This is a genomic window from Bacillus carboniphilus, from assembly GCF_020524035.2.
Lineage (GTDB): Bacteria > Bacillota > Bacilli > Bacillales > JAIVKR01 > Bacillus_CC.
Genome location: NZ_CP129013.1, coordinates 1,557,125 through 1,672,467 on the forward strand (window position 1 = coordinate 1,557,125; position 115,343 = coordinate 1,672,467).

Here is a 115,343-nt window from a genome sequence, read left to right on the forward strand (position 1 = left end):
GGAAAGAGCATCTCCATTAATTACATCAATTCGATCAGACAACCCATTTTGCTTAATCGTTGAAACAGCTTTTTCAAAACGATCTTGATCCCTTTCAATTGTCGTTATTTTGACATCGTTAAAGGCCATAGCCATACGCATAGAGGAATAACCAATTGCCGTTCCAATCTCAAGTATTTTTTTTGGTTTGTATAATTGTAAAAGCAATAATAAAACCTCTATCGAGACTTTATCCATAATAGGAACATGGTGTTGTTTAGCATAGTACTGTAGTTGTTCAATACTTTGAGGTAAGTTTTTCATTAATGATTCAATATATTGATAAGCAGTTCTATCCTGCACGTTCTTTTTCCGCCCTTTATAAAAAAGTTATCACATTTTTCATACTTATAAGTGACTTGAACTATAATTAATAGCCAAATCACACATCGATATATTTTACCACAATAGAAAAAGGAATGCGAATAAAAATCGCAATAAGAAAAGCGAAAACAACCGTTTAGCGACGAAGGGAAAAAATGAACGTCAACTAAGTTCAGCCACGACGCGAGAGGTAACGTTTACGCTAGAACATCGTTTGTGTCTCAGTTGCTGGACGATGGAGCTAAACAACGATGAAAGCACCTTTTTATCAAAGACGAAGTTTATATATACTTAGGATTAAAAAAAGCTGAAGAAAAATATAACATCCTCAGCTTCTGCACATTATCTATCCATATGCTCATTAATAGCTTCTTTATGATCTTCAAAATTAGTTGTAAAGATAACATCCCCTTCACTTGTAGCCAAGAAGAACAAGTAATCGGTTTCCTCTGGTTCAAGCACTGCTTCCATACTTGACTCTCCAGCATTGGCAATAGGTCCCGGTGGTAACCCATTAATTACATACGTATTATAAGGGTCTTGGACTTCCAAGTCCTCATACAACACTCGATCTTTATGCTCTCCAAGTGAATATAAAACCGTAGGATCTGTCTCCAACCTCATCCCTTCTTCTAAACGATTATAGAAAACACTGGCAATTTTTTTGCGATCTGTTTCTTTAGTCGCTTCTTCCTCTACTAAAGATGCAAAAGTTAACAGCCAATGAACAGATTTGTCCTGTTCAATCAATTGCTCTTCATACTTACTGACTACTTTATTGGTTTGAGCAATCATTTTTTCTACGATCGACTCTAATGAAGGATCCTCTTCATAAAAATAATAAGTTGATGGATATAAATATCCTTCAAGAGAATACTTTACATCCTCCATTAAAACTTCATTTGTAATAACTTTCGGATAAAGATTCATCATTTTTTGAACAAATTCATCATCAGTTAAGGTTTGTTCTATTTCTTTGGTAGAGAACGATGTAGCCTTGGCAATAATCTCAATGATTTCTTTTATTTGTTTTCCTTCAGGTATCGTCATAGTGAACACAGGATCTTGAATCACTTTTCCTGTTTTTAAACTAGCGATAATATCATCTATTTCCATGGATTTGTTTAGTTGGTACGTCCCTGCTTGAAATCCTGATTCACTTTTAAACTTCACGTAAATTTTAAACACTCGATCATCTTTGATAATTTCGTTTTTCTCTAAAATAGATGCAATGGTCGAAAGATTTGATCCGATAGGAATTTCTACCTTTATTTTTTCCTCATTATTTGAATCTACAGGTTGTAAGGCAGATTTAACATATAAGTAACCTCCACCTAATATGACCGAAAATAAAAGTAATCCGACAACGAATATAGTAAAGACGATCCTTCTTACAATTTTCGCCTCTTTATGTTTCACAAGTTTTTGTTTTAGTATTAATTCTTTTTTTTCGTTCTTTTTTGACATAAAGTAATTGGCCCTCCTCTCATTCCACCTATTATACTACATTTTTTTATCTCCTTCGCCAAGATTTTTAGTAAAGAGTACATAGGTCGTTAAAACAAAAAAATCCCTCACATCAAAGTCGATGTAAGGGAGCGGAGAAAATCTTTTTAATTATCCTCTTCTTCTTCTAAAAATGTATTTAATACTTCTTCAATCATATCCCATTCTTCATCTGATTCTACCGGCTGTAATTCACCAGCTTCATTATTTTCATTAGGAACAAAGCTTGAAGCGTGGATCTCAATCTCATCTTCTTCGTCTTGATCTGCACCGACAGGATAGTATAATACATATGATTTATTATATGTATCATTTTCAAAGGTAAACAATACTTCACAAAGTTGTTCGTTTCCGTCTTCATCAATAATCGTTATTTGTTTTTCACCATGTTCCATTGTCATATTACTCCTTTTTCTCTCATTCATTGTGAGAAGTGATTTCATTAAGATTGGCTATCCCAAGTAAGATTGTAAAATAACTGTTGCAGCCATTTTATCAATCACCTTTTTCCTTTTTTTTACGACTGACATCAGCTGAAATGAGAAGTCTTTCAGCTGCTTGAGAAGAAAGACGTTCATCCCATAAGACAACAGGCAAGGAAAATGCTTTTTCTAGAACGTTCACAAAATATTGGCTCGCTTCTCCTCTAGGACCAATTGTACCATTCATATTCTTCGGAAAACCAACTACAATTTTTTTAACTTCATATTCATCAATCAAGTCTTTTAAACGACCAAGTTGGTAATCCTCCGTCTCTTCCACAATTTTAATTGTTTCTATCCCTTGGGCTGTCCACCCAAAGGAGTCACTGATGGCTACTCCTAAGGTTTTTGAGCCTAAATCTAATCCCATAATTCGCATGCTAGTCCTCTTTATGATTATTTAAGTATGATTTAACAAGGTCTTCAATAATTTCATCCCGCTCTAATTTTCTTATTAAATTTCGGGCATCCCGATGACGAGGAATATAAGCTGGGTCTCCTGATAAAAGATAACCAACAATTTGATTAATTGGATTATATCCCTTTTCTTGCAATGCATCGTACACTGTAAACAAAACTTCATTTACATCGGTTTTCACTATTTCCTCTGAAATATTAAACTTCATCGTACGGTCAAATGAGCTCAATGATCACACCTCTTCCTTAGTGATAATAAGAAGGCATTCAGAAATTGTCCTCCTCTGAACACTTACTAGAGGTTGTTCAAAAAGTCTAATACCAACAAAGCGGCCTGACTTTTTGAACTAGCACGATAAAAATCATCAATAACCCCTCAATAACTCCATTTTACACTATAATATCTTAATTATAAAACGGATTTTGTCCATTCTTGCACATAATCTAGTGCTTCTTTTAATTTTTCAGGGTTTTTACCTCCTGCTTGAGCCATATCTGGTCGGCCACCACCGCCACCACCACAACGACTCGCTACTTCTTTAATTAATTTTCCTGCATGAAATCCCTTCGTTACCAAGTCTTTTGTAACTCCTGCGGCTAAATTCACTTTTCCATCTACTGGTGCCCCTAGTATGACAATAGCAGACCCTAAAGTTTGTTTCAAATCATCGACCATACCTCGTAACTGGTTCATATCTTTAACATCTACTTGAGTAGCCAAGACTTTTATTCCATCGATCTCTTTTACTTGATCCTTTAATGAGGATGCTTCTAAGTTGCTTAATTTTGTTGAAAGAGAGTCAACTTGCCTTTGCAAATGCTTATTTTCTTCCATAAGGGTATCAATTCTATTTGAAACTTCTTTTGGGTTTGTTTTCAATTTAACTGCAAGATCTTTTATTGTTGCTAATTGCTCATTTAAATATTGATAAGCTGCTTTACCGGTGACTGCTTCGATCCTTCTTGTTCCTGCTCCAATGCCTGACTCTGATACGATTTTAAATAAACCGATAGACGCCGTGTTTTTCACATGGCATCCTCCACAAACTCAATACTGTACTCTCCTATTTGTACTACGCGAACAACATCTCCATATTTTTCACCAAATAGAGCCATTGCCCCCATCGCTTTTGCTTCATCTATTGGTTTATTTTCAATTTTAACCGAAAGGCTGTTCCAAATAAGCTCATTTACTTTTTGTTCAATTAATTCTAGTTCTTCTTCTTTAACTTGTCCAAAATGGGTAAAGTCGAAACGTAAACGATCTCCCATCACTAATGAACCTGCTTGATTAACATGATCACCTAACACATCTTTCAACGATTGATGGAGCAAGTGTGTAGCCGTATGATTCTTCACAACACCATTTCTAACCTTATCATTCACTTGTAATTCAACAAGATCACCTTTGTTTAATGATCCAGACTCGATATATACATTATGAAGGTTTTGACCTTTTGGTGCCTTTTGTACATCAATCACTTCTGCTTTCACTTTTGAATGAGTTATTGTCCCTTTGTCAGCAATTTGTCCTCCACTTTCTGCATAAAAAGGAGTTTCTGAAAAGATCAGTTGACCTTCTTTTCCTTGCTCTATATGATCAACTAAATGTCCATCACTAATGATCGCCACAACCCTAGACTGATGTGTTAGTTTTTTATACCCCACAAAAGTACTTTCAACGTCTAAGTCTGCTAATATCCCACTTTGAACTTGCATTGATTCAACTTCTTGACGAGCAGAACGTGCTCTTTCTCTTTGAAGCTCCATTTCTAATTGGAACCCTTTATGGTCAATGCTCATCCCTTCTTCTTCTGCATATTCTTCAGTCAACTCTACAGGGAACCCATATGTGTCATATAAGCGGAACACATCCTTACCTAGAATGACCGTTGATTTTTGTTGTTTTTGTCTTACAATGATTTCAGATAAAATACTTAACCCTTCATGTAAAGTTTCATGAAAACGCTCTTCTTCATTTTTAATTACTTTTTGTATGAATTCTACCTTCTCTTGAACCTCTGGATAGAAATCAGACATAACCTCTGCCACAACAGGAACGAGTTCAAACATAAAAGGTTTTTGGATTTGGATTGATTTCGCATAACGAACAGCTCTTCGTAATAGCCTTCTTAAAACATATCCTCTTCCATCATTTGATGGGAGTGCACCATCAGAAATAGCAAACGCTACCGTTCTTATATGATCAGCTATCACTTTAAACGAAATATCTAATAAATCTTTTTCACCATATTTTACTCCACTTAATTGTTCTGTTACTTTAATAATTGGAATGAAAAGATCTGTATCATAATTCGTCTTACCATTTTGAATAATACTAACCATTCTCTCGAATCCCATACCGGTATCAATGTTTTTCTTTGGAAGAGGAGTATAGGTATGATCAGGGTTATGATTGAATTCAGAGAAAACTAAATTCCATATCTCTAAGTAACGATCATTTTCTCCCCCTGGATATAATTCAGGATCGTTAAGATCATTTCCAAACTCTTCTCCACGATCGTAGAAAATTTCTGTGTTTGGACCACTTGGACCTTCTCCTATATCCCAAAAATTCCCTTCCAATCGGATGATTCGCTCACTTGGAAGTCCAATATCTCTCCATAATAAGAATGCTTCTTCATCTTCAGGATGAATCGTAACAGATAGTTTACTTGGATCAAATCCAATCCATTTTTCGCTCGTTAGAAATTCCCAAGCCCACTGAATAGCTTCTTTCTTAAAATAGTCCCCAATTGAAAAATTACCTAGCATTTCAAAAAATGTATGATGTCTTGCTGTCTTCCCTACATTTTCAATGTCGTTTGTTCTGATCGATTTTTGAGCATTCACAATTCTAGGATTATCAGGGATCACTCTTCCATCAAAATATTTCTTTAAAGTTGCCACGCCACTATTTATCCATAAAAGAGTAGGGTCTTCATTCGGAACAAGAGAGGCGCTGGGCTCAACTGAATGCCCCTTTTCTTTAAAATAGTCTAAGTACATTTGTCTAACTTGAGCTGACGTTAATGATTTCATAATAACCTCCTAATGTATTTTAATAATGTAGCCTATCCATATAGGCATAGAAAACCTTTTAAAAAAATTTTAAAGTGTGTGTTCAAAAAGTAGGGAGAAAAGGGCCGAGAAGAACAAGGCGACTACTTAAAGGAACGCAGGCTAAGTTCAGTCACGTCCTGTGACAACGCCTGCGCTAGCCCGTCCTTGGGCATCGGAGCACCACAGTGTACGTCAAGGAAGGATCACGAGCTAAATACGTGTCCCCATCCTAGGGACAACGCTCGTGCTAGCCAATCCTGGCGTCGGAGCTTGGAATAGCGAGACAACAAAGTTATTCGACAGCAATTTTTCATGACTTTTTGAACAACCTCTTAAACATAAAAAAACCCCGACCACCGTGTAAATGAATAACACTTACACAGGGACGAGAGCTTCGCGGTACCACCCTGTTTATAGCTAAGATTAGCTATCAACTTAATATTGCCTTAACGCGACAAAACGGTAGGGTTTTACCTACACTCATGATTAGCGTTCAACTGCTCTTCACTTGGAATCTTTTTCAGCCTAGAAAATTCCTCTCTTTAAAGGGACTTCAGTCTACTCGTATCACTCTATGTTTTTTCCTATCGGTTTATTATCTATGTGAATTATAGTCAAGGGATCATAAAATGTCAATGATCCTGTTTTAATTTTAAGGTATGAATGATGACGACCCTTAATACAGCAACAGCAGGGACAGCAACAATTAAACCAATGATCCCTGCTAACTCCCCACCTGCAATCAAAGCAAAAATAATGACAACTGGATGAATATGTAAGCTTTTCCCTACAATTAAAGGTCCTAAAATATTTCCTTCAATAAATTGTAAAGCGATGATGATAACCACAACTACAAAGACTTTTTCCATAGAGATGGTTGCTGCAATAATAATAGCAGGAACCGCACCAAAAACAGGACCAAAATAAGGGATTATGTTCGTTATCCCAATAATGAGTCCTAAAAGTAAAGAATAAGGAATTCTAAATAACATCAAAGAAATGATTGATAATGAACCTATAATCAAACACACAAGTAATTGTCCTCTAATATACGCACCCAATGATTCATCGATATAGTATAAAAACTGCTTTCCTTCTTTTCTCCATTTAGGAGGCGTTATATACCAGGTAGCTTTTTTCATTTTATCAATATCTTTTAACATATAGAAAACTAAAAATGGAACAATAGCGATTAGGATTAAATGATTGGCAATTTCACGATAATTCAATAGGAGTTTTTCCACGGTGTTCCCTAACCATTCTTCACTCTTTTTCAAATGAATAACCACTCGCTCATAAACATCACCAGGTAATTTAGACGTTTGATCATATAATTCATCTAGCATTTGTTGATAGGCTTTCGTAATAGCAGGTATGTTTTCCGAAAACTCTTTTATTTGCTTCATCATGATAGGGTAGCCTTTAAAAACTAAAAAACCGATTCCTCCAAAGAACAAACTGTAAATTAATAAAATTGAAACGACTCTTGGAAAACCAGTCGATTTTAACTTTTCAACAATAGGGTGTAATAAATATGTGATGAATAGCGAAATAATCAAAGGAGTTATAATTGCTCTAACTATAATTACTACCGGTCCCCATAAAAAATATAATTGAGAAAGCATATAACCTATAATTAGTATTAGCAGTACTATGATTAGCTTAAATAATATTTGGACATACTTATTCTCCATACAGAGACCCCCTCTATATGGAATAGTTTCTGGAAAATGTTAGATTCTATTCAGGAATTAAGAAAAGCGCAAGCGACCGTTTAAGGTCTTTTCGGATAAAACAAAAAAAAGACTCTGGAAAAAGCCAGAGCCCTTATTATTCACATGCTGATTGTGCGATCTTCGTCAGAAAAAAGATCATCTAAAGAACTAAGAGAACCATCCTCTTCGACCTGATGAGTAGAAATTTTATCATCTATTACGGACAATTCAATAAAACAGTCCCAACAGTAATATTGATTTACACCAATTTTCCCTATTTCTTTGCTTTTACAATTTGGGCACCGAAACATGGAACATACACCTCATTTGTCAAGATCATGAAAAACAATGGTATCTTCACCAATTGATAACCTTTCAAACGGAAGCCTTTTCTTCCCATCGGTAAAATCAGCAAATAACCCATTTGTTACTTCGTATGCTAAAATAGTGCCCAAATCTTGACTAACATATACATCGTCTACCAAACCTAGTTCATTCCCATTGGAAGATACGATAGGCCTGTGATGTATCGGATGATGCCCATGAAAAAAAAACTCTTGGGAAAAAGGATGTGAATAGTCTTCAATAAGCATAATCCCATGTTCACCTACAGAATGAACAAACGATAACGGAACAACCCGTTTCCTTTCAAAAAACCCTTTTTTGTCAATTAACAATCCGTATAAGGTTCCATCTTTATTAAGAGCAAGATCAGAAACATGTCCAATTAATTTCCCAGTCACTAAAACATAAGCAGCAAGTCCTATATAGCTTGAAAATGTTCGCAAAGAAAGTCCCCACCTTCCCGAACATTTTTATTATCCCTTCAAAATAACATGACATACTTAGTGTTTTTTACTATACTCATTATCCCAATTCATCCATAAAATCAAACGGGCTAATATTCTCCATCCCTACACTCGCATCTTCAACATTGAAAGGTAATTCCTTTTGCAATTGCATTAACTCTATAGACATAGGGGCTTTTTCAATATCGAGAAGCCTATCCACTAAAGAGGTTTGACGAATATCTTCAGAGCCATTTTGAATCCCTCTTTTAAAAACCTCCAGTTCTCCACACATGATCAAATATTTTTTGCTACGAGTAATGGCAGTATATATTAAGTTTCGTTTAAGCATACGATAATAACTTCTTAAAACAGGGAGTATTACAACTGGAAATTCACTACCTTGAGCTTTATGTATAGAACAGCAATAAGCATGAGTAAACTGTTGAAAATCTTTTCTTGTATAGGTTACTTCTATCCCATCAAATGAAATAACGATCAGATCTTCTTTTTCCGTGTTTTCCTTTGAGTAGAAAATTGAAACAATAAACCCCATATCTCCATTAAATACATTACTTTCTGGTTGATTAACAAGTTGAAGTACTTTATCCCCTACTCTATAGACAACTTCTCCAAATGAAAGCTCCCTTTTTTGATTAGAAGGAGGATTTAACATCTCCTGAAGCATAAGGTTTAATTGATTTATCCCTACAGGACCTTTATACATAGGCGCTAACACTTGGATATCTTTCTTTGAAAGTCCCTTATGAATAGCATTTTTGACCACTTTATGAACAACTTCTTTCATTTGATCTGCACCACACTCTATAAATGATCGATCTGAAGTAGGATGTAATACATCTTCTGGTAAATTACCTTGATTGATCTTATGTGCTAACTCAATGATCGTTGAGCCTTCTGCTTGTCTGTAAATATCTGTTAATTTGACCGTTTCCATTATATTAGAACGGATTAAATCTTTTAGAACTTGCCCTGGTCCAACAGAAGGAAGTTGATCCTCATCCCCCACTAAGACAACTTGAATATGATCTGGAAGAGCTTTGAATAGTTGATTCGCTAAAAAAATATCAACCATTGACATTTCATCAATAATTAATAGCTTTCCTTGGATCGGATTATCTTCATTATGTTGAAAACCATCCACTCCATTCCATCCTAAAAGACGGTGAATGGTAACAGCTGCAATGTTTGTTGCTTCTGCCATTCTCTTTGCTGCTCTTCCTGTTGGAGCAGCTAACAAAATAGGAAATGGTTCATTTTTTTTCTTATAATCTTTATCATCTAATGAACACCCATGAAGTTCACTGTATAACTCAACAATCCCTTTTATCACCGTCGTTTTTCCTGTACCTGGCCCTCCAGTCAAAATAGTGATAGGTGATTGTAACGCTCGCTGAATTCCGTCTTTCTGAAGGGGAGCATATTCCACGTTCAAACGTTCTTCGAGGTTACCAAGTGCCATTAAAAATTCAGATTCAGGGAATAAATCTTTATATTCTGTTTGTTTCATTAATCGTTTAATTTCCCGGGAAAGACCTTTTTCTGAGAAATATAAGGAGGGAAGGTACACCCTTTGATCATCTTTCATTATTTTCTTTTGCTCTTCAAGAAGACTCAATTGATTATGTATTTCATTGATAGAAATATTACTATTATGATTTAGCAGTTGTCTTGCTTTTTCTCCTAATTGATCGATCTGTAAAAAGGCGTGGCCTTCTTGCGAAGTTTCTTGTTCAAGGATGAAGAGAATTCCAGCATTTATTCTGTCGGGATGATTGCCAGACAAACCAAAATATTGACCTATTTCATCTGCTCTAGCAAAACCAATTCCTTTAATATCATCAACTAAACGATACGGATTTGTTTGTATAATTTCAATCGCTTCATCTCGATACTTTTGGTAAATTTTAGTTGATAACTGAGGTCCAAAACCAAACTCATTGAGATGAATCATCATCTGCTCAATTCCTTGGTGTTCCTTCAGACTTTCCACTAAGTCTATTCTTTTTTGTTTGGACAACTTCTTTATTTTTCCCAATACTGATGGATCTTGTAAAATGAGTGAAATAGCTTGATTTCCCAATTCATCCACTATAGATTCAGCTGTCTTAGGACCAATCCCTTTAAATAAATCACTTGAAAGATAACGGATAATACCACTCTTCGTCTGTGGCTGTTGCTTTTGAAATCGATTAGCTTGAAACTGATTACCGAATTTAGGGTGTTTTATAAAGGAGCCATGAAAGGTATACACATCATCTTCATGTAGCACAGGGAAATAGCCAGTTACTGTTATGATATCTTCATCTAACGTTTGATCCGATTCTTCAACAAATATTTTTAACACTGAGTATAAATTATCCTGATTTCTGAAGATTATCGACTTAACTTCCCCGGTTAAAAATGATTCTTGATTATAATTCTCCTCTTTCATGGTCCTTCCTCCTTACTACCTTCTTTATTTATTCTCCATTAAAGACAACGCATGTAAAGCAAGTTGGTGATCACTTTGAGCTTCGATAGCCCTAGTAAACATTTCTTTTGCTTGGGATATTTTATTTTTATATACATACGTAACACCTAAATTGTATAGGGCATCTGCATGTGATGAGTTATCTTCAACCACTCTTTCAAATTGGTCCTTTGCTTCATCCAATAACTGTTGTGAAGCTAAACACATTCCATATTGAAAGCGTGCTTCAATGTCCGATTCATTTAGCTCTACAGCACGTTGCATAAACGGTAGAGCCAACTTAGGTTGTTCCAAAGATAAAAGCGTCAATCCTTGCATATAATAAACATCACTAGAGACTAACCCTTGATCAATTGCTTTCTGATAATGAAGTTGTGCCTCTTGATAATTTTCTAATTCATAATAAACATTTGCTGCACCGTAATAGGCAGTAGCAACTGTTTCATCTAATTCGAGAGCACGGTTAAAAAATTTTAAAGCTCTTTTATGATCTTTTAAGCCTGCAAGTAAGTTACCAAAATTAACATATAAAATAGGATCTTGAGGGTCTTCCTCAATAGCTTCTTGAAAAAGCTTTGCTGCCTCTTCAGCCTTACCTTCTTGCATAGCTTCTATAGCTAGTTGATTTTTTGATTTCACAATAAACACCTCTTGTATCACGTTAGTACTTATAGAGGTTTTTTATAAAACTCTATAAGTACCATATTTTTTTTCTCATTTTTAAAAACCTCATCAATCGTACCTCCACCAAGACAATATTGACCATCATAGAAGACAACAGCTTGTCCAGGTGTTATGGAACGGATTGGTTCTTCAAAAATTACTTCAGCCGTATTTTCGTCAACAATATGAACACGGACGTTATGATCTGACTGACGATAGCGAAATTTAGCTGTACATACTAATTCCTCAGTTGGTTTTTGAGAAGAAACCCAGTTAATATTGACAGCTGTAATGGAATCAGAATAAAGCAAATCATTGTCAGAGCCTTGACCAACATAAAGAATGTTCTTTTCTAAGTCCTTCCCAACGACAAACCAAGGGTCACCACTACCACCAATCCCTAGACCATGTCTCTGACCGATCGTATAATACATTAATCCATCATGATGTCCTTTTACTTCACCTTCTAATGTTTGCATGACACCAGGTTGAGCAGGTAAGTATTGACTCAGAAATTCTTTGAAATTTCTTTCACCAATAAAACAAATACCTGTACTATCTTTTTTTGTCGCTGTTGCTAAATTGTGTTCTTCTGCAATTTTCCGTACATCTTTTTTATTAAGATTTCCTATTGGAAACATAACTTTTGATAGTTGTTTTTGAGATAGTTGATTGAGAAAGTAAGTTTGATCCTTATTTTCATCTTTTCCTCGAATGAGACGCGCTTCTCCATTTTCATGAGAGACTTGAGCATAGTGACCTGTAGCTAAATAATCAGCTCCTAATGTCATTGCATGATCTAAAAACGCCTTGAATTTTATTTCTTTATTGCACATGACATCGGGATTTGGCGTTCGTCCACCTTTATATTCCTCTAGGAAGTAGGTGAATACTTTATCCCAATATTGTTTTTCAAAGTTCACCGCGTAATAGGGGATTCCTATTTGATTACATACTTTTATTACATCATTATAATCTTCCGTAGCTGTACAAACACCATTCTCGTCTGTATCATCCCAATTTTTCATGAAAATACCGATAACATCGTAACCTTGTTGTTTAAGTAATAAGGCTGCAACTGATGAATCCACACCACCAGACATCCCTACTACAACTCTTATATTTTGATTATCGTTCACCATATGGTTTCATCTCCATTTATACTTATATACCTTTCGATTTTTTCATTCTCTCAATAATGTTAACCACTTCTTTACCCGCTCTTTCTATTTGTTCCTGCGTGTTTCCAAGACCGAAGCTAAATCGAATGGATGAGCTAATACGACCCGAGCGATTTCCATACATTGCAACTAACACATGGGAAGGGTCAACAGAACCTGCGGTACAAGCAGAACCACTTGAAACTGCTATTCCCATTAAATCTAAATTAACGAGCATCGACTCTACATTCATTCCCGTAAATGAAATGTTAACGATGTGATCCAGGCTTTCTTCTGGATGACCATTTACTTCAAAGTCAATACATGATTTTTCAAAAATAGATAGTAACGTTTCTTTAAATTGTTTGTATTGAGTTTGCTTTTCAACTCGATTTAATTGAGAAATTTGAATCGCTTTTGAAAAGCCAATGATTGCAGGGAGATTCTCTGTTCCTGCTCTTCTTTTCGTTTCTTGTTCGCCACCGTGTAATAAAGAATATAACCTAATGCCTTTTTTAGCAAATAAAAAGCCTACCCCTTTAGGCCCATTCACTTTATGGCTAGATGTAGATAATAAATCGATCCCTATCTTATGAACATCCATTTTTTCTATTCCAAATGCTTGTACAGCATCCGTATGAAAAAAAGCTTGATGGCTAGATAGTATTTTTCCGATTTCTGGAATAGGTTGAAGAGTTCCAACTTCATTATTACCATACATAATTGAAACAAGTATTGTTTTTTCTGTTAAGGCTTTCTCTAAAGTTTCTATTGATATTTGACCCTTTTCATCTATAGGTAAATAAGTTACTTCAAACCCCTCTTTTTCAAGGTTTTGACACGTCCGTAGAACAGCGTGATGTTCTGCTTGGGTAGTAATAATATGATTTCCTCTTTTTTTATAGGCCATTGCCACACCAAGAATCGCTAAGTTATCAGCTTCTGTTCCTCCACTTGTGAAGATTATTTCACTGGGATTTGCATGAATTGAATGAGCTGCAATTTCCCTCGCTTCGTCTAAAGCTTTTCTAGCATCGCGTCCAAAAGAATGTATACTGGATGGATTTCCAAACATATCATTCATAAAGGGGATCATGTAATCAACAACTTGGGGATTTACAGGTGAAGTAGCGGCATGATCTAAATATATTTTATCCATTTTTTAAACCTACCTTATTCTAAATATAGAACATATACCCATCTTGTTCTTCTTCATCAGAAAAGTTAGCTAAGTCCTCCAACGTAGTACTATCTAATACTTCTTTCACTGCATCTCTAATTTTCATCCACAATTGCTTTTTTACAGGCTCTTCATTTTCAATTCCTTCTACTGGGCTAATGGGACCTTCTAAAACACGAATAATATCTCCTGCCGTAATTTTATTTGGTTCATTCGCCAAAACATATCCACCATAGGCACCTCGAACACTATTGACCAAGCCCGCATTCCGTAATGGAGCAATCAATTGTTCTAAATAATGCTCAGACAATTGGTGAGTATGAGCAATCTTTTTTAAAGATTTGGGCCCATCTCCATATCCTTTTGCGAGTTCGATCATAATGGTTAATCCGTATCTTCCTTTTGTCGATATTTTCATCTAGCTTTCCCCTCTCCCAACTCTCAAACATTTATCTTGTCTATCCTTTGTGTCAACTACTTTTAAAATCTTTTGCTATTATAGCATACATTCATTCTAACCTTGTAAACCTATGATAAAATTGCTTTTCAGCTTAAAATATCAAGTAAATTGAAGTATTTCCTATTAAATGTTCAATTATTTTCTTTATTTTTATATCTTTTATAAATCTTCGCTTCTGTTCCAGAATCTTGAGGATGGTAAAATCGGGTCTTATCACTTTCTTCGAAGTAATTTAGTTGAACATCGGGATAATCAATAGGGTTTTTATATCGATTACTACCTTGTTTAATTGAATCTGGTACTTCTTGAATAGGATGTTCTTTAACATAGTTCATGGCTTGTCCAATGGCTTTATATACAGAATTAGATTTAGGACTTTCACAAATGTAAACAACAGCTTGCGCTAAAGGTAGCATTCCCTCATGGTCTCCAATAAAATGAACAGCCTCCTTCGCATTAATCGCCATCGTAAGAGCATGGGGATTAGCCATACCAACATCTTCTACTGAATGCACAACAATTCTTCTAGCAATATACATAGGGTCTATGCCTGCATAAAGCATTCTCGATAACCAATACAGCGCAGCATCTGTATTGCTTCCCCGCATCGATTTAATAAAAGCCGACATTAAATTATATTGGTCATTTGTACTTACTGTATTGATTCGGTTTTCGTACACCTCTTGAATCATTAGCATGGTGATTGTCGTTTCATGCTCAATAGAATGATAAACATTTTCTAATGCTCCAAGTGCTGCTCTAACATCCCCGTCACTTATGTCAATTAAATAGTTTAATGCGTCATCATTCATATTAACAGATGAACCAAGTCCGCGAACTGGATTATGTAATGCTTCTAAGATGACTTCTGTCATTTGTTGTTTCGTTAATCTCTTAAATGTATAAACTCTACACCTTGATAATAAAGGTCCGATTATTTCATGCATTACGCTCTCTGTCGTAGCACCTATTAAAGTAATGGTTCCATCCTCCACTGCTGGTAATAAAGTCATTTGCACGTTCGATTTCATTGCATGTATTTCATCTAAAAAAACAATTGTTTTCTTCCCATACATTTTGGAGGCATCGTGCGCCTTTGAAATAACGTCTCTTAGTTCCTTAATTGATAAAGAAACAGAATTGAGCTTTACAAAATAGGCTTCTGTCATTTGACTTATAATATGGGCTAGACTTGTTTTTCCTGAAGAGGGAGGTCCATGTAAAATCATTGAATGAACTTGGTCTTGTTCAATTAATTTTCTAAGTATTTTCCCCTTTCCCTAATAAATGATCCTGTCCGTAAAACTCTTCTAATGAAGTAGGTCTCATTTTATCAGCAAGAGGTTGATTTGAATTATTTTGTATGTAAAACAAATCCATTTTAAGCCTCCCTTAATCTGAAAAAAACACATTATAAAATGTGTTTTAAAATAGTTTGTTCTAATTATACCATCTATTTGTTTGCTTGATTGGTTCCGATTCCTTCTACCAACTCATTAATAACATGCCCCGCCATAATTAACCCTGAAACCGAAGGTACATAAGCATTAGATGAAGGAGGTAATTGTGCCTTTCGAATAGGAGCTTCTTCATTTCCTACATATTTTACGACCTCAGCCTTTTGCTTAATAGGCGTTTCATCAGAAAAGACAACTTTTATCCCTTTTCTAATTCCTTCCTTCCGTAATTTTGTTCGAATGACTTTGGCGATTGGATCGGTATGCGTCTTAGATATATCAGTAATTTTAAAACGAGTAGGATCTTTTTTATTAGCTGCTCCCATACTAGATATAATTGGTATATCTCGTTTTAAACATTCTTTCATTAAATGAATTTTATACATAATTGTATCAGAAGCATCAATAATATATGTAGGTTGATAACTAAAGAACGTTTCATATGTTTCGTCTGTATAAAACATTTTTAAAGAAATGACTTCGCAGTTTGGGTTTATGTCTGCAATTCGTTCTTTCATTAAGTCAGTTTTCGGTTTTCCTACTGTGGAAAGCAAAGCATGGATTTGACGATTTACATTCGTTATATCAACGTTATCCTTATCAACTAAAATCAGCTTACCTACACCTGACCGTGCTAGCGCTTCTGCGGCAAAAGAACCGACTCCACCTATTCCAAGCACCGCTACTGTACTATTTTTTAATTGTTCTAATCCTTGTTTTCCTATGGCTAATTCATTTCTAGAAAATTGATGCAACAAAAAGATCACTCCAATATTTTTTCGTTCTCACTATATCTCGAATAGTATGTCCTATTTGTTTGAAGGCATAAAAAAATAGGACCCCAATCGTGCCGTCGCCTTTCCCTTAGTTTTGAGCCCCGCCTCCGCAGGTGGGTGCCCTGTTTTAAATGTTGTAAGTCCTCGAGCTGAATCGGAGGCATTTACTTCATTTAAAAACGTAAGCTCCCTTACTCATAAATGTTAGGTCAAAACTAGGTGAACAACGTACACATCAGGAATCCTATCTGATTTCTGATTCTAGGTTATCACAATCAGTCCCCGTTTTCAAGTCACCTTAACATACATTATTATCCATAATTATTCTGAAGTAAGTTTAATGTGAAGTTCTTTTAACTGTTCATCTGAGACGCCATCAGGAGCTTCCGTTAATAAACAACTCGCACTTGCTGTTTTAGGAAAAGCAATGGTATCACGTAAATTCGTACGATTTGACAACAGCATAACTAAACGGTCCAACCCTAATGCAATTCCTCCATGTGGGGGTGTTCCATACTCAAAAGCTTCCAACAAAAATCCAAATTGGTCATATGCTTCTTCTTTTGTAAAGCCTAATACTTCAAACATCATTTCTTGAATGTCTTTTTTATAAATTCTTAATGAACCTCCACCTAGCTCGAAACCATTGAGTACTAAGTCATAAGCAGATGCTCTCATCTTCTCAGGGTTCGATTCAAATAAATTCAGGTCTTCTTCATTAGGCATTGTAAATGGGTGATGTGCTGCATAATATCGCCCTTCTTCTTCATCTAACTCTAAAAGTGGCCAGTCAACGATCCACAAGAAGTTAAATTTAGATTGGTCAATCAATCCATTATCTTTTGCCATCTTTAATCTTAGAGCTCCTAGCGCATCCGCAACAACTTTATTGCGATCGGCAACAAATAATAAAAGGTCACCTACTTCAGCTTGAAGTTTGGATCCTAATTTTTCTTGGTACTCAGAATTGAAAAATTTGGCTATTGGACCTTTTAGTTCTTCTTCCTCTTTCTTCAACCAAGCAAGCCCTTTTGCCCCATATGGTTTTACAAACTCTGTTAAATTATCTAAATCCTTTCTAGAATATTTACTAGCTTCCCCTTTTACATTAATTGCCTTCACACTTCCACCGTTAGTAATCGCTTGAGTAAAGACTTTAAATCCAGAGTCTTTAACCTCTTCATTTAAATCAATAAGCTCCATTTCAAATCTTGTATCTGGTTTATCTGAACCATAGCGACTCATCGCTTCATCGTAAGTCATTCTCGGCAGCGGTAACGGTAACTCCATGCCTTTCGTGTCTTTCATAAGGTTAGCCATCATTTTTTCCATTAAGGAAAGGATTTGTTCTTGATTCATAAATGACATCTCAATATCAATTTGCGTGAACTCCGGTTGACGATCCGCTCTTAAATCTTCATCTCGAAAACAACGAGCGATTTGATAATAACGATCAAAGCCTCCTACCATTAACAGCTGTTTAAAAAGCTGAGGAGATTGTGGAAGAGCGTAAAACTCTCCCTCATGTACTCTCGAAGGGACTAAATAATCACGTGCCCCCTCAGGTGTGCTTTTTGTCAAAATAGGGGTTTCTATATCCATAAAATTATGATTATCTAAGAAACGACGAATCGATTTGGTGATATTATGTCTCATTTTTAACGTTTCAAAAGATGATTGATTTCTTAAATCTAAATATCTGTATTTTAAACGAACATCTTCAGAGACATCTGATTTTTGGTCATTTACTACAAAAGGAGGTGTTTTTGACTCATTAAGTATTTGTACCTTTGATGCTTTGACTTCTATTTTTCCTGTTGTTAAATTTGGGTTAATAGTTCCTTCTTCCCTAGGAATAACCTCACCAATAATTTCTAAAACAAATTCAGTCCGAATAGATTCTGCAACGGATAAGGCTTCCTCTGAATGTTCAGGATTAAACACGACTTGAACCAATCCAGAACGATCCCTTAAATCAATGAAGATCAATCCACCTAAATCTCTTCTTTTTTGAACCCAACCTTTTAAAACAACTTGCTTGCCAATAAATTTTTCTGTTACTTCTCCACAATAATGTGTACGTTCAGTCATTATTTCTCCCCCTTTTTCTTCAAGTATTCGATAAGCTTATCAATTTCTATTTTCTCTTGATTTCCATCAGTAAGATCTTTCACATTAATTGAATTTCCAGATAGTTCATCATCACCTAATATGGCAACAAACTTTGCATTTAATCGATCAGCAACTTTAAATTGAGCTTTCAGTTTTTTATTTTGGTAATCCATTTCTGCCTTAAGACCTGCTTTTCTTAAACGTTCGAGTAAAGCAACCGAGTATTCGTTTGCCTTTTCACCTAAAGTTACTAAATAGCAATCAATTCCTTCGTCAATAGGTAAAGAAATATTAAGCTCATCTATGGCTAATAGTAATCGTTCAATACTAAGCGCAAAACCGATACCGGGAGCTTCTGGTCCACCAATCGATTGCACAAGACCACTGTACCTTCCCCCGCCAGCTAAGGTTGTGATTGCACCAAACTTATCTGAATCCATCATAATTTCAAAAGCGGTATGATGATAGTAATCCAGCCCCCTAACAAGATTAGGGTCAACTTCATAATTTATTCCTAAATTTTGCAAATAGTTTAACACATGATCAAAATAGGCTTTACTTTCTTCATTCAAATAGTCTAATATGGCTGGAGCTGTTCCCATTAATTCATGCCCGCGATCCTTTTTACAATCCAAAATTCTTAATGGATTTTGTTTTAATCTTGATTGACAATCAGAACAAAACTCTCCAATTCGAGGTTCAAAGTGGCCAACCAATGCATCTCGGTGCTGCTTCCTGCTTTCATCATCTCCTAAACTGTTGATGACTAATTTGAGATTTTTTAAACCTACTGATTCATATACATTCATGGCTAGTGAAATGACTTCTGCATCTATTGCAGGGTTTTTCGTTCCAATTGCTTCAATTCCAAACTGCCAAAATTGTCTGTACCGTCCTGACTGAGGTCTTTCATATCGAAACATGGGTCCTATATAAAATAGTTTCGTGAGACTGTTTGCACTCGCATACATTTTGTTTTCAACATAGGATCTAACAACAGAAGCCGTACCTTCAGGTCTAAGTGTTATACTGCGCCCCTTGCGATCTTGAAACGTATACATTTCCTTCTGAACAATATCGGTTGAGTCACCCACGCCTCTTTGAAAAAGCTCTGTATGCTCAAAAATCGGTGTTCTAATTTCCTTATATTGATATCTTTCACAAATGTTCTGCATCACTTTTTCAATATACTGCCATCGTTCTACTTGACCTGGTAGTATATCTTGCGTTCCTCGTGGGATATTGTAAGGCATTGTCATCTCTCCTATTTTCATTAAGTAGCTTAACTTTTGAATCAATACAAAAAACCCCCATCCCTACATTTATCTATGTAGGGACGACGAGAGTTTTGCCCGTGGTGCCACCCTAATTAAAGTCAAAAGACTTTCACTTAAACAGTAACGTTTGTTTACACGTTCTTATTTACTAAAGTTCAATTCTTTTTCAATAAGAAACCTTAGGAGTGTCATTCGTTAAGTTGACATGGAGAAATGCTTCCAGCCTGTGACATTTCTTCTCTATCCAATCAGAATCTTAACTACTTTTCTCCCTCATTGGTGATATGTATTGTTGTTTTTTGTTTCTATAATCATACGTACTACCTTCATATATGTCAAGATCGTTTTATTTTTTTTTGAAGGTTTTTTACATCTCGTAAGCTTAAACCAAATTCTGAAGCGATTTCATAAGTTGTAGCTTGGGATTCTAGTACGATAAAATCATGAAAGTTAACCCCAAATACATCTTTTTTCTCATATGTTTGAGACGATTTTTCGTTCGACCTCACGAGCCCTTTTACCTCCTTGATTAACATTCACGAATATTATTTAACATTAACTGAAAATGAAAAAAATATACTCAGATGTAGTTCAAAAAAAGGATAAGAAAAACCAGGTGTGATTAAAAATCACACCTGGTCCTTTTTGGTGCTCAGAATATCCTCAATCCTGTATTCCTTCCCATGAATACCTTTATAGTATTCAGGATACATGTCTTCTCCACATTTTTCACAGGAGAACATAGGGGGGACGGCTGGATCACCTCCATCCATTAAATCAAAATCTCTTACCACTTGTTGTGGAATCTCTTCTTTTTCATGACACACTAAACAAACAAAGTTGATGCTCTGTTTTGATTGGGCCATTTTTTTTTTTTTTTTTCTTGCCTTTTTTCGGTGTTTCGATACTGGTGAAATGATGAATCACCCTTTCTAAATAGGCTCTTGTCGTGGTACACAAGGCCACCTTGATTTCTAGTCTACCATTTTCAAGACAGACTTCTCCCTTGTATTCATAGTAACACTGGCATTTTTCACAAATAAGAGGGTCTCTCTTACCACTTGATACGATTCGTTCCCTCCATGTCTGACGGCGCATTGTTTTCTTTGCTTTCACTATCCAGCGTTTCGCTTTCTGTTGCCATTGACATAAGACTTTTTACTCAAGCCCTTGCATCTCCTTGAATACATCCCATAATGACGAATCGTCTTAAACTGTTCATCTGGGATATGACGAATAAGCCTAGAGATAAATTCCTCTACACTGATCGTTTCTCTCTTTTCTTTTCCGTCTGTCTTATCATGATACGTAAAGGTTACCTTTTGTCCGTCATATGCCTCGATCCGATTCAGTCCTATCGCAGGTCGACGAATATAACGGCCAATATAGCGAAGTTGTTCTTTTACATTCCCTTCCTGTTTTGGCGCATGCACATAGAAGCCCTTCCCATTATTGTGAAACGCCTGTTGTAATCGAGGTTGTATTCTCTTCTTTTCTTTTTCTGACACACCTCTGCGTATGAACTTTAACACCACGGTCTGCCACTGCTTTCTTAACATTTCAAATGGCAGATAATCGTACTGTTTCCATTCCCCTTTTTCGTAAGACCTCCCATCGTCACTAGCATATGTACATGGGGATTGAAATTCACTCTGGATCCGAAAGTATGTAAGCCTGATATGATTCCAGGGGTCACTTTCGCTTTCTTTTTGAAAAATCCATGATTAATCGCGCCTCGTCCATCAAATCTTTTAACAGATGGCGATGAAGCAAAAACACATCACGCAGTCCTTCATCAATTGTAAAGATGACATGACGATGATTCACCTGTAAGACCTCTTCTGTTAGTAGTCGACTCCATTCTTCGCTTTCTCCTACTGAACAAGTGGTACAAAATCGACCCTTACAACGATACGGAACCTTCCTGACATCATGGCAACCTTCACAAACAAATAGCTTAAATCCATTTTTGGGATTCCCACACCCTCTGAATTTCTCTATTTCCTTTCTTACTATTGGACGGATTTTAGCTCCATGTTTCTTTTGAAAGTGATCCCAATGGTTATGTTTATCAAAGAAAATTTGTTTTAATATATTATTCTCCATGACATCAAAATACCACAGTTTCTAAGACTGTGGTAGACCCGAAATTATATACTTTCTTATCTTTTAAGAAAAGCGCAAGCGCCCGTCTAGCGACGCAGGTGCTTATAGACCCCCGCATGAGATAAAGGAAACACGAATAGCCGCAGGCTTCGATGTTGACTTATCGTAGAGAGGAGGGCGAAGCATCACCAGTCGCTGGGCGCTGGAGCTAGACAAAAATAAAAGCACCATCCAAATAAGGACCTATTTATATACTTTCTTACTCTATAAAAAAGAAGGACATGATCTGCCCTTCTCATGAGATCGTATAGCGACTATTTACTTTCTAAAATTAACGTGACAGGTCCATCATTTGTAAATGAAACATCCATCATTTCCCCGAAAGAGCCTGTTTCCACGGTAAGATTATTGTTTCTCAACAACTCATTAAATCGATCAAATATCTGTAGAGCATGCTCACCCTTTGCAGCTCCCATGAAATTAGGTCTTCTTCCTTTCGAACAATCGCCATATAGGGTAAATTGTGAAACAGATAGTATTTCACCTTTTATGTCTAGCAATGAGCGATTCATCTTTCCTGTTTCATCAGGAAAAATTCGTAAATGAACAATTTTATTAGCTAAGTATTCGGCTTCTTTTTCAGTATCATCATGCGTAATACCTACTAAAAGTAAAATCCCTGATGAAATCTCTCCGACAACTTGATCGTTTACAGTTACTTTCGCCTCTTTTGCCCTTTGTAAGATTACTTTCACAAGAACAAATCCTTTCTTAATTCATGATTCTTCGGACGGCATAGACATCTTGAATCTGTTTTACCTTCTCAACCACTTTATGAAGGTGACTAATATTTTGAATGGAAATTGTCATATTTATAGTGGCAACTTTATTTCGATCTGATCGACCTGAAACGGAAGAAATATTCGTCTTTGATTCGTTGACTACATGTAATATTTCATTTAAAAGCCCGCGACGATCATAACCAAGAACTTCGATTTCAACATTGTATTCTTTTTTAGAATTCGTCTGGTTTTCCCATTCTACTTCAATTAACCGTTCCTTTGCTTCATCTGTATGCACGTTGGGACAATCTTCCCTATGCACGGAAACACCTCGTCCTTTCGTTATAAAGCCAACAATATGATCCCCCCGGAACTGGGTTACAACATTTTGACAAACGGATCAATAAATTATCTATCCCTTTTACTTTGACACCTGCATCACGTTTTTTATTTATCGTTGGTGTATTAATTTCAGAGACCATTACTTCTAAATGCTTCTCTTCTAAATCACGTTGTTTTCTCAACTTTTCTGTTAACCGATTCGCAACTTGAATAGCTGTGATACCGTTATATCCAACAGCAGCATACATATCTTCTTCGTTCGAAAAATTAAATTTCTCTGCGACGCGGTTAATGTTTTCAGACGTTAAAATTTCTTTCAAATCAAAGTCAAGAGCTTTTATTTCTCGCTCGATCATTTCTTTTCCTTTTTCGATATTCTCTTCTTTTCTTTGTTTCTTAAAAAAACTGTTTAATTTTATTTTTAGCTTGAGATGTTTGCGAAAGCTTTAACCAATCTTGGCTCGGTCCATATGAATGTTTCGAAGTAAGGATTTCAATGATATCACCAGTTTTAAACTTATAGTCTAACGGAACCATTTTTCCATTTACTTTTGCTCCAATGGTTTTATTTCCAATTTCAGAATGTATTCGATAGGCAAAATCAATCGGGACGGATCCTGCAGGAAGTTCAATAACATCGCCTTTAGGTGTAAACACAAAGACCATATCCGAAAAAAAGGTCAATCTTTAAAGATTCCATAAACTCTTCCGCATTCGTTGACTCATTTTGAAACTCTAAAATTTCTCTAAACCAAGTTAATTTTTTTTCGAAGGTTGATTTTTCGTTAACATCTTGTCCTTCTTTGTACGCCCAGTGAGCAGCAACCCCATACTCAGCTATACTATGCATTTCTTCTGTTCGAATCTGAACTTCCAAAGGGTCTCCTTTTGGGCCAATGACTGTGGTATGCAATGACTGGTACATATTCGGTTTTGGCATAGCAATGTAGTCTTTAAATCTACCTGGCATCGGTTTCCAGCAAGTGTGAATAATCCCTAAAACTGCATAACAGTCTTTAATACTGTTCACAATGACACGAACGGCTAGTAAATCGTAAATCTCACTAAACTGCTTTTTCTGATGAACCATTTTTTTGTAAATGCTATAAATATGCTTAGGTCGACCTGATACCTCAGCCTTAATCTTTAAGTCATCAATACGGTTTCTCACTTCGTTAATAACTTCTTCAACATACTCTTCTCTTTCTGCCCGTTTCTTTTTCATTAAATTAACGATTCGATAGTATTGTTGAGGATTTAAGTAACGTAAGGATGTATCTTCAAGTTCCCATTTAACTTTTGATATCCCTAATCGATGAGCTAAAGGAGCAAATATTTCGAGTGTTTCATTCGCAATTCGTCTCTGTTTTTCTTGAGGTAAATGTTTTAAAGTTCTCATATTATGAAGACGATCGGCTAACTTTATTAAGATCACACGAATATCTTGCGCCATAGCAACAAACATTTTGCGATGGTTTTCGGCTTGCTGTTCCTCATGAGATTTATATTTAATTTTCCCTAACTTTGTTACGCCATCTACCAACATGGCGACTTCTTCATTAAAAACTTCTGTTAAATCCTCAATAGTTGTATCCGTATCTTCAACCACATCATGTAAAAATCCACCTGCAATAGTCGATGGGTCCATTTCTAAATCCACTAAAATTCCCGCAACTTGAATAGGGTGCACAATATAAGGTTCTCCAGATTTACGATACTGGTGCTTATGTGCTTCTTTAGCGAATTCGTATGCTTTTTTCACAAAATCTATATGGGTATCTGAGAGGTATTTTTCAGCTTTTTCAATTACCTGCTCAGCGGTTAACACTTGTTCATTCGCCATCATATCACCTTTTAATATTGAAACTTATTGTTTTTATTATCAGAAAAAAACAACCCTCTGTAAAGAGCATTTAAAAGAAAAGCGCAAGCACACGTTTAGCGACGCAGGTGCAAAGGTACGTCAACTAAGTACACAGTCACCTCCTGTGACAACGCCTGCGCTAGAACGTCCTGTGGGCAACGTTGATGCTAGCACTTCCTGTGCGTCGAAAGTGCTACCCGTCGCTATGCGCTGGAGCTAGACAAAGAAAAACAAAAGCTCCCAAATAAACGTATTTATCACTTACAAAAAAAGCACTCTATAGAGTGCTTTTTGTTCGACTATATTAATATTTCATTAAAGTAAGTATATCATATCCGTCAAGCTTACTTCGACCTTCAAGGTATGATAACTCAATTAAGAAGGCAATTCCTGCTACAACGCCACCTAATTCTTCTACTAGCTTAATTGTTGCTTCTATTGTTCCACCCGTTGCTAATAAATCATCCGTAATAAGGACTCGCTGACCAGGTTTAATCGCATCCTTATGAATCGTAAGAGAATCTTTTCCATATTCCAAACCATAATCAACCTGTACGGTTTCACGAGGAAGTTTTCCAGGTTTTCTTACAGGGGCAAACCCTACTTCTAATGAATAAGCGACCGGACAACCGATAATGAATCCTCTTGCTTCGGGTCCAACGACTATATCTATTTTTTTATCTTGGGCATACTTTACAATTTGATCGGTTGCATATTTGTAAGCTTCACCGTTATCCATCAAAGTTGTAATATCTTTAAATTTAATCCCTTCTTTAGGGAAATCAGGAACAATTGTCACAAATTTCTTTAAGTCCATCTTATGTCCTCCTCATGTCAATACCACACTGGAACTTTGTTGAAAGTGTTGATCCAAACATTTTCTTAACTCATCCTTTGAAGAATATAGCATTAACTGTTCCATTTCAATTTGGGCTTGTTTTAGTGAAAACGTACTAGATTCATGAAGATCTCTTTTTTGTATGTTCTCATTTAATAAAATAACACCATTCTCTATTGTAACAAATCCTAAGTCAAAAAACACCTGCGACATAAATCTGATCGTATCTTTCGTCCATCCTTTATATTTCGCCAGTTCGACTCCATGTTTTTGCATATCAAACCGTCCTCTTTTTTTCAAGAAGGCGAAATACCACTTGAAATGCTCTCTTTTTGGTATAGTCGAAAAAAAATGTTCCGATTTTTGTTTAAAAATTGTATAAACTCGATCAGGTATTCCAAAAATAGGTAATTTATCAAGTTGATCTTTATGTTGTGGCATATCTAGTAAGACAACATATTTATTTGAAAATGCACCTTGAGGTAAATCGTCAATAAGATTAATTTTCTCTTTAATAAAATCAAATTCAGGGAGCTTTTTAGTTTCTATGTCAAATGCCAAATATATAGTATTTTGTTGGCTTAGTAGCTCCTGGCTCACTTGCTTAGATCCTCTAAGATCAAATAGTTGCCATTCGTCAACCTTCAAATCACGGAGCATAACTTGAGGTTTTCGGTTATTATTCCATTCATTAATTGATAGTTCACCAACGAAATAGGCTTTCGTATTTAAAGAGAGTTCGTCAGCTATTCCTCCAAACCCAAAACCGATCACGTCGATCGATTGTTCTTCCTCTTGTATAACGAGCTTTAAATGTGAGGAGTCACTTCCAACTTTTTTAAAAAAAGAAATTTTAGTGTCCTCTATTAAAAATAGTGGCTTCCCATTTCCAACACCAAAAGGAGCGAGTTGCTCAATTTCCTCAATCAATTCAATCGTAATATCCTTTAGCGTGCAAACTTGATCAATTTTTAAAACTGGAGTTAATTGTTCAGCAGACAATTGTTCTTCTCCTAATTGATTAATCTGTAAGCGAAATTCCTTCAAATTGTTACTAGATAAAGTCATTCCCCCTGCCATGGGATGTCCACCAAAGTTCGTCAATAGTTCTTTACATTGAAAGAGATTTTGATAAATATCAAATCCTTCTATACTTCTAGCAGAGCCTTTTGCTATGTTTGAAGACGAATCGATACTTAATACAATCGTTGGGCGATAAAACTTCTCTACAAGTTGGGAAGCAACAATTCCAACAACACCAGGATTCCATCCTTCCTTTGCCACGACAATAACAGAAGGAATCTCGTGATAAAGCTCTTCTACTTGTTGAGCCGCTTCCCCCGTTATTTGACTAACAATCTTCTTGCGGTCATTATTAAACTTATCAATTTCCTCAGCAAGAGCTTCTGCCCCTTGTACATCATCAGACAATAATAATTCAACTGCTGCATCAGCATCTGTGAGTCGACCGACTGCATTCAGTCTAGGGCCAATAGAAAAACCTATAGACTCTTCATTAATAGTAAGTGGATCAACAGAAGCTGTTTTCATCAACGCTTTAAGTCCTATGTTTTTCGTTCTTTTTAATTGATCAATTCCTTGTCTTACAATTATTCTATTTTCTCCGTGCAATGGGACTAAATCCGCAACAGTTCCTACTGCTACTAAATCTAACAATTGTGTTGGAGCATAGCCTAAAAGAGCATGGGCAACCTTAAAAGCAACCCCAACACCCGCTAATTCCTCAAAGGGATAGGAAGAACCTTCAATTTTCGGATGAATAATAACAAATGCGTCAGGAAGGACTGGTCCAGGTTCATGGTGGTCCGTAATAATGACATCCACACCTAACTGATTGACAAATTCTACTTCGTCTGTTCCACTAATTCCATTGTCAACTGTAATAATTAAACCGTACCCTTGATTTGCAATAAATTGAAACGCATCTTTATTGGGACCGTACCCTTCAGAAAAACGATTCGGTATATAAAAATCAGCTTTTGCACCTAGTTCACGTAGGGCGGATAATAAAACTGTTGTACTAGTGACACCATCTGCATCATAATCCCCATAAACCATAATAGATTGATTAAGTTCAATCGCATCATTAATCCTTGCAACAAGTTTATCCATACCGTTAAAAAGAAAGGGATCGTGAAAACTTGTACTTTCTGTGTTTAAAAAACTTTCCGCTTGTTCAACAGATTCCACGCCTCTTTTTACTAACATTGATGAGACTATCGGATTAATAGAAAGCTGTTTTGATAACCGTTCAACCACTTGTTCATTATTATTTTTTTCTACAATCCACCGTTTACTCGGTTTAAGCATTCTTTCACCTCTTAACTCCCTCATTATACATACAAGTTATGATCTTTTTCAATTTCTCAATCCATTTGATTAATCATGGCAACTATCTTCACTTATTTCAAAGTAGAAAGTCATTCATATTGACTAACATAAATATCATTTTGACGAATAAGGTAGTATCAATGAATTATATTTTGGCATGAATAAACCTAAAGGGGAACGGTACATATGACAATTAAACTGTCCATATTAATTCCTTCTATCTCTGATCATTTGACCGAACTTGATCATTTAATAAAAAAGTTACAAAAACAGACAGCGAATCAACCTGTTGAAATATTAGCATTCATTGACAATAAGAAACGAACAACTGATTCGAAAAGAGATAGTCTTAAAGAAGAGGCAAAAGGAGATTTTATTATTTTTATAGAGGATCATACCGAAATATCTTCTAACTATGTAGATGAACTTCTTAGTACCCTTGAAAAAAACTCCACTAATGACTTTGTAAATAAAGGAATTATAAAAAAGTAGTTTCTAACTCGCGACAGAACAGTTAACATGAATCATCCTTATAATTGGTAGAAAGGAGAAGTGATTGTGTGCCCATAAGCCTTTCCATTTTAATCCCTTCTATCCCTGAACGAATGACACACCTTGCTCGAACAGTATGCGAACTAGAAAGGCAAGCAAAAAACAAACCAGTTGAAATTCTCGTCCTCTTAGATAACAAAAAACGAACAACTGGTTCGAAAAGAAGTTCACTCATTCAGCAAGCCCAGGGGGAATTTATATCCTTCGTTGATGATGATGATCGGATAGCCACTGATTATGTTGATGAATTACTCCATGTAATAAATAAAAATCCACAAGCAGATTGTATAAATTTTTTAGTAGAGGTAGATATTGCAGGATTAAGTAGAAAAAAAACGAAATATCATTCTTCTTTAACTTATTCTGAAGATGAAAATTTTTATTACAGAAAACCTAATCATATCATGTGCTACGCAAGAAGAATCGCTAGTCAATATAAGTTCCCAGATACTAGCTATGGAGAGGATGACCGTTGGGCTCATCAAGTATGTCATTTAATTAGATCCGAAGAAGTAATAGACAAAGTCCTTTACTATTATGATTATAAGTTGAAAAGGCCAAATAATAACCCTGTCCTACGAAATTGGGAAAATCACATGATGGTAAACAGCTTAAAGCCTGACCTTAAAAGGTAACACTTTCTTCTGCTACCTTTCATATTATGTTTCAAAATAGGTTCATCCCATTTTTATTAAGGAGTTTATCACATCATGCAAAATAAAAAACCTCTGATCTCCATCATTATTTTGACTCATAACGGACTAGAATTGACAAAACGATGCATTTCAAGCATTTTACAACATACGAAAGAGAATTACGAATTTGTTTTTATAGATAACCATTCTCAAGATGAAACTGTCGAGTTTCTTCAAACAATCCCGAATAAAAAATTGATGGTAAATAAAGAAAACATGGGGTTTGCCCAAGGGTGTAATGATGGATTTACAATCGCAGAAGGAGATTATTTTGTCTTAATAAATAATGACACCATCGTTACAAAGAATTGGCTTTCAAACCTTATTTGGTGGCTAGAGAAAGATGGAGAGATTGGCATCGTTGGACCGAGATCTAATTTTGTTATGCCAAAACAAATGATACACAATATTACTTATAAAACCCTTGATGATCTAAATAATTTTGCAGAAGAAAGAGAAAGGATTTACTTTAGACAAGGGTTTCAAGTAGATGTTTTAAGTGGTCTGTGCATGGCGTTTAGAAGAGAGCTGATAGAGCAAATTGGCGGATTTGATCACCGTTATTTTCCTGGATATTACGAAGATAACGACTTCTCGATTAGAACTCAAATATATGGAAAGAAATTATGGGTTACAAATGATGTTTTTATTCATCATTATGGAGGGGAGTAGCTTCAAGGACAATATGAAAAAGCAGCATGAAGTATTCTACAATAGTCAAAAAGTATTTTTTGACCGTTGGGGAAAAGATGCTGTACACAATATTGCTGCCGTTTTAGAAAGGGAAAAGCCCTTCGATCGCAAAAGACATTTTATCCCTATTAAATAAAGAGCTGAGTATTCTCAGCTCTTTATCTGTATTGTTCAAATTTCTTCATTTACGGGTTCTTTTTTAGGTTTAGCAAGCCATTTTGCTTTCCATATTAACCATAACTGACACGCAATAAAGATGGAAGAGTAAGTACCTGCGATTAACCCAATTAATAAGGCGATAGAAAAGTTCAAGATGGTCGAGCTTCCTAAAATTAACAATGCGACTACAGCTATTAAAACTGTAATTACTGTGTTAATGGAGCGAGTTAACGTCTGTTGCAAGCTTCGATTCACTATATAAGCTAAATCATCAAACGTTTTAATTTTCTTCTTACGCTTATAATTTTCTTTTACGCGATCAAAGGTCACAATCGTATCGTTAATAGAGTAACCGATGATCGTTAATACCGCTGCAATAAAGGTGATATCCACCTCAAGTCTTGTGATACTGAAGAAAGCAATGATAAAGAACGCATCATGCAGTAAAGCTACGATTGCTGCTAAAGCCATATACCATTCAAAACGAATGGACACATAAATGACGATTCCTACGGATGCAATAGCGACAGCAATCATGGCATTTCTAGCGAGTTCTTTTCCAACAGTAGGTGAAACCGTACTTACGTTTGGTTCCGTTCCAAAGTCTGCTTTCAACTCTTCCTTTACATTACTAATTTCATCCTTATCTAAAACGCCTAAAAGGCGGGCAACCCCAATATCATTCTCTGTTCCTGATATCACAACTTCTTTTGCTTCTAAATCAAGTTTAGCTAAAGACTCTTCTACTTCTTCAGCAGTGATGCTTCCATCTTCAGCTAAGACTTCAATTCTCGTACCAGAAGAAAAGTCAATTCCTAAGTTGAGCTGGAAGATTAATAAAATAATGAATCCAACTGCGACCATCATAGAAGAGAAATAGAAAAACTTTTTCCGCTGTTTCACAAAATCTAAACCATCATAAATGGTTGGGATTTCAGTATCTTCATTTGTATCACGAATATCCATAATATCTTTTTCTTTTAAACCAAACCAAGTTTTTCGTTTATCCAGAAAACGACTGTTTACAAATAAACTCAGTAAGATTCGACTTAAGAATACAGCTGTAACAAAGCTGACGAGAATACTAACAATCAACATTGTGGCAAACCCTTTAACAGAGCTTGTACCAAAGATAAACAAGACCGTAGCAGCTAGTAAAGTGGTAATGTTCGCATCTAAAATTGTGGCAAGAGAACGACGATTACCTGATTTAAACGCTGATTTGACCGATTTCCCAAGTTTTAATTCTTCTTTCATTCGCTCAAACGTAATAATATTAGCATCAACTGCCATCCCCACTCCAAGTATAAGAGCAGCAATTCCTGGCAATGTTAACACACCGTTCATCCAATCAAACACAACTAAAATTAAGTAAATATATGTTGATAACGTAATGACTGAAATAAATCCAGGTAAGCGATAGAAAATAGCCATAAACAGAAAGATAATGGCAATTCCAACAATTCCAGCTAACACCGTTTTATCCATCGCTTGCTCACCGAATTTTGCCCCTACAGAAGTCGAATATGTCTCAATCAATTCAACTGGGAGGGCTCCCGCATTTAGCATTTCCGCGAGGTCTTGCGCTTCTTCAATAGTGAAGCTCCCTTCGATAATGACATCCGTTGTATTCAATACTTGATTAACATTTGGAGCAGAAATATATTTAGGCTCTTCCTTTGTAGATTCTTCCTTAAACGAATCGCCTTCTTCATAATCAAGCCAAATGACAAGCTGATTATTGGGCTGCATCTCGAGTATATCTGTTGTTACTTCTTTAAATTTTGACGCATCTTTAAGCTTAACTTGAACGATTGGCTCTCCAGACTGAGAATCAAAGGATTGCTTCGCTCCCCCTTCGACAAGATCTGTTCCGTCCATCATTTCTTTATCGTTTGTATCACGAAATGTTAAATGTGCTTCAGTAGATAATATTTCTCTTGCTCGGTTTTGATCTTCTACACCAGCTAATTGTACTCGAATTCGGTTGTTTCCTTCAATTTGAATGTTAGGTTCACTGACACCTAATACATTGACACGTTTATTTAATGTATTGACAGTACTATTTAAGACGTCTTGATCAATGACATCTCCCTCATTCACAGGCTCAACATCGTATAATACCTCGAAACCGCCTTGCAAATCTAACCCAAGGGTAATATTGTTTGTTACACCTTTTGTTGTATATCCGATTAAGCTGCCTAATAGAACAACAACAAGAAAAAATGCTATTAGGCGTCCTTTTTTCACCATATGTATTTGCTCCTCCTTAATTCCATCACCTTATTTTTCATTGTTACCTTGCACAACTTCTTTTAATAATTCTTCTCCTTCTTTACTCCCAAACCAGCTTGATGTTTTATAAGATTCGACCGTAGCAAAGTTCATAAAATTAACAATTTTCATTGAAGAAATATCACTGACAATTTGATGAATAGGAATGTCTTGATTCTTTCTCCATTTTTTCGCCTTCAGATAAGACCAAAGTTCATCTTCTGTTACTTCATCATAATCTAAAAATTTAAACTCTTCCAATTTACTTTTTAAAAACGGACGTACATGGTCTCGAAACGTATCTACAGGATGTTTCTTTTCTGTCATACGTCTTCTCTCCTTTTTAAACATTTTAATAATAAATAACTAGTGAACATCTCTTCAATTCTGAATTGCTTGTCATGCTTGGCCAACCATCATGCATATAGTAATTGTATATGATATCTGTTTCTTTGAGAAGGCAGGGAAAAATAAAATGTCAAAACAAACTTTTTTACAAGGTACCCTAATCTTAATTATTGCAGGATTCATTACGAGAATTCTCGGTTTTTTCAATCGAATTATAATGGCAAGAATTATTGGGGAGGAAGGCGTTGGCCTCTATATGATGGTCATTCCTTCACTAGTATTAATCATAACGATCACGCAACTTGGACTACCCACAGCCATTTCTAAATTTGTTGCTGAGGCCGAAGCAGAGGGGAATCAAAAAAAAATAAAAAAGATCCTTGTCGTTTCTTTATCACTAACATTAACCCTTTCACTCATTTTCACTCCAACCTTATTCTTTTTTTGCACCTTTATTATCAGAAACCTTATTTACAGATAAACGAACGCTTTATCCTTTAATCGCCATCATTCCTGTTATTCCTATCGTTGCTATTTCATCTGTTATTAGAGGATACTTCCAAGGAAGACAAAATATGAAGCCAGCAGCCATGTCACAAATAATTGAACAAGTCATACGAATCACTCTTATCTATACATTTACGACAATATTTTTTCCTTATGGCGTTGAATATGCTGCTGCAGGAGCAATGCTCTCAGCTGTCATTGGAGAACTAGTCTCTTTAGTATATTTATCTATCATGTTTAAAAGAAAAAAAAGAATCCGAGTTCGTAAACATTTTTTCAAATCAATTAAAGCAGGAAAGGAAACCTTACAAGATTTAATGAGTATTGCTCTTCCTACAACTGGAGGGTTATTAATTGGCCGTATTTCTTGGTTTCTAGAACCGATCATTGTTTCTCAAAGTTTAGCAATCGCTGGTATTAGTACAGCTTTAGCCACGAAGCAATACGGAGAGTTAACTGGATATGCCTTGTTTATTCTGTTCTTACCTTCTTTCATTACCTATTCCTTAAGTACTTCTTTAGTCCCAGCGATAAGTGAAGCGATGGCAAAGAAAAAAAAGTTACTAGCAGAACATCGTTTAAGACAAGCTTTAAGGTTATGTATTGTAACAGGTGGACTTGCTGTAGTTGTCCTATACGTTTTTGCTTATCCCATTATGGACCTTCTCTTTAACAATGTAAATTCTGGAAAGTACGTCCGTTTTATGGCTCCTTTTTTCCTTTTTTATTACTTTCAAGGACCTTTGCAAGCTGGACTACAAGCACTAAATTTAGCTAGATCAGCGATGATTAATAGTTTAATAGGAGTATTGTAAAACTCACTCTTATCTTTTTCCTTGCCTCACGTCCGGAACTTGGAATTACTGGAGCTGCATTAGCAATCGTTATCGGAATTATGGTGGTGACTATTCTTCATTATGGGACATTATTAAAACAATTAAATTTTTCAATTTACATAAAAGATTACATATATAGCATCATCATTATGTTTATTTCTGGTTTTTTAGGGTATTTATTCTATCAAACGTTATTTTCACAAGAAAACCATTTATTCATCTTATTCTTTAGTATCATTTTCACAATTATTATCTACGTCATCTTATTGATCATTTTTAAACTAGTAAAAAAAAGAAGAACTACAAAGGATTCCATTTATAGGAGAACGGCTATTTTGAAAATTATTATACATTTTTAAAAGGCATTGGGCTATTTGTAATAGCCCAATGCCTTCTTAGCTTACCCATCATTCTTCCGTACAATTAGAATCCAAAACGTTATTCGTTCCTTCATCAACCACATACTCAATATTTTTTTGAATACAGTTCGATCGATAACAACTTTCTTCAGACGTAAGTCTTAAAAAGAGTTCAATTTCATTTTTTAAAATCAAATTTCGATCTATGATGTTATTAGCTGCTTCTATTGAAATTCCAATCTCTTGATTATTGACACATTTATTTTTTTCAATAATATTGTTGTTATCCCTTGGCCTATTCCTATTCCATTTAAATTACAACTTACCTCGTTTCCCCAAACAAGATTATCTGATACAACTTCTATACCATCATTTACTTATTAAAACTCACTAATAGTGCGTGTTCAAAAAGTAGGGAAAAAAGAACGCTGAATAGCAAAGCTGAAACCCTTTGATTACACTTTGGCTAGCATAAGGCGAACATGACGTGAAGGTGTTCTTTACCTTCACAAAATGGTTAACTATTTCTGAAGATCTACTAAGAACGGTCTCGTCCTGTGACTAATTTAGATCCAGCTAAATCCTTTAGGTGTCTCCGGTGTAAGGGTTGAAGCTAGACAAGAACGAGGCGGTTTGGTTAATGAACGCAGGCTAAGAACAGCCACGACGCGCGAGCTAACGATGATGCTTAGGCCATCCAGGCCATCGTAGAGCTTTTTGAACAACCTCTTATAGTTTATTTTCTATACCTAGCTTTAGCTTGCGGAAGCACCTGCGTAGCAGGAGGTGTGGTATAAAACCACCTACTTTTAGTAGCATTTCTTTTAGTCGGCTTTAGCCGATAAAACTCGTAGGCGGTTCAGTCCGCCTACGAGAAACCTCCGTACTTTAGTGCGGAGTCGTTTAGTTTAGAAAGGTTAAGATGTGACAATGATGAATGGCCTAATTAAAAATCAATTAAATACCGGAAATATATATAGATCGTTGAAATCACTAACGATAAAAACACAATTGGTAATCCTACCTTTAAAAACTCCATAAATGAAATTGGTTCTTTTTCCTTAGCTGCCATACCCGCTACAACTAAGTTTGCCGTTGAACCAAGTAACGTTCCATTTCCTCCAAAGCACGCTCCCATAGCTAAAGACCACCATAGGGGATCAAGATTCGTCATACCGTAAGCTTTAAATTCATTAACTACTGGAATCATTGCTGCAACAAAAGGAATGTTATCAACAAAACCTGAGAATAATCCTGTTACCCATAAAATAAAGAAAGCGGTTGTCCTTAAGTCACCTTCTGTATAGTAAACAATTGCTCTTGCCAATTCATCGAGCAGTCCAACCTCTTCTAGCCCTCCCACTAAGAGAAATAAACCAATAAAGAAAAATAACGTTCCCCACTCAACTTCTTTTAAAATGGTATCTATTTGGTACTCATCATAAGTAAGCAATAACAATAAAACCGCTCCTGCTAATGCAACTGTTGTTATATCAACATGAATAAAAGGGTAGAGCATAAACCCTGCAATCGTTAACAAAAGAACAAATAATGACTTAGGCAAAGCTGGAGTTTGTTTCAAATAAGAAGTAGTTTTAATCTTTTGTAGTTTCGCTACTAACGTTGCGTTATAAGTGAGCTTTCCTCTATATTTATAACTCAATAACGACATCGTACTAAGGAAGACAATCAACACAATAGGAGATAAGTGAATGAGAAATGCATTAAAGGTTAAATGCTCAACTGCTTGACCAATCATTATATTAGGGGGGTCACCAATTAAAGTCGCTGTTCCACCAATGTTAGACGCAATAATCATTACAATTAAAAATGGAATGGCAGGTAACTCTAATATTCTTACAATCGTAAAAATAACGGGAACTAGCAAAAGAACAATCGTCACATTTGCCAAAAAGGCCGAACCCACCGCAGTTAAGATGGAAATCATGATTAATAAAGGAATAGGTCTCCCATTTAACAATTTAGCTAGTCCAATCGCTAAAAATTCGAAAACCCCCGTTTTGCTAGTAATGGATACAATAATCATCATCGAAAATAATAACGTAATGGTATTCCAATCTATATAGTGAATAAAAGCTCTATCTATTGAATAAATCCCTAGTAAAAGCATCAACACGCCACCCGCTACTGCTATGAGGGAACGTTCTATCTTTTCTATGATAATAAAGAAATAGCAAATTATAAAAATCATTAAAGTCACAAACGTCTGCATCTAGCTTCCCCTTCCATTACGTTTGAATACTACTACTATATGAAGCTAGTCCCAGAAAATATTTGTATTCTATTTTTTTTCTTAAGGAATATTCTTTATTAAAGAGCAAGTCCATATGGGAGGAGATAATAATGGATCAACCAAAGCGCTTTGGAAAAGCCATTTTGTATGGATTAATAACCATATTTTCAATCGCGTTAGTGGTTAGTTTCTTATTTACTTTTTTATTAAAATTTACAGATCTGACGGAAGAGTCTATTTATTTTCCTTTATTAATTTTATCTTTTTTAGCCGTTTTTATAGGTGGGCTCATTTCTGGAGGGATCGGACAAGAGAAAGGGTGGTTCATTGGCGGAATAACAGCTTTATGTTACACGCTTATCATCGCTTTATTTCAATATTTAGGTTACGCTTCTAGTTTATCCACTAGTTCATTACTTCATCACCTTGGGTTTTTAATAACTGCCATGGTCGGAGGAATGTTCGGAGTTAATACGTTATCGAAGAATTTCAAAAGCTAATCAATAGTAAAAGCGGTTATCTTTACGGGAGATAACCGCTTACTTTGTTCTATGTATTATACATTTGTCTTTTCAGCAACTTCTCGAATGGCTCTACGGTCAAACGTTAACTTTGCTTCACCACTTTTAATGACCACATTTTCCTCATCAATTGCATCAACAATTCCATGTAAACCACCAATGGTCACAACTTTATCACCTTTTGCAAGATTGGTTTGCATTTCACGAACTTTCTTTTGTTGCTTTTGTTGCGGACGAATTAAAATAAAATAAAAGATCGCAAACATTAATACTAAAGGAAGTAAAAATCCTAAAGTTCCCTCCATCTTTTTCACCACCTTTCCGTGATTATACAAATTTACACTTACCATCTATTCTTAGACGCTTAAATACCCACTAAAAGTTTTTAGCGTTTGGTTTGTTAAACCCATACTGCTCAAAAAACTCATCGCGGAAATCACCTAAACGATCTTCCCGAATAGCTTGACGAGCTTGCTCCATTAATTTTAACAGAAAATAAAGGTTATGATAAGACGTAAGACGAATTCCGAACGTTTCATTGCATTTTAGAAGATGTCTAATATAAGCTCTTGAATAGTTTTTACACGTATAACAATCACAATTTTCATCAATCGGCTTGAAGTCACGGGCAAATTTAGCATTTTTGACAATAAGTCTACCTTGACTTGTCATTAATGTTCCGTTCCTTGCAATTCGAGTAGGGAGAACACAGTCAAACATATCAATTCCTCTTATTGCTCCATCAATCAAGGAATCTGGTGAACCCACGCCCATTAAATATCTTGGTTTGTTCATTGGTAAATGCGGAGTTGTAAATTCGAGCGTTCGGTTCATCACATCTTTTGGCTCACCAACAGAAAGTCCACCAACGGCGTAACCAGGAAAATCTAACGAAACTAAATCATTAATACTTTGTTTTCGTAAGTCTTCATATTCACCTCCCTGAACAATTCCAAACAATCCTTGTACATCGGGTCGTTGATGTGCTTTGAGACACCGTTCTGCCCATCTACTTGTCCTCTCAACAGATCGTTTCATATAGTCGTATTCAGCAGGATATGGTGGACATTCATCGAATGCCATCATAATATCAGACCCTAGTGCATTTTGTATCTCCATCGCCTTTTCAGGAGATAAGAAGAGTTTATCTCCGTTTAAATGGTTTCGAAAATGGACACCTTCTTCTTCAATTTTCCGAAATTCACTCAAGCTAAAGACTTGAAATCCTCCTGAATCCGTTAAAATGGCACCATCCCAGTTCATAAACTTATGCAGTCCACCAGCCTCTTTAATAATATCATGACCAGGTCTTAACCATAAATGATACGTATTGCTTAATATAATATTGGAACCCATTTCAACCAGATCTTCTGGAGACATTGTTTTAACAGTTGCCAAAGTTCCTACTGGCATAAAAGCAGGCGTTTCAAAGGACCCGTGAGGTGTATGAACGACTCCAAGTCTTGCCCCTGTTTGTTTACAAGTTTTCAATAATTCATAGCGAATTGGTGTTGTTGACAAGCTTCATTTCCTCCTCTAATTTCCCTTTACTGACTTAAACCTCTAATCATTCATCTATATTATTAACATAGCATCGCCAAAAGAAAAAAATCGATACCTTTCTTCGACTGCTTTCTCGTAAGCGTTTAAAACGTTTTTTCTACCTGCTAAAGCACTTATAAGCATGATAAGGGAGGATTTAGGTAAGTGAAAGTTTGTAATCATACCATCAATCGCTTTGAATTGATATCCTGGATAAATAAAGATGTCTGTCCAACCACTTTCTTCTTTAAACTCTCCATTATTTTTCATAGCGATCGTTTCTAACGTTCGCGTCGAGGTCGTGCCAACAGATATAATTTTAGATCCCTTCTCGCGAGCAGCATTCAAAATAGTAGCCGTTTCATTACTCATTTGAAAATATTCAGCATGCATTTCATGCTCCTCAATTTGGTCCACATTAACCGGACGAAATGTACCTAAACCAACATGAAGGGTAATGAAAACAATATGAACACCTTTCATTTTTAATTGTTGTAATATTTCTTCTGTAAAGTGCAAACCTGCAGTAGGAGCGGCCGCAGAACCTTGTTCTCTCGAAAATACCGTTTGATACCTCTCACGGTCATCAAGTTGCTCTTTAATATACGGCGGAAGCGGCATTTCACCTAGTGATTCTAATACTTCATAAAAGATCCCCTCATACTTAAACTCTAGCACTCTTCCTCCATCTGCTAAAACATCACGACATGTGGCCGTTAACCTGCCATCACCAAACCGAATCGTTGAGCCTTCTTTAATTCTTTTCGCAGGCTTCACTAACGTTTCCCAACTATTGTCCTCACTATGTTTTAAAAGCAATACCTCAATTTTAGCTCCCGTTTCTTGTTTCTCACCATAAAGCCTGGCAGGCAGGACTCTTGTATCGTTTAAAACTAAACAGTCGCCAGCATGAAAATATTCTGTGATATGTCGAAATTGTTCGTGATTTATATCTCCACTTTGTTTATTCAAAATCATTAACCTTGAAGCATCTCGCTCTTTTAAAGGAACTTGAGCAATTAACTCCTCAGGTAAATGAAAATCAAATAAGTCTAGTTTCATTTTTTCACCTTGTTTCTTGTTGTCTTTTTATTCTTATTTAAAACGACTTAATAAAGAGAGAATCACACTTAAAATAATACTAATGATAATACAAGAGACAATGGGAAAGAAGAACGTCGTATTTCCCTTTTTAAATAATATGTCCCCTGGTACTTTACCGATGAGCTGAAGTAGTATTCCTAAAGCAAGAAAAACAACGCCAACTAACATAAGGATTTTAGGGATTTCCATCATTATTCTGGAACCTCCATCCCAAAGTGTTGATAAACTTGATCTGTCACAATCCTTCCTCTAGGGGTTCGCTTAATAAACCCAATTTGCAGAAGGAAGGGCTCATAAACGTCTTCTATCGTATGAGACTCTTCTCCTATCGTTGCAGAAATCGTATCTAAGCCTACAGGGCCCCCTCTAAACTTTTCAATCATCCCTTTTAAAAGTTTATGATCGATGTAATCTAAGCCCATTTTGTCCACTTGGAGCTGTTCTAATGACCTTTGACTAATCTCGTACGTAATCTCCTTTAAATGAAGCACCTGAGCAAAATCCCTCACTCTTCTTAATAACCGATTGGCTATCCTTGGGGTTCCTCTTGACCTTCTGGCAATCTCTTCTGCCGCTTTCTTTTCAATGCCAATTTTCATTACACGAGCCGTTCTTTCAACAATTGACGTCAACTGACTTTGGTTATAAAATTCTAATCGACCATGAACACCAAATCGGTCACGTAATGGTGCCGTTAACATTCCCACTCTCGTTGTCGCTCCTATTAACGTAAACGGGGGTAAATCTAAACGAACACTTTTGGCAGAGGGACCTTTTCCAATGACAATATCTAAACAAAAATCCTCCATTGCTGGATATAAAACCTCTTCTATTGAACGCTGCAAACGGTGAATCTCATCAATAAACAAAACATCTCCTGGCTCTAAAGCTGTTAAAATAGCTGCTAAATCACCAGGCTTTTCAATTGCTGGTCCAGAAGTTGTTCGTAAATTAACATCCATTTCATTCGAAATGATAGACGCAAGCGTTGTTTTTCCAAGTCCAGGTGGACCGTATAACAACACATGATCTAACGTTTCTTGTCGAATTTTTGCAGCATCAATAAAGATGCGTAAATTTTCCTTGATTTTGTCTTGTCCAATGTATTGATTTAAGAAGGAGGGACGCAATTCTTGTTCAATCGAGTAATCTTCTATTCTTTCCTCAGAAGAAACTAATCGTTGTTCTTCCATATTATCACCTTACTTTAAAAGCTTTTGAAGAGCTTGTTTGACAACCTGTTCTGTGGTTAAACCTTCTTCTATTGAGGGAATAATTTTTATAATTTCTTTTTCTTTATAACCTAATACTTTTAAAGCTTCTACTGCTTCAGTCATTGTTTCAGGTGAATGCTGCTCTTGGGCTTCTAGTTGCTCAGGTACTGAAGCTATATCGGTAAGTTTCCCTTTTAAATCTAGAATCATTTGTCTAGCCGTCTTTTTTCCTACGCCAGGAAACTTCGTTAAAAATTTTTCATCTTCATTTTCAATCGCACGTACCACTTGAGATGCATCACCAGTGGCTAAAATTGCTAAGCCACCTTTAGGACCAATTCCTGTCACATTAAGAAGCTTAGTAAAAAGTAGTCGTTCTTCTCGGTTTTGAAATCCATACAAAGCTAAAATGTCTTCTCGAACATGTTGGTATGTATATATAGTGGTATGTTGTTCTTTATGAAAAATGAATGGGTTTGGAGTGTAAATCATATATCCTATATCATTATTACAAATAACGATGTATTCAGGGGTTATATAATCAATGGTTCCTTTTATAAACTCTATCAAAGCTCGTTTCACCTCATTTAACTGAAGTACATTGTACCATAAACGAAATCATTTTTCATAGCGGTATGAAAAGGATGACCACCACAATTTCGTGTATCATTAAATAACTTAAAAGGCACAAGTGAACTGGATGGTGATAGAAGTATGAAAAAGACATTACCATCAAAGTAATGCCCTTTTGTTATAATATCCATATATAAGTATTATTCCATCTCTATATTATGATAAACTTCTTGTACATCATCATCATCCTCTAGCACATTTATAAGCTTCATCATCTTTTCAAATGATTCTTCGTCTAAAGAAGTATAAGTTTGTGGAACCATTGTCAATTCTGCCGAAGCAAAGGAAAATTCACTTAAATTCGTTTTTACCTCAGAAAATAATTCAGGTGTTGTATAAATTTCAAAAGCATGCTCTGAGGTAACTAATTCATCACCACCCGCTTCTAACACTTCAAGCAGCATATCATCTTCATCTATACTTAAATTTTCTCGGTCAATAACAAGATATCCTTTTCGATCAAATAAGTAGGAAACACAACCGCTTTCCCCTAAGTTTCCGCCGTTTTTATTAAATGCCGTGCGCACATTTGCAGCCGTTCGATTTTTATTATCCGTTAAACAAGAAACCATTATTGCCACACCACCTGGACCATACCCTTCATAGGCTATTTCCTCATAGTTTGCACCATCTTGGTTTCCTACTGCTTTTTTTTATCGCTCGGTCAATATTATCGTTTGGCATATTTGCCGCCTTTGCTTTATCTAACACTAAACGTAAACTTGCATTCGTCGTGGAATCTTCCCCACCTTGCTTAACGGCTACATATATTTCCTTTGCAAGTTTCATAAAAATTTTACTTCTCTTTGCATCTTGTGCATTTTTCCGATGCTGAATATTCTTCCATTTAGAATGACCTGCCATTCTAATTCACCTCTCCTAAAAATCTATCCGCTCTTTACTATATCATAGTTCTTTTTACTTGGTACAATGACTAAGTTCACTTTATGTGTATTGTTTTTCCTTAGTAATCTCATCACTAAATGGTACATTCCTCGAAAAATTACATATGAAAAAGTGTCTCAAAAAGAGACACCTTATTTTATACTTATCGATTGTTAAACATATCTTTCATGGAGTCATTAATGTTATCCATTAGGTCCTCCATATCCGCGTTTATATCTTCCATACCGGCTCCACTTCTCAGATTGTCATCAATATCCCTGACCCTTGTAAACAAATTTTCATCTGTTACAACTTGTACGTTTTTACCTGCTGCAATGTCTGAACATTCCTTTTTCACTTCATTTGTTACGTCTGCATTGTTTTTATCGTCTGTATCTACAGCAACAATTACGTTATCCCCATTCACTAACGTACGGCAATCCTCAACATTTCTGATTCTCGATACTCTATCTGTAATTGAATCAGCTAAGTTTCCATTTGCATCGCCGTTAAAAATGTTCATATCACGTCGATTATTAACATTTTGCTTGTTATAATCTTTCATATTGGTTCCATAGTTGTTATCTCGTTTATTTCTTGTTGTGTCGTCAACAATATCTGTTACCCCACCTCGATTGCGATCATTCATTTTGTCATTTGAGTAATAACCAATCGGTTGGGTATTGTCGTTGTAGTTTTTATCCATCGCTTCATTATTTGTATTACATGCTACCAAGCCTGTCGACATAATCGTTAAGGCAGTAACTAATTTTGCCGTTTTTCTCAAATTTATTACCCCCTCGATAGAAAATAAGCGAGAAAGACACGCTCGTTATTATCTTTTACGTAATTTGGGGGAATATTAATGTTAGTTCTTAGGAATTTAGAAAAGCGGAAGCACCCGTTTAACGACGAAGGGGCTTGAGCACTTCGTATGAGATAAAGGAAACACGAAAAGCCGCAGGCTTAGATGTTGACTTATCATAAGGAGGAGAGCGAAAACTTACGAGTCGTTGGGCGCTAGAGCTAGACAATAGAAAAGCGAAAGCACCCGTTTAACGACGACTGAATATGATCGTGGAATCATTTCCATTTCAACCACTTTGGGAGTCGAATTCCTGTAAATAAAAAGAGACTGATTAACAGCCTCTCTACCTTTTTTGATTATTTATCATCTTTCTCATCATCTTCTTCATTTCGATAGTCTGGAGTACCAAACATTGCACTAGGATTTGTTGCTGTACCGTCATTTGATAATTGTTGTTGTTGAGACATTCTTTCTGCTTGAGGAACCATTCCACCTGCTTCTGGAACCATACCTCCATATGGACCTTGACCTGGCATTCCACCATAACCGTATGGACCTGGACTTGGCATTCCTCCATATCCATATGGACCTTGACCTGGTATTCCTCCATATCCATATGGATCTTGACCTGGCATTCCACCATAACCATATGGATCTTGACCTGGCATTCCACCATAACCATATGGTCCTTGAGCAGGACCACCTCCGTAACCATATGGATCTTGACCTGGCATTCCACCATAACCATATGGGCCTTGAGCAGGACCTCCTCCGTAACCATATGGATCTTGACCTGGCATTCCACCATAACCATATGGGCCTTGAGCAGGACCTCCTCCATAACCATATGGGCTTCCTTGACCTGGCATCCCTCCAATTCCGTAAGGTCCTGGTGCTGGCATCATCGGTCTTGGGACACCAAAAGGCATTTGATAAGGCTGCCCGGGCATTGATTGACCTCCACAACCACAATCCTCTTGAAACATCGGCATAGTTGCATGCGCCATTTGATTGTTCATAGATGGAGCAGTCATATCAGGAGATTGTTCCTCATTTTCCTTATTACTCATTTCCTGTTCTGCAGCCATTGTTTGTGGATAGCAATCAAATCCACTACCTGGCATAACAGGAGATACAGGATAATAACAAGTTGGAGGAACCATTCCATATTGAGGAGCGTATGCACCTTGGGTTTGTGAAAATGGAATGTTCTCCATCTGTCCTTGACTATTATCATTATTACCCATATTTTCATCTTGCACTCCTGCAACTCCAGGTTGGTTATTCACCATATTAGAGTAAGGCTGATAAGCTGGAGACACTTGTGTAGATTGAAAATTATTTGGCATCATTTGAGGACTGTAGTAACCGTAATTAGGCGCGTACTGGCTCCCTTGAACTTGTGACATTTGCTGATTTTTTAAAGCATGCTCCTGAACTGGTGATGTTTGTGATTTCTTCCCTTTTTCTTCTGCAGTATCCATCATATTTGGCAAAACATTCGCTGGCTTAGGTGGTAACTTCGGTGATTGGGCTTGATTTTTTTGCTTTTCTTGAGGTGACATTGACATATTGAAAGTGTAATAATTATTGTTCACATCACTTTCTGGATAAAAAGGTTTTTGCGTTGGTTTGGTATTTGGAACATACGGAGCACTCTTCATATCATTCGATTTATTATTTGATTGTTGCTTTGGAGAAGCTTGTTGCTTTTGCACAGGTTGTTCTTTTTGGATAGGCTGTTCCTTTGTAATGGGAAATTCTTTTTTTATTTGAACCCCATTTGTCGGTATTTTTATTTTCATTCCGGGCATAATTAAGTCTGGGTTACTTAATTGCGAGTTCATCTTTTTTAGTTCTTCAAAATTGACACCATATTTTTGTGCAATTTTCCATAAAGAGTCGCCCTTTTGAACAATATGGATTTTCAATTTTCCCCCTCCTATAATAAAGCAATTAAGCTTATTCTCATAATTAAGAAAACTGTCATTATGACTCAACACAATATATGCATGGGCTCTTCTAGTTATTCGTAAAAGCTTTTATAGTAGGCAGGGATAAAACAAAAAGAAGTACGCATGATCCACGTACTTCTTACTTGTAAACTGTATTGAATTTTATACATTTTCAAGCATACGATTTAATGCTAAAACAGCTTGCTTTGTTACATCTTCAGGAACTTTAATTTGGTTAACAGGCTGTCCTTGCTCAATACTTTCTAATGCCCATGCTAAATGAGGTAGATCAATCCGATTCATGGTTAAACAAGGACACATAAATGGATTCAAGGACACAATTTCTTTATCAGGATGCTGATCAATGATCCGTTTAACTAAGTTCATTTCTGTCCCAATTGCCCACTTAGAACCAGATGGAGCTTGTGAAATCGCATCAATTATATACTTAGTTGATCCCGCATAGTCTGATATTGCAACCACTTCTCTTGGACATTCTGGATGAACAATAATATTCATATCAGGTTTTGTTTCACGAATATGTTCAACATTTTTTACCGTGAATTTTTCATGTACAGAGCAATGACCTTTCCACAAAATTACAACTACATCTTCATAGTTCCCGTCATACTCTAATTGGTTCGTAATTGGGTCCCATACGGCCATTTGATTTAACGGAACGCCTAAATCATAAGCAGTATTTCTTCCTAAATGTTGGTCTGGTAAAAACAAAATTCTTTCCTTTTGTTTAAACGCCCATTTCAGCATATTTTTTGCATTTGATGAAGTAACTGTTGCTCCACCATTTCTTCCAACAAACGCTTTTATGTCAGCAGTTGAGTTCACGTAGGTTAACGGTAGAATCGTATCTCCAAACATTTGTTGAAGCTTTTCCCACCCAATTTCTGTTTGATTAATATTAGCCATATCTGCCATAGAACAACCTGCTCTCATATCTGGCAATAAGACCTTTTGCTCTTTATCTGTTAACATATCAGCCGTTTCCGCCATAAAGTGAACACCACAAAATACAACCCACTCAGCTTCTTTATTTATTGCAGATGCTTGAGCTAATTGAAGTGAATCCCCTGTTGTATCAGCAAAATTAATCACTTCATCCTTTTGATAATGATGACCCGGAATATATAATTTTTTTCCTAATTTTTGTTTAATTTCAAGAACTCTCTGCTCTAATTCTTCATAACTTCTTTCCTTATAGCTATTTGGCATTGCTTCTTTTTTATCAAATTCAACCATATCTAAGATTTCCATGGAGCTCCCCCTCGTTTCCTATTTATTCACATTTAAGCTAATATCCAAAGATTTTGCAGAATGTGTCAACATCCCTAATGAAATGTAGTCAACACCGGTCTGACCATACTCTCGTAAATTTTCAAATGTAATACCACCTGAAGCTTCAGTTGTGATTGACTTTGGCGTCATTTCAACAAACCTTTCTACTTCTTCTGGCGTGCGATTATCAAACATAATAATATCAGCACCAGATTTTATAGCCTCTATTAATTGCGGTTCGGATTCTATTTCTACCTCAACCTTGACCATATGACCTAATTTTGACCTGACCAATTTAACAGATTCTTCTATCGAGCCACAAAAGGCAATATGGTTATCTTTAATCATCACTCCATCATAAAGTCCTAATCGATGATTAAAACCTCCTCCACACGTTACCGCATACTTTTCAAACATTCGTAGGCCCGGTGTCGTTTTCCTCGTATCACATATCCGTGTGTGATCAGAATTGGTGGTAGCAACTGCTTTGTTTGTTAACGTTGCAATACCACTCATTCTTTGAATCAAATTTAAAATAACACGTTCTCCTTGAAGGATTGATTGAGAAGAACCAGTTATTTCAGCAATCACATCGCCTTTTGAAACAGCTTCCCCATCATTGATCAATTGATTGACCTCTACTGAAGAATCAATAATTGTATATCCTTCTCGTATTACTTGACGACCTGAGAAAACACCATTTTCCTTTGCAATCATAAAAGCCTTACTTTTATCCTTAAAGGGAAAAATGGATTCACTCGTCACATCCCCCTCACCTATATCTTCTATAAAGAAATTACGAAGGTATTTTTTCATTAAAACCTTGTTCATATTAGCCAACACCTACCTTACTTTTAATTGTTTCATTTGAGTGGACCACTTTCACTTTTCCCCAATTAACATTATCTTTCGAAGGGAAATCCAATCGAAAGTGTCCGCCACGACTTTCTTTCCTTTGTAGAGCTGATTTTGTAATTAAATAGCTAACAATTAACATATTACGAATTTCCAATTCCTCTATTGTGAACTCATTCACATTTATATCCCAAAAAGAAGACTGATTAATATAAGTTTCAAAACAACTTTTTGCTTTCTTAAGTCCTTTTTCATCACGTTCGATGCCTACATATAATGACATCACCTGCTGAATTTCATTTTTAGTTGGCAATTTAATTTTATGAACTACAATAGGTTTTACTGTATTGGATGGGATCAAATGATCTCTTTTTCCCTTCGGTTCTTGAAGAAGACATTGGCCTAGGCTCTCACCAAAAACCAGTCCTTCAAGTAACGAATTACTGGCTAAACGATTCGCACCATGAACACCCGTATTGGCAACTTCTCCAATCGCATATAACCCTGGAATAGATGTCCTTCCTTTTAAGTCCGTTTCTACTCCTCCCATTAAAAAATGCATACCTGGAGCAACCGGTATCAACCCGTCTTCAATTGCTATTCCATTCCTTTGACACATGGAATATATAGTCGGAAATTTCTTTTCAAATTTTTTTATAGGAGATACATTTAAATATACATCTTTTCCTAGTTTACGCTCCTGAAAGATTGCTCTAGCTACAACATCTCTTGGAGCGAGGTCTTCCAATTTATGAAGACCTTGCATGATACGTTGATGATCTTCATTAACTAGGTAAGCTCCTTCACCCCTAACCGCTTCAGATATGAGTCCTTTACAGTAACCATCCACATATAACATAGTGGGGTGAAATTGTAAAAATTCAAGATCTGATAACCTAGCCCCTGCTTGATAGGCTATAGCTAAACCATCTCCAGTCATCACCTGCTGATTAGAAGTATAAGAATAGAGCGCTCCACATCCTCCAGTAGCTAAAACGATGTGCTCTGCAAAATACTCGTTTCTTTCACCTTTTTGATCGACAGCTTTTACACCAACACAATGACCTTGAGTTACTATTAAATCGATGACCATATGTTCTTCTTTTAATTCGACCATGCCCTTTACTCGATTTAAATAATAACTTGTCAAGGCTTTACCTGTTTGATCGCCTCCAGCATGAACAATTCGATTTTTTTGATGAGCTCCTTCTCTTCCTAACAAAATATTACCATTTAGATCTTTATCAAAAGGAAAACCTTCTTGAATTAGCTTTTTAACCACTTTAGAACCTTTATCTACTAAAAACTGAACAGCCTCTTCTGAATTATGATTGACACCTGCTTCTATGGTATCATTTACATGTAACGACAAATCGTCATCTTCTGTAATAACCGCTGCTACACCGCCTTGTGCTAAAATAGAATTACTTTCTTCACGAGAGGACTTTGTGAATACTAAAACGTTCATTTTTTCACATATTTGAGCAGCCAAAGATAACGCAGCAATCCCACTACCTATAATTATAACATCATGTCTAGCCACACTAGACCCTCCTGTTTTTTCACCTGTCTTGACACCTATGTTTACATAAAATTAAAATAATGACAAGAGTTTTTTCTTTTCCAGTTACTCTATCTATTCTATTAAGAACCAAAACTTTGTCAACTATAAGAAAAGCGCATGCGCCCGTCTAGCGACGCAGGTGAAAAGGTACGTCAACTAAGTACAGTCACGTCCTGTGACTAACGTTGACGCTAGCACTTCCTGTGCATCGCCGCATGAGATAAAGGAAACACGAAAAGCCATAAAGCAGAGGACCTACTAACTACTGCCACGTCCTGTGGCAAACGTAGATCTACCTCCCTACTGGAGGCGTCTCCGATGTAAGGGCTGAAGCTAGACATCAGAAAGACGGAAGCACGTGTTTAAGAATCTGAAATTAATGTGAGTCGTGTTTCTAGTATGAAGACTGGCATTGCTCAATACAAAATATGGAGATTTGAGAAGCAATTACTCTATGATATAAAGGAGCTACCAATGATATATTTAGACTATGCATCCACAACCCCTATTTCTGAAAAAGCCTTGCAAGTGTACACTAAAGTAGCGCAAAATTATTTCGCTAATCCGAGCTCTTTACATGATGAAGGAAGTAAGGTGAATGATTTATTAGAAACATGTCGCCAAAAGTTATCCTCCTTTATTGGCGGTGTCAAAGAAGGCATCATATTTACATCAGGTGGAACAGAGGGAAATCGTTTAGCCATTGATATTCTTCTTGAAACAAATAGCAAAAAAAAGCATATTATCACAAGCGAATTAGAGCATTCTAGCATTTCTAATTATATGAAAAAGCTAATAGAACAAGGATATGAAGTCACTTTCGTTAGTCCGAAATCTAATGGCACAATAAAAATAGAAGATATAAATAAAAAAATTCGTCCTGATACGGCTCTTATCAGTATTCAACATGCAAATTCAGAAATTGGAGCTATTCAATCAATTAAAAGCATTTCCTCTCTTGCTCGAGAACACGCTATATTCTTTCACTGTGATTGTGTTCAAAGCTTAGGAAAAATCCCTTTAAATGTAGAAGATATTGGAGCTGATGCTTACACTTTTTCTAGCCATAAAGTTTATGGTCCTAAAGGCTGTGGTGCGATTTATTTAGATCCAACAAAACATTGGATAAGACCCGTTTTATCGACTACCCACGAAAATGGTTTCCGGGCCGGAACAGTGGATGTCCCATCGATTACAGCTTTTGTTACTGCATTATCCGAGCTATTACCAATGTATGAAAAAAATCAAAAACAACATCTTTCTTATAGAGAAACTCTAAAAAAGCAACTCCCTCCATCTGTTCAAGTAATTGAATCTGAACATCAACTCCCACACATCATCGGTATGATTGTGCACGGAATTGAAGGACAGTGGAGTATGCTTGAATGTAATCGAAAAGGGATTGCTATTTCAACTGGGAGCGCTTGCCAAGTAGGACTCCAAAAACCTTCTCCAGTAATCACCAGTTTGGGATTTAATGAACAGGATGCCCAGCAGTTTATTCGAGTATCATTTGGTATCCAAACTACAGAAGAAGATATAAACAAATTTTCAAAATCTATTGAACAAATAATTGAAGAATTTCATCAATAAACATGGGCGCTTCATATTAAACATTAATGAAACGGAGGGATACAGTTGAACAAGATCCTAGGAGAAGAGCGAAGAGAATTTATTCTTGATTGGCTAAAAAACAGTCATCATCCAGTCATAGGTAGAATGATAGCTGAGAGGACAAACGTAAGTAGACAAGTAATTGTTGGGGACATCTCTCTTTTAAAAGCAAAAGGTGCGCCAATTATAGCTACTAGTCAAGGTTATTTATATCAACATCACCAGTTGAACGGTACTACCCAATGTTTCGAAAGATTAATCGTTGCAAAACATAAACCTATTGATGTTCAAAACGAATTGTTTATGATTGTCGATCACGGTGTTACTGTAAAGGACGTCATAATAGAACACCCCGTGTATGGAGATTTAACGGCTTCTATTATGGTAAGTAATCGTCAAGAAGTAAAAGAATTCATCCATAAGATTAATCGTACAAAAGCCTCTTATTTATCTGAGCTTACCGATGGCGTTCATATGCACACATTAGTTGCAGACTCAAAAGAAAAACTTGAATCTGCCTTCAAAGAATTACAAGCAGCAAAATTTCTTTTAAACGAAGAAGAATAACACAAATAGTTATGCAAAAGCTGAATCAAGTGATAGATTCAGCTTTTTAAGTTAATTGAATAGTAGGATAAGAGCCTATCAATTTTACCTTACATCCCAATGCCTCTAATTCTGCTATTGCTCCCGGGATAAGGACAACATCCATTCCTTGATCAATATCAATAATAAAAAAATAATTTCCTAATTTAGTCTTCATAGGTCTTGATTCAATCTTAGTCAAGTTAAGCTTTCGCCAAGCAAATGCTGATAATACTAGGTGAAGAGCTCCCGAATGATCATCCTCGGGAAGCATAACAGCTAATGTTGTTTTTGTCTTATTTTCTTTAAAAAGACACAGAGGATCTTTTTGTTCAACGTTTAAAACAGCAAAACGAGTATGGTTTTCATGGTAATCATGAATGTTTTCCTTCACAATATGGAGGTCATACTTATATGATGATAACTCATTGGCAATTGCCGCTATTTTACTTTCCGGGTGATTAAAAACGAACTGTGCATCTGCACTTGTTGAATTCGTATAATGGATATCGACATTAGGAAAGTTTTCGTGAATAAATCTATGACATTGAGCGATAGCATGAGAATGAGAATATATTTGTTCAACCTTATCAAGTTGGTTCCTGTTATCGGGATGAACCATTAAATGCTGGTTAATAGGTAGAATCATCTCACCAATTAGTGACAAGGGTTGCTCATGGATTAAATAATCAATAGTTAAATTGACAGACCCCTCTATAGCATTCTCTAATGGAACGACCCCTACGTCTACTTTTTTATTAGCGACCGCGTCCATGCATTGTGGGATTGTTAGATAAGGAATTGCCTCAACCGTCTTAGGCATAAACTTTGTTACAGCTAAATGCGTAAAAGTTGCCTCAGGACCTAAATACCCAACCTTCAATTTATTCACTCCTCTATGAGAGATATTCAAGAGGTTTTTCAAATGAATTATTCACTTAACCGCCTGAACCTAATACTTCAACAGTTTCTACAAATTCGAGTTTTTTTAACTTATTTAGCAAAGTGTTAATATCTTCAGTCATCCCATTAACATTTAAAGACAATGTTACATTTGCTCGTCCTTGTAAGGGGATGGTTTGATGGATGGTTAAGACATTACAACCAGCTTGAGCAACAACTGCTAATAAATCTGATAATGTCCCCGAACGATCTTCCAAATGAAAGAATAATGTAATGATTCGTTCTTTAATCATTGTATGAAACGGAAAAACGGCATCTCGATATTTATAAAATGCACTTCTGCTCATATCAACTTTCCGAACACCCTCTTGAACTGATTCGACCATTCCTCTTTCGAGTAATTTTTTTACTTCTAGTGTTTTTTTTATGGATTCTGATAAGACATCCTCACGTACAAGGTAAAATACTTCTTCTTTCAAAGGAAACCTCCTTTTCCATAACGGGTGCATCCGCTTTTCTTTATTGTCTAGCTCCAGCGCCTAGCCTGGAGACGCCTACAGGAAGTAGGTGGATCTACGTTAGTCACAGGACGTGGCTGTTCTTAGTAGATCTTCTGCAATCGTCACGGAGAACAAAAGATAAAGAACATCTTTCTTTTCTCCGCATCTTATGCTTGTCGTGGCTGTTCAATGCGCTTCCGCTTTTCTTTTAATCAACGAATTCAAATTCAAATTTAAAGAGTCGGACAGAGTCTCCATCCTTCGCTCCTCTTTTTCTTAGCTCATCATCTACCCCTAAACTACGTAATTGCCTTGCAAAACGCTTCACAGATTCATCACGAGAGAAATCCGTCATCTTAAACAATTTACTTACTTTCTCACCTGATAGGACCCAAGCTCCATCACTATCTCTCTTTATTTCAAACCCTTTATCTTCTTCTTGATATTTATATAAGACTCTTGATTGATTAAGTTCTTCTTCACTATATAGAGGAAATTCAGGGGTTTGATCGACAAGATCAGCCACCTCATATAATAATTCTTTTACCCCTTCACGAGTAACAGCAGAAATAGAAAGAACTTTAACATTTTCATCTACTTGCTTTTTAAATATTGCTAAATTGTCTTTTGCATCTGGTAAATCCATTTTATTTGCAACAACAATCTGTGGTCTTTCAGTTAAACGCATATTATATTCTGATAACTCTTGATTAATGGTTACATAATCTTGATATGGGTCTCTTCCTTCCATTCCCGACATATCAATAATATGTACAATGACACGAGTCCGTTCGATATGACGTAAGAACTGATGACCTAAACCAACTCCTTGATGGGCACCTTCAATGAGACCCGGAAGATCAGCCATAACAAAACTTCTTCCATCATCCGTTTCAACCATACCTAAGTTCGGTACAATTGTTGTAAAATGATAAGCTCCAACTTTTGGACGAGCTGATGAAACAACAGATAATAAAGTAGATTTCCCTACACTAGGGAATCCAACAAGACCTACATCCGCTAATATTTTCAGTTCTAATATGACATATCGTTCTTGTCCTGGTTCACCATTCTCTGCAATTTCTGGTGCTGGATTTGCTGAGGTTGCAAAACGAGTGTTTCCCCTTCCACCACGTCCTCCCTTAGTGATCACAGCTCTTTGTCCATGCTCTGTAAGGTCAGCAATGATTTCCTCTGTATCATCGTCTTTAACAACTGTTCCTGGTGGGACTTTTACAATCATATCTTCAGCGTTTTTACCATGTTGATTTTTGCTCATGCCGTGCTCTCCTCGAGGAGCTTTAAAGTGCTTCTTATATCGAAAATCCATTAATGTTCGTAAGCCCTCATCTACCTCAAAAATGACATCCGCTCCTGTTCCACCATCTCCACCGGCAGGTCCTCCATTTGGTACGTATTTCTCGCGACGATAAGCAACCATCCCATTACCACCGTCACCACCCTTAGTGTAAATCTTCACCTGATCAACAAACATGTTTTTTCCTCCTGTTGCTCTTTCATTCAATCGTAAGTGTAATGAAAAAAGTCGTTGTTTTTAACTGTTCTATATAAACATTTTGAAATTTAGAAGCCGTAATAAAATCAGTCAATGATTTAGTATTTGATATTATTCCATTAAATTCAAAAAACAAACATACTTCACCTTCAGAAGGCTCTGTTTGAACGGTGATAAGTAGGTGATTTGTCTTATTGGAATCAACATACTTGTTCAAAACCATAAGAAACTCTTCAATCCATATTGTCAATTCTTTATCGTATTTTGATAAATTTTTAGAATTACCAATTATTTCATATTCTATATGAGTTTCATGTTTACTCCAATTGTAAAGCAATAATAAAGTTGAAAAGGAATTCATTTTTAATTCTGTTAACATGACTTCTTGTTTAGCCTCTATAATAATCTCCTCTATAATATGCTTAACTTGATCGTGTTTACCTAAGTCGATATGCCCTTTGATTAATTGCAACCTATTCATCCAATCATGCCTTGAATGTCGAAGAATATCAAGTACAGACCATTCTTCATTTTTATTATTCATACATGCACTCCCAATCTCTATATCCCATCAATTTCTCTCTATGTCATTCTATAATTATCTATAAAAATCGAACAGCATATGTATCAAAATTATAACAAACCTACTGTTGAATAGAAATATTTAAATTTGAGGTTACATTTAAACTAAAAAAACTCTAACCAATTGTGGTTAGAGTTTTTTTATCTGTTAAGCTTCTTTAGCAACAGGATATACACTTACCTTTTTACGGTCACGTCCGAAACGTTCAAAACGAACAATGCCATCTACTTTTGCAAATAGTGTATCATCCCCACCGCGACCAACATTTTCACCTGGATAAATCTTAGTACCGCGTTGACGATAAAGGATAGAACCACCTGTAACTAATTGTCCATCAGCACGCTTCGCACCAAGACGTTTAGAAATAGAGTCACGACCATTTTTAGTAGAACCTACTCCTTTTTTTGACGCAAAGAACTGTAGATCTAATCTCAACATAAGTCCCACCTCCTTTTATACTTTAGGATCAGTTATCTTTAAGTAATCACCATAATCAAGTTCGATCGTTCCTAGAGAAACAAGCATCCCTTCAAAAAGCAATTGCACTTGATCGAAGGATGGATCATTAGAAAGTGCATCTGGTATCACACATTTCAAATAACCGCCTTCTCCTCCTTGATCAATCTCTAGTTCTACTCCGGTTAAAGAAAGAACTGCATTAATTGAACCAAAGGAAATGGCCGAAACCGCTGAACAGACAATATCTTGTCCGTGAACATCAAACTTAGCATGCCCTTCAAGTACAAAAGATTGAATGCTTCCTTCCTCTGAACGTGTCACATTTATACGGATCATAAGTTTATTTTTTCGATAACAACTTTCGTATAAGGTTGACGATGACCTTGCTTTTTGCGAACATTCTTCTTGGCTTTATATTTAAACACAACAAGCTTTTTCGCACGTCCTTGTTTTTCAACTTTTGCTGATACAGTTGCACCATCAATAGTTGGATTTCCTACTTTTGTATTCTCTCCACCTACGAAAAGTACTTTATCAAAAGTAACTTCTTCCCCTGCTTCAGCGCTAAGCTTTTCAACAAAGATTGCTTGGCCTTCTTCAACTTTAAGTTGTTTTCCACCTGTTTCAATAATTGCGTACATTTTTGCACCTCCTAGTAGACTCAGACTCGCCAGGTAAAGGTGTCATATAGTAGGGTGTTTAAAAAGTGGAATTCGTTTATCCTTATTTTTGCACACGCACTTCCAAATGATCTTAAAAAACCTTTCCTAAGCGGTTGCAGCAATGGTGCTACAACCAATAACATAACAATATTATCAGATATATAAAAAGAATGTCAATGTAAATATTATGTGTTTATCCGCCTAATGGAATAACCTACTTGAGATGAAGGAATAAAACTAATAAAAAAACCTAGCTTGTCCTCTAAAAATGACTTGTAATTGTCGTCAAACAGTTCCATGACTCTTTCATGAATATCAATTATAACAGACTGACAATCTCTATTTTGATAAGAAAAAAGTTCTCTTTCTAGCTCAAATGCCCATTCTTTAGGTGCCTTTATCATCCCTACACCTTGACACAATGGGCACTTAACGGAAGTTTGTTCGAGCAATGACTTTCGTGTTTTCTTCCTCGTTATTTCGAGTATATTTAACGCTGTAAAGCCAAGGATCTTTGTATGAACTGGATCATTTTTTAAATGTCTTTCTAAAACATTTAATATTTTTTCTTTATCATTTCGGTCTTTCATATCAATAAAATCAATTAAAATAATCCCACTAATATTTCTTAATTTTATTTGTTTTACAATCTCTTTTGCCGCTTCTTCGTTTGTTTTTACTATCGTTTGTGTATAAGAAGACTTACCCGAGAACTTTGCTGTATTGACATCTATTACAGTCATGGCTTCTACTTCATCAAAAACGATCGATGCCCCACTCTTCAACCAGACGACTCTTTTTTTAACCTTTTCAACGTCATGTTCAAAATCAATAAATGTCTCTCTATTTAGGTAGCTGATCTCTATATGATTAAATGGAGATAATGACTCTTTTAATTGATGATAAATAGTACGACTATTACATACAATTTTCTCAATATTTGTGGGAGATAGCTCTTTTACGATTTGCATAGGAAAAGAACCCCCTTTATGTAGACAACAAGGAGGAGTCTGTTGAGATTGTTCAATGGAATTAAACTTCTTTTTTAATTCCTCAATCTCACAAATAAGGGTATCATTTGTTTGTTGAAGAGCCGCTGTTCTAATAATCCAGCCTCCTCCCCGTCCATTTAGGAGCTTTAACAAACGTTCACGGTCATAATGATCCGTAACTTTTTTTGAAATAGATAAGTGATTTCCATATGGCTGATAAACAAAATGGATGCTCGATAATTCAATTTTTGTTGTTAGCTTAGGAGCTTTTTGCTCATCTCCTTCTTTCAAAACTTGAACAATAATTTCTTGTCCTTCTGTGAGATGATGACGGATATTGTCTTTTACAGATTGATACTTTTCATTTTTCCATTTTTGATACTCATATAAATCATCAAGATGTAAATAGGCATTTTTTGAATTACCTATATCTACAAATGCAGCCTGCATGCCTGGCAATACTTTTTTTACACGTCCTTTAAAGATTTGTCCAACATGTTGGTTATCATTTTTTTCTGCTATAAATACGTCTGTTAGTTGATTTTTTTCTACTACAATTACTCTTTCTCTCTGATGGTACATTTCAATATATAACTGTTTCTGCAAGTGTGGACCCTCGTTTCTAGCAAGTATTATTTTGTCATTATAATACTATGGGTGATCTTTTAAAAGGTACATTTATATAACATATTTTAAATCTGTCATCGAAATAGATGTCTTTTTATCAGAAAAGTAAACATGCAATAATTCATTTTCATCAAGTTCAAACTCCTTTTCCCCATTTTGCATGACAATGATCGGATGCTTATACCCCTTATGAAAACGAATTAACACATCCATTATTGAGTCATTTATGTCTACTATTAAAGGTTTTAGAGCAAAAGCATCTCTTTTCTTTCCATAATATCTCTCTAATAAGAAACGAATGTAAGTAAATTGTCTTTGTTTATATTCTAAAATAACACAGTAAATTAAGTAGCTCACAATTAGCCAATTATTTAATTGAGAAATAGCAAAGAAACATAAAATAATTACAAGAATCGTAATAAACAAGAGGGAACCAACGAGCATGTATTGATGGGACTTATAAAAAGAGTATTTTTTACATAACAAAATAAATAAAATTTTCCCTCCATCTAAAGGCCAAATAGGTAGAAGGTTAAATAAAAAAACCATCACATTATATATTGTAAAGGTTTGAATCAATTCCTGGCTAATATAAGGAGAAAGAAAAAACATAGACGCTAGCATCCAAACATGTTGAATAGGACCAGAAATGGTTACAAATAACTCTTCCTTCATAGGACGATTTCCATGTTCTTCTACTTCTACGTAACCTCCAAATGGAAGGAGCAGGACTTTCTTTATTCTCCATCCATAAAAATAGGCACATAGTGCATGCCCCATTTCATGTATAAACACAATAAAAACTAAAATCAATAAAGGCTTGAAATACCCTGTCATTACTCCAATTCCCATAACAACCCATAATAACGGGTGAATGTGAACCTTCATGATTAGCTCTATATATTTAGTCAAAATCAATCACCTGTATTGGATCGATAAACGTATCATCTTTTTGTATAGCGAAATAATAGGTTCCTTTTTCTTCTTCCTCTTTTTTAACACTACCAAGCGAAGATCCTCTATCAACATAATCATATAAGGAAACTTGAATATCCCCTAGTTCTCCGTACCAAGTATCAGTTCCGTCTGAATGCTGTAAGATGACCGTACGACCTAGATTTTCTTTCTCTCCAACGAAGACGACAATACCTTCTCCAACTGCTTCCACTTCCTTATTGACAGTTTCCACTTGGATTCCTTGTCCATTATCTAAAAAACTTTCGGTAACAATCCCAGATGCCGGAACAACATAATCGATTGAATCCATTTTACCTTTAGTCGACCCATCAAAAAAAGCAAGCGGAGAGCCAAACTGCTCCTGATACCAATTAGCTACCATGGCATATTGAAATTCTTGTTCCATCGTATCTTCAATCACCACTTTAGCATTATCAAAAAAAGGAGCGTCTTGTTTATAAATGATGGCGACAATTAAAACAAGGCATGCAGAGAGAAGCATTTTGAATAAAAACCGATCTATTTTCAAAATAGGATGATCACCTTTTTGTTGACCTGAGGATACAATGTATGGAGAGTTTAGCTCATCCATATATTTTCTTTCATCAAAAAAATCAGTTGATTGATTATCTTGATAACGCTCCACCTTCTGACGTTTTCTTTTTTCAATTCGCTTTTTAATTTCACTCGCTCGTCGATTATTCATTTTTTATTCATCCTTTTTTTGATAAGTTACTTAATCTTATGACTTGTCCTCCCTGATTATGACCAATAAGAAAAGCGCATGCGTCCATCTAGCGAAACATGAATATAGAACGTCAACTAAGTACAGTCACCTCCTGTGACTAACGTTGACACTAGCCCGTCCTGGGCATCGCCGCATGAGATATAGGAAACACGAAAAGCCCTAAAGCAGAGGATCTACTAACTACCGCCACGTCCTGTGGCTAACGTTGATGCTAAAACTTCCTGTGCGTCGAAAGCGCTACCCGTCGCTGGGCGCTGGAGTTAGACAATAAGAAAAGCGTCAGTAATCTGTTATTCCTAACGAATAACAGATTACTGACGCTCATATAAAAATTTTATTGCTTGTAAAAGTTAAACTCGCACACCAAAAAACTTCTTTATCCGAGAGAAAACACCGCTATTAACTTCCTCAAATGATTGAAGTGGAACCGATTCTCCCAATATTCTTCTAGCGATATTTCTATATGCAATCGATGCGCGATTATTAGCATCCAGAACAATTGGGTCTCCGTTATTTGCTGCTCGAATCACTTCGTCATCATCTACTACTATACCTAGTAGTTCGATTGATAAATGTTCAACAATTTCATCGACTTCTAGCATATCACCGTCATGAACAAGATGGTTTCGAATTCGATTAATAATCAGCTTTGGAGCTTCAATTGATGACTCTTGTTCAAGTAGACCAATGATACGATCCGCATCGCGCATTGCAGATATTTCGGGCGTGGTCACAACAATCGCTTTATCAGCACCAGAAACAGCATTTTTAAATCCTTGTTCAATACCAGCTGGACAATCAATAATAATATAATCATAGTCTTGTTTTAATTCATTGATTAGATTAATCATTTGCTCAGGGGTAACAGCTGATTTATCACTTGTTTGATCTGCTGGCAACAAGAATAATTGATCATTAAACCGTTTATCTTTCACAAGTGCTTGATGTATTTTACAACGTTCGTTTACAACATCTACTAAATCATAGATAATCCGATTCTCTAAACCCATCACTACATCTAAATTTCTTAAACCAATATCCGTATCGACTAAACACACTTTTTTTCCAAGTATGGCCAATGCCGTTCCTAAATTGGCAGAGGTAGTCGTCTTTCCAACTCCGCCCTTTCCTGAAGTAATAACGATAGCCTCACCCACCATTTATTCCTCCTTCAAACCTACTTAAATTAGGCCTTATATGAGACAACTGTTGTAAACGCTCAATGACAATTTTCTCTTCATCGTTTATATAGGCGCATTCCATATGTATTCTCGAACTATCTTCATTTTGATCAGGAGCACGATTAATAATATTCGATATTTTTAGTTGCATAGGATTCATAACAGATGCCACTATAACAGCTTGTCCGTCTCCCTTAAATCCCGCATGTGCAGATCCTTTTAATGCACCCACTATAAATATATTCCCATTGGCAATTACTTTTCCACCAGGATTAACATCACCAACTAGCAGCAAATCACCTTCAACATGTAAAACTTGTCCTGAACGAACAATTTTCACAACAGTTGTTACTTCTGATTCCTCTTTCCATCTTTCAGCTTCTTCTTTCGTCATAATATCACTATTAATATATTGAACGGTTAGATTAGGCTTCTTTCGAATGATCGTTTTAATCTTTTCTTCATCGGCATTAGTTAAATAACGATTTCCTACATTCACATTAACCGTAATTAATGGACCATTCTCCTTATCATACTGTTTTTGGTTTAATACATGTTCTAATTCTATTAGCACTTCATCTAATGAGCATCGATCATTAATATGAAGTGTTAATCCATCTCTAGTCCCTTTTATCGTGACATTTTGCTGTTTTTGCACTTTCACGGTGTCCTCACCTCAATATACATATACAAATTCGACGTGATCTTTTGGATATCCTTTAAAAGGTTATTTAAAAACTTCAAAAAATGTTCGATATCTATAATTTACAGTTTTAATCATTAAAATAGTTTGTTTTCCGTACATTTGACTATTTATCCCCTTCATTAAAAACACGCAAATTAATTTGAATCATTTTGTTGATTTATCGTCTGCATCGTCAATTTTTTTAACGGATAAATAAGTAGAAGTGCAAAGATAAAATGAACAACTAATGTAGGGACTAATCGAATTTGTATAAAGTACTCCAATTCCATATTGGTAGTACCGATTAATAGATGAATACCATAAACAAAAAACTCTAACAACGAAACAGAAATGGTACTTAAAAATAAAATAACAAAATAATTATTATGCAGAGCTTTAAATGCTTGATAATTTAAATACGACAAAACAGGATAGGAAAAGAAATAAATACCGATGATTTCAACATACACTATATCAAACAATAACCCTAAAATCGCACTGTATAAAATACTTATACTAATTGGGAGATAGGCAACTAAAACAATAAGCCCTAATAATAAAAAATAAGGAACAATAATATATTGATCATTAACAAATGGGAGATTGACGATTTCCACAAAAATACTTTCACTTATAAGTAACAAAAGCATAGTAATAGGAAGAATGACTTGACGCATTAGTCCGTATCCTCCGTATTGCCCTGACCTTCTTTATCTAATGGTTTCCCGACATCCGTTTTAATAACGAAAACATCGTCTATATTTTGAAACTGTGCAAAAGGCTTAACATAGGCTATGTCTCCTAATCCATAAGAATCAGAATCAATTTCAGAGACCTCTCCAATAGCCAATCCCTCTGTGAAAACCTCACCTAATCCAGAGCTAAAAACTTTGTCTCCCTCTGTTATTTTTTCATCAAAATTTTCTAAAATTAGCATTTCCTTCTCTTTATCATAACCTGAGATAATACCAAAAACTTCACCATTTTTCTCATTCAATACATGAGCGGAAACGTTGAGATTGCCACTTTCTGTACTTAACAATTGTACAGTTGCTTCAAACTCTTGAACACTTTTTACTTTACCAATCAGTCCCCTTGTAGTGATGACCGCATCACCTTTTTCTACGTTATCCTTGGATCCTTTGTTAATGTAGATATAGTTTAACCATTGATCTTTTTGACGACCATATACAACTGCCGAAATCTTCTCAAAGCTAGTTAAGTTTTGATCTTCGTAATTTAGCTTTTCTCTTAACTTTTGAACATCATCTTCTAGCCTTTCAAGTTGAGCCTCCATTGCCATATAACCCTCGAGCTTTTCTCTTAACTTTTCATTTTCTGTATACGTATTTTTCAAGTGGCTGACATTTTCAAAGAAGCCCGCTACTTCTTGAGCGGGCTTATGAAAGACATTTTGAACTAATCCAACCGTATCCTTCAAAAACTTCTCTGGCCAAGTCATCTCTCGGTCTTCCTTTAAAGTAAAGCCAATCAATGCCACTAGAACAATTATGCTTACAAGTAAGACAATCAACTTTTTGTTTAGAAAGAACTGTGGCAAAGTTTACACCTCTTACTACTTAGAATTTTTCACTCTATCTTTAAATAAATGGATATGGTCAAGTGCTTTTCCTGTACCAATTGCCACACAATCTAATGGGTTTTCTGCAATCAATACGGGCATATCTGTCTCGTTACTTATAACCTTATCTAAATTCCGAAGAAGGGCTCCACCACCAGTTAGGACAATTCCACGATCCATAATGTCTGCAGCTAGTTCAGGTGGTGTTCTTTCTAACGTATATTTGACAGATTCTACAATAGAATTTACCGTATCATTTAAAGCTTCAGAAATTTCCTTTGCCGTAATCTCTATCGTTTTTGGTAATCCTGTCAGCAAGTCTCGACCACGGATTTCCATATTTTCAATGCCTTCTGGTTCACATGCTGATCCTATTTCAACCTTTATAGCTTCCGAGGTTCGATCACCAATCATAAGATTATACGTTTTACGAATATAAGAAATGATGGCTTCATCCATTTCGTCACCTGCGACACGAATTGACTGACTCGTCACAATTCCACCTAAAGAAATAATGGCAACTTCCGTTGTACCTCCACCAATATCAACAACCATACTCCCAGTAGGTTCCCATACTGGCAAATTCGCTCCTATTGCTGCAGCAAAAGGTTCTTCAATAGGATATGCATCTCTAGCTCCTGCCTGTCTGGTAGCATCAATCACCGCTCTTTCCTCAACAGCGGTAATGCCAGAAGGGACACAAACCATAATATACGGTTTTCTAGAGAAAATCCCCTTACTCTTAGTAGCTTGTTTAATATAATATTTCATCATTGTAGCTGTTGTATCATAGTCAGCTATGACTCCGTCTTTCATCGGCCTGGTCGCCACGACATTTCCTGGGAGTACGACCAATCATGCTTTTAGCATCATTTCCAACCGCAACGATTTGCTTAGAGTCTGTCTTAATTGCAACAACAGAAGGCTCCCTCACAGCAATCCCTTTCCCTTTAATAAAGACTAACGTATTAGCCGTACCTAAATCTATTCCAAGGTCTCTTGAACCAAAACCAAACATAGGTTGTATCTCCCTTTCTAAAAGCAAATAAACATCTTATTTTAATTTATCAAATCGAATGAATCATAATTGTTTTTAATCTTATCCACTATTATTTATGTAAGCCAACTAATACATGGACGTTTCAATAGGATCTATTTACACTTTTTCAAAAACAAGACTCACAAACATTATTATATCTTATTTAAAGAAAAAAAAAAGCACTTTACAAATATCCCTTTTCCTTTAAGCTTACAAAATTTTTCTCACCAATAATAATATGATCTAACAGTTCAATCCCCATCATTTTCCCACATTCAAATAACCTTTTCGTAACATGAATATCTTCTTTACTCGGTGTGGGATCCCCACTCGGATGATTATGAGCACAAATAAAGGAAGCCGCTGACCTTTTAATCCCTTCCTTCATTACCTCTCTCGGATGAACAATTGATGCATTTAAACTTCCAATAAAAATGGTTTTTTTGTGAATTACTTGATTTTTCGTATTCATGTATATACATACAAAATGTTCTTGTTGTAAAAAGCGTAATTCCTCCATTAAATAATTTGCTCCATCCTCAGGTGAACGGATGACATAGCGATCTTGAAAGTGCAATTGGTGTACTCTTTTTCCTAACTCTAGCGCTGCTAATACTTGAACGGCCTTGGCCTCTCCAATGCCTTCAATAGAAACGATTTCTTCAACAGACGCCTCTTTTAAATATCGCAACCCTTCAAACTTTTTCAATACTTTATTAGCTAACTGAAGAACGGATTGATTCCTTGTTCCCGTTCTTAATAATATAGCGAGCAACTCATGATTAGATAAACTTTTTGCTCCTTCTTGAATCATTCGTTCTCTTGGTCTTTCATCTATTGGGAAATCGTGAATTTTTAACATATATTCCTCCTGTGATTCCCCAACAAGCTCATTTTTTTATTTATTTTCATTAAAATGAAAGCCTAGCTCTTTAAGTACCAAATACGTCCTACTTACTGGTAACCCAACGACAGAATTGTAATCCCCATGCACTTCTTCAACAAACAACGCCCCATACCCTTGAATTCCATATGCACCTGCCTTGTCAAAGGGTTCTTTCGTTTCTATATAACTGTCAATTTCATCTTTTTCTAAGGACCTAAACGTAACAGAGGTTTCTACGAAAAAGGTTTCATTAATGTTATTGTGAATGATCGTTACACCGGTGAAAACTTGGTGTTTTCTTCCTGAAAGTAAATTTAATATTTCCTTCGCATGTTTCGGTGTATGGGGTTTCCCTAAAATTTCCCCTTGAAAACAGACGACCGTATCAGCACCAATAACAAAACTATCAACATATTTTTGCGCAATTGCTTTTGCTTTTCGCTCAGACAAAGTAGAAACTGTCTCATGAGGGGAGACCTCTTCATCTAAATGTTCAGATACATCACTTGCAATTACATCAAAAGATGGAGTAATAAGTTTAAGGAGTTCCTTTCTTCGTGGAGATTTAGATGCTAATATTAAATGTTGTTTCATAGTTCCTCCTCGTGCTATTATTCTTATTCATATTAGCCTTCCATCTATTCTAACGAAAAATCCACTTACTTTTATTACAAAAAGGTTAAAATACACTAAAAAAAAGTTTCAGTTTGTTTTCAACATGCTTGCTAAGACTTGCATAACTTCCGACTGTTCTTTACTGTTCAAACCACTTTCAAGTGCCATTTCTCCAGCCATTTGTATCTTTTTCATGTAGTCATTCTCATCATTTTTGATACTAGAAAGCGAGCTTTCTAGTTGTTTCTTATTAACCGCATCCTCGTCTTTTTCCAAATTAGTAATGATTAGTGATAGAAGATTTATTACTTGCTTTTCATCTTCTGTAGCCACACTTAACTGTATAGAATCTACAAAAGCATCATCTACTCCCTTTTCTTTTATCAAATCAACTTTTTCTTTCGCTTGTTGTTCCGTCGTATATACACTCGTATAAATTGAATAATATTGATCACCTTTTATATAAATCGCTGGGATGCTTTTATCAATCATTTGGTCAACCGCTTCTTGTGCACTTTGCTCACTTGAAAATGCGCCTGTTTGCACCATATAAAGATCAATACTACTTGTTTGACTACTTGTTTCAGTATATGGTTGATTGGTTGAATCTAAAGATTCACCTGAAATTGGTTCTTTTAATACTTGCTGAGGGGAATTTGATTCATTGGATAAAAAGTTCATGAGAAGAATACCAAAAAAGACGCTAAGACCAATTGCAGCTCCAACAATTACAAATAATTTTTTCAACGCTGAAAAAGAAGGGGGTTTTCTAGTATAAGGGGAATAGGAGCTGGTTGACTTGGTATAAGTTTTTCTTTTTTTCTTTGATGATACAACTTTCGGATCTTTCTGTGTATCTTCTTCAGGTAGAGCCCATGGAAAATCTTCTTCGTGTTTAGCCGATGCTATTTCTCTTTCAGCCTTAGCCTTGTCCTCCCATGAGGATACAACAATAGGTTCCTTTGAACTCTCATTAGATTTTTTATTTAATGATATACGAATAGGATCTTTTTTTGATTCCTTCATTGATTACCACCTTATCTCTAAAGACCGGACATAGTTTAATATCTCCCATCCTAGCATACCAAAATCAAAAAATAGCTAGACATTTGTCGACTTGTCCTAAAAGCTTTTCATCAATTTCCTACGTTTTTTGCAAATAAGAAAAGCGCAAGTGACCGTATAGAAAATATTGTCTAACCGAAGAAAAACTCAATGCTTTAAAGAAAAGTGTAGTACCAAGAAATCAACTGACTGTCAAATAAAATACTAACGCAACTACCTGCAGTAATAAACGGTGCAAATGGAATCGGACGATTCCGATACAGTGGATTCATGAAAAAGACAAAAAGGGTACCTAGCATATTTGCGAGAAAAAAAGATAAAATCATACCTTTCCATCCTAATACTAACCCTACAATAGCTAATAGCTTAACATCCCCCATTCCCATTTTTCCTCTCGATAAGACAACAATCAAAAAAGAAAGAAAAAACCCTACTAATAACCCTACTATTGAAAATAGCCAATCAGAAAAAAACATTATTTCCACTAGGAAAATAATAAAAAACAAAAGGATCACCTTATTAGGTATGATCATCTCTATTAGATCGGTTACTGTGACTATAAACAAAAAAATATAAAAGGTGTAGGCAATTAAGAGATTTGTGGTGTACCCAAATACCAAGGGAGAAATAACAAATAAACAGCCCATTAACAATTCAACGATAGGATATCGAATTGAGATCGAAAATTGACACGTAGAGCATTTTCCTTTTAAGAGAACGAATGATACAAGAGGAATTTTGTGTATATGTTTAATAGGGGTCTGACACTGCGGACAATAGGAGGATGGCCAAATTAAAGACTGATGATGAACGGTTCGATAACCTACAACATTCACAAACGATCCAATAATTAAGCCAATCATAAAAAGAAATAGATAGATTATTTACTTTCACATCCTTTCAAAATAAGAAAAGCACAAGCGCCCGTATAGTAACGACTGATGATGAACGCGTGCTAATTTTTATCCGTTTTTACTCTATGAAAAAAGTAAGAACAGCTACTACCTGTTCTTACTATATACTATTTGTTGATTCCATTGTTAAAATTTGCGAAACTTTCATTTTGAATCACTAAATCTTTATTTTTACTTATTAATAAGAAACTTTCTTACTTCAGAAATAAAATATAATGATCCTGTAATAACGAGAGGACGATTGTTCTTTTTTGCCTGGTCAGTTGCATATTCAAGCGCTCGCTGCCAATCTTCAATTACTATATGGTGTTGCCTTTCCAAATAGGAGAACATTACATTTGCTTTTTCAGCTTTTGGGAATTGAAAACTAGTTAAAATCATTTTTTCGCAATGAGGAGATAGCATTCTGAGCATCTTTTTGATCGGTTTATTTTGTAATGCAGAAAAAATGATATATGGCTTCTTCTCAAACGATTTCATTGTGTCAATAAGAGTCTCTATAGCTTCTAAATTATGGGCACCGTCCAAAATAATCGTTGGATGATCAGAAACTTGTTCAAATCGCCCTTTCCAAAAAGCTTTTTTTCAAGCCTCTCTTTATATCTGCTTCTTGAATATTGTTAAAGTCTCCCTTTTTTAATAAATCAGCCGCTAACACAGCAAGAGCAGCATTCTTTATTTGATGTTGTCCTTTCATAGAGATCGACAAATGTTGATAAGAACAAAAAGGGGCTTGTACATCAAAGGTTTCCTGATTTGCAAGCGACTGTAACACGTTTATGTAATGTGTATAAAGAAGATAAAGTTAAAGTTGCTTGCTTTTCAATCACGTTCAAAGCCTCTTGATTCTCAACAGCTGTAACAACGGGAACTTCATTTTTAATTATTCCGGCTTTTTGCCTACAGATTTCTTCAATTGTGTCACCAAGTATATCTGTATGATCAAAACCGATATTCGTAATGATAGAAATAATGGGTTTAATCACGTTAGTGGAGTCATAAAGACCTCCGAGTCCCGTTTCGACGATGACTAAGTCAACAGGGTTAAGTTCAGCAAAAAAATAAAACATCATGGCAGTGATAATTTCAAACTCTGTTGCTTCTCCAAGTTCAGCATGTTTCATCTCATCAACAATTGGAGCAACAATATTGACCAATGTGACAAGTTCATCATCCGAAATCATTCTCCCATTTACACTGATTCGTTCATTAAAATATTCAATATAAGGCGACGTAAACGTACCTACAGAGTAATTGGCAGATTGAACAATTTCATTTAAAAAGGTTAAAGTTGATCCTTTTCCATTTGTTCCAGCAATATGAACATACTTTGATTTTTGATGCGGGTTTCCTAGCCTATCCAATATGTAGTTCATTCGATCTATTCCTGGTTTCACTCCAAATTTTAGTTTGGAATGAATCCAATCAATTGCTTCTTGAACATTTGTAACCATTTCTCACCTCAAGTAAAGGAGAAAGTGACTCATGAAACGAGTCACTCTCTGTTTAATATTAGCCTTTTAAATCTTCTATACGTTGCAATACAATATCACGTTTCTCTATATAGTCTTTTTCTTTCTCACGTTCTTCTTCAATGACTTTTTTAGGAGCCTTCTGAATAAAGCCTTGGTTTGATAATTTCTTTTGAACTCGTTCTACCTCTTTCGTTAATTTTTCAAGTTCTTTTTCTAGACGCGTTAACTCTTTCTCAACATCAATTAACCCTTCTAAAGGTAGAATTAACTCTACTCCTGATAATACAGCTGTCATTGCTTTATCAGATGTTTTAATTTGCAGATCTATTTTAAGTTGACTTGGGTTACAGAACCTTTCAATATATTGTTTATTTTTTTCTAACTGCTGTTTAATTTCTTCGGAATTCGCTTTTATTAGTATCGGAATTTTTTTGCTCATTGGTGTATCGACTTCTGCACGAATATTTCGTACCGAACGAATTAATTCAACGAGCATTTTCATTTGTTGAGAAGCTTCCTCGTTCGTTACCTTTGGATCAATTTTAGGCCAATTGGATAAGGTAATCGACGGTCCTTGGTGAGGTAAGCTTTGCCATATTTCTTCAGTAATGAATGGCATGAATGGATGAAGCAATTTCATCGTTTGTTCAAGAACAGACGCTAAAATCGAGCGAGTTATAGCTTTCGCCTTTTCATCTTTACCGTAAAGAGGGATTTTCGCCATTTCAATATACCAATCACAAAAATCATCCCATATAAAGTTGTATAGCTGACGACCAACTTCACCATACTCATATTTTTCTACTAAGTTCGTCACGTTTTCGATCGTTTCATTTAAGCGAGTTAAAATCCAGTAATCTGCAACTGACTTTTCTCCTGATAAATCAATATCCTCATATTGAAGTCCTTCCAAATTCATCAAAACAAACCGAGACGCATTCCATATTTTATTGGCAAAATTCCAAATTGATTCTACTTTTTCATGACTATAACGCAAGTCTTGTCCTGGTGAGCTTCCTGTAGATAAGAAATATCTTAGCGAATCTGCTCCGTATTTCTCAATTACCTCCATAGGGTCTACACCATTACCTAAAGATTTACTCATTTTTCGTCCTTCAGAATCTCGAACGAGACCATGAATAAGAACGTCTTTAAATGGTCGTTCCTCTGTAAATTCTAAACCTTGGAAGATCATTCTAGAAACCCAAAAGAAGATGATATCATAGCCCGTTACTAGTACATCTGTTGGATAGTAACGTTTAAAATCTTCCGCTGTTAAATCTGGCCAGCCCATCGTAGAAAACGGCCATAAGGCAGAGCTAAACCACGTATCTAATACATCTTGGTCCTGCTCCCAGTTTTCAATATCTTTTGGCGGCTCTTGATTCACATATACTTCTCCTGTTTCTTTATGATACCAAGCAGGTATTCGATGTCCCCACCAAAGTTGACGAGAAATACACCAGTCTCGAATGTTCTCCATCCAGTGCAAATATGTTTTTTCAAAACGATTGGGTACAAAATGAACTTTCTCTTCTTCTTTTTTCTGTAATTCAATCGCTTTTTCTGCTAACGGCTCCATTTTAACAAACCATTGTGTGGACAAATAAGGTTCAACAACCGCTCCACTACGTTCACTATGACCGACAGAATGAAGATGATCCTCAATTTTAAATAATACCCCTTCTTCTTGAAGATCATTAACTAACTGCTTTCTTGCCTCGAAGCGGTCTAAACCGTTATATTTACCTGCATTTTTGTTCATTGTTCCATCTTCATTCATAACAAGAACACGCTCTAATTGATGGCGATTTCCTACTTCAAAGTCATTTGGATCGTGTGCAGGGGTTATTTTTACAGCCCCAGAACCAAACTCCATATCAACATAATCATCGGCAACAATTGGAATTTCACGATCAATGATTGGTAGTTTCACTTTCTTGCCAATTAAATGTTGATAACGCTCATCATCAGGATGTACAGCAACAGCCGTATCACCTAGCATTGTTTCTGGTCTAGTTGTCGCGATTTCAATAAAACCAGATCCATCAACTAATGGATATTTCATATGATAAAATGCTCCTTGTACATCTTTATAGATAACCTCTATGTCAGACAAGGCTGTTTTTGTTTGAGGATCCCAGTTTATGATATACTCCCCGCGATAAATAAGTCCTTTATTGTATAGTTTAACGAACACTTCTTGTACTGCTTTTGATAATCCTTCATCTAAAGTAAAACGTTCACGAGAATAATCCAGCCCTAGGCCAAGCTTTGACCATTGACTACGAATGAATTCAGCATATTCTTCTTTCCACTTCCATGTTTCTTTCACAAAATTTTCTCGACCGAGGTCATATCGAGATTTCCCTTCTTTACGTAACTTTCCTTCCACTTTTGCTTGAGTAGCAATACCCGCATGGTCCATTCCAGGAAGCCATAAAACATCATAACCTTGCATTCGTTTAATTCTTGTTGTGATATCTTGCAGTGTTGTATCCCAAGCATGACCTAAATGGAGCTTACCCGTAACGTTTGGTGGGGGAATAACAACCGTATAAGGGGTCTTCGTATCATCGTTTGTAGCTTCAAAAAATTTTCCATTCACCCAAAAATCATAGCGGTTTTTTTCAATTGTATTTGGATCATATTTCTTTGGAATCGAGTTTTCCATTTTTTTACCTCCAGTTTTTCATATAAGAAAGGCGCAAGCGCCCGTTTAGCGACGCAGGTGAAAAGGTACGTCAACTAAGTACAGTCACATCCTGTGACTAACGTTGACGCTAGCACTTCCTGTGCATCGCCGCATGAGATAAAGGAAACACGAAAAGCCGCAGGCTTCGATGTTGACTTATCGTAGAGAGGAGGGCGAAGCATCACCAGTCGCTGGGCGCTGGAGCTAGACAGCAATGTTAGCATATTCTTATAAAGGACAAAGTTTATACATTCTTATCTTTTAAAAAAAGCCCTTTCATCCTCTAAAAAGGACGAAAGAGCTTCGCGGTACCACCTTTATTCATAAAATCATAACAGATCTTATGCACTTGGAACTGTAACGGTTTTTAAACCGACTTCTTCTATTAGGTTTAGAGCCGTTCGAAGAAGTGACTCAAGGGTGACGTAAAATTGACTCTACTTTAAGGAATCTTCCAGCTAATGACTCCTCTCTCTAAAAAGCGATATTCAACTTTTAGCCCTCTCATAGTCGATCACTAAATATTTATATTATCATCGTCAACAAAAAAAGAGTTATGTATACATCTTAAAAAAAAATCGTTTGCCCGTCAATTGAATTAACAAAATAAATTGACTATCAAAGTGACCGGAACACTTTTTTATTTTTCTTCATAAAATGATTCTACAAAAAGAATGAATCGGAGGAATCTACAATGAAAAAGTTCAACCGATATTCGTTGCCCCCTTGGTTAAGTCAAGTTCGTGCTGTTCTTGGACAGTTTATTATCCCCCTAACTGTTTTTCAAGCCTTTCGTACACTTTTTCTTCCTTCAACGATCGATGTCTTCCTACTAGCCATCCTTTTGGGTCTATCATTCGCTTATTATTATGAATGGCTATAAGAAAAGCGGAAGCGCATTGTATAGCCACGACAAGCATAATGTTCAACCTTAGCTTATGCTTGTCTATATATTCTCTCCCCTATTTTCCAAACCAATATATAACTCTTACAAAAACATATTATCCCTATTTAAAAGTAAAATCAACTTTACATAATGTAAAGTTTACTATACAATATAGGTATATTAGTGATATTTACCAATTTGTCCTTAAAGGAGGAGAAAAGATGAAAGTAGTAACTAGAGGTGTTTTCACAATTATTATGCTTATGCTATTTGGATGGCAATTGATTTATTTTTATAACGCCAATATAGATATTGTCCATTTTATCAAAAATGATTCTACTGATTCCTTTATGTTTGAAATTAATATGATCCCTACATTACTTTTAATACTAACTGTTGCTGGTTATTATTTTTTCATTAAAGATGCACGAAAAAATTTCTTTCGTATCAAACCAGATGAATTTGAAGAGAAGGATGAAAGAGAAAAGCAAATTACGAGTCAAGCTTGTAGAACATCCTATGTGAGTATGATGTATGCTTCACCTATCATCTGTGGGCTTTTTGTTTTTTATCCTTTTATATCAGACCTGATCCCTTACTATCCTATCCTTGTTTTTTTATTACTACCTTTAACACAAATTATTACATATCTTATTTCTTGGAGAAGATCCTACTTGAATTAATGAGTTGGTTTCTCAATAGGGAATAGAAAAGGTGATGGGAAATGGAAATAAAAAACCGCGTGAAAGAATTAAGAACCAGACATTACATGACCCAAAACGTATTAGCAGAAAAAGTTGACGTTACGAGACAAACAATTGTTGCGTTGGAAAAAGGAAGCTATGTACCTTCATTGCTTTTAGCGATGAATATTGCACGTGTATTTAACTTACCGATTGAGGATATTTTTTATTTTGAGGAGGACGAAAATTATTAGAAACCTAATCTCATATTGATTAGGTTTCTACCTTTTCTTGATTCTCTTTATCTTCTGTCTCTTTGATTTTCAAAACAACAAACTCGATGTTTTTCATCTGCCATATTTTTTTATTGATGAGTTTACAGCCAGTCATTTCATCTAATTTGCCTTGTTTGAACTCGTTTATCACTTGATATAAGTTATGAGGATACGCCATATAACACATAAAAAGTGATTTTTCCGCCTCTGTCCACTTGCATTGACTTTGATACGTATAAAATAAATTGACACACTCATCACTTATAAAAGGATACTGGTTTAAATACGAGCGATAATAATAAATAAACTCATAAATAGGAGAGGAGTAAGAAGCTTTTTCAAAATTAATTAAATAAGGACTTCCTTCATCATCTATTAGAAAATGATCGGGCGAAAGGTTGCCATGATTTAATACAACCCTTCCTTGCTCCTCTTCTTCTAACTGCTCTACCCATTTTTCCAATTTCTCTAGCGCAAATGTTGTGGAATGACGTGCTTCAATAAAATAAGTGACAGCCTGTAATTCAAAAGGAGACATATACCATCTCTTTTCAGCTTTTTCAATATACGATTCATACTGTTGTTGCTGCTGGAGCCATCTAGCTGATATTTCGTCATAATGCTGCTTAGCCACTTCTTTTTCCAGCTTATTAAAAGTAGAAGTAGCCGTGTGCATTGAACCAACTTCTTTGAAGAACTGTTCTTTTTTTTTGTTTCTCATCAATTTTTTGATTGTCTTGTATCCATGGCATTAAATAATACGAATGACCTTGCTGATCGACTACGTATAATTGTCCATCTATCGAAGGATAAATGGGAACAAACTTATGGTATCCAGCTTGTTTCAGAATCGGAATCGCTGCATTTAACGATGAACGATTTAATACTTTCTTCAAAGCATAAGTCCCTGTATTGGATTGGATTTTCCACACTTTATCAGTATATTGATTAATGTATTGAGGAACAATTTGATAAGCTCGTAGAACAAGTGGCATATCTAATGTTTGTGTATTCAATAATACCACCTTCTTTCAAAGAAGTTAAATGGACAAAGTTTTTACTCCCTCATTAAAGTAACGTTTTCTCTAAATATTTCTGTTTTCCCAGGGTTTCATTTTTCATAAGAAGACTCATTGAATGAAACCATGCGTATAGTTTTCTGATCTTATAAAAAACAGCTATTTAACAAAGTGAATACTTTGCTCGATAGCTGCTACAATACCTAAATAATCTTTTTTACACTAGATAATTAACTGTTTTGCATTGAATAAAGCGGAATATAAACAATTTGCCCCTCTGATACATCATCATCTGCCGATAATTGATTGACTCGTATTAATTGTTGCATACTTACATCATACCGTTCACAAATCGATTCTAAAGAATCCCCTTGCTGAACAATGCAAAGCTTCAACTTTGAAAAATCTTCTTCTTCACTTGTCGTGAAAAGATCCTTTAAATATAAACTGTTGTCATTTGTTCTTTCTTCCTCTTCTTCCTGACCACCTTGATTCATTGGTTGAATGCTTGTCTGATTTATCCCTTGTTCCATTTGATGATTTGGTGTTTGAGGTGAACGAGCTTTCCTCACCTCTACAGTTAATTCATCTTCCTCTTCTTCCTCATAAATGGTATAAAGTTCATGTTCGTCTGTTTCATCTTCATCCAAAAGCGTTTGCACTCTTTCCTCTACTTGAGGTTCTACGATAGGAACATCCTCTTCAAGTGTAGTTGATCGGTAAAGTGCTTCCTGTTCAACATCTTCAATAGATTCAGGTTGTTCTTGAATGCTAACAGACCCTTCTTCACGTTCCGAATTTAATTGAACTTGATCTTGCAAACCACTAATAAGTAAACCAGCTTGTAGTTGGAGACAACGTGTTTCAGGAAAATCATAATCAAAAGAATCAACATTCACATAGATTTCTTCTAAACTATTAATTCGGTCTCTTGGGATCGTTATATCAACAGGAAATCGATTAATAAATTCCGATACCCCATCATCTCTTGTTGTCACTTCATGAATATATCGTGCATTTGGGTGAATAACGGTTGAATCGACTGTATTAAGCTCAGATGCCATTCGGTATTCCCCTGTTAATATTAAGGCTCCTTTAATCGAGACATATTGCTCATGTTCTTGAATGGCTACATCAGGTTCTAAAGACATGTTAACTAGCTCTCTAACTTCCTGTCCTTTTTGAAACCATATGACTTCCTCTACCTCAAAGCGCAATGGAGATTGAGCTTCTGACATGTAAATATCCTCCTTTCAAAACCAAATACGTAACAGAAACATTGATGACATTATAGGTTTATGAGTAAAGTCTTAGGAATATGTTTACTTTTTGATATAAAGAATGCGTCCATGAGTATTTTTTTGAAAATTTTAATAAGAGTTGTTGTTTAGAACCTAGGTAAAATAGTGAGTAGGAGGGTGAGAATGGGGATGTTTATCCAAATAGTTTATGAATTTTTTCTTTATAAGAAAAACCAGGTGTGATTAAAAATCACACCTGGTCCTTTTTGGTGCTCAGAATATCCTCAATCCTGTATTCCTTCCCATGAATACCTTTATAGTATTCAGGATACATGTCTTCTCCACATTTTTCACAGGAGAACATAGGGGGGACGGCTGGATCACCTCCATCCATTAAATCAAAATCTCTTACCACTTGTTGTGGAATCTCTTCTTTTTCATGACACACTAAACAAACAAAGTTGATGCTCTGTTTTGATTGGGCCATTTTTTTTTTTTTTTTCTTGCCTTTTTTCGGTGTTTCGATACTGGTGAAATGATGAATCACCCTTTCTAAATAGGCTCTTGTCGTGGTACACAAGGCCACCTTGATTTCTAGTCTACCATTTTCAAGACAGACTTCTCCCTTGTATTCATAGTAACACTGGCATTTTTCACAAATAAGAGGGTCTCTCTTACCACTTGATACGATTCGTTCCCTCCATGTCTGACGGCGCATTGTTTTCTTTGCTTTCACTATCCAGCGTTTCGCTTTCTGTTGCCATTGACATAAGACTTTTTACTCAAGCCCTTGCATCTCCTTGAATACATCCCATAATGACGAATCGTCTTAAACTGTTCATCTGGGATATGACGAATAAGCCTAGAGATAAATTCCTCTACACTGATCGTTTCTCTCTTTTCTTTTCCGTCTGTCTTATCATGATACGTAAAGGTTACCTTTTGTCCGTCATATGCCTCGATCCGATTCAGTCCTATCGCAGGTCGACGAATATAACGGCCAATATAGCGAAGTTGTTCTTTTACATTCCCTTCCTGTTTTGGCGCATGCACATAGAAGCCCTTCCCATTATTGTGAAACGCCTGTTGTAATCGAGGTTGTATTCTCTTCTTTTCTTTTTCTGACACACCTCTGCGTATGAACTTTAACACCACGGTCTGCCACTGCTTTCTTAACATTTCAAATGGCAGATAATCGTACTGTTTCCATTCCCCCTTTTTCGTAAGACCTCCCATCGTCACTAGCATATGTACATGGGGATTGAAATTCACTCTGGATCCGAAAGTATGTAAGCCTGATATGATTCCAGGGGTCACTTTCGCTTTCTTTTTGAAAAAATCCATGATTAATCATACGCCTCGTCCATCAAATCTTTTAACAGATGGCGATGAAGCAAAAACACATCACGCAGTCCTTCATCAATTGTAAAGATGACATGACGATGATTCACCTGTAAGACCTCTTCTGTTAGTAGTCGACTCCATTCTTCGCTTTCTCCTACTGAACAAGTGGTACAAAATCGACCCTTACAACGATACGGAACCTTCCTGACATCATGGCAACCTTCACAAACAAATAGCTTAAATCCATTTTTGGGATTCCCACACCCTCTGAATTTCTCTATTTCCTTTCTTACTATTGGACGGATTTTAGCTCCATGTTTCTTTTGAAAGTGATCCCAATGGTTATGTTTATCAAAGAAAATTTGTTTTAATATATTATTCTCCATGACATCAAAATACCACAGTTTCTAAGACTGTGGTAGACCCGAAATTATATACTTTCTTATCTTTCAAAAAAAAAGCTGTCCCCGAAAAAATCTTTCGAGACAGCTTCTGTTTTTTTATAAATTAGAAAACGTTTTTTCAATTGCCTGAACAGTATATTCAATATCTTCGTCTGTATGGGCAGTCGATAAAAATAATCCTTCAAATTGCGATGGTGGTAAGAAAATACCTTCTTGGGCCATCATCTGATAAAAGCGAGCAAACATCGTTAAGTCAGATGTTTTGGCTTTATCATAGTTCGTTACCGCTTGATTGGTAAAGAAAAAGCCGATCATCGAACCACCGCGATTAACACAAATAGGAATATTATATTTTTCAGCAGCTGCTATCATTCCTTTTTCTAATTTTGCTGCTTTGCGGTTAAACTCTAGATAACTTTCAAGTGTTAGCTGTTTTAACGTTTCATATCCAGCTGTCATCCCTAATGGGTTTCCAGACAACGTTCCCGCTTGGTAAATCGGCCCGCTTGGAGCAATTCGTTCCATGATTTCAGCTTTTCCTCCATAAGCACCTACAGGTAAGCCACCACCGATAACTTTCCCTAAACATGTTAAGTCTGGTTCGACCCCAAAATATCCTTGAGCACAATGATAGTCAGCTCTAAACCCTGTCATCACTTCATCAAAAATTAACATGGAACCATACTCTTTTGTTACATCTCTTAAGCCTTGTAAGAAACCATGATTAGGTGGTACGACACCCATATTCCCAGCGATTGGTTCTACTATGACTGCCGCTATATCTTCACCAAACTGTTCAAATGCTAGTCGAATACTTTCTAAATCGTTATATGGTACAGTGATCGTATGGCTCGCAATTCCTTCCGGTACACCAGGACTATCAGGTAATCCTAATGTGGCTACACCTGATCCTGCTTTAATTAAAAGAGAATCGCCATGTCCATGATAACACCCTTCAAATTTAATAATTTTATTTCTTCCTGTGTATCCTCTAGCTAGTCTTAAGGCACTCATTGTTGCTTCAGTACCAGAGTTGACCATTCTGATCACTTCTATAGACGGAATTCGATCAATGACAAGTTTCGCTAACTTATTCTCGATTAACGTAGGTGCTCCAAAGCTTGTCCCATCTTCAGTCACTTTTTTTAACGCTTCTACTACTTGATCATTGGCGTGCCCTAAAATAAGAGGACCCCAAGACAATACATAATCTATATATTCATTTCCATCAATATCGTAAATCTTTGAACCTTTTCCCTTTTTCATAAAGATTGGTTCCATTTCGACCGATTTAAATGCACGAACAGGACTGTTCACTCCACCAGGCATCATCGTCTTTGCTTCTTCATAAGCTTTGACCGATTGTTCAAAAGTTTTCATGATGAACCCCTTCCTTATTTCGTTTCTTTTAACCAACGAGCTGCATCTTTCGCAAAATATGTAATAATCAAATCGACTCCTGCTCTTTTCATACTCGTGAGCATTTCAAGTACCACTTGCTGTTCATTAATCCAGCCTTTTTGGCTTGCGGCTTTAATCATGGAGTATTCACCACTGACGTTATAAGCAACAATTGGCAATAACGAGCGATTTTTCACATCTCGGATGATATCTAAATAAGACAGCGCAGGTTTAATAATGAGAAAATCTGCACCTTCTTCGATATCAGAGTCTGCCTCCCGCAAAGCTTCCTTTCGATTAGCTGGGTCCATTTGATACGTCTTACGGTCACCAAATTGAGGACTACTATGAGCAGCATCTCGAAACGGACCGTAAAAAGCGCTTGCATATTTAACCGCATAAGACATAATCGGAACCTCTTTAAAACCTGCTTCATCTAACCCTTTGCGAATTTCGATGACGAATCCATCCATCATATTGGAAGGTGCAATAATATCCGCACCTGCTTTCGCCTGACTAATCGCCGTTTTTACTAATAAGGATAGTGAAGCATCATTATCGACATATCCGTCTTCTATTACCCCACAATGTCCATGACTTGTATACTGACATAAACACGTGTCTGCAATCACAACAAGATCGGGGAACTGCTCTTTAATTTGCGATGTTGCACGTTGGACAATCCCGCATTCATGATAAGCTTCTGAACCAACTTCGTCTTTACTTTCAGGTACTCCAAAAAGAATAATAGAGTTAATGCCAAGTGAAACGATTTCATTAATTTCTTCTTTTAGTAAATCTAAAGAAAGCTGTTCCACCCCTGGCATAGACTGGACAGGATTGCGTTTATTTTCACCTTCAACGACAAAAATAGGATATATTAAATCTTCTACATGAAGCTTTGTTTCTCTAACCATCGATCTCATCGCATGAGAGTTTCTTAATCTGCGATGTCTTGTGAATTTTTCCACAGATTAACATCTCCTTTCAAATAGAGGCACATGATTTCCACCATTCCTTCCACACTATATTGACTCGGCATCAATAAAGGGTATTGGCCATAGCCCAATAAAGCGTCTTTTGTTATCGGACCAATACAAACAAAAATAACGTTTACAAAAAAAGCTTTCCTCAACATAGACCTCATAAATGCGTGGACAGCTGAAGGACTGGTTAATGTAATAAAAACAGGTGAATCATTTTTTATACAGTCTAATAATTTTTCTGTTTGATCATCTTTTATTGTTGTTTCATAAAGAGTTAGTTCTGATACAAGATGACCATTCTCCTTTAAAGTCTCTACTAAATAAGGTCTAGATAAGTTTCCTTTTATAACCGATATTTTTTTCGGGGTTGAACTATTCTTAATCAGCTTTTCAGCTAAATGTTTAGCATCAAATGTTTCAGGAAATAAGGAAGCTTCAAATCCGTATTTCTCCAACGCTTTATTTGTTTTTTTTCCAACTACCGCTATATTTACGTGATGATTTAAGGTGATGTCTAATTTTTCAACATGATGAAAGAAGGCACTGACTCCATTGGCACTCGTAAATATGACCCAATCTTGTTTGTTTATATTCTCTAACTGCTCTTGTACTCGTTTTGTGGATGGAGCGATTTCAAATTCAAGCAAAGGAATAATTCGAGGGACCCCTCCTTTTTCTTGAACGAGTTTAGCAAAAGACTTTGCTTGCTTTTCGCCTCGAGTAATAATTACTTTACGCCCATTAAGCTGCATATCCACTACTCTTCTTCCTTTACTTTATCAATAAGACCTTTGGCACCTTTCTCTGCTAATCTTTTCGCCAAATTTTCTCCCAATTGAACAGGATCTTTACCTCTTCCAGATTCCTTTAAAACAATTTTCCCATCTGGAGAAGAAACGAGCGAAGTTAAGGAGATTTCTTGTTGATCATCTACAGTCGCATAACCCGCTATTGGAATTTGACAACCTCCTTCAAGGCGGTGTAAAAAGGTGCGTTCAGCCATAGTTGTAAGCCTTGTTTCTTCGTCATTTAACTTTGCTAAAAGCGATAACACCTCTTGATCGTTTTCTCTACATTCGATCGCTAATGCTCCTTGACCTACTGCTGGCAAACATAGCTCAGGCTCTAGATATTCAGTCACAACTTCATGACTCCATCCCATTCTTGCAAGACCAGCTGCTGCTAATACAATCGCATCATAAACTTCTGTTTGCAATTTTTTTAACCTCGTATCAATGTTGCCTCGAATCCATTTAATTTCAATATCAGGACGCTTTGCTAATAGTTGTGACGATCTCCTTAGACTACTGGTCCCAACAACCGCTCCTTTTTTTTAATTGTGAAAAAGGAATATGATCCTTAGATATTAGTACATCCCGGTGATCTTCTCTTTCAGGTACACAGCCAATCACTAGACCTGAAGGCAGCTTTGCAGGCATATCCTTCATACTATGTACAGCAATATCAATTTCCTCATTTAACATGGCTTGTTCAATTTCTTTAACAAATAACCCTTTTCCACCCACTTTAGAAAGCGTAACATCTAAAATTTTGTCCCCTTTTGTCACGATTTCTTTCACTTCAAAATCGTAAGGTGCTCCTAGTTCTTTTAGTTTTTTAATGACCCAATTTGTCTGAGTGAGAGCTAACTTACTCCTTCTTGAACCTACGATGATCTTTCTCATTTTCTGTTTTCCTCCTAAGCAATACCTACGAATACCAAATATGAAACTCCGATAAACTACCAAATAAAAAGTAATTGATAAGCAATAATAAAAACGATGCGATGTTTAATAAAGCCACGTCCCTACCTTGTAGCTCCCTAACAATCCGATTATATAAATAAATACTGTAAATAGCGAGGACCGTAAATGAGCCTACTACTTTAGCATCTAACCAAAAAAAGGTAGGGATCACAAGTGAAGCCCAAATAACCCCTAAGATCAAACTTAATAATAAAAGAGGAACTCCAATTACGTTTAAAACGTAACCCATATGATCTAGTTTCGTTAAATCTTGAATTCTTAATAACCGTTTTCCCCATTTTTTTTTCTTCAATAAGTTATATTGAATCATATAAAGAATTGACAACACAAACGACACTGCAAAGGCCGCATAAGATAAAATAGCCATTGTAATATGAATGAGTAATAATTCTGAAATATATTGCTCTGATAAAGAAGTCGATTCAAAACGAGCAGGAGCAAAAATGTGAATTGTCACCATTGCATACCCTATTATATTCGTAAAAAAAACAATAAAATCAATTCCGATAAAGCGGTTTAAGACGAGAGATAACGTTACAAGAACCCAAGCATAAAAATAAAGTCCTTCGGACATGTTCAATACTGGAAACTGACCGGTCATCAACATTTCAGTAAATAAAAAAATGGTTTGTAACAACCAAACAATAGACAACAACCAGAAGGCGATCCGATTGGCCCTCTGGTTATTATGAAGAAAATCAACAAAATATAAAAGTAAAGAAACTGTATAAATGATCAGCATTAACTCATTAATACGAACAAAATTAATATCAAACATAAGTTAGATTCCTTTCAAAAGTTGTTCAAAAAGTTAAAGAGGCTGTTTAAAAAGTCCTACGATGGCCTAGCATCATCGTTAGCTCGCTCGTCGTGGTTGCTACTTAGATGATGGACTTACAAAGGGTTTCAGCTTTTCTATTCAGCGTCCTTTTTCCCTACTTTTTAAACACGCTACTTAGAGAAACATTCCATTGTGATCTCACTCTTTTTGAACACGCACTTTCACTTACATTTGAAGTGAAACGCCCCTTTCACTAAGGCTTTTCTCCTCTTTGCCATGAGGCTACTTTTCTTTGATCTTTTTCTAACTGGATCGCTATTTGTTCTTCAAGATTAAAAATTTGTTTAAATAACTCAAGTTTTTCTTTTGAATGAGACTCACCAGATAGCTCCTTTGCTTTTAAAATAGGGTCGCGTAGCATTTGATTAATAATACTCTTTGTATGCTTACTAATCACTTTCTTTTCACGTTCAGTTAAATCAGGAATTTTCCGTTCAATACTTTCCATTGTATCAGCTTGGATACTTAAAGCCTTTTGTCTCAGAGCAGAAATAACAGGTACCACGCCAAGTTCACCCAACCACTGTTTAAAGAAGACGATTTGTTCTTCAATATATAGCTCTACCTTTTCTGCTACTTGAGAACGTTCTTCTATGTTCGCCTGTACAATTCCTTCTAGATCATCGATATCATATAAGAATACACTATCCAATTCTGAAAGAGCGGGATCTAAATCTCTTGGAACTGCTATATCTATTAATAATAAAGGACGGCCTTTTCTTAGTTTTTCTACATTTTTTACAAATTCTTTTGTTACGACATAATCTGAAGAACCTGTTGAACTAATGACAATATCTGCTTCGACTAAAGCACATTGCATTTCACTCATTAATTTAGCTTGACCAGTGAATCGATCTGCTAAAGAAAGTGCTTTACTATGTGTGCGATTAATAACAGATATGTCTGTCACTCCACTTCCTTGGAGATTTTGAACAGTCAATTCTCCCATTTTTCCTGCACCTAAAATAAGCACATGCTGATTATGCAACGAACCAAATACTTTCTTGGCAAGTTCTACTGCCGCATAGCTGACAGATACAGCATTCGAACCAATATCTGTTTTAGAGTGTACTTTTTTAGCAACTGTGACAGCTTGCTTAAATAGATGATTAAATACCGTACCGGTCGTTTCCACATTTTGAGCAGAAAGAAAACTTGATCGTACTTGCCCAAGGATTTGTGTTTCTCCAATCACCATGGAATCTAAGCCACAAGCCACTCTAAATAAATGCTCTACCGCACTATCATTTTCATAATACTGTAAAAACGGAGCGAATTCTTCTTTCTCAAGATCGAACCATTCTGCTAGAAACGCCTTTAAATAGTAACGTCCAGTATGCAACTGATCAACAACTGCAAAGATTTCTGTTCGATTACAAGTAGATACAATGACGTTTTCTAATACACTTTTTTGATTCTTAAGCTTTTTCATAGCCGTGGCAAGTTCTTCGGCTTTAAAACTTACTTTTTCACGGATCTCTACCGGGGCAGTTCTATAATTTAGGCCGACTGCAAGTATATACATCTTTAGATGTCCCCCCCAACGAATCTATACTCATTAGTTTCCATTATATCATGTCCCATTTGATCAGCCAGAAATAAAATGTGAAGAAAATATGAAATAAGAAAACATTAAACCTATATCTAAAAATACACTCATTTATCCAATATATTTATTCCAACTTGTACAATATCAGAATACAACAACTCAAGCAAGCTATACTAAATGACTAATAGTTATTGTTTGTTTCAGGAAGAAATATATACCAAGGAAACCTCATTTTAAAATATCAAAAGGCCAGTATAGTATAGTAAAAGCCAAGAATGCTGTTTTTTCAACATTCTTGGCTCTTTAAAATACTCTTATTTAATACCAAAGTGGAATTTTTAGACATCTTCTTTTAAGCAAGGGGAGTAATTAATCTTACTACTTCATTAGTTTTTTTAATATTCCCCAAGCTTCGTCTTTTCCTTGACCAGTTTCTGAAGAAAATAAAACGAGAAAATCAGTAGGTTCTAAGTTTAACGTTTCTTTGACAACCTTCAAATGCTTTTGCCATTTTCCTTTAGGAACTTTGTCTGCTTTTGTTGCTATAATGACTGCAGGAATGCCGTAGTGTTTTAAAAATTCATACATTAGCACATCATCCTGTGTCGGTTTATGCCTAACGTCCACGATGAGAACCACCGCTTTCAATGGCTCTCGTGTCGTCATATACGTTTCAATCATTTCACCCCATGCTTCACGTTCTTTCTTGGACACTTTTGCATATCCATAGCCAGGAACATCGACAAAATAAAACTCCTCATTAATTAAGAAGAAGTTTAATGTTTGCGTCTTTCCTGGTTTAGAAGATATTCGCGCCAATCCTTTTCGTTGCAGCATCTTATTAATAAAGGACGATTTTCCAACATTGGACCTTCCAGCTAACGCAACTTCCGGTAGATCGTCACCTGGATATTGACTAGGTTTTACTGCACTAATAATAATTTCCGAACTTGTTACCTTCATTTTTCCTCTCCTACTAGAGCATGCTTTAATACTTCATCTAAGTGAGAAACGAGAACGATTTTCAAGTCTTCTCTCACACTATCTGGTATATCTTCTATGTCTTTTTCATTATCTTTTGGAATAATAATTTTCTTCAGACCTGCTCGGTGCGCACTAAGGGATTTCTCTTTTAAGCCTCCGATTGGTAATACCCTTCCCCGAAGCGTGATTTCTCCAGTCATCCCTACTTCTTTATTCACAGCTCTTCCCGTTAAAGCTGAAATAAGGGCTGTCGCCATCGTAATTCCTGCTGAAGGACCATCTTTAGGAATGGCCCCTTCAGGTACATGAATATGAATATCGTTTTTCTCATGAAAATCTTCATTTATATTTAACTCAGTAGCATTTGAGCGAATATAGCTAAATGCTGCCTGAGCAGATTCTTTCATAACATCTCCTAGTTTTCCTGTTAAAATCAATTTCCCTTTACCAGGAGATAAAGATACTTCAATAAATAGGGTGTCTCCACCAACGGTTGTATAAGCTAATCCAGTTGCTACACCTACTTGATTCTCGACTTCAGCCTGACCATAACGAAACTTATTTTTCCCAAGAAATTCATGTAAGTTTTTCGGAGTTATGACGATCTTTTTTTCGTTCTTCCGATACAATTAATTTGGCTGCTTTTCGACAAATGGATGCAAGTTGTCTTTCTAAACCACGTACACCAGCTTCTCTAGTATAATAACGGATAATATTTATCACTGCTTTTTCACGTATTTGCAATTGAGATTTTTTCATCCCATGTAATTCAAGTTGCTTAGGAAGTAAGTGATCTATAGCGATATTTGTTTTCTCTATTTCGGTATAACCTGCAATAGAGATCACTTCCATTCGATCACGAAGGGGACCAGGAATCGTCGCTAAATTATTGGCAGTCGCAATAAACATGACATTGGATAGATCGTAAGGTTCTTCAATATAGTGATCACTAAACGTATGGTTTTGCTCAGGATCTAGCACTTCAAGGAGAGCAGAAGAAGGGTCACCTCTAAAGTCATTTGACATTTTATCCACTTCATCAAGCAAAAAGACGGGGTTAATCGTTTCTGCTTTTTTCATTGCTTGAATAATTCTCCCAGGCATAGCCCCGACATAAGTTCGGCGATGACCTCGAATTTCAGATTCGTCTTTTACCCCACCTAATGAAATACGCACAAAAATTTTCTGTTTAGCGATTTGGCAACAGAGCGAGCCTAAAGATGTTTTCCCTACTCCGGGAGGACCTGCTAAACAAAGGATGGGTCCTTTTAAAGAGTTCGTTAATTTGCGAACAGCTAAATATTCCAACACTCTTTCCTTTACGATTTCTAAACCATAATGATCTTCATTCAAAATATTTTCTGCACGATCGATTTCTAACTGATCTTCTGTTGCATCAGTCCATGGCAATGCCAATAACCAGTCAATATATGTACGAATAACACCACTTTCAGCAGAGGAAGATGGAACCTTTTCGTAACGGTTTAATTCCTTTTCCGCTACATCTTTTACGTTCTTTGGCATACCTGATTTCTCAATTTTTTCTCTTAATGTTTCGACTTCATCTGTTTTTCCTTCTTTACCACCTAATTCTTTTTGTATGGCCTTCATTTGTTCTCTTAAATAATACTCTTTTTGCGTTCGTTCCATTGATTTTTTTACACGTTGACCAATTTGTTTTTCTAAATTAAGCACTTCTTTTTCATTATGAATCGTTTCAATCACTTTACTTAATCGCTCTTTTATATCAATGGTTTCTAAAATATCTTGTTTTTCTTCAACTTTAATTGGTAAATGAGAAGCAATGATATCAGCTAATCGACTAGGCTCTTTAATATCAATAACCGTAGCATACGTCTCGTTCGTTAATTTTTGCGACATTTTTATGTATTGATTAAAATATTCTAGTGCCTTTCTCATTAAGGCTTCAATTTGAGCCCCTTGCACTTTTTGTTCAGAAATTTTATTCACTTTAACAAAAAAATAATCCTCTCGATCAGAAAAATCAACAATTTGAGCACGTTGTAACCCTTCAATTAACACTCGAATGGTTCCGTTCGGAAGTTTGAGCATTTGTTTTATTTTTGCTAGCGTACCGATTTTAAATACATCTTCTCTAGATGGCTCTTCAATGGAAGCTTCCTTCTGAGTAGAAAGAAAAATGATTGAATCATCCATCATCGCCCGTTCCAACGCTTGAACAGATTTGTCTCGACCTACATCTAAATGTAAAACCATAGATGGAAAAACTAATAGGCCACCTCTAAGCGGTAAGAGAGGAATATTCACCTCATCTTTATTCGCCATTTTTCAACACCTCCATGACGATAGTATGACTATTATAATATAAAGAGTCGTATTTTGTCTCATCTTATCTTATCACTAAGAACATGTCTAGCATCACTTTATGGACCCTTCCTCTAAGAGGAAATCCATAAAGGTTCAAACGAATTATTTATAAATATAGGACGTTATATTTTTGAGTCTTGAGTGGATTTCAAATTGATCTCTTCTACCATTTCTGTTGGTGGATTGACTAAAACAATATCCAAAACCTCTTGGAAATGCCTCACTGGGACAATTTCTATATCATTTTGTACATTCACTAACCCTTTTAAATTTTCATATGGAATAATGACTTTTTTAGCACCTGCAAGCTTCGCCGCTTTTATTTTTGGCACAACACCACCTATTGGTTTAACAATTCCATGAATACTTAATTCTCCAGTCATTGCGATTGTATGATCAATAGGGATCTTATGAATAGCAGAGAAGATGCCTACTCCCATTGCTATTCCAGCACTAGGACCATCAATAGGGACCCCACCTGGAAAGTTAACATGAATTTCGAACTCTTCTGCTTTAATGCCCATTGATTTTAATACAGTCATAACATTTTCAATTGAGCCCCTTGCCATGCTTTTTCTTCTAACCGATTTTCCTTGTCCACCAATACTCTCCTCTTCCACAATTCCTGTAATATTAATTGAGCCTTTTTCATTCACAGGAATGACTGTTACTTCTATTTCCAATAATGAACCTGAGTTTGGACCTTGAACGGCTAAGCCATTAACTAAGCCAACTTTTGCATCTACTCCTATTTTCGGGTCATAACGAGGGGTGAGCTGACTTGAATGAATAACCCATTTAATATCTTCATGTGAGATAAAATTTCGATCTTCTGTTAATGCCATACCAGCTGCAATTTGAATAATATTAATAATCTCCCGCCCATTTTTTGCATAAGAGGTTAACGTATGTATACTAACTTCATCCAGATTCATGTTAATTTTCTCTGCCGCTTTTCGAGAAACAATGGCCAGTTCATCACGATCCAAATCTCGATAAAACACTTCTAAGCATCGGGATCTAATCGCAGGCGGGATTTCAGAAGGGGATCTAGTTGTTGCACCAACTAAACGAAAATCAGCAGGTAAGCCCCTTTGAAAAATTTCATGAATATGAGTTGGGATATTTTGATTTTCTTCACTATAATAAGCACTTTCTAAAAACACTTTGCGATCCTCTAATACCTTCAACAACTTATTCATTTGAATAGGATGCAATTCACCAATTTCATCAATAAATAAAACCCCACCATGGGCATTCGTAACTGCTCCTTGCTTAGGCTGTGGAATACCTGCTTGCCCCATCGCCCCAGCCCCTTGATAAATAGGGTCGTGAACGGAACCAATTAACGGGTCTGCAATACCACGTTCATCAAACCTAGCGGTTGTTGCATCTAATTCGACAAAAACGGCATTTTTTTTAAAAGGGGATTTTTGGTTTTTTTTTGCTTCTTCCAATACTAATCTAGCCGCTGCAGTTTTCCCTACTCCTGGTGGCCCATAAATAATGACGTGTTGTGGGTTGGGACCACATAAGGCTGCTTTTAGCGCTTTAATTCCATCCTCTTGTCCCACAATATCTCCAAAGGATTTTGGTCTAATTCTCTCTGCTAATGGTTCCGTTAACCGAATTGCCCTCAGCTTTCGAAGTTGTTCCATCTCTTTTTTTGATTCTTTGTCTAATGAGACCTTTTGTGTACGTTGGTTTCTTAACAAATTCCAAAAATATAACCCAATAATGACACCAAAAAATAATTGAATGAAGAGGGCAATACTAGTAAAACTCATAACGGATACCTCCTAAGATAATTGTTATCTTATTATCTCCGAGGCCCCAACCTAGTAAACATCATCCTGCAAATTAAAAAATGTATAGTTTACCACTATAAATATTTTCTGGTAACTAAGAAAAGCACAAGCGACCGTTTAGCGACGAAGGGGCTTGAGCACTTCGTATGAGATAAAGGAAACACGAAAAGCCGCAGGCTTCGATGTTGACTTATCATAAGGAGAAGGGCGAAAACTTACGAGTCGCTGGGCGCTGGAGCTAGACAATAAGAAAAGCACAAGCGACCGTTTAGCGACGAAGGAGCTTGAGCACTTCGTATGAGATAAAGGAAACACGAAAAGCCGCAGGCTTCGATGTTGACTTATCATAAGGAGAAGGGCGAAAACTTACGAGTCGCTGGGCGCTGGAGCTAGACAATAAGAAAAGCGCAAGCGACCGTTTAGCGACGAAGGGGCTTGAGCACTTCGAATGAGATAAAGGAAACACGAAAAGCCGCAGGCTTCGATGTTGACTTATCATAAGGAGAAGGGCGAAAACTTACGAGTCGCTGGGCGCTGGAGCTAGACAACAAGAAAAGCGCAAGCGACCATTTAGCGACGAAGGGGATAAAAGAACAACACTCAAATAACAAAAACATGCCCAAACACATATCTATATCTACTAGCCGTCATTTTTATGTAACAAAAAAAGACCCTTTGAGGGTCTTTTTTTTGCACTAAGCAGATTTATCATTGTTTTTCATCACAGAACCGTCTTTTAACACAAGCTTAGGCGATTCATTTTCAGTAACTGTTTTATCTGAAATGATGCATTTTTCAATATCGTCTCTAGAAGGTAGATCATACATAACATCCAGCATAATTCCCTCAATAATTGAGCGAAGACCCCTGGCTCCTGTTTTTCTTTCAATCGCTTTATTGGCGATCTCACGAAGAGCATCTCCCTCAAATTCAAGCTCTACATCATCTAGCTCAAGCATTTTTTGATATTGTTTAACTAGTGCATTTTTCGGCTTAGTTAAAATATCTACTAACGCTTCTTCATCTAGCTCAGTTAAGCTTGCAATGACCGGAAGTCTTCCAATAAACTCAGGGATTAGACCATACTTTAACAAATCTTCAGGTAGTACTTTAGCAAGTAACCCGTTTTTATCTAAATCTTCCTGTTTTTTCTCAGAACCAAATCCAATTACTTTTTGACCTAGTCTACGCTTAATAATTTGCTCGATCCCGTCAAAGGCTCCTCCACAAATAAACAAGATATTCGTCGTATCAATTTGAATAAACTCTTGATGAGGGTGTTTACGGCCACCTTGAGGAGGTACACTAGCGACTGTTCCTTCTAATATTTTTAGTAAAGCCTGCTGCACACCTTCCCCAGATACATCTCTTGTAATTGATGGGTTTTCAGATTTACGGGCTACTTTATCGATCTCATCAATATAAATAATCCCTCTTTCAGCTTTCTCTACATCGTAATCTGCCGCTTGAATAAGCTTTAACAATATGTTTTCAACATCTTCCCCAACATACCCAGCTTCCGTCAAAGACGTTGCATCCGCAATGGCAAAAGGCACATTTAAGATTCTCGCTAGCGTTTGGGCAAGTAACGTCTTACCGCTACCAGTTGGTCCAATTAAGGAAATGTTACTTTTAGATAGTTCTACATCATCGACCTTATTATTTGAGTTGATACGTTTATAATGATTATAAACAGCTACAGCAAGAGACTTTTTAGCCGAGTCTTGCCCAATTACATATTGATTTAATATATCTCGGATTTCTTTAGGTTTTGGTATGTCTTTTAGTTCAACCTCTTCTTCTGTTCCAAGCTCTTCCTCTACAATTTCAGTACAAAGCTCAATACACTCATCACAAATGTACACACCAGGACCTGCAACCAATTTGCGAACTTGATCCTGCGTCTTCCCACAAAATGAACATTTAAGCTGACCTTTTTCTTCATTAAATTTAAACATATTCTCACCCCTTATATCTTTTGTCTCTCTTTAAAAACGAAATGAACGAACAATTATGTAAAAACGAAAAAACCCAAATATGTATAAAAAAACAATGATGTAAAGCATGCGGAAGATTATATGTATGTAGCTGAAAACCTAATACTAAATGAAGATGCACCTTATTAGCGTGCCCAAATCCAAAACAATAAAACAGCAATGTGTATAAAACAAGGCACGATTACATCGCGCCCTGCTTTTTATTAACTTCTAATTTATATTATGCAACAACTTTGTGGTTTTCTACAAGAAAATCGATTGCTTTACGAATTTTTAAATCTTCTTTTAGCGTTTCTGTAGATCCAAGTGCTTGTTCAATGTTTTCAACAGGCATATTATACATCTCAGACATCTTCGTTAATTCTTCTTTAACTTCTTCGTCAGATACTTCAATGTTTTCAACTTTTGCAATTGTTTCTAGCGTTAAATTAAACTTCACACGCTTTCCAGCATCTTCTTTCATGCTCTCTTTAAGGTCTTCTTCACTTTGACCAGAGAATTGGAAGTATAACTCACGATTCATCCCTTGCATTTGCAGACGTTGATCAAATTCATTCATCATACGGTCAAGCTCAGTATTGATCATTGCTTCAGGAATATCAATTTCTGCGTTTTCTGCAGCTTTTTCAATTAACGTATCTTTAAGCTTCGTTTCAGCTTCAGTTTTTTTCGACTCTTCAAGATTTTTTCTTGTTTTTTCTTTTAGTTCCTCTAACGTTTCAACTTCTTCATCTACATCTTTTGCGAATTCATCGTCTAAAGCAGGTAATTCTTTTGTTTTCAATTCATGAATCTTCACTTTGAAAACAGCAGGTTTTCCAGCAAGATCTTCCGCATGATACTCTTCAGGGAATGAAACCTCTACATCTTTCTCATCACCGGCTTTCAAACCGATTAATTGTTCTTCAAATCCTGGAATGAACGTGTTTGAACCAATTTCTAGAGAATAATTTTCAGCATTTCCCCCTTCAAAGGCTTCACCATCAACGAATCCTTCAAAGTCAAGAACAACTGTATCTCCTTCTACAATTTCACCTTCTTCTTTCAAAACAAGCTCTGCTTGCTTTTCTTGAAGGGATTTCAATTCAGCTTCGACATCCTCATCTGTTACTTCAATATCTTCTTTTTCAGCCTCTAAACCTTTGTAATCACCAAGCTTCACTTCTGGTTTTACAACAACCTCAGCTGTGAAAATTAAGTTTTCGCCTTTTTCAATTTGTTCAATGTCAATATTCGGTTGATCTACAGGCTCAATCCCAGCTTCTTCAATTGCTTTTGAATACTCTACAGGAAGTATAATATCTAAAGCATCTTGGTATAAAGATTCAACACCAAAACGATTTTCAAAAATTGGACGCGGAACTTTCCCCTTACGGAAACCTGGTACATTTACTTTCTTCACAACTTTTTTAAATGCTTGATCAAGTGCTTTGTTAAATTCTGATGCCTCAACTTCTACTGTTAAGACTCCGTTATTTCCTTCTTTCTTTTCCCATTTTACTGACATGTATTTCCCTCCAAAAATCTATAAAATAAGTAACATTAAAAATGAATAAACCAATTTGAAATGTTGCATCAAATATTATTACTAAGTAAATAACCCCTTTTTCCATAATCGGGGTAGGTTGAATGTATTCAAGATTAGGACACTATACAACCATCTTATTATAACATACAAACAAATCCTTTCAAGAATTTGATCATAAATCAAAATAAGAAATTTCTTCATTTTGATTTAATTGGTCAATACATTCATTCACATCATCTTTATTTGCCTGATATTGTTCGCAAATTTCTACCAAATCACACTCAATCCCATGAAATTGATGCCCTATAAGATGAAGTGCAGCCGCCCAATTCTTACGACCTTGTGAAATAGGCTGAATGGGATAATAAACATAAAGATAACGAATCCAGATTTCTTTTACCACTTCAAATAAACTTGGGTTTTCTTGAGCTAATATTGCTTCTAGTTCATTTAACACTTCAAGAGTAAAGGACATCTCTGACAAATCGTCTAAAAGATATGGATTTACTTCTAATTGTTCATTAAATTTTTTCACGATAAATGACTGGTTGATTTGATTTTCTTTCAGTAAGGTCAAAGTCATTGATTTTATTACTGGGTGAATAAACTTATAAGTAAGTATTTCCTGTAAGATGTCTAGATGTTGATTTATATTATCTCGATTGATCAACTGTAAAAAAGCAGTATGCTGTTCTGGAGAAGCATCTAGATCCACTTTTATTCTTTCAACTGACTGTTTTTGATTTTTCTGGTCGTTCATTTTCCTGCTTAAATGGAGTAACTTATAAAAAGATTCCACTTGACTTGCTGGTAGTTTATTTTCCTCCAAAAGAGCTTCAATCATCGATTGAACTTCTACATACTCTCCCGATTGAACAAGTATGGATAAGTATATTTGCAAGACCGTAAAGTAATCACCTTGGTCTTCAAACAACATGTTCTTACAAAGCTCTTTTGCTTCTTTTAGATCTCCCATTTCCATTAAACAAATGGCCAACCCTAACTGAACCTCTGAGTGATCTTTATCCCACTTAAGTGCTTCAGTGAAGAAGTCTTTTGCTTGAATGTACTTTTTTTCTTTTAGAGCATCCATTCCCTTACTTACTAGTCGGTCACTTACATTTGGAAAAGGGATGATTTTACTCTTTTCTCCATCCATCTAATGCTTCACTCCAAGTTAAACTGTTTTCACAATTTTACATCAACACTATTCTTTATGCAATGAATACAGCAATTACGGATAATGTAGAATCAAAAAACACTTGAAAAATTATTCTAATGTGTTTCAGCTTAAACCGTTAAAATTTTATTTCGCCTAGCTTTGACAACATGGAAATACTTGTTATTTTCGTTCTTTATCGCCATTTAGAGCGCTTAGGTTGTAACAAACCTAATATTCTAATTTCTAAGAATAATATAAGCAAAGTAAATAATATAGATAATTACTAAGAATGCACCTTCTATTTTTGAAATTTTGTAGTGGGTTCTTGATAGGATTAATAATAAACATGTCACAAAAATCATAAGCCAAATATCTAGAAATATTCTTGAATCAACTGCTAAAGGATGGATCGTAGCAGATCCTCCTAAAATAAGGAACACATTAAAAATATTACTACCAACAATATTACCAAGAGCAATTTCAGTCTGTTTCTTAAATGCTGCTGTTACAGAAGTGACAAGTTCAGGGAGGGATGTACCCACAGCTACTATAGTCAAACCGACAAGAGTTTCACTCATCCCAAGGGAGAGAGCAATTTTCATACTATTTTCGACTACAAGGTTTCCACCAATCACAACAGCAGCAAGTCCACCAATTGTGAACAAAAAATTTTTTGACCATCGTGTATCCACAAAGGTAGAAGGATTCTCATATTTCTGACTTCGGTTGTTCCTTGCCATCTCGAAAACATAGTAAAGAAAAATAGCAAAAAAGAGAAGAAGAATAATCCCTTCAGTTCTTGTAATCAAATTAATTTCTGAGTATTGAAGTTGAATATCACTGATTAAGAGTAGTAACGAAACGGCCGCTAGTATAGCAAATGGGATTTCTTTTCTTATTGTTTCACTATTCACTGTCAAAGGTAATACAATTGCTGTAGCTCCTAAAATTAAAGTAGTGTTGAAAATGTTGCTCCCAACGACATTTCCAATTGCTACATCACTGTTACCTTGAAAGGCAGCAATAAAACTTACCGATGCTTCAGGTGCACTCGTACCAAAGGCTACAATAGTCAAACCTACTAACATTGGTGAAACTCTCAAAGTGTAGGCAATGTTTGACGCTCCTTTGACAAAATAATCAGCTCCCTTAATTAAGAGAGCAAATCCAATAAGCACTAAAAGGTAATTCATAATACTCCCACTTTCGAAATGTAATTTAACTTTAAGTGCGTGTTCAAAAAGTAAGGGAAAAAGAGCCGAGAAGAACGAGGCGGTTGCTAAAGGAACACGAGCTAAGTTCTGCCACGTCCTGTGACAACGCCCGCGCTAGCACTTCCTGGGCATCGAAGCACTCGCAGCGTACGTACTCTGTGCATGAGGAGCGGAAAAGCAAACCAACAAAGTTATTCGACAGCAATTTTTTATAACTTTTTGAACAACCTCTTTAATTAATAAATAGCTTCAACACCATATACAAATCTTATAACCCAAAAAAGATTAACGCAAACATTATCTAAAACTCTTCGATCCCTTTCCTTACTAAAAAAGATGCCTCTTCTGAAAGAGACACCCTTTTGAATTCAGTCCACGAATCCTTGTTTAATCTCGTACTTATTAATTTCTTCCTTATATTTCAATGTTACGTCTATCTCATCTTTTCCTTCCAGCAACATTTCCTGCCAATAAAGATCGATCGAAAAATGATATTCATTTCTCTCTTGGTCTAAAAGTTTCTTTCCTTTTAAATCAACGGTTAGTTCATATTCTTTTTCTGCTGCTTTACTTAAGATCGAATGAAATATCCTTTCTTCTATTACAATGGGTAACAAACCATTTTTAAGACTGTTTTGATAAAAAATATCCGCGAATGAAGGAGCAATAATCACCTCAAAACCATAGTCTTGTAAAGCCCATGGTGCATGTTCACGAGATGAACCACAACCAAAGTTTGGACCTGCTAATAGTATTTTTGCCTCCTTGTATAAAGGATGATTTAACTCGAATTGGTCGTTTAAGCTACCATCATCAAGATACCTCCAGTCAAAAAAGGCAAACTTTCCAAATCCTGATTTGTCAATTCTTTTTAAAAATTGCTTAGGAATAATTTGATCTGTATCCACATTCGCACGGTTAAGAACAGCAACTTGACTCGTTAACTTTTTAAATGCTTCCAACTTTTTGATACTCCTTTCGCACATCAACAAATTTCCCATATAATGCTGCAACAGCTGCCATAATTGGACTAACCAAGTGTGTTCTAGCCCCTTTCCCTTGCCTTCCTTCAAAATTACGATTCGAAGTGGATGCGCACCTTTTACCAGATGGAATGACATCCTCATTCATGCTTAAACACATACTACATCCCGATTCTCTCCACTCAAATCCCGCATTTAAAAAGATTTGATCAAGCCCCTCTTCTTCTGCCTTCCTTTTTGTTGATTGTGATCCAGGTACAACAATAGCGGTAACATTTGGATGCACTTTTTTCCCTTTTATAAGTGAAGCAGCTGAACGTAAATCGGATAACCTAGAATTCGTACAAGAACCGATAAATACATAGTCAATTTCAACATCTTGGATCGGTTGACCAGGAGAAACATCCATATATTCATAGGCTCGATTAAACCCTTCTGTTTTTTGATCCCCTTCTTTACTTTTAGGAATCTCACCATTAATTGGGACTACCATACTAGGATTGGTTCCCCAAGTAACCATAGGTTCTATTTTTTTGACATCCACTCTTATTTCTTTATCGAAAACGGCTTCAACATCTGTTCTTAAAGAGAGCCATTTTCGCGTGCACTTCTCAAACTCTTCATCACTAGGCGCATACCTTCTCTCTTTTAAAAAATCGATTGTTGTCTGATCTGGAGCGATCAATCCTGCCCTAGCCCCAGCTTCAATAGACATGTTACAAATAGTCATTCGTTCTTCCATTGATAACTTTTCAATAGTACTACCTGCATATTCGAAAACATATCCCATTCCAAATTCAATTCCATACTCACCAATTAAATAAAGGATTAAATCCTTTGCTGTAACTCCTTTTTTGCAACTCCCCTTCAAAAAGGATTCGACATGACTTCGGTTTGTTTTGCCACAAGGTTTGCGTAGCGAGTACATGCTCCACTTCACTTGTGCCTATCCCAAAGGCTAGAGCTCCAAAAGCTCCATGTGTAGAAGTATGGCTATCGCCACATACAATCGTTTTACCAGGGAGGGTTAAACCTAATTCAGGACCAATAACATGAACAATTCCTTGGTCTTCACTATCAATTCCTGCTAACTTAATCCCAAACTCATTACAGTTTTTCTCTAATGTTGAGATTTGTGTAGCCGCAATTTCATCTTTTATCACATGTCGATTCACCGTCGGTATATTATGATCGACTGTCGCAAACGTTAAATCAGATCTTCTTACTTTACGCCCTTTTTCTCGCAATCCTTGAAACGCTTGTGGACTCGTTACTTCATGAACTAATTGCAAATCAATATAGATTAAGTTCGGTTGAGTTGGAAAGTCTACTACAATATGATCCTCCCATATTTTATCGATAATTGTTTTTGGCATTGCCTTTCTCCCTCCTTTACTATTCGTAAGCATTCATGATATTGTTAATGGCTTGATTTCTTATTAACCTTTCTTTTATTTCACTCACAAACTTATTTGTAGATAAAACTGGCTGGTTTCCTTTTGCTAAATCTCTTGTGACATATCCTGCTTCAAATACTTCATGAACTGCTTTGTCAATCGTCTCTGCCTCTTTATTTAATTGAAAGGACGTTCTTAACATCATGGCAACGGATAAAATAGCCGCGACTGGGTTCGCAATGTTTTTCCCCATAATATCAGGTGCTGAACCATGAGCAGGTTCATATAGATGAACTCCAGACTTTGAAAGACTTGCGGATGGCAGCATTCCTAGAGAACCTCCTAAAATGGATGATTCATCACTCAAAATATCTCCAAACATATTTTCCGTAACAATAACATCAAATTGGCTAGGATTGATAATTAATTGCATAGCAGCATTATCAACCAGCATATGATTGAGTTCTACTTCGGGGTATTTTCCACTAACACTTTCTGCCACTTCCCTCCATAACTGACTAGAAGATAAAACGTTTGCTTTGTCAATCGATGTTAATTTTTTTCTTCTTTTTTGAGCTAATTGAAAAGCCGCTTCCACGATCCTTTCAATTTCTGTTCGTTTATAAAAAAGTGTATCCACTACTTGTTCTTGCTCATTTTCAAAAGATCTCCCAGAAGGCTTTCCATAGTAGAGGCCTCCTAGAAGCTCGCGTACAATCACCAAATCGACCCCTTTGATGATTTGTTCTTTTAAGGGTGTACTGTTCACTAAGGCAGGGAAAACATGGACGGGTCTTATATTCGCGTACAATTGGAGTTTCTTCCTTAACTGTAATAAGCCAGTCTCTGGTCTCAAATGAGAAGGATTCGAATCCCACTTCGGACCTCCAACCGCCCCGAACAATACAGCATCGGCTTGCATACAGGTATTAAGCGATTCTTCTGGTAACGGGGTATTATATTGGTCAATGGCACCACCACCTACCGCCGCAAAATGAAATTCAAATTCGTGGTTATACTGCGCACCAATCGTTAATAAAACTTCTAAAGCTGCATTGGTTACTTCTTTTCCGATCCCATCTCCTGGTAATACCGCAATTTGCTTTTTCATTTTTCTCCCCCCCTCATGAACAGATACTAACTTTTTATTCAGAATATTCAATCTATTAATTCCATTAATATATGCCTTTGCTGAGGCTTCCAAAACATCTTGAGCCACACTTCTTCCGCTTGTTTCTTCGCCATCCACTTTTAGTTTAACGAATACTTGAGCTAGCGCATCACGACCACTACTATTAGATTGAATTTGATAATCCAATAAAGAAATATTCATTTCAAGACACCGTTCAATGGTATTATATATCGCTTCAACACTCCCATTCCCTGTAGCCTGCCTCCTCTTTTATGGAACCTTTTTGCTTCAAACGTACAGTAGCAGATGGTGTTTGTGATAACCCATAATTGACTTGAAGTGAACATAGTTCAATGTCCTCTTCCTTATTTTCAACTCGGTGTTCCATCACAAGTACTCGGAAATCTTCATCCGTAAATGTCGCTTTTTTATCCGCTAATTGTTTAAATAAAATAAAGATCTTTTTTAATTCCTCATCCGAAACAGCAAACCCTAAACTCGTTAATTTTTCTTTTAATGCATGACGTCCCGAATGCTTACCAAGAACTAAGTCATTGGAGGACACCCCTACTAATTGAGGTGAAATAATTTCATACGTTGTTTTTTCTTTCAGCACTCCGTCTTGATGAATACCGGCTTCATGAGCAAATGCATTTTTTCCCACAATTGCTTTATTACGCGGGACTATCATCCCTGTTAAACGGCTGACTAAACTACTTGTTTGACTAATTTGACTAAGGTCCAAGTTAGAGCTAACTTTGTAGGAATCTTTTCGAATATGAAGAGCAACAGCAATTTCTTCCAAAGAAGCATTTCCTGCTCTTTCTCCTATGCCATTTATGGTGCCCTCAATTTGACCTACGCCTTGTTCGATTGCACTCAAACTATTAGCAACCGCTAATCCTAAATCATCATGACAATGAGCAGATAAAGTAACATTTTCAATTCCCTTAACATTCTCCATTAAATAAGAAAAGATATGGGCATATTGTTTAGGAGTAACATAGCCGACCGTATCGGGAATATTGATGACTGATGCCCCAGCTTTAATAACATACTCAACAATTTCAGCTAAATAGTCTAATTCGGTCCTGCAAGCGTCCTCGGCAGACCATTGTACAACTGGAAATATTTAGCTGCGTATTTTACTGAATGGATAGCTTGATCAATCACTTCTTCTTTCGATAATTTCAATTTATACTTTCGATGAACAGGCGATGTCGCAAGGAAGATATGGAGATGGGGCTGCACCCCATCTTTTAACGAATTCCATGCTGCATCAATATCACGCTCACTTGCTCTTGACAACCCGGCTACTGAACAGTCTTTTATCGTCTTTGCCACCTCATGAACAGAATCAAAATCTCCCTTTGATGCAGCCAGGAAACCCCGCTTCCATAATATCTACCTTTAATCTTTCTAACTGCTTTGCAATTTCAACTTTTTCGGCAAGATTTAAATTAACACCTGGTGATTGCTCTCCGTCCCTTAAAGTTGTGTCAAGCAGCTTAACTGTTCGCACCTTTAACCACCGCTTCCTTTTTATGAGATTGTTGTTTCACAAACGGCATCATTTCTCTTAACATTTGACCAACTTCTTCAATTTGATGGATATTCTCTCGTTTGTTGATCGCCTCAAATTGAGGGCGATTCACTTGATTTTCCAAAATCCACTCTTTGGCGAATTTACCTGTTTGAATATCTTTTAACACCGCCTGCATGGATTCTTTCACTTTCTCATTCACTACTCTTGGTCCTGATACGAAATCTCCCCATTGCGCCGTATTAGAAATAGAGTGTCTCATTCCTGCTAATCCACCTTCATACATGAGATCAACGATAAGTTTTAGTTCGTGTAAACATTCAAAGTAAGCGACTTCCGGTTGATATCCTGCTTCAACAAGCGTCTCAAACCCTGACTTTACAAGCGATGTTAACCCTCCACATAAAACCGCCTGTTCTCCAAAAAGATCGGTTTCTGTCTCTTCCTTAAAAGACGTTTCCAATACACCCGCTCGAGCTGAACCAATCGCTTTTGCATAAGCAAGAGCCAATTCTTTCGCGTTAGAAGTAACATCTTGTTCTACAGCAAATAAGGCAGGAACACCCGCTCCTTCTTGATACGTCCTTCTTACTAAATGTCCTGGTCCTTTCGGTGCTACTAAAGCAACATCAACGTCTTTAGGAGGTACCACCTGATGAAAATGAACGTTAAATCCATGGGCAAAAAACAACGCATCTCCTGGTAGTAAATGTGGTTTAATTTCTTTTTCATATACGTCTTTTTGATGTTCGTCTGGCAATAAAATCATGACGATATCCGCCTGTTTTGCTGCTTCAGAAACAGAATATACATCAAATCCATCTTCAACTGCTAAGTTGTATGATCCTCCTTTTCTAACACCAACAACTACCTTTATTCCGCTATCTTTTAAGTTTTGCGCATGCGCATGACCTTGTGAACCATAACCGATAATCGCTACCGTTTTGTTTTCTAAAACCTCTTCCTTTACATCCCCGTTATAATATACTTTTACCATTTGCCTCTCTCCTTCTTTACTAAAAATTTTTCACTGGAATATAGAACTTTTTTTCACTAATTGATTGGAATGTTGACTTCCTCTTGGGAAAGCTGTAATTCCCGTTCGAGCAATTTCTTTTATTCCATACGGCCTTACTAAAGCAATTAAAGCATCGATTTTTTCAGATTCACCAGTGACTTGAATGACGACACTTTCTTGGCTTACGTCAATGATCGAAGCACGAAAAGGTTCAATAATTCCTGATATTTCAATCCTTGACGAAGGTGTAGTTAACACCTTAATTAAGGCGAGCTCTCTAGCAACAATAGATTGATTTGTAATATCGGCTACTTTTAAAACGGATACTTGTTTATTGAGCTGTTTAATGATTTGTTCTATTTCTAGTTCCGTATCTACGTGAACAACAAACGTCATTCGTGATACTCCTTCTATTTCACTATGACCGACCGAAATACTCTCAATATTGTAGTGTCTTCTTGTTAAGAGTCCCGTTATTCGGTTTAATACACCAGATTCATTTAAAACGGTTAAAGAGATGATTCGCTTCATTTTTTCACTCCTACCATTTGGTGAATGCCTTTCCCCAGGAGCAACCATCGGATAAACATTTTCATTTTGACAAACATGAATATCAGCCACCACAGGTCCAACTGTAAATAACGCTTCCTGTAAACCTTGTTTGAGATGTTGTTTCTCTTTAATCAAAATACCCTTTAACCCATATGATTCTGCTAGCTTAACAAAGTCTGGTTGGCTCACGAATTTGGAATGAGAATATCGTTCTTCATAAAAGATCTCCTGCCACTGCCTTACCATTCCTAATGAGGAGTTATTAATTAAAATGACTTTAATGGGTAAATTGAGTTCTGCGAGAACAGATAGCTCTTGCAACGTCATCTGAAATCCTCCATCCCCCAAAATAGAGACAACGGTACTCTTTCTTTCAGCCAATTGTGCACCGATGGCTGATGGCAATCCGAAACCCATCGTCCCTAGCCCACCAGAAGTGACCCAACGATTCGGTTTTTTGAATGGATAAAATTGAGCAGCCCACATTTGATGTTGGCCTACGTCTGTTGTGATAATCGCTTCACCTTTAGTTAGATTATGAATTTCTTCAACTAAATACTGTGGTTTTATCACTTCTGCTTCATCCTCATACCAAAATGGATAATTCCCCTTTAATTCATAGACATTTTTTATCCATTCTTCATGATTACCTTGCTGACCATTCCTCTTAATTAACCCTTGAAGAGCAAATTTTGCATCTCCCACAATAGGAATTTGCACAGGAACGTTTTTACCTATTTCAGCAGGGTCAATATCTATATGAGCAACCATTGCTTTTGGGGAAAAATGAGTTAAGTTTCCAGTTAAACGGTCATCAAAGCGAGCTCCAATACTGATCAGTAAGTCACAATCATACATCGACATATTGGCTGCATACGTGCCGTGCATCCCCCCCATTCCAAGAAACAATCGGTGATCTGCAGGAAATGAGCCTAAGCCTAACAATGTGTTTACAACAGGAATCTCCTGCTGCTCTGCATAGTTTAATAACTCATCCGATGCTTTAGCATGTAAAACACCAGCACCTGCTAATATACAAGGTTTTTCAGCTTGACTAACTGCTTCCACTAGTTTGGTTAGCTGAATATCATTTGGTTTTGTAGTAGGTTGGTAGCCTCTTAAAAATACTTTTTTTGGGTAAGAATACGCGCCACTCAAATTTGCCATATCCTTTGGTATATCAATAACAACCGGACCGGGTCTCCCTGTTGTAGCAATATGAAAAGCTTCTTTAATCATTTTAGGAAGCTCATTGACATCCCGCACTTGAAAATTATGCTTTGTAATGGACATTGTTACACCGAGGACATCTGCTTCTTGAAAAGCATCTGTTCCAATCACACTCGTAGCAACCTGACCAGTAAAAATAATGAGCGGCAAGGAATCAATCATTGCGTCAGCTATTCCCGTAACCAAATTCATAGCACCTGGACCAGAAGTCGCTATTACCACCCCTGGTTTTCCAGAAACACGGGCATACCCTTCAGCAGCATGAATACCGCCTTGCTCATGTCTATTTAAAACGTGAAAAATACCACAATCATACAATTTATCGTAAATGGGTAAAACAGCTCCACCAGGATATCCAAAAATGACATCCACTTGTTCCTCTTTTAAAGCTTGAATAAGCATTTCAGCACCTGTCATCGTCGTACATTCTGCTCCTTGCATTTGTACTTTAGAGCACTCCAAGTTATTTCCCTCCTTCTTAGTTTTAAGCCCAAAACAATTAACAATTTTAAAAGATAAAAAAGCCCTTTCCCCCTTCAAAACCTACTGATTGTAGGAAGAAGGGGCGAAAAGACTTATTCTTTCCGCGGTACCACCCTTATTCGTAGTTCATCACTACCTTAGGAACAACACACGCTGTTCGTTTTGATAACGAGTGTATTCAATCTTCACTCGACCACTCCTACTGAGACTTTCAGAGTGACACGAAGAGGATTCACATCCTCTAAGAGGCGAGTTCATCTATCGATGAGATTACTAGGTTTCACCAGCCCCTAGCTCTCTAAAAATCTCGTGTCGACGACTACTTATCCTCTTGTCGTTTTAATGTTTTCATTTATAAAGAGTTGCTTAACTAACATTAACGTTTCCACGGCCTTCATCAAAATCAATGGCTACACCATCTACACATACCTTTTCCCTAAATGCCTCAAGCAAATGATTGGTTATACCACCTGGACGTCCATCTCCTATCGTTCGTCCATCTACCTTTACAACGGCAATAACTTCAGCAGCAGTTCCTGTTAAAAACACCTCATCTGCTATATATACATCGTGTCTAGTAAACGGTTGTTCTTTCAACTCATAGCCAAGTTCTTTGGCAATTTCAATAATAACTCCTCTTGTAATTCCTTCTAAAGCTCCAACATAGTCTGGTGGAGTGATAATTTGATTGTTTTTAATGATAAAAATGTTATCAGCAGAACCTTCAGCTACATACCCTTGATCATTCAACATTAATGCTTCACTTACATTTGCCAAATTTGCTTCTATCTTCACTAAAATATTATTTAAATAATTTAGTGATTTGATTTTCGGGCTTAAAACATCAGGACGATTTCTTCTTGTCGCAACAGTGATGATTTCGAGCCCTGTTTCATACAAATGTGCTGGGTATAACGCAAGTGGTTCAACAATAATCACAATATTCGGACTTTTACATTTATTGGGGTCTAAACCTAAATCACCAGCACCTCGCGAAACCACTAGTCGAATATAGGCATCTTTAAGCTGATTCTTTTTAACGGCTTCAATGACTAAGCTCGTCAACTCCTCTTGAGCATAAGGGATCGTTAATAATATGGACTTTGCTGAGTTATAAAGCCGGTCCATATGCTCTTTCAATCGAAAAACATTTCCACTATAGACTCTAATTCCTTCAAAAATCCCATCTCCATATAAGAAGCCATGGTCGTAAACCGACACTTTTGCGTCATCTTTTGTGACAAATCGGTCGTTAAGAAAGATCCATTGATCTCCCATTAACAGCACACCTTTCCTTTAAATAATTAACGCTTTCTATTATTAAATTAAAAAGTAAAAAAAAGAATGAATGCAGATAACGTTCTTTATTTTATCCTTTAGAAAACGTGTGGTTTTGTTTGTTTTAAGATATATTACGCTCATAAATAAAAACAGTCAATAGTTTTTTAAAGAATTGTGCGATAATTTATAAAGTTTAGAATATTTGAATGCGCTTTCACTGTTCATACTAATGAAGTAGAGAGATTGTTAAAATTTTATTAAAGTAGGTTCGGTATTGTTTTTAGTACAAACCTTTAAAAGTGCGTGTTCAAAAAGTGGATAAAATTCATTTATTATTAATACATATAGAATGGTAAAATAAGATGGTAATGATATTGAAAACAAGGAGGAGATGGAATTGGGCATTTTTGATGGTTTAATGGGAAATGCATCTGAGATTAGTAATGAAGATGTACAGAAAGAATTTTCACAAATTTTGATGAGCAACGAAAAGGTTGAAAGGTCTTATAAACTTATTCGAGATTTATTCATTTTCACAAACAAACGATTAATCTTAGTGGATAAACAAGGGATAACCGGTAAGAAGGTCGAATATCATTCGATCCCTTATCAAAGTATTAGTCATTTTAGTATAGAGACAGCGGGAAACTTTGATTTAGATGCTGAATTAAAAATTTGGATCTCGAGTAGTACAACTCCGATCCAAAAGACGTTTAATAAGAATTTAAATATTTATGAATTACAGACTGTGTTGGCGGAGTATATTTTAGGATAAAAAAAATCAGATCGAAAAAGCGTCAAAAACATTTTATTGTTATTTGACGCTTGTCTCTGAAAGGAAAATTTCCTGGAAACCGTAAGGAAGTTGGAGGAAGGTGCATATTGCTGATACCAAGTATTTGTGACGGTTATTAAGTATCACATCTACTTTGGTCCCATGATCGGCATGGCTTGATTTAAAATATCATTTTCCATAGCAAGCCTTTGATTTTCTTTGCGGAGTCTGATTAACACCTCCTGTTCTGGTATTCAATTGTCTTTATCTTCAAAAGATTCCGTTGTCGTATATTGTTGAACCCATTTATCAAAGGTAGAAGCCGTCAGTTCGTATTCTTTGATCATTTCATTGCTAGGTGGTATAACTGGACGATTTGTTCTTTGAACTCTTTCGAAAAACTTCTCCTTGTTCTTTTGGTCATATTGGATTCTCCTCTGTCATGAATTAATTGAATCTAGTTTATATGACCTTAACGAATCTGTCCAACTAAGTGTAACCTATTCAAAGAACCTGCTAAAAGGGGGTTACCTTAAATTTCTGATAAAAAAATTACAAAATGAGAATATTAATGCTGATGAGAGAAAGCATTAAACAAAGTAACCCTAACAATATCTTTTCATCGTCTAAATACTTGCCCAGAAAAACATCGTTAGATTCTTTTGAGGTATTATCCTCCTGTGTTTCCTCAAAGTATGTAAGCAATAAATAAATGTCTTGTCCTAACTCCCCTATGCTTTTTGATAAATCTTTAAGATTAAAAGTGGCTTTTGATAAATCAATAGGTAGTCCATGCTCAGAACCTGTTGTAAATACTTCTGATTGCAAAGTATCCTCAACCTTAAACAACCTTTCTCTTAATTCTTCAGGGATAACTGATATATATCTATTTATAAAAGCATCAATCTCTTTGGAATGTCTTTGTTTAAAGTAATTAGTATATTGCGGAACAGACCATACTTGCTCTCTAAAGTTATCGAATATATTTCCAGTATTAATTCTATTATCTAAAAGAAGCACTTTAATACCTTTCTTAAAAAAGTCAGCCTGAACATAATTGTCTAGATCAGAATTAATACTTTTCACTTGAGACTTTATACCTTGAATATTATTAATACCTTTAGAAACCTCGCTAGGCTCCTTAGTTATGTATGTGATATAGTCTTTTGCAAAATTCATTATCATTATTTCATACCTTGTGCCCAACATTCTATACACTTTTTCTTTAGTTTTCCTCTTTTCATTCTTTTTTAATAAATAAGATATTAAATAAGATGCTATAAGTATAAAAATCCCATCTATAATAATGCTAGGAATAAAGGATAACCAGAATTGTTTTGTTAATCCATCTGCAAAATATTGTGTGAAAATTAAAGTAACTGATAAACCTAGTACCATTAACCATATTATTATGTGTTCCTTTATAGGTATTAGCTTTTTCATGTAATCCCTCCTCACATCAATATTATAACACCCTCTACATAGGCTAAAATGAAAAATAGACTATCAACACTATCTAGTAAAAAATATCCATCCTTTACTTAGTAAGGGTTTTTTACCTTTGCATTTTTTAGCAGGTCTTTAACCGCAAGTAATTTTATGATAATATGTTTTTGCATCCTTTCTTTCTCCTTTTCCCTTTTATTAGCCAATTTAAGGATATCAAAAAGAGAGAGTAGGATGTTATTTTTTATGTTTTTTAGTTAGTCCTCAAACAAGCATCAGAATAATGTACACTACCACATTCAGTATAGAGCCATATAAATAGCAAAAAACGATGATTAGTTACAATCACCGTTTTTTTATTTGACGTCCCAGGAGAGATTCGAACTCCCGACCGACTCATTCTGGCTAATTACATCGTTTACATTTTCTTCATTCATTCTTCTTTTTTTCTTGGCGTCACACCAATCTCAGGCAGCTTATTCAAGGCGCAGTTCGATTGGTGTGCTGGGTGATTATTCGAGGATGATTATTCTGTCGTGCTCTATCCAGCTGAGCTACCTGCTAAATAATGTAGCTTACATGTGAAACAATCATTTATAAATCCATCTCCAAAGTTGTACTTTTACATCTTTCTTTATAGGATCATACTTTTTCAAATATGAAAAAAACGATGATTAGTTACAATCACCGTTTTTTATTTGACGTCCCAGGAGAGATTCGAACTCCCGACCGACGGCTTAGAAGGCCGTTGCTCTATCCAGCTGAGCTACTGGGACATAGTTATAATAAGTATTCAATTTGCTTTTCTTACCTTTTTCGTCACCCCAATCTCAGTCAGCTTATTCAAGGTGTGGCTCGATTGGTGTGCTTTTTCGCTCATTCATGGATGTTTATTCATTCGTGCTCTATCCAGCTGAGCTACTGGGACATAGTTATAATAAGTATTCAATTTGCTTTTCTTACCTTTTTCGTCACCCCAATCTCAGACAGCTTATTCAAGGTGTGGCTCGATTGGTGTGCTTGTTGCTCATTCATGGATGTTTATTCATTCGTGCTCTATCCAGCTGAGCTACTGGGACATAGTTATAATAAGTATTCAATTTGCTTTTCTTACCTTTTTCGTCACCCCAATCTCAGTCAGCTTATTCAAGGAGTGGCTCGATTGGTGTGCTTGCTACTCATTCATGGATGTTTATTCATTCGTGCTCTATCCAGCTGAGCTACTTGGAGAAGTTATCTTACTAGTTAATTTCTCAATAACTCGCAACGACATTTTTTATTATATGACCATATTAATATAAAGTCAATACTTTTTTTGAAATTTTTCGAGGAGAAATCCCCCTCGAAAAATTTCTATGCTTTAAATGTACGACTCCAAGACTCGATATTCCTGCCTTGATCCGTGTAAAATAACACTTCTATTTCATCGTTTTGAACGGATAATATTGCATACGTTTTTTCTTTAAAAAGTCTAGGGAGGGCAATACTTCCTGGATTAATAAAGAGTAAATCGTCTATTTTTTCGACATAAGCTATATGAGAATGTCCGAAGCACACGATGTTTGCTCCTGCCTCTTTCGCCTTATATTTTAAACTGATTAAGTTGTTTTTAACGCCATACAAATGTCCATGCGTAACAAGAACATTTTTGTTATCTACGGGCTGAACAAGGTCATTTGGAAAAGAGGTATTTAAATCACAATTCCCTCTGACCACAACGAATCCCTCTAAAGCATCATCCTTTTTTTGAAGTTCGCTATCACCACAATGAATCATTACATCTACTTCATTTATATGCCTTTCCTTAATAGTAATTAGTTCTTCATTTAAGCCATGACTATCGCTAACGATAAGTGCTTTCACAGTAAAACCCCTTTAGTACATTATTGCTTTAATAAAACTTCAAACTTTTTCAATGCTTTTGCTCTGTGACTTATTTTGTTTTTTTGGTCTTTCGTTAGTTGAGCCATCGTACAACCTTTCTCTTTTACAAAAAAGACTGGGTCATAACCAAAGCCTCCGTCTCCATGCGGTTCACTTGTTATTACACCTTCACAAGTTCCTTCTACAGTCATCGTTTCTTTTCCTGGTTCAGCTATGGCTAATACACAGTAAAATCTAGCCGCCCGTTTTTCTATACCTTCTAATTTCTTTAGTAATTTATTAATATTATCCTTGTCATTTTTGTTCTCTCCTGCATACCGAGCTGAATAGACTCCCGGTTCACCGTTTAATGCATCTACACTCAATCCGGAATCATCTGCTATGACTGTTTTATTTAATTTTTTCATTAAGGTTTCAGCCTTTATTTTAGCATTTTCTTCAAAAGTTACGCCAGTCTCTTCAATTTCCATCGAATCATCTATATCTAGAAGGGATATTACCTTTATTCCTTTAAGTTCGAACATTGTTTGGAATTCCTTTATTTTCCCTTTATTTTTTGTAGCAATTATTACTTCTTTCATAGTCAGTCCCCTATTTTTTTTGTTATTTCTCCTAGTACAGTTTTCTGAATATGTATCAATTCATCAATTCCTTTTTCGGCCAGATCAAGCAAATGATTTAGTTGTTGCCTAGAAAAAGTCGCTTCTTCGCCAGTACCTTGGATTTCGACTAATTCTTTATTTGATGTCATTACCACATTCATATCCACCTTAGCCGACGAATCTTCCCCATAATTAAGATCTAATATTTCTCCTTCTTCTGCAATGATCCCTACCGATGTAGCTGCTAAATAAGAGTGAACGGGTAATTTTTTTAATTTTCCTTGTTCCACTAGTTTATTTAAAGCAATGGTCATCGCAACAAATGCTCCTGTAATAGATGCCGTTCTTGTCCCACCATCTGCCTGAATCACGTCACAATCAATCCAAACGGTACGCTCCCCAATCTTTTCTAAGTTTACAACGGCCCTTAATGCACGTCCAATTAATCGCTGAATCTCCATCGTTCTTCCTGAAACCTTTCCTTTTGAAGATTCTCTAATCGTTCGTTGATCTGTCGCTCTCGGCAACATGGCGTATTCTGCTGTAATCCATCCTTTTCCTTCACCACGTAAAAAAGGGGGGGACACGATCTTCTATACTTGCATTACATATTACTTTCGTCTCTCCCACTTGAATAAGAACAGAACCTTCTGGATGTTTAATGTAGTCTAACTGCATTTCTACTTGTCTTAATTGATCTGTATTTCTTCCATCATTTCTCATATCGTTCCCTCCACTAAATGACCGTTCTAAACAAGGAAGAGGCAGCAATGAAGCTAGCCTCTTTACTCACATCTACTTCATACTCTTTAGTATAACAAAACCACTCATTTAAAAACTACCTGTGTTAACTTTCTCTGGTCTTGTTACAGGCTCAGATAATTTCTCACCACCTTCTGTCAATAAATCATCTTTTCCATTTACTTGAACAGATACACTGTTAATCCCTTCTTGTTCTGTTAATGTGAGGACTAACGCATTTAACACATGCTCTGATACTATTTTCTTTTCTCCATCAGCACTATGATAAAGAAATTCATTGAAATTTAATGTAACTACTCCATCTTCAACTTTTGGTTCGTCTAATAACTGTAGTTTCGGCTGAAAGTAACTCGTTAATCCATCTCCAGGTTCGGGACCATTAATTAGTTCATTTATAGCCGTTTGAAGCTTGTTATCATCAATCTGTACTCTCTTTGTTACTGGAACATACATGATTTCCCCCTCATTTTCTGCTAAATAGTATAAAGTCATAGGAGAAGTAGCTGTAATATCAAGGGGACTATCAACATGGAGGTTAATTCCTTGATCTCTACTCATCCCTTTATCCGCTACCTTAAACCCACTTTCAGGCATCTCCGTTATCTCTTTTCCGTTTAACCATATCTTCACATTTTCGATCGTGTCGAATTGCGTTAATGTCCATGTAATCGATTGAGCAATTTTTTGCTCATCTTTTGAATTATAGTTAACAAATTCATTTGAAAAGTCTACAGTCGCTGTTCCATCCTTAATTGCAATTCCTTGTACAGTAGTATCTTGAGGTAGTACCGCTCGAAAACCGTTAGGAAGGATATTTGTTATTGGCCCACCTTCAATTAAGTATTCAATCACTTGTTGGGCAGGTTCATTGGTAGCTGGAAGTTGAAACGATTTAGGAACAACAAGGCCATCCTTATTAAATAAATAAAGCTCTTGAGCAACTGTTGCTTTCTCACTTTCTTCGTTTTGTTCTGTTTTACCCTCTTCTGTTTCTTTTAAATAGGTCACTTCCTGATCAATATCTAAATTTTCTTCTTTATCTACTCCTAATCCCTCTAACATTCCACAACCACTCAATAATATAGAACATGAAAAAACTGCAGACAATATGATCCTTTTTTTACTGATGCTCATACTTTTTCCCCCTTAAGGAAGTTTGTACTATTATGTATACGAGCCTTCAAAAAAAATAGACCAAAACAACTTTTTATTTCAATTTAAAGAGACTATTCGCTTTGAATAGTCTCCTTGTCAACCTAGTTGAATAGTTTGAACTTCGTTAATAGGGTAACCAAACCATTTCGATGTATTTCGTTGAAAACGACTATTTAAACCCGTTGTCAAAAATAGATTGTTTCCAGTATTTTCTTCCCGATTAAGCATTTGTCTATAAGCAAGTATAGTGCTCACATCTCTTGCTGTTTCATCACCCGAATGGATAATATTAATATCTTTATCTAAAGACTTACTGATTAATCTTTTTAAAATAGGATAATGCGTACATCCTAGAATCAACGTATCTAACCTTTTCCCTTTTAACGGAAGCAACGACTTCGTAACCATACTTAGCTTCTTTTTTTTCATATTGACCACTTTCTACTAAAGGAACGAAATCGGGGCATGCTAAACTATAAACACTTATCGAGCTATCAATCGCCTTTATTGCATCAGTATAAGCCTGACTATTGATTGTTCCGATTGTTCCAATCACGCCAATATTATGGTTGGTCGTTGCCTTTATCGCCGCTCTTGCGCCCGGTTGAATAACCCCTACTACAGGAATATCAAGTTTTTCTTGAATATCACTTAATGCAACAGCTGTGGCCGTATTGCACGCAATTACTAGCATTTTTATTTGATAGTTTTTCAGCAAATAGTTTGTCATTTCCCAAGTATATTTATGAACTTCTTCTTTTGGTCTTGGTCCATATGGACACCTTAATGAGTCAGCTAAGTAAATGATTCTTTCTTTTGGTAACTGACGGAGGATTTCTCTAGCTACCGTCATCCCACCAACTCCTGAATCTATAACTCCAATTGGATTATCCAAAAAATCGACCTCATTCTGTTTTCATTTCTGTTTTTAATTTAGCTAATAATGAATCTAATTGTTTTTTTTGATCTATAGAAAAGTCGTTAAGAACGTCTTTTAAGTATAGTTGGCGCTTATTAATTACTTCTTCAATCATTCTTTCTCCTTCTTTCAAAAGATGAATTTGAACGACTCTTCGATCATCAGGGTTTTTTATTCGTATGACTAGGTGATTCTTTTCCATACGATCAATAAGATCTGTAGTTGTACTACAAGCTAAATACATTTTCTGCGATAACTCTCCTATTGTCATATCTCCTTCCTCCCATAACCATTGTAAAGCAATAAATTGAGGAGGTGTAATTGAATAGCTTGTTAATATTTCTCTACCCTTTTGTTTAATAATACTTGAAATATGACGCAATGATCTTTCTATATCAATTACATGATTATCTTCAATTTTAGAATTCGACATAAATAATCCCTTTCTTACAATACGTAATTAATACATAATACATGTTCAAAAAATCGAAAAAAAGAGCGCTGAATAGAAAAGAACTGTTTGAACACGCACTATAAGTATTCTCTCTATTTTCTATGAAAAATGCAAGCCTAACTAACCTTTATAAAAGACGGATGTGCACAAAAAAAAACCCGTTTATCCGAGTTTTTTAAATATGAATATAAATGAACGGAAGGTAAATCATATTCTCATTAACACTTAAAGTTCTAGTTCTCCCATTCTAAGGAGTTCGACAACAGCTTGAGATCGTCCTTTAACACCAAGTTTTTGCATAGCATTAGAGATATGATTCCTAACTGTCTTTTCGCTAATGAATAATTCGCTAGCGATTTCTTTTGTAGTTTTATCCTGAACAAGTAATTCAAAAACCTCTTTCTCTCTCTTGGTTAATAATGGCTTGTTTTGATATTCTTTTTCCTTCAAATACTGTACCCCTCCTTGCTATGGTGAGAGCTGATCTAACGGATGGGTATATAATTAGTCACCATATCTTATGCTTGTTAGAGGGCATCTGTGACATCAAAACAGCTATTATTTCTCGAATATTTAAATATGGTTGCTCTCCTTGCTATTCATAACCTCTAACATTTTTTTCTTGTCCTCCTCATTCCAAGGAGCACTTTTTCCTGTTCGTTTTGAAATCTGTACCATCGATCCACGACCAACAAAGCAAAGCTGACCAGATATATTTTCAGCTAAGTAATGAATATCCATGGATGATGTACCAAACTTGTCAATATTCACACCAATGGTCAATTCCTCACCAAAATATACTTGCCTTAGGAAGTCACATTGTAAATCTGCAACTACAGGAATCACTTCTGACTGTTGAAAATCTTGGTTATATCCAAGATGCTTAAAGAATTCAAACCGTGCTTCTTCAAAATAAGTGAAGGGAACTGTATTGTTCATGTGGCCAAACATATCTGTCTCACTAAATCGCACCTTTGTTTTATGAAAAAAAGTAAATTCTTCTTTCCAATCCTCTATTGAACTTTCAATATATTTAATTTTCAAGTTCATCGCCTCCTAATTATTAAACTAAAAAAGGACTAACTCATTCATTAATCATGGAGTTAGCCCTTCTAGTTGTTTAAATACTTTTATCACTACCAAAGAAATTTTTAAATGACTGAATACTTGTATCTCGGTTAAGCGCGGCAATTGATGTTGTTAGTGGTATTCCTTTTGGACAAGATTGTACACAGTTTTGCGAATTACCACAATTCGCAAGCCCACCCTCGTCCATGATGGTTTCTAAACGCTCTGATTTATTCATTTCACCCGTTGGATGAGCATTAAATAAACGAACTTGTGAAAGAGGTGCTGGACCAATAAAGTTCGATTTACTATTTACATTTGGACAAGCCTCTAAACATACACCACAAGTCATACACTTAGATAATTCATATGCCCATTGACGTTTTTTTTCAGGCATACGAGGCCCTGGTCCTAAATCGTATGTCCCATCAATAGGAATCCATGCTTTTACCTTTTTAAGCGAATCAAACATTCGACTTCGATCAATTTGAAGATCACGAATGACAGGAAATGTTTTCATTGGCTCTAATTTAATGGGTTGAGATAATTTGTCGACTAAAGCTGTACAAGATTGCATCGGCTTCCCATTGATAACCATCGAGCAAGCTCCACATACCTCTTCCAAACAGTTCATATCCCAAGTAACAGGAGTTGTTTCTTCTCCTTTAGCATTTACAGGATTACGTCTAATCTCCATTAAACATGAGATAACATTTAAATTAGGGCGGTAAGGAATCTCAAATGTTTCTTCATATGGTTTCGAGTTGGTATTGTCTTGTCTTACAATAGTAAGCTTAACCGTTTTATTTTCGCTCATTATTTCTCACCCTTCTTTTTAGAATAATCACGTTTTCGGGGTTCGATTAACGATGTATCAACCTCTTCGTAATGAAATTGTGGTTTTTCATTTCCGTTAAATTTAGCCATCGTCGTCTTGAGCCATTCCTCATCATTTCGATCAGGAAATTCTGGTTTATAGTGAGCTCCACGACTTTCGTTTCTGTTATAAGCTCCAAGGGTTACCACCCTTGCTAAATGAAGCATATTTTTCAGCTGTCTTGTAAACATAGCTCCTTGATTGCTCCATTTTGCCGTATCATTAATGTTAATATTATTCCAGCGCTCCAATAGATCCTGAATTTTTTCATCTGTCTTTAAAAGCTTGTCATTTTGTCTTACAACTGTTACATTGTCTGTCATCCATTCGCCTAATTCTTTATGAAGAACGTAAGCATTCTCTGTTCCGTTCATATTCATAATATCCTGCCATTTTTGTTCTTCTTCTTGAACATGCTGTTCAAAAATATCAGAAGGAAGATCTTCTGCAGTCTTATCAAGTGATTGCATATATTCTACAGCTTTTGGTCCAGCAACCATACCACCATAAATAGCTGATAATAGTGAATTAGCACCTAAACGATTGGCTCCATGCATCGAATAATCACATTCACCTGCTGCAAATAAGCCAGGAATATTGGTCATTTGATCATAATCAACCCAAAGTCCCCCCATTGAATAGTGAACAGCTGGGAAGATTTTCATCGGTACTTTTCTAGGATCGTCCCCCATAAACTTTTCATAAATCTCAATAATACCGCCCAATTTAATATCTAGTTCTTTAGCGTCCTTATGAGATAGATCTAAATAGACCATGTTTTCTCCATTTAATCCTAGCTTTAAATCTACACAAA

At 36.0% G+C, this 115,343-nt stretch carries 101 protein-coding genes, 1 tRNA gene, 1 other RNA gene, 15 pseudogenes and 5 other annotated features (2 of these 123 running past the window's edge); of the genes and pseudogenes, 12 read left to right on the top strand and 106 right to left on the bottom strand.

Translation table 11 applies throughout. The features are described 5' to 3' along the window. From LC087_RS08000 to recJ, 26 genes and pseudogenes are all read right to left on the bottom strand, one after another. Nucleotides 1–342 carry the 5' portion of an O-methyltransferase gene (locus LC087_RS08000; protein ID WP_226542945.1) on the bottom strand. Its footprint begins 306 nt before the window's first position, so the window shows 342 of its 648 coding nt (coding positions 1–342); the start codon lies at nucleotides 340–342; its stop codon lies off the left edge, out of view. A gap of 363 nt (nucleotides 343–705) precedes the next feature. Continuing rightward, complete coding sequence (gene mltG / locus LC087_RS08005; protein WP_226542947.1) at nucleotides 706–1,830, bottom strand: endolytic transglycosylase MltG; 1,125 nt, start codon at nucleotides 1,828–1,830, stop codon at nucleotides 706–708. A gap of 146 nt (nucleotides 1,831–1,976) precedes the next feature. Continuing rightward, nucleotides 1,977–2,264 carry a DUF1292 domain-containing protein gene (locus tag LC087_RS08010; protein WP_226542949.1) on the bottom strand — a complete coding sequence of 96 codons (288 nt, stop codon included), beginning with the start codon at nucleotides 2,262–2,264 and terminating at the stop codon, nucleotides 1,977–1,979. Nucleotides 2,265–2,321: 57 nt separating this feature from the next. Then, nucleotides 2,322–2,730, bottom strand: a pseudogene (ruvX, locus tag LC087_RS08015) (Holliday junction resolvase RuvX). A 1-nt stretch (nucleotide 2,731) separates the two neighbouring features. After that, nucleotides 2,732–2,998, bottom strand: a complete 267-nt coding sequence (locus tag LC087_RS08020; protein ID WP_226542953.1) for an IreB family regulatory phosphoprotein — start codon at nucleotides 2,996–2,998, stop codon at nucleotides 2,732–2,734. Between the two features lie 179 nt (nucleotides 2,999–3,177). Further along, nucleotides 3,178–5,810: pseudogene (gene alaS, locus LC087_RS08025) on the bottom strand (alanine--tRNA ligase). Between the two features lie 399 nt (nucleotides 5,811–6,209). Continuing rightward, nucleotides 6,210–6,415: a binding site (T-box leader), on the bottom strand. Between the two features lie 48 nt (nucleotides 6,416–6,463). Beyond that, nucleotides 6,464–7,525, bottom strand: coding sequence for an AI-2E family transporter (locus LC087_RS08030; protein WP_226542957.1), 1,062 nt, complete (start codon nucleotides 7,523–7,525; stop codon nucleotides 6,464–6,466). 140 nt (nucleotides 7,526–7,665) lie between these two features. Further along, complete coding sequence (locus LC087_RS08035) at nucleotides 7,666–7,857, bottom strand: DUF2797 domain-containing protein (RefSeq protein WP_226542959.1); 192 nt, start codon at nucleotides 7,855–7,857, stop codon at nucleotides 7,666–7,668. Nucleotides 7,858–7,869: 12 nt separating this feature from the next. Then, the gene (locus tag LC087_RS08040; RefSeq protein WP_226542961.1) at nucleotides 7,870–8,334 is read right to left on the bottom strand and encodes a PRC-barrel domain-containing protein; all 465 of its coding nucleotides are present in this window, start codon (nucleotides 8,332–8,334) and stop codon (nucleotides 7,870–7,872) included. Nucleotides 8,335–8,413: 79 nt separating this feature from the next. Then, nucleotides 8,414–10,789, bottom strand: coding sequence for an SF1B family DNA helicase RecD2 (gene recD2, locus LC087_RS08045; RefSeq protein ID WP_306020583.1), 2,376 nt, complete (start codon nucleotides 10,787–10,789; stop codon nucleotides 8,414–8,416). A 24-nt stretch (nucleotides 10,790–10,813) separates the two neighbouring features. Continuing rightward, nucleotides 10,814–11,467: a tetratricopeptide repeat protein gene (locus LC087_RS08050; protein ID WP_226542965.1), complete on the bottom strand. Its 654-nt coding sequence runs from the start codon at nucleotides 11,465–11,467 to the stop codon at nucleotides 10,814–10,816. A 52-nt stretch (nucleotides 11,468–11,519) separates the two neighbouring features. After that, nucleotides 11,520–12,633, bottom strand: a pseudogene (gene mnmA / locus LC087_RS08055) (tRNA 2-thiouridine(34) synthase MnmA). 22 nt (nucleotides 12,634–12,655) lie between these two features. Further along, complete coding sequence (locus tag LC087_RS08060) at nucleotides 12,656–13,810, bottom strand: cysteine desulfurase family protein (RefSeq protein ID WP_226542969.1); 1,155 nt, start codon at nucleotides 13,808–13,810, stop codon at nucleotides 12,656–12,658. A 19-nt stretch (nucleotides 13,811–13,829) separates the two neighbouring features. Continuing rightward, nucleotides 13,830–14,249, bottom strand: coding sequence for a cysteine metabolism transcriptional regulator CymR (cymR, locus tag LC087_RS08065; protein ID WP_226542971.1), 420 nt, complete (start codon nucleotides 14,247–14,249; stop codon nucleotides 13,830–13,832). Nucleotides 14,250–14,422: 173 nt separating this feature from the next. Next, nucleotides 14,423–15,520: an AAA family ATPase gene (locus tag LC087_RS08070; protein WP_306020590.1), complete on the bottom strand. Its 1,098-nt coding sequence runs from the start codon at nucleotides 15,518–15,520 to the stop codon at nucleotides 14,423–14,425. A 224-nt stretch (nucleotides 15,521–15,744) separates the two neighbouring features. Beyond that, nucleotides 15,745–16,506 (bottom strand): tRNA threonylcarbamoyladenosine dehydratase, encoded by a 762-nt coding sequence (locus LC087_RS08075; RefSeq protein ID WP_226542975.1) that lies wholly within the window; start codon nucleotides 16,504–16,506, stop codon nucleotides 15,745–15,747. A gap of 76 nt (nucleotides 16,507–16,582) precedes the next feature. Next, nucleotides 16,583–16,769, bottom strand: a non-coding RNA gene (gene ssrS / locus LC087_RS08080) — 6S RNA. Between the two features lie 76 nt (nucleotides 16,770–16,845). Beyond that, a complete protein-coding gene (aspS, locus tag LC087_RS08085) occupies nucleotides 16,846–18,615 on the bottom strand; it encodes an aspartate--tRNA ligase (RefSeq protein WP_306020593.1) in 1,770 nt (589 codons plus the stop codon). Then, on the bottom strand, nucleotides 18,615–19,889 hold the full coding sequence (hisS, locus tag LC087_RS08090; protein ID WP_306020787.1) for a histidine--tRNA ligase: 1,275 nt from the start codon (nucleotides 19,887–19,889) through the stop codon (nucleotides 18,615–18,617). Before hisS ends, aspS begins: the two co-directional genes overlap by 1 nt. A 76-nt stretch (nucleotides 19,890–19,965) precedes the next feature. Further along, nucleotides 19,966–20,199 (bottom strand) — a binding site (T-box leader). 49 nt (nucleotides 20,200–20,248) lie between these two features. Continuing rightward, entirely contained in the window at nucleotides 20,249–20,422 is a 174-nt protein-coding gene (locus LC087_RS08095) for an RNA polymerase subunit sigma-70 (RefSeq protein WP_226542979.1), read from the bottom strand. 120 nt (nucleotides 20,423–20,542) lie between these two features. After that, nucleotides 20,543–20,707: a hypothetical protein gene (locus LC087_RS08100; RefSeq protein WP_306019610.1), complete on the bottom strand. Its 165-nt coding sequence runs from the start codon at nucleotides 20,705–20,707 to the stop codon at nucleotides 20,543–20,545. Nucleotides 20,708–20,729: 22 nt separating this feature from the next. After that, nucleotides 20,730–22,019 (bottom strand): annotated as a pseudogene (locus tag LC087_RS19900) (IS91 family transposase). A 314-nt stretch (nucleotides 22,020–22,333) separates the two neighbouring features. Then, nucleotides 22,334–22,774: a D-aminoacyl-tRNA deacylase gene (gene dtd, locus LC087_RS08120; RefSeq protein ID WP_226542096.1), complete on the bottom strand. Its 441-nt coding sequence runs from the start codon at nucleotides 22,772–22,774 to the stop codon at nucleotides 22,334–22,336. 16 nt (nucleotides 22,775–22,790) lie between these two features. Further along, nucleotides 22,791–24,986, bottom strand: a pseudogene (locus tag LC087_RS08125) (RelA/SpoT family protein). Nucleotides 24,987–25,311: 325 nt separating this feature from the next. Beyond that, nucleotides 25,312–25,824: an adenine phosphoribosyltransferase gene (locus LC087_RS08130; RefSeq protein WP_226542100.1), complete on the bottom strand. Its 513-nt coding sequence runs from the start codon at nucleotides 25,822–25,824 to the stop codon at nucleotides 25,312–25,314. Nucleotides 25,825–25,836: 12 nt separating this feature from the next. Next, nucleotides 25,837–28,176 carry a single-stranded-DNA-specific exonuclease RecJ gene (gene recJ / locus LC087_RS08135; RefSeq protein ID WP_226542102.1) on the bottom strand — a complete coding sequence of 780 codons (2,340 nt, stop codon included), beginning with the start codon at nucleotides 28,174–28,176 and terminating at the stop codon, nucleotides 25,837–25,839. Nucleotides 28,177–28,383: 207 nt separating this feature from the next. Here recJ and LC087_RS08140 point away from each other — a divergent pair, with 207 nt between their 5' ends. The 4 genes from LC087_RS08140 (at nucleotide 28,384) to LC087_RS08155 (ending at nucleotide 30,273) form a co-directional block, all read left to right on the top strand. Continuing rightward, nucleotides 28,384–28,689 carry a glycosyltransferase family protein gene (locus LC087_RS08140; RefSeq protein ID WP_226542104.1) on the top strand — a complete coding sequence of 102 codons (306 nt, stop codon included), beginning with the start codon at nucleotides 28,384–28,386 and terminating at the stop codon, nucleotides 28,687–28,689. A gap of 68 nt (nucleotides 28,690–28,757) precedes the next feature. Next, on the top strand, nucleotides 28,758–29,384 hold the full coding sequence (locus tag LC087_RS08145; RefSeq protein ID WP_226542105.1) for a glycosyltransferase family 2 protein: 627 nt from the start codon (nucleotides 28,758–28,760) through the stop codon (nucleotides 29,382–29,384). 75 nt (nucleotides 29,385–29,459) lie between these two features. Further along, nucleotides 29,460–30,116 carry a glycosyltransferase family 2 protein gene (locus LC087_RS08150; RefSeq protein ID WP_306020600.1) on the top strand — a complete coding sequence of 219 codons (657 nt, stop codon included), beginning with the start codon at nucleotides 29,460–29,462 and terminating at the stop codon, nucleotides 30,114–30,116. A gap of 13 nt (nucleotides 30,117–30,129) precedes the next feature. Further along, nucleotides 30,130–30,273: a hypothetical protein gene (locus tag LC087_RS08155; RefSeq protein WP_306020602.1), complete on the top strand. Its 144-nt coding sequence runs from the start codon at nucleotides 30,130–30,132 to the stop codon at nucleotides 30,271–30,273. Between the two features lie 35 nt (nucleotides 30,274–30,308). On the opposite strand, the gene secDF is transcribed toward LC087_RS08155, so the two are convergent. Together secDF and LC087_RS08165 are read right to left on the bottom strand one after the other, a co-directional pair. Next, a complete protein-coding gene (gene secDF / locus LC087_RS08160; RefSeq protein ID WP_226542176.1) occupies nucleotides 30,309–32,546 on the bottom strand; it encodes a protein translocase subunit SecDF in 2,238 nt (745 codons plus the stop codon). 33 nt (nucleotides 32,547–32,579) lie between these two features. Then, nucleotides 32,580–32,897 carry a post-transcriptional regulator gene (locus LC087_RS08165; protein ID WP_226542107.1) on the bottom strand — a complete coding sequence of 106 codons (318 nt, stop codon included), beginning with the start codon at nucleotides 32,895–32,897 and terminating at the stop codon, nucleotides 32,580–32,582. Between the two features lie 148 nt (nucleotides 32,898–33,045). Between LC087_RS08165 and spoVB the strand changes: the two are divergent. Next, nucleotides 33,046–34,620 (top strand): annotated as a pseudogene (gene spoVB / locus LC087_RS08170) (stage V sporulation protein B). Nucleotides 34,621–34,668: 48 nt separating this feature from the next. Here the strand turns inward: spoVB and LC087_RS19640 are convergent. Both LC087_RS19640 and LC087_RS08175 read right to left on the bottom strand, forming a co-directional pair. Then, a complete protein-coding gene (locus LC087_RS19640; protein ID WP_226542178.1) occupies nucleotides 34,669–34,896 on the bottom strand; it encodes a hypothetical protein in 228 nt (75 codons plus the stop codon). Between the two features lie 670 nt (nucleotides 34,897–35,566). Next, nucleotides 35,567–36,853 (bottom strand): ArsB/NhaD family transporter, encoded by a 1,287-nt coding sequence (locus LC087_RS08175; RefSeq protein WP_226542109.1) that lies wholly within the window; start codon nucleotides 36,851–36,853, stop codon nucleotides 35,567–35,569. A gap of 131 nt (nucleotides 36,854–36,984) precedes the next feature. On the opposite strand from LC087_RS08175, the gene LC087_RS08180 reads away from it, so the two are divergent. Next, entirely contained in the window at nucleotides 36,985–37,374 is a 390-nt protein-coding gene (locus tag LC087_RS08180; RefSeq protein ID WP_226542110.1) for a TIGR04086 family membrane protein, read from the top strand. A 56-nt stretch (nucleotides 37,375–37,430) separates the two neighbouring features. Here LC087_RS08180 and yajC read toward each other — a convergent pair whose 3' ends face one another. The 12 genes and pseudogenes from yajC to nadB form a co-directional block, all read right to left on the bottom strand. Further along, nucleotides 37,431–37,700 (bottom strand): preprotein translocase subunit YajC, encoded by a 270-nt coding sequence (gene yajC, locus LC087_RS08185; protein ID WP_226542111.1) that lies wholly within the window; start codon nucleotides 37,698–37,700, stop codon nucleotides 37,431–37,433. Nucleotides 37,701–37,770: 70 nt separating this feature from the next. Then, nucleotides 37,771–38,916, bottom strand: a complete 1,146-nt coding sequence (gene tgt, locus LC087_RS08190; RefSeq protein ID WP_226542113.1) for a tRNA guanosine(34) transglycosylase Tgt — start codon at nucleotides 38,914–38,916, stop codon at nucleotides 37,771–37,773. Nucleotides 38,917–38,970: 54 nt separating this feature from the next. After that, nucleotides 38,971–39,999: a tRNA preQ1(34) S-adenosylmethionine ribosyltransferase-isomerase QueA gene (queA, locus tag LC087_RS08195; protein ID WP_226542115.1), complete on the bottom strand. Its 1,029-nt coding sequence runs from the start codon at nucleotides 39,997–39,999 to the stop codon at nucleotides 38,971–38,973. A 33-nt stretch (nucleotides 40,000–40,032) separates the two neighbouring features. Further along, entirely contained in the window at nucleotides 40,033–40,233 is a 201-nt protein-coding gene (locus LC087_RS08200) for a DUF2905 family protein (RefSeq protein ID WP_226542117.1), read from the bottom strand. Continuing rightward, complete coding sequence (gene ruvB / locus LC087_RS08205; protein ID WP_226542119.1) at nucleotides 40,233–41,234, bottom strand: Holliday junction branch migration DNA helicase RuvB; 1,002 nt, start codon at nucleotides 41,232–41,234, stop codon at nucleotides 40,233–40,235. Before ruvB ends, LC087_RS08200 begins: the two co-directional genes overlap by 1 nt. Nucleotides 41,235–41,243: 9 nt before the next feature. Beyond that, on the bottom strand, nucleotides 41,244–41,825 hold the full coding sequence (gene ruvA / locus LC087_RS08210) for a Holliday junction branch migration protein RuvA (RefSeq protein WP_226542121.1): 582 nt from the start codon (nucleotides 41,823–41,825) through the stop codon (nucleotides 41,244–41,246). 203 nt (nucleotides 41,826–42,028) lie between these two features. After that, nucleotides 42,029–42,752, bottom strand: a pseudogene (locus LC087_RS08215) (YebC/PmpR family DNA-binding transcriptional regulator). A 184-nt stretch (nucleotides 42,753–42,936) separates the two neighbouring features. Next, nucleotides 42,937–43,560, bottom strand: coding sequence for a YhcN/YlaJ family sporulation lipoprotein (locus LC087_RS08220; RefSeq protein WP_226542123.1), 624 nt, complete (start codon nucleotides 43,558–43,560; stop codon nucleotides 42,937–42,939). Between the two features lie 377 nt (nucleotides 43,561–43,937). Continuing rightward, on the bottom strand, nucleotides 43,938–45,512 hold the full coding sequence (gene safA, locus LC087_RS08225) for a SafA/ExsA family spore coat assembly protein (RefSeq protein WP_226542124.1): 1,575 nt from the start codon (nucleotides 45,510–45,512) through the stop codon (nucleotides 43,938–43,940). A 186-nt stretch (nucleotides 45,513–45,698) separates the two neighbouring features. Further along, the gene (gene nadA, locus LC087_RS08230; RefSeq protein ID WP_226542125.1) at nucleotides 45,699–46,808 is read right to left on the bottom strand and encodes a quinolinate synthase NadA; all 1,110 of its coding nucleotides are present in this window, start codon (nucleotides 46,806–46,808) and stop codon (nucleotides 45,699–45,701) included. Nucleotides 46,809–46,826: 18 nt separating this feature from the next. After that, nucleotides 46,827–47,660: a carboxylating nicotinate-nucleotide diphosphorylase gene (nadC, locus tag LC087_RS08235; RefSeq protein WP_226542126.1), complete on the bottom strand. Its 834-nt coding sequence runs from the start codon at nucleotides 47,658–47,660 to the stop codon at nucleotides 46,827–46,829. A gap of 1 nt (nucleotide 47,661) precedes the next feature. After that, complete coding sequence (gene nadB, locus LC087_RS08240; RefSeq protein ID WP_226542127.1) at nucleotides 47,662–49,227, bottom strand: L-aspartate oxidase; 1,566 nt, start codon at nucleotides 49,225–49,227, stop codon at nucleotides 47,662–47,664. Between the two features lie 420 nt (nucleotides 49,228–49,647). Between nadB and LC087_RS08245 the strand changes: the two genes are divergently transcribed. Both LC087_RS08245 and LC087_RS08250 read left to right on the top strand, forming a co-directional pair. After that, a complete protein-coding gene (locus tag LC087_RS08245) occupies nucleotides 49,648–50,841 on the top strand; it encodes an IscS subfamily cysteine desulfurase (RefSeq protein ID WP_306020613.1) in 1,194 nt (397 codons plus the stop codon). Between the two features lie 39 nt (nucleotides 50,842–50,880). After that, on the top strand, nucleotides 50,881–51,429 hold the full coding sequence (locus LC087_RS08250) for a transcription repressor NadR (protein ID WP_226542180.1): 549 nt from the start codon (nucleotides 50,881–50,883) through the stop codon (nucleotides 51,427–51,429). Between the two features lie 46 nt (nucleotides 51,430–51,475). Here LC087_RS08250 and pheA read toward each other — a convergent pair whose 3' ends face one another. The 22 genes and pseudogenes from pheA to LC087_RS08360 form a co-directional block, all read right to left on the bottom strand. After that, nucleotides 51,476–52,330, bottom strand: a complete 855-nt coding sequence (pheA, locus tag LC087_RS08255; RefSeq protein ID WP_306020614.1) for a prephenate dehydratase — start codon at nucleotides 52,328–52,330, stop codon at nucleotides 51,476–51,478. A 55-nt stretch (nucleotides 52,331–52,385) separates the two neighbouring features. Beyond that, nucleotides 52,386–52,859, bottom strand: coding sequence for an ACT domain-containing protein (locus tag LC087_RS08260; RefSeq protein ID WP_371932663.1), 474 nt, complete (start codon nucleotides 52,857–52,859; stop codon nucleotides 52,386–52,388). 199 nt (nucleotides 52,860–53,058) lie between these two features. Continuing rightward, complete coding sequence (obgE, locus tag LC087_RS08265) at nucleotides 53,059–54,345, bottom strand: GTPase ObgE (RefSeq protein ID WP_226542134.1); 1,287 nt, start codon at nucleotides 54,343–54,345, stop codon at nucleotides 53,059–53,061. 22 nt (nucleotides 54,346–54,367) lie between these two features. Beyond that, nucleotides 54,368–54,910 (bottom strand): Spo0B C-terminal domain-containing protein, encoded by a 543-nt coding sequence (locus LC087_RS08270; RefSeq protein ID WP_226542136.1) that lies wholly within the window; start codon nucleotides 54,908–54,910, stop codon nucleotides 54,368–54,370. Between the two features lie 186 nt (nucleotides 54,911–55,096). Beyond that, nucleotides 55,097–55,387, bottom strand: a complete 291-nt coding sequence (gene rpmA, locus LC087_RS08275) for a 50S ribosomal protein L27 (RefSeq protein WP_226542137.1) — start codon at nucleotides 55,385–55,387, stop codon at nucleotides 55,097–55,099. A 15-nt stretch (nucleotides 55,388–55,402) separates the two neighbouring features. After that, a complete protein-coding gene (locus LC087_RS08280) occupies nucleotides 55,403–55,744 on the bottom strand; it encodes a ribosomal-processing cysteine protease Prp (protein WP_226542138.1) in 342 nt (113 codons plus the stop codon). Next, nucleotides 55,741–56,049, bottom strand: coding sequence for a 50S ribosomal protein L21 (rplU, locus tag LC087_RS08285; RefSeq protein WP_226542139.1), 309 nt, complete (start codon nucleotides 56,047–56,049; stop codon nucleotides 55,741–55,743). The genes LC087_RS08280 and rplU overlap by 4 nt, the downstream gene beginning before the upstream one ends. Nucleotides 56,050–56,061: 12 nt before the next feature. Continuing rightward, nucleotides 56,062–56,195: a sequence feature (ribosomal protein L21 leader region), on the bottom strand. Between the two features lie 60 nt (nucleotides 56,196–56,255). After that, nucleotides 56,256–57,668, bottom strand: coding sequence for an Rne/Rng family ribonuclease (locus LC087_RS08290; protein WP_226542140.1), 1,413 nt, complete (start codon nucleotides 57,666–57,668; stop codon nucleotides 56,256–56,258). A 72-nt stretch (nucleotides 57,669–57,740) separates the two neighbouring features. Then, entirely contained in the window at nucleotides 57,741–58,601 is an 861-nt protein-coding gene (locus LC087_RS08295; protein WP_226542141.1) for a M50 family metallopeptidase, read from the bottom strand. Further along, nucleotides 58,594–59,352: a M23 family metallopeptidase gene (locus LC087_RS08300; RefSeq protein WP_226542142.1), complete on the bottom strand. Its 759-nt coding sequence runs from the start codon at nucleotides 59,350–59,352 to the stop codon at nucleotides 58,594–58,596. The genes LC087_RS08295 and LC087_RS08300 overlap by 8 nt, the downstream gene beginning before the upstream one ends. A gap of 392 nt (nucleotides 59,353–59,744) precedes the next feature. Continuing rightward, nucleotides 59,745–60,551 carry a septum site-determining protein MinD gene (minD, locus tag LC087_RS08305; RefSeq protein ID WP_306020620.1) on the bottom strand — a complete coding sequence of 269 codons (807 nt, stop codon included), beginning with the start codon at nucleotides 60,549–60,551 and terminating at the stop codon, nucleotides 59,745–59,747. Beyond that, nucleotides 60,544–61,239, bottom strand: a complete 696-nt coding sequence (gene minC / locus LC087_RS08310) for a septum site-determining protein MinC (RefSeq protein WP_226542144.1) — start codon at nucleotides 61,237–61,239, stop codon at nucleotides 60,544–60,546. The genes minD and minC overlap by 8 nt, the downstream gene beginning before the upstream one ends. A gap of 176 nt (nucleotides 61,240–61,415) precedes the next feature. Continuing rightward, nucleotides 61,416–61,937 carry a rod shape-determining protein MreD gene (mreD, locus tag LC087_RS08315; protein WP_306020623.1) on the bottom strand — a complete coding sequence of 174 codons (522 nt, stop codon included), beginning with the start codon at nucleotides 61,935–61,937 and terminating at the stop codon, nucleotides 61,416–61,418. Then, the gene (gene mreC / locus LC087_RS08320; RefSeq protein WP_226542148.1) at nucleotides 61,937–62,821 is read right to left on the bottom strand and encodes a rod shape-determining protein MreC; all 885 of its coding nucleotides are present in this window, start codon (nucleotides 62,819–62,821) and stop codon (nucleotides 61,937–61,939) included. The genes mreD and mreC overlap by 1 nt, the downstream gene beginning before the upstream one ends. A 15-nt stretch (nucleotides 62,822–62,836) precedes the next feature. Further along, a pseudogene (locus tag LC087_RS08325) lies at nucleotides 62,837–63,860 on the bottom strand (rod shape-determining protein). A gap of 205 nt (nucleotides 63,861–64,065) precedes the next feature. Then, nucleotides 64,066–64,743: a RadC family protein gene (radC, locus tag LC087_RS08330; RefSeq protein WP_226542152.1), complete on the bottom strand. Its 678-nt coding sequence runs from the start codon at nucleotides 64,741–64,743 to the stop codon at nucleotides 64,066–64,068. A 36-nt stretch (nucleotides 64,744–64,779) separates the two neighbouring features. Further along, complete coding sequence (locus LC087_RS08335) at nucleotides 64,780–65,361, bottom strand: Maf family protein (protein ID WP_226542155.1); 582 nt, start codon at nucleotides 65,359–65,361, stop codon at nucleotides 64,780–64,782. Between the two features lie 108 nt (nucleotides 65,362–65,469). Beyond that, nucleotides 65,470–66,408 carry an SPOR domain-containing protein gene (locus LC087_RS08340; RefSeq protein WP_226542157.1) on the bottom strand — a complete coding sequence of 313 codons (939 nt, stop codon included), beginning with the start codon at nucleotides 66,406–66,408 and terminating at the stop codon, nucleotides 65,470–65,472. A gap of 194 nt (nucleotides 66,409–66,602) precedes the next feature. Then, nucleotides 66,603–67,310 (bottom strand): prepilin peptidase, encoded by a 708-nt coding sequence (locus LC087_RS08345; protein WP_226542159.1) that lies wholly within the window; start codon nucleotides 67,308–67,310, stop codon nucleotides 66,603–66,605. A gap of 222 nt (nucleotides 67,311–67,532) precedes the next feature. Then, complete coding sequence (locus LC087_RS08350; RefSeq protein ID WP_306020627.1) at nucleotides 67,533–67,889, bottom strand: glutamate ligase domain-containing protein; 357 nt, start codon at nucleotides 67,887–67,889, stop codon at nucleotides 67,533–67,535. Nucleotides 67,890–68,101: 212 nt separating this feature from the next. Then, nucleotides 68,102–68,815 (bottom strand): bifunctional folylpolyglutamate synthase/dihydrofolate synthase, encoded by a 714-nt coding sequence (locus LC087_RS08355; RefSeq protein WP_306020629.1) that lies wholly within the window; start codon nucleotides 68,813–68,815, stop codon nucleotides 68,102–68,104. 58 nt (nucleotides 68,816–68,873) lie between these two features. After that, nucleotides 68,874–71,510, bottom strand: a complete 2,637-nt coding sequence (locus LC087_RS08360) for a valine--tRNA ligase (RefSeq protein WP_226542163.1) — start codon at nucleotides 71,508–71,510, stop codon at nucleotides 68,874–68,876. 306 nt (nucleotides 71,511–71,816) lie between these two features. Next, nucleotides 71,817–72,048: a binding site (T-box leader), on the bottom strand. Nucleotides 72,049–72,225: 177 nt separating this feature from the next. On the opposite strand from LC087_RS08360, the gene LC087_RS08365 reads away from it, so the two are divergent. The 3 genes from LC087_RS08365 to LC087_RS08375 all read left to right on the top strand — a co-directional run bounded on the left by LC087_RS08365 (nucleotide 72,226) and on the right by LC087_RS08375 (nucleotide 73,354). Further along, nucleotides 72,226–72,414: a hypothetical protein gene (locus tag LC087_RS08365; RefSeq protein ID WP_226542166.1), complete on the top strand. Its 189-nt coding sequence runs from the start codon at nucleotides 72,226–72,228 to the stop codon at nucleotides 72,412–72,414. A gap of 224 nt (nucleotides 72,415–72,638) precedes the next feature. Beyond that, nucleotides 72,639–73,100 (top strand): hypothetical protein, encoded by a 462-nt coding sequence (locus tag LC087_RS08370; RefSeq protein ID WP_226542168.1) that lies wholly within the window; start codon nucleotides 72,639–72,641, stop codon nucleotides 73,098–73,100. Nucleotides 73,101–73,141: 41 nt separating this feature from the next. Further along, a complete protein-coding gene (locus LC087_RS08375; RefSeq protein WP_226542170.1) occupies nucleotides 73,142–73,354 on the top strand; it encodes a helix-turn-helix transcriptional regulator in 213 nt (70 codons plus the stop codon). A 19-nt stretch (nucleotides 73,355–73,373) separates the two neighbouring features. On the opposite strand, the gene LC087_RS08380 is transcribed toward LC087_RS08375, so the two are convergent. The 29 genes and pseudogenes from LC087_RS08380 to ilvE form a co-directional block, all read right to left on the bottom strand. Next, nucleotides 73,374–74,051 (bottom strand): phosphotransferase, encoded by a 678-nt coding sequence (locus LC087_RS08380; protein WP_306020632.1) that lies wholly within the window; start codon nucleotides 74,049–74,051, stop codon nucleotides 73,374–73,376. Beyond that, a complete protein-coding gene (locus tag LC087_RS08385) occupies nucleotides 74,026–74,391 on the bottom strand; it encodes a protein kinase family protein (protein ID WP_306020634.1) in 366 nt (121 codons plus the stop codon). The genes LC087_RS08380 and LC087_RS08385 overlap by 26 nt, the downstream gene beginning before the upstream one ends. A 233-nt stretch (nucleotides 74,392–74,624) precedes the next feature. Beyond that, the gene (gene spoVID / locus LC087_RS08390) at nucleotides 74,625–75,632 is read right to left on the bottom strand and encodes a stage VI sporulation protein D (RefSeq protein ID WP_226542174.1); all 1,008 of its coding nucleotides are present in this window, start codon (nucleotides 75,630–75,632) and stop codon (nucleotides 74,625–74,627) included. A gap of 253 nt (nucleotides 75,633–75,885) precedes the next feature. Then, nucleotides 75,886–76,050 carry a hypothetical protein gene (locus LC087_RS19905; RefSeq protein WP_306019610.1) on the bottom strand — a complete coding sequence of 55 codons (165 nt, stop codon included), beginning with the start codon at nucleotides 76,048–76,050 and terminating at the stop codon, nucleotides 75,886–75,888. A 22-nt stretch (nucleotides 76,051–76,072) separates the two neighbouring features. Then, nucleotides 76,073–77,365, bottom strand: a pseudogene (locus LC087_RS19910) (IS91 family transposase). A 114-nt stretch (nucleotides 77,366–77,479) separates the two neighbouring features. Next, a complete protein-coding gene (gene hemL / locus LC087_RS08410; RefSeq protein ID WP_226539273.1) occupies nucleotides 77,480–78,763 on the bottom strand; it encodes a glutamate-1-semialdehyde 2,1-aminomutase in 1,284 nt (427 codons plus the stop codon). 14 nt (nucleotides 78,764–78,777) lie between these two features. Continuing rightward, nucleotides 78,778–79,710 (bottom strand): porphobilinogen synthase, encoded by a 933-nt coding sequence (gene hemB / locus LC087_RS08415; RefSeq protein ID WP_264189834.1) that lies wholly within the window; start codon nucleotides 79,708–79,710, stop codon nucleotides 78,778–78,780. 14 nt (nucleotides 79,711–79,724) lie between these two features. Next, nucleotides 79,725–80,522: a uroporphyrinogen-III synthase gene (locus LC087_RS08420; RefSeq protein ID WP_226539288.1), complete on the bottom strand. Its 798-nt coding sequence runs from the start codon at nucleotides 80,520–80,522 to the stop codon at nucleotides 79,725–79,727. Nucleotides 80,523–80,527: 5 nt separating this feature from the next. Beyond that, a pseudogene (gene hemC, locus LC087_RS08425) lies at nucleotides 80,528–81,455 on the bottom strand (hydroxymethylbilane synthase). A 25-nt stretch (nucleotides 81,456–81,480) separates the two neighbouring features. Then, nucleotides 81,481–82,314, bottom strand: coding sequence for a cytochrome C assembly family protein (locus tag LC087_RS08430; RefSeq protein ID WP_226539270.1), 834 nt, complete (start codon nucleotides 82,312–82,314; stop codon nucleotides 81,481–81,483). 256 nt (nucleotides 82,315–82,570) lie between these two features. Next, entirely contained in the window at nucleotides 82,571–83,902 is a 1,332-nt protein-coding gene (gene hemA, locus LC087_RS08435) for a glutamyl-tRNA reductase (RefSeq protein WP_306020643.1), read from the bottom strand. A gap of 402 nt (nucleotides 83,903–84,304) precedes the next feature. Continuing rightward, on the bottom strand, nucleotides 84,305–84,889 hold the full coding sequence (gene yihA / locus LC087_RS08440; protein WP_226539268.1) for a ribosome biogenesis GTP-binding protein YihA/YsxC: 585 nt from the start codon (nucleotides 84,887–84,889) through the stop codon (nucleotides 84,305–84,307). After that, the gene (locus tag LC087_RS19645) at nucleotides 84,886–85,539 is read right to left on the bottom strand and encodes a S16 family serine protease (RefSeq protein WP_371932664.1); all 654 of its coding nucleotides are present in this window, start codon (nucleotides 85,537–85,539) and stop codon (nucleotides 84,886–84,888) included. The genes yihA and LC087_RS19645 overlap by 4 nt, the downstream gene beginning before the upstream one ends. Next, nucleotides 85,487–87,217, bottom strand: a complete 1,731-nt coding sequence (gene lon / locus LC087_RS08445; RefSeq protein WP_371932665.1) for an endopeptidase La — start codon at nucleotides 87,215–87,217, stop codon at nucleotides 85,487–85,489. The genes LC087_RS19645 and lon overlap by 53 nt, the downstream gene beginning before the upstream one ends. 164 nt (nucleotides 87,218–87,381) lie before the next feature. After that, nucleotides 87,382–89,046 carry an ATP-dependent protease LonB gene (gene lonB, locus LC087_RS08450; RefSeq protein WP_226539266.1) on the bottom strand — a complete coding sequence of 555 codons (1,665 nt, stop codon included), beginning with the start codon at nucleotides 89,044–89,046 and terminating at the stop codon, nucleotides 87,382–87,384. A 716-nt stretch (nucleotides 89,047–89,762) separates the two neighbouring features. Continuing rightward, a complete protein-coding gene (gene clpX, locus LC087_RS08455; protein WP_226539265.1) occupies nucleotides 89,763–91,025 on the bottom strand; it encodes an ATP-dependent protease ATP-binding subunit ClpX in 1,263 nt (420 codons plus the stop codon). A gap of 259 nt (nucleotides 91,026–91,284) precedes the next feature. Then, nucleotides 91,285–92,571, bottom strand: coding sequence for a trigger factor (gene tig, locus LC087_RS08460; RefSeq protein WP_226539264.1), 1,287 nt, complete (start codon nucleotides 92,569–92,571; stop codon nucleotides 91,285–91,287). A 193-nt stretch (nucleotides 92,572–92,764) separates the two neighbouring features. Then, complete coding sequence (locus LC087_RS08465; RefSeq protein WP_226539263.1) at nucleotides 92,765–93,751, bottom strand: tetratricopeptide repeat protein; 987 nt, start codon at nucleotides 93,749–93,751, stop codon at nucleotides 92,765–92,767. 239 nt (nucleotides 93,752–93,990) lie between these two features. Then, complete coding sequence (locus tag LC087_RS08470; protein WP_226539262.1) at nucleotides 93,991–94,947, bottom strand: calcium/sodium antiporter; 957 nt, start codon at nucleotides 94,945–94,947, stop codon at nucleotides 93,991–93,993. A 389-nt stretch (nucleotides 94,948–95,336) separates the two neighbouring features. Further along, nucleotides 95,337–95,930 carry a 3-isopropylmalate dehydratase small subunit gene (gene leuD, locus LC087_RS08475; protein WP_371932666.1) on the bottom strand — a complete coding sequence of 198 codons (594 nt, stop codon included), beginning with the start codon at nucleotides 95,928–95,930 and terminating at the stop codon, nucleotides 95,337–95,339. After that, nucleotides 95,917–97,327: pseudogene (leuC, locus tag LC087_RS08480) on the bottom strand (3-isopropylmalate dehydratase large subunit). Before leuC ends, leuD begins: the two are co-directional and overlap by 14 nt. Before the next feature lie 19 nt (nucleotides 97,328–97,346). Beyond that, a complete protein-coding gene (gene leuB, locus LC087_RS08485; protein ID WP_371932690.1) occupies nucleotides 97,347–98,711 on the bottom strand; it encodes a 3-isopropylmalate dehydrogenase in 1,365 nt (454 codons plus the stop codon). A gap of 4 nt (nucleotides 98,712–98,715) precedes the next feature. Next, nucleotides 98,716–99,612, bottom strand: coding sequence for a homocitrate synthase/isopropylmalate synthase family protein (locus LC087_RS19650; RefSeq protein ID WP_371932691.1), 897 nt, complete (start codon nucleotides 99,610–99,612; stop codon nucleotides 98,716–98,718). Beyond that, the gene (locus tag LC087_RS19655; RefSeq protein ID WP_371932667.1) at nucleotides 99,561–99,824 is read right to left on the bottom strand and encodes a hypothetical protein; all 264 of its coding nucleotides are present in this window, start codon (nucleotides 99,822–99,824) and stop codon (nucleotides 99,561–99,563) included. Before LC087_RS19655 ends, LC087_RS19650 begins: the two co-directional genes overlap by 52 nt. Before the next feature lie 13 nt (nucleotides 99,825–99,837). Continuing rightward, the gene (locus LC087_RS19660) at nucleotides 99,838–100,002 is read right to left on the bottom strand and encodes a hypothetical protein (protein ID WP_371932668.1); all 165 of its coding nucleotides are present in this window, start codon (nucleotides 100,000–100,002) and stop codon (nucleotides 99,838–99,840) included. Beyond that, nucleotides 99,989–101,020, bottom strand: coding sequence for a ketol-acid reductoisomerase (gene ilvC, locus LC087_RS08495; protein WP_226539257.1), 1,032 nt, complete (start codon nucleotides 101,018–101,020; stop codon nucleotides 99,989–99,991). Before ilvC ends, LC087_RS19660 begins: the two co-directional genes overlap by 14 nt. Nucleotides 101,021–101,050: 30 nt before the next feature. Further along, nucleotides 101,051–101,572, bottom strand: a complete 522-nt coding sequence (gene ilvN / locus LC087_RS08500) for an acetolactate synthase small subunit (RefSeq protein ID WP_226539256.1) — start codon at nucleotides 101,570–101,572, stop codon at nucleotides 101,051–101,053. Then, a pseudogene (gene ilvB / locus LC087_RS08505) lies at nucleotides 101,569–103,264 on the bottom strand (acetolactate synthase large subunit). Before ilvB ends, ilvN begins: the two are co-directional and overlap by 4 nt. Before the next feature lie 117 nt (nucleotides 103,265–103,381). Then, nucleotides 103,382–103,650: a binding site (T-box leader), on the bottom strand. A gap of 22 nt (nucleotides 103,651–103,672) precedes the next feature. Continuing rightward, complete coding sequence (gene ilvE / locus LC087_RS08510) at nucleotides 103,673–104,584, bottom strand: branched-chain-amino-acid transaminase (protein WP_226539255.1); 912 nt, start codon at nucleotides 104,582–104,584, stop codon at nucleotides 103,673–103,675. Nucleotides 104,585–104,984: 400 nt separating this feature from the next. On the opposite strand from ilvE, the gene LC087_RS08515 reads away from it, so the two are divergent. Then, complete coding sequence (locus LC087_RS08515; protein ID WP_226539254.1) at nucleotides 104,985–105,362, top strand: PH domain-containing protein; 378 nt, start codon at nucleotides 104,985–104,987, stop codon at nucleotides 105,360–105,362. An 87-nt stretch (nucleotides 105,363–105,449) separates the two neighbouring features. Here LC087_RS08515 and LC087_RS08520 read toward each other — a convergent pair. The 13 genes and pseudogenes from LC087_RS08520 to sdhA all read right to left on the bottom strand — a co-directional run. Beyond that, nucleotides 105,450–105,786, bottom strand: a pseudogene (locus LC087_RS08520) (transposase); the annotation flags it as partial. A 128-nt stretch (nucleotides 105,787–105,914) separates the two neighbouring features. Beyond that, entirely contained in the window at nucleotides 105,915–106,805 is an 891-nt protein-coding gene (locus LC087_RS08525) for a hypothetical protein (RefSeq protein ID WP_226539253.1), read from the bottom strand. 705 nt (nucleotides 106,806–107,510) lie between these two features. Beyond that, nucleotides 107,511–107,584: transfer RNA gene (locus LC087_RS08530), tRNA-Arg, on the bottom strand. 577 nt (nucleotides 107,585–108,161) lie between these two features. Next, nucleotides 108,162–108,671: a metallophosphoesterase family protein gene (locus LC087_RS08535; protein ID WP_226539252.1), complete on the bottom strand. Its 510-nt coding sequence runs from the start codon at nucleotides 108,669–108,671 to the stop codon at nucleotides 108,162–108,164. A gap of 20 nt (nucleotides 108,672–108,691) precedes the next feature. After that, a complete protein-coding gene (locus LC087_RS08540) occupies nucleotides 108,692–109,273 on the bottom strand; it encodes an XTP/dITP diphosphatase (RefSeq protein WP_226539251.1) in 582 nt (193 codons plus the stop codon). A 2-nt stretch (nucleotides 109,274–109,275) separates the two neighbouring features. After that, nucleotides 109,276–110,017, bottom strand: a pseudogene (rph, locus tag LC087_RS08545) (ribonuclease PH). 108 nt (nucleotides 110,018–110,125) lie between these two features. Continuing rightward, nucleotides 110,126–111,190 (bottom strand): GerMN domain-containing protein, encoded by a 1,065-nt coding sequence (locus tag LC087_RS08550; RefSeq protein ID WP_226539249.1) that lies wholly within the window; start codon nucleotides 111,188–111,190, stop codon nucleotides 110,126–110,128. A 117-nt stretch (nucleotides 111,191–111,307) separates the two neighbouring features. Then, nucleotides 111,308–112,106, bottom strand: a pseudogene (gene racE, locus LC087_RS08555) (glutamate racemase). Between the two features lie 10 nt (nucleotides 112,107–112,116). Continuing rightward, nucleotides 112,117–112,563: a MarR family winged helix-turn-helix transcriptional regulator gene (locus LC087_RS08560; protein WP_226539247.1), complete on the bottom strand. Its 447-nt coding sequence runs from the start codon at nucleotides 112,561–112,563 to the stop codon at nucleotides 112,117–112,119. A 246-nt stretch (nucleotides 112,564–112,809) separates the two neighbouring features. Next, nucleotides 112,810–113,034: a spore germination transcription factor GerE gene (gerE, locus tag LC087_RS08565; protein WP_226539246.1), complete on the bottom strand. Its 225-nt coding sequence runs from the start codon at nucleotides 113,032–113,034 to the stop codon at nucleotides 112,810–112,812. A gap of 123 nt (nucleotides 113,035–113,157) precedes the next feature. Further along, nucleotides 113,158–113,628: an acyl-CoA thioesterase gene (locus LC087_RS08570; protein WP_226539245.1), complete on the bottom strand. Its 471-nt coding sequence runs from the start codon at nucleotides 113,626–113,628 to the stop codon at nucleotides 113,158–113,160. A 76-nt stretch (nucleotides 113,629–113,704) separates the two neighbouring features. Beyond that, the gene (gene sdhB / locus LC087_RS08575) at nucleotides 113,705–114,469 is read right to left on the bottom strand and encodes a succinate dehydrogenase iron-sulfur subunit (RefSeq protein WP_226539244.1); all 765 of its coding nucleotides are present in this window, start codon (nucleotides 114,467–114,469) and stop codon (nucleotides 113,705–113,707) included. Further along, nucleotides 114,469–115,343: the end of a succinate dehydrogenase flavoprotein subunit gene (gene sdhA / locus LC087_RS08580; protein ID WP_306020654.1), read on the bottom strand. It continues 883 nt past the right edge of the window; the window shows 875 of its 1,758 coding nt (coding positions 884–1,758); the start codon falls outside the window, past its right edge; its stop codon occupies nucleotides 114,469–114,471. Before sdhA ends, sdhB begins: the two co-directional genes overlap by 1 nt.

Bases quoted from the DNA above. Each gene is read 5' to 3' on its own strand.
- mltG (WP_226542947.1), bottom strand. From the start codon at position 1,830: ATGTCAAAAAAGAACGAAAAAAAAGAATTAATACTAAAACAAAAACTT.
- LC087_RS08010 (WP_226542949.1), bottom strand. From the start codon at position 2,264: ATGGAACATGGTGAAAAACAAATAACGATTATTGATGAAGACGGAAAC.
- LC087_RS08030 (WP_226542957.1), bottom strand. From the start codon at position 7,525: ATGGAGAATAAGTATGTCCAAATATTATTTAAGCTAATCATAGTACTG.
- LC087_RS08035 (WP_226542959.1), bottom strand. From the start codon at position 7,857: ATGTTTCGGTGCCCAAATTGTAAAAGCAAAGAAATAGGGAAAATTGGT.
- recD2 (WP_306020583.1), bottom strand. From the start codon at position 10,789: ATGAAAGAGGAGAATTATAATCAAGAATCATTTTTAACCGGGGAAGTT.
- LC087_RS08060 (WP_226542969.1), bottom strand. From the start codon at position 13,810: ATGGATAAAATATATTTAGATCATGCCGCTACTTCACCTGTAAATCCC.
- cymR (WP_226542971.1), bottom strand. From the start codon at position 14,249: ATGAAAATATCGACAAAAGGAAGATACGGATTAACCATTATGATCGAA.
- LC087_RS08070 (WP_306020590.1), bottom strand. From the start codon at position 15,520: ATGATTTTACATGGACCTCCCTCTTCAGGAAAAACAAGTCTAGCCCAT.
- aspS (WP_306020593.1), bottom strand. From the start codon at position 18,615: ATGACTGAACGTACACATTATTGTGGAGAAGTAACAGAAAAATTTATT.
- hisS (WP_306020787.1), bottom strand. From the start codon at position 19,889: ATGCCTTACAATATCCCACGAGGAACGCAAGATATACTACCAGGTCAA.
- LC087_RS08130 (WP_226542100.1), bottom strand. From the start codon at position 25,824: ATGGACTTAAAGAAATTTGTGACAATTGTTCCTGATTTCCCTAAAGAA.
- recJ (WP_226542102.1), bottom strand. From the start codon at position 28,176: ATGCTTAAACCGAGTAAACGGTGGATTGTAGAAAAAAATAATAATGAA.
- LC087_RS08140 (WP_226542104.1), top strand. From the start codon at position 28,384: ATGACAATTAAACTGTCCATATTAATTCCTTCTATCTCTGATCATTTG.
- LC087_RS08150 (WP_306020600.1), top strand. From the start codon at position 29,460: ATGCAAAATAAAAAACCTCTGATCTCCATCATTATTTTGACTCATAAC.
- LC087_RS08155 (WP_306020602.1), top strand. From the start codon at position 30,130: ATGAAAAAGCAGCATGAAGTATTCTACAATAGTCAAAAAGTATTTTTT.
- LC087_RS08165 (WP_226542107.1), bottom strand. From the start codon at position 32,897: ATGACAGAAAAGAAACATCCTGTAGATACGTTTCGAGACCATGTACGT.
- LC087_RS08175 (WP_226542109.1), bottom strand. From the start codon at position 36,853: ATGCAGACGTTTGTGACTTTAATGATTTTTATAATTTGCTATTTCTTT.
- LC087_RS08180 (WP_226542110.1), top strand. From the start codon at position 36,985: ATGGATCAACCAAAGCGCTTTGGAAAAGCCATTTTGTATGGATTAATA.
- yajC (WP_226542111.1), bottom strand. From the start codon at position 37,700: ATGGAGGGAACTTTAGGATTTTTACTTCCTTTAGTATTAATGTTTGCG.
- queA (WP_226542115.1), bottom strand. From the start codon at position 39,999: ATGAAACTAGACTTATTTGATTTTCATTTACCTGAGGAGTTAATTGCT.
- LC087_RS08200 (WP_226542117.1), bottom strand. From the start codon at position 40,233: ATGATGGAAATCCCTAAAATCCTTATGTTAGTTGGCGTTGTTTTTCTT.
- ruvB (WP_226542119.1), bottom strand. From the start codon at position 41,234: ATGGAAGAACAACGATTAGTTTCTTCTGAGGAAAGAATAGAAGATTAC.
- nadA (WP_226542125.1), bottom strand. From the start codon at position 46,808: ATGGAAATCTTAGATATGGTTGAATTTGATAAAAAAGAAGCAATGCCA.
- nadC (WP_226542126.1), bottom strand. From the start codon at position 47,660: ATGAACAAGGTTTTAATGAAAAAATACCTTCGTAATTTCTTTATAGAA.
- LC087_RS08245 (WP_306020613.1), top strand. From the start codon at position 49,648: ATGAAGACTGGCATTGCTCAATACAAAATATGGAGATTTGAGAAGCAA.
- LC087_RS08260 (WP_371932663.1), bottom strand. From the start codon at position 52,859: ATGCACCCGTTATGGAAAAGGAGGTTTCCTTTGAAAGAAGAAGTATTT.
- obgE (WP_226542134.1), bottom strand. From the start codon at position 54,345: ATGTTTGTTGATCAGGTGAAGATTTACACTAAGGGTGGTGACGGTGGT.
- LC087_RS08270 (WP_226542136.1), bottom strand. From the start codon at position 54,910: ATGAATAATAAAAATGAAGAATGGTCTGTACTTGATATTCTTCGACAT.
- rpmA (WP_226542137.1), bottom strand. From the start codon at position 55,387: ATGTTGAGATTAGATCTACAGTTCTTTGCGTCAAAAAAAGGAGTAGGT.
- LC087_RS08280 (WP_226542138.1), bottom strand. From the start codon at position 55,744: ATGATCCGTATAAATGTGACACGTTCAGAGGAAGGAAGCATTCAATCT.
- rplU (WP_226542139.1), bottom strand. From the start codon at position 56,049: ATGTACGCAATTATTGAAACAGGTGGAAAACAACTTAAAGTTGAAGAA.
- LC087_RS08300 (WP_226542142.1), bottom strand. From the start codon at position 59,352: ATGAATAATCGACGAGCGAGTGAAATTAAAAAGCGAATTGAAAAAAGA.
- mreD (WP_306020623.1), bottom strand. From the start codon at position 61,937: ATGCGTCAAGTCATTCTTCCTATTACTATGCTTTTGTTACTTATAAGT.
- radC (WP_226542152.1), bottom strand. From the start codon at position 64,743: ATGTTAAAAATTCACGATTTCCCAATAGATGAAAGACCAAGAGAACGA.
- LC087_RS08335 (WP_226542155.1), bottom strand. From the start codon at position 65,361: ATGAAACAACATTTAATATTAGCATCTAAATCTCCACGAAGAAAGGAA.
- LC087_RS08340 (WP_226542157.1), bottom strand. From the start codon at position 66,408: ATGAAGGAATCAAAAAAAGATCCTATTCGTATATCATTAAATAAAAAA.
- LC087_RS08345 (WP_226542159.1), bottom strand. From the start codon at position 67,310: ATGATTGGCTTAATTATTGGATCGTTTGTGAATGTTGTAGGTTATCGA.
- LC087_RS08355 (WP_306020629.1), bottom strand. From the start codon at position 68,815: ATGGTTACAAATGTTCAAGAAGCAATTGATTGGATTCATTCCAAACTA.
- LC087_RS08360 (WP_226542163.1), bottom strand. From the start codon at position 71,510: ATGGAAAACTCGATTCCAAAGAAATATGATCCAAATACAATTGAAAAA.
- LC087_RS08365 (WP_226542166.1), top strand. From the start codon at position 72,226: ATGAAAAAGTTCAACCGATATTCGTTGCCCCCTTGGTTAAGTCAAGTT.
- LC087_RS08370 (WP_226542168.1), top strand. From the start codon at position 72,639: ATGAAAGTAGTAACTAGAGGTGTTTTCACAATTATTATGCTTATGCTA.
- LC087_RS08375 (WP_226542170.1), top strand. From the start codon at position 73,142: ATGGAAATAAAAAACCGCGTGAAAGAATTAAGAACCAGACATTACATG.
- LC087_RS08380 (WP_306020632.1), bottom strand. From the start codon at position 74,051: ATGCACACGGCTACTTCTACTTTTAATAAGCTGGAAAAAGAAGTGGCT.
- spoVID (WP_226542174.1), bottom strand. From the start codon at position 75,632: ATGTCAGAAGCTCAATCTCCATTGCGCTTTGAGGTAGAGGAAGTCATA.
- hemL (WP_226539273.1), bottom strand. From the start codon at position 78,763: ATGAAAACTTTTGAACAATCGGTCAAAGCTTATGAAGAAGCAAAGACG.
- hemB (WP_264189834.1), bottom strand. From the start codon at position 79,710: ATGAGATCGATGGTTAGAGAAACAAAGCTTCATGTAGAAGATTTAATA.
- LC087_RS08420 (WP_226539288.1), bottom strand. From the start codon at position 80,522: ATGCAGCTTAATGGGCGTAAAGTAATTATTACTCGAGGCGAAAAGCAA.
- LC087_RS08430 (WP_226539270.1), bottom strand. From the start codon at position 82,314: ATGTTTGATATTAATTTTGTTCGTATTAATGAGTTAATGCTGATCATT.
- hemA (WP_306020643.1), bottom strand. From the start codon at position 83,902: ATGTATATACTTGCAGTCGGCCTAAATTATAGAACTGCCCCGGTAGAG.
- yihA (WP_226539268.1), bottom strand. From the start codon at position 84,889: ATGAAGGTAACAAGTTCGGAAATTATTATTAGTGCAGTAAAACCTAGT.
- lon (WP_371932665.1), bottom strand. From the start codon at position 87,217: ATGGCGAATAAAGATGAGGTGAATATTCCTCTCTTACCGCTTAGAGGT.
- lonB (WP_226539266.1), bottom strand. From the start codon at position 89,046: ATGAGTTTTACTAGTATTGCCCTCTTCATTCAATTATTTTTTGGTGTC.
- clpX (WP_226539265.1), bottom strand. From the start codon at position 91,025: ATGTTTAAATTTAATGAAGAAAAAGGTCAGCTTAAATGTTCATTTTGT.
- tig (WP_226539264.1), bottom strand. From the start codon at position 92,571: ATGTCAGTAAAATGGGAAAAGAAAGAAGGAAATAACGGAGTCTTAACA.
- LC087_RS08465 (WP_226539263.1), bottom strand. From the start codon at position 93,751: ATGGATGGAGAAAAGAGTAAAATCATCCCTTTTCCAAATGTAAGTGAC.
- LC087_RS08470 (WP_226539262.1), bottom strand. From the start codon at position 94,947: ATGAATTACCTTTTAGTGCTTATTGGATTTGCTCTCTTAATTAAGGGA.
- ilvC (WP_226539257.1), bottom strand. From the start codon at position 101,020: ATGGTAAAAGTATATTATAACGGGGATGTAAAGGAAGAGGTTTTAGAA.
- ilvN (WP_226539256.1), bottom strand. From the start codon at position 101,572: ATGAAGCGAATCATCTCTTTAACCGTTTTAAATGAATCTGGTGTATTA.
- ilvE (WP_226539255.1), bottom strand. From the start codon at position 104,584: ATGGGAGATCAATGGATCTTTCTTAACGACCGATTTGTCACAAAAGAT.
- LC087_RS08525 (WP_226539253.1), bottom strand. From the start codon at position 106,805: ATGAAAAAGCTAATACCTATAAAGGAACACATAATAATATGGTTAATG.
- LC087_RS08540 (WP_226539251.1), bottom strand. From the start codon at position 109,273: ATGAAAGAAGTAATAATTGCTACAAAAAATAAAGGGAAAATAAAGGAA.
- LC087_RS08550 (WP_226539249.1), bottom strand. From the start codon at position 111,190: ATGAGCATCAGTAAAAAAAGGATCATATTGTCTGCAGTTTTTTCATGT.
- LC087_RS08560 (WP_226539247.1), bottom strand. From the start codon at position 112,563: ATGTCGAATTCTAAAATTGAAGATAATCATGTAATTGATATAGAAAGA.
- sdhB (WP_226539244.1), bottom strand. From the start codon at position 114,469: ATGAGCGAAAATAAAACGGTTAAGCTTACTATTGTAAGACAAGACAAT.